Origin of the sequence: Croceibacterium sp. TMG7-5b_MA50 (assembly GCF_039830145.1) — a bacterium.
Lineage (GTDB): Bacteria > Pseudomonadota > Alphaproteobacteria > Sphingomonadales > Sphingomonadaceae > Croceibacterium.
Map to the genome: position 1 here is coordinate 756,764 of NZ_CP156082.1, position 113,410 is coordinate 870,173.

Genomic DNA, 113,410 nt, shown 5'->3' on the forward strand with positions numbered 1-113,410 from the left:
CGACCCGGTCGGAAAGCGCGCCGACAAGCGGCGTGACGATAACCACGACCAGCGCAGCCGCCGTCGACAGCCACAGCGCATCGGCTTCACCGGTGCCGCCCACTGTGGCCAGGAACGCCGGCACGTACGAGATGCCGACATAATAGGTGATGGAACCCAGCGCCGAGATCGCGAAACCCCGAAGGATGCCGCGGCGGTGATGGGCAAGGGTGTGGCGCAGCGGACTGGCCGGGACGGTTCCCTGCAGTTCCTGCTGCACGAAATCCGGTGATTCCGCCATTGTGGATCGGGCGATCCAGACGAAAGCCGCCAACGCCGCGCCGAACAGGAACGGGATCCGCCAACCCCAAGTGTCGAGCGCTGGGCCGGCGAGGAGTGCTACCACGAGCGCAGACACACCGGCCGCAAGCAGGCCGCCGACCTCGCTGGCGGCGGCGGCGAGGGAGGTTAGCAAACCGCGCCGTTCCGCACGTGCCCCCTCGAGAAGATAGGCGACCACGCCGGTATATTCACCGCCGACGGAGAAGGCCATAATGCAGCGGAGCAGCAGCAGCAACCAGCCCGCGGTGGGGCCAGCTTGCGCATGGGTCGGCAGCATCGCGGTGGCGAGCATCGCGGCGGTCATCAGCGCCATGGACAACAGCATCATGCGCCGACGCCCGAACCGATCCCCGATATGACCGAACACCACCGCGCCAAGCGGGCGCATCAGGTAGGCAAGGGCGAACCCGCCAAGCGTCATGGCAAGCGATGCTGTTCCACCGCCGAAGAACACGCGCGACAGCACCGTCGCCAGATAAAGGTACAGCGTGAAGTCGTACCATTCCACGACGGTCGAGAAGGCGGCTATGGCGATCGACCGGCGCGGTACGCGCGCCCCGCTCGACAACACCTGATGAGCCGCAATCATCGCCATGGGGCCAACGAATCACTCAGTCAGCCGCTCCGTCGCCTGAGCCAGCGCTACATACAACCGTCCCATGTCGCTGGAGAGCAGCGCCACGGCGAGCGCATTGCCCGCGCGGGTAGCCAGTACCTCCCGCAGCAATACCTCGAAATCATGGCAGTAATTGTCGGCGGATTCGCTGAATGCGGCATCGCTGTCGTGCAGGCTCGCCACGCGATTGGCTGCGGCATCGTCGAGCAGGCGGACAGCGCGGCGGGTGAAGCGGCTGCTGTCGCCCGAAAGATAGGCGTTCCAATCGGCATCCTCGATCTCGCCGGCGAAGGCGCGTGTGAGGTCGATCGATTCGCTCTGCAGCCGATTCACAATGTCGGTCATGGTTGCCGCGAGATGGCCATCCATGCGGGCAAGCGCCTGTTCGCGCGCGGTGGCGATGCGGTGTTCCAGCGCCTGCGCCAAAGTCTCGACTTCCGCCATGGTGGCGGCGAGTTGGGTGCTGACGGCGCCGGCGCCGGCTTCCGCATGGGCGGGCAGGGCGGAGAGGCGCTGTTCGAGCAGGTCGATCTGTTCCAGGGTGGCGGACCCTTCGCCGCGCGCACTGGCGAGGCGGGCAACGACTGCCTCCCCGCGTTCGACCAGCCGTTCGACCTGCGCCACATGCTCCTGCTGGCGGCGGGCGATCTCGGCATCGAGCATCTCGAACTGCTCGCGTAGCATGATGGTGGCGCCGGTCTGCCGTTCGGCCGCCTCGGCGTCGCGCGCCTGTCGTTCGGCATCGAACGATGCATGACGCTCCGCCGCCTCCGTATCGCGCTGGTGCGCTTCCTCGTGCAATGCAGCCAGTCGCTCGCGCCCCGCTTCCGCGAGTTGCTGGTCGAGCCGACCGACACGGCTCAAAGTATCGCCCATGCGCTCCTCAAATTCGGCAAGTGCCCGGTTCCAGGCCTCGCCCGCCTCGCTTTCGCTGGCGCGGAGGCCGGCGGTGAAGCCGCGGGAGCGATCCTCCAGGCTCGCCATGCGATCCTCGGCAATGCCGGCAAGCTGGTCGGTCTGGCGAGTGAGTTCGGCGATGGTGCCGTCCAGTGCAGCGCGCAGGCTGGCGATCTCCGCCTCGCTTTCCTCTCCGCTCGCGCCTAGCCGCTCAATTGCGTGGGTCAACGTGTCGACCTGCTCGCCCGCCGCCTGCCCGGCCAAGCCGATGCGATTGGTGAGGTCGCGCATCGCTGCGGCGAGCACCGGCAGGTCGTTGCGGACCTTCTCCATGTTCGCGGCCGCGCTGCTGCTGATCCGGCCGATCGTCTGCAGTTCGGCGGCGTTGTGGCCGATCAGCGTCTGCAACTGTTCGGCGCTGCCTGACAGCCTCTCCACCGCGACGCGGCCCAGGCTCTCAAGGTCGCGGGATTGCCCCGCCACGAAATCTCGGGCGAGGCTGAGTTCACGGTTCACGGTGGCGAGGCGCTGTTCCAACGCCGCCGCCTCGGCATGCAGGCTCTGCGCCGCATGGCCGAAGCGGCGCGCTTCCCGTCGGCTGCCATGCATGGCGATCAGCCAAAGGGCGGCGATCAGCACCAGCGGGATCGACCATTCGGCGATCATTCCGGCCCAGGTCGCACGCGGTGCGGCAGGCGACAGGTGTGGTACGTTCGCCCAGACGAAGAAGCCCGTCCATGCCGCCGCGGCAAGCAGCGCCAGCATCAGCGGCCAGGTAGAGCCCGAGCCGGCATCGGCTTCGACCCCGTCATCCTGTTCCCAGACAGGTGCGTAGCCAGGCTCGATCATGTTGGGCGTCGGCTCCGGCGCCTGCGCGTCGTTCAATCTGCTGGCCATGCTGTGTCCGCTTTCCATCGCGGGTATGTAGCACAGGACGACGTGGGACGGCACCCGCCTTGGCCCGAAATGCCGGGGATAGTCGCCGCAAGCATTGCCCCTGCCGGCGCGGATTGGCAGGGATCGGTGCATGATTGTCCAATCTCTGAGACCCTGCTGACCTGATGCGCACCGCGATCCTGACCGTCTTGTCCCCGCCGGATCACGGACCGGCCGGCCGCCAAGTGCGGCCGCTCGCCTTGCAGCAACTCGCCTTTGCTGCCGCGGTCGGCTGCGGGCAGGTGATCGTGCTGTCGGAGCGCGAGGGGGCGGAGACGCAGATCCTGACCGAGCGGGCGCGCACTCTGGGCCTCGTGCTGCGGTTCGTCAGGGACGCCCACGGCCTGCTCGGCGCCGTCAGCGCAAGCGAAGAGGTGCTGGTGGTCGCGGCCGAGCTGCTGCCGGAGGCGCCGGAGATCGCCCCGCTGCTGCAACGGGCGCCTGCGATCTTGACCCTGCCGGCCGGTGGTACGGTGGAGCGGGGGTTTGAGCGGATCGATGGCGATCACGCCTGGGCCGGCGTGGCGCTGCTGCCGGGCAGTCTCGTGGAGCGGCTGGCAGATCTGCCGCCTGATTGCGATGCCGCCGCCGCGCTGCTGCGCATTGCGCTGCAGGCAGGTGCGCGGCAGCAGGCGCTGGAACCACGGCTGGTGCTGGACGGAACCTGGTCGCTTCTGCCCGGCGGACGCGCGCGTCGCCTTTCGGGGGAGGCGTGGCTCCGGCGGCAGCTACATTGGCGTGGGCGGCAGGATGTGACCGGCCGCGCTGCCAGCGCCATCATCGGCCGCTGGCTTGATCCGCTGCTCTATCGCGGTGCGGAGGCAAGCGGCGCGCGTGCACTGGCGATTGTCCTCCTAGGGGCGGCGCTGCTGCTGCCATTGGCGGGAGCGCCGGCCTGGGGTCTTGCCGCGCTGGTACCGGCCGTGTTGCTGAGCGATATCGGCGATCGGCTGCGACGCATGGCTGCGGGCCCATTCGCGCCGACGATGCCGACAACACGGCTGGCGCCGCTGCAGGAAGTTGCGGTGGATCTGGCCCTGTTGGGGGGTGTCGCCAGTGCCATTCCCGGCGGGTGGATGGACCGGCTGTTCCCGCCTCTGGTCCTGCTGGCCGCGTTGCATCTGCCGGGTGCGATGGCGCGGCCCTGGCAGATTGGCTGGCTTGGAGACAGGTTGGCGCTGGCCGCCATACTGGCCCTTGGCACGGCGCTGTCCCTGACGCAGCCGCTGACCATGGTTCTGGCGTTGGCACTGCTGGTGGGCGACCGCGCGGTGGCGATGCGCGGATCAGCAGAATAGCAGAACGGCCCGGGCTGCGAAGCCCGAGCCGTCTGGTCGGTCAGCGCTGGCCGACCGGTACGTAATCGCGCTGCGTCGGCCCGGTGTAGAGCTGGCGCGGACGGCCGATGACCTGTGCGGGATCGCTGATCATCTCGTTCCACTGCGCCACCCAGCCGACGGTGCGGGCGAGGGCGAACAGCACGGTGAACATGGTCGTCGGGAAGCCGATCGCCGACAGGATCACGCCCGAATAGAAGTCAACGTTGGGGAACAACTTCTTTTCGATGAAATAATCATCGTTCAGCGCCATCTCCTCCAGCCGCAGCGCGGTCTCGAATACCGGATCGGTGACGTTCAGCGCCTCGAACACCTCGCGTACGGTCTTCTGCATCACGGTCGCGCGCGGATCGTAGTTCTTGTACACGCGGTGCCCGAAACCCATCAGGCGGAACGGGTCGTTCTTGTCCTTCGCCCGCTCGATGTAGTGCGGGATCTTGTCAGGCGTGCCGATCTCCCGCAGCATTTCCAGCGCCGCCTCGTTCGCGCCGCCATGCGCCGGGCCCCATAGGCAAGCGATGCCCGCCGCCATGCAGGCGAACGGATTGGCGCCGGAGGAACCCGCCAGCCGCACAGTGGAGGTGGACGCGTTCTGCTCGTGATCAGCGTGCAGGATGAAGATGCGATCCATCGCCTTCTCCACCGCCGGGATCACTTCGTATTCCTCGGCCGGTACGCCGAAGGTCATCTGCAGGAAGTTCGCCGTGTAGCTGAGCGAGTTCTTCGGCTGCATGAAGGGCTGACCAATGGAATACTTGTACGCCATTGCCGCAATAGTCGGCATCTTCGCGATCAGCCGGTGGCTGCTGATCCGGCGGTGTTCCGGGTCGGCGATATCGGTGCTGTCATGATAGAACGCCGACAGTGCACCAACGACACCGCACATGATCGCCATCGGGTGCGCGTCCCGGCGGAAGCCCTGGTAGAAGCGCGACAGCTGCTCATGCAGCATGGTGTGACGGCTGATCGTGTAGGTGAAGCTGTCCAGCTCTTGCTGGCTCGGCAGCTCGCCATTCAGCAGCAGGTACGACACTTCCATGAAGCTGGACTGTTCCGCCAGCTGCCCGATGGGATAGCCGCGGTGCAGCAGGATGCCCTCGTCACCGTCGATGTAGGTCAGCGCGCTCTCGCACGAAGCCGTGGACTTGTAGCCCGGATCGAAGGTGAACATGCCCGTCTGGCCGTACATCTTGCGGATGTCGACCACGTCCGGGCCGGTGGTGCCGTGCATGATGGGAAGGTCAAAATCGGACCCGCCGATTGTGAGCTTTGCCTGCTTGTCCGCCAAAGCGCGTCTCCTTGCGTCGTAGGTGTATTCGTTCAAACCATCCGTGCCGCCTGCGCGTCGATCCGGGCGAGGCTTTCGTCCCGTCCAAGCAGCGCCAGCACATCGAAAATCCCCGGGGAGGTGGTCTGCCCGGTCAGCGCCGCGCGGAGCGGTTGCGCCAGCTTGCCGAGGCCGATTGCTTTCCCTTCCGCCAGACTCTTGAGGTCCGTTTCGAGCGCTTCCGTAGTCCAGTCCGGCAGCGCGCGCAAACGATCCGCGATTTCAGCAAGCAGGTCGCGCGCGGTATCGTCCAGCAGCGCCTCGGCCTTCTCCGTCAGGGTGAGGGGATGGGTCGCGAACAGGAAAGCGGCGCCCGCTGCCAGCTCATCCAGATCCTTTGCCCTCGGCGTCAGCACCGGCATGGCTCTCGCCAGCAGCGATGCGCCACTCTCCGTCATCGCATCACCGCCCAGGCGCGGTGCGACCAGATCCGTCAGCCGGTTATCGTCGGCCTGCCGGATGTAATGAGCATTCATGCTTTGCAGCTTTTTAAGGTCAAAGCGGCTCGGGCTGCGACCCACATGGGCGAGATCGAACAGGGCGATCGCCTCCTCTTGCGTGAATTCCTCCTTGTCACCATGGCCCCAGCCGAGCCGCAGCAGATAGTTGAAGAGCGCTTCGGGCAGAATGCCAAGCTCGTCTCGATAGGCGTCGACACCGGTGGCGCCATGCCGCTTGGACATCTTCGCCCCGTCGCTGCCATGGATCAGCGGAATGTGCGCATAGACCGGATCGGGCCAGCCACCCTCGATCTGATCCATCGCACGCATGATCGGTAGCTGCCGGAATGCATTGTTGAGATGGTCGTCGCCGCGAATGACATGGGTGACGCCCATGTCATGGTCGTCCACCACCACCGCCAGCATGTAGGTCGGCGTACCGTCCGTGCGCAGCAACACGAAATCGTCAAGTTCCGCGTTCCGGACAGTCACGCGACCCTGCACGGCATCGTCGATCACCGTCTCGCCATCTCGCGGAGCCTTCAGGCGGACCACGAAGGGCGCACCAGCGGGAGCGTCCGCAGGGTCCCGGTCGCGCCAGCGGCCATCATAGCGTAGCGGTTGCTTTGCGGCGCGCTGCGCCGCCCGCATCTGTTCCAGCTCCTCCGCCGTGGCATAGCACCGATAGGCATGTCCGGCGGCGAGCAATTGCTGCGCAACCTCCGCATGGCGCGCCACGCGAGCGGACTGGTATACTGGTTCATTGTCGAAGGTGAGGCCAAGCCAATCAAGGCCATCCAGAATGGCCTCGATCGCCTCGGGCGTGGAGCGTTTGAGATCGGTATCCTCAATTCGCAGCAGCACGCGGCCGCCATGGTGGCGCGCGAACAGCCAGTTAAACAGCGCGGTACGCGCGCCGCCAATATGCAGGAAACCGGTGGGCGATGGTGCAAAGCGCGTTACCACCAACCCGGCGGCTTCACTGCCTGTCACACTCCCGCTTGCCATTGACGCTTCTGTCCTTTTCAACCCGTTGTCATGGCACCTTTGCACCTTCCTGCGATTCCGATCGGCGAGGACGAGGGCATTGCTGCGTTGCAGCAGCCGCATTGGCGAAAGCGGCTGCGCTTGTCCAGCATGGCCGAGAACAGCGCAGATGCTACCGAGCGATTCCTGACACAGGCGGGCTTCGACCGCGCCCCGTGGCTGGCCATAGCGATAATCACAGGCATTGCATGCTGGTTCGCCGCTGATGGGCCCGGTTGGTGGGTGGCGGCGATCGCCGGCGGATTGCTGCTCGGCTCTGGCGCGATCGCGATGTGGCGTGGCGAGAGCGGCCGTTACCACCTGATGTCCGCCTGCATGGCGCTCGGGCTGGTGTTTGCCGTTGGTGTCGCATTAGCCTGGTTGCGGTCGGAGGCGGTCGGCACGCCGGCACTGGAGCGACGGGTCGCCGGTACTCTGACCGGGCGCGTGCTCGATCGGATCGAGCAACCGGCGGAAGGGCGCGTACGACTGGTTCTGGCGACGCGAGAAGCGGATACTGGCCGCGCCGTGAAGGTACGGGTCAACCTGCCGCTGGCGGACGACAGCCCCGCCCTTGCAGAAGGCGCGCTGATCCGGTTGTCGGCACGGCTTATGCCGCCGGCATCACCGATGGTTCCGGGCGGCTATGACTTCGCGCGCACGGCGTGGTTCGAAGGGTTGGCTGCGACCGGAGGCGCCAGCGGCCCGGTCGAGGTGCTGGAACGAGCGGGCGAGGGCGGCGTGCTGGCGAAGGCGCAACGCGGCTTGGCGGATCACATCCGTGCACGGCTGGACGGGTCAGCCGGCACGATCGCCGCGGCGCTGGCCAGCGGCGATCGCGGGGCCATCGCTGCGGTTGACGAGGAGGCGATGCGCGATGCCGGCCTCACTCACCTGCTATCGATCAGCGGGCTGCATGTGAGTGCGCTGATGGCGGCGGCCTGGTTCGTAGCGGTGAAGCTGCTTGCGCTGTGGCCCTGGCTGGCGTTGCGGGTCCGTCTGCCGCTGGTAGCGGCGGCATGCGCAGCGCTCGCCGGGATCAGTTACACCATGCTGACCGGGGCGGAGGTCCCGACCGTGCGAAGTTGCCTGGGGGCGCTGCTGGTGCTGGTGGCGCTGGCGCTGGGGAGAGAGCCGCTGAGCCTGCGCATGGTGGCGGTCGTCGCCATGCTGGTCCTGCTCGTCTGGCCCGAGGCGCTGATCGGGCCAAGTTTCCAGCTCAGCTTCGCTGCGGTAATCGCCATTGTCGCCCTGCATGACAGTGCGCCGGTACGTGCTTTCCTGGCACCGCGGGAAGAGGCGGAATGGCGGCGGCCGGCAAAGCGCCTTGTCATGCTGCTGGTCAGCGGGCTGGTGATCGAATGGGCGCTGATGCCCATCGTGCTGTTCCACTTCCATCGCGCGGGAATTTACGGTGCGCTGGCAAATACCATCGCTATTCCACTGACAACGTTCATCTCCATGCCGCTGATCGCGTTGGCCTTGCTGTTCGACATGGTGGGGCTGGGTGCACCGGCGTGGTGGTTGGCGGGCCGCTCCCTCGACCTGCTGTTATGGCTGGCGCACTTCACCGCCGGTCAACCGGGGGCCGTGCATTTGCTGCCGCAGATGAGCACCGGCAACTTCACGTTGTTTGTTGTTGGTGGGCTGTGGCTGGCGCTGTGGCATGGCCGCGTGCGGCTGTTGGGCTTTGTGCCGGTCGCCGCCGGGACTGCCCTATTGCTGCTGACCCCTGTGCCGGACCTGCTGATCACGGCCGACGGCCGGCATGTGGCGATCAGCGGCGAGGGCGACCGGCTGCTGGTCCTGCGCCCCATGCGGGAAGGCTTTGCGCGAGAGGTGCTGGGCGAACTGGCAGCTTTCAGCGGAGAGCCGGTGCCATTGACCGAATGGAAAGGCGCACGCTGCAGCCGGGATTTCTGCACGACGGAGCTGCTGCGCGGTGGCCGCCGCTGGCACCTGCTGCTGGCGCGCAGCAATCGGCAGGTCGCTTGGGAGCCGCTGACAGCGGCTTGTACCGCCGCAGACATCGTGGTCGCAGATCGCCGCCTGCCGCGCGCGTGCGTGCCGCGGGTGCTCAAGGCCGATCGCTCATCGCTCGGGCGTACGGGTGGACTGGCGATCACGCTTGGGACCACAGCCAGGATCACCACCGTTGCCGACAGCCAAGGCCAGCACGGCTGGTGGCGGGGCTGGACCGACTAGCGCAAGCGTTCAAGCACCCCTTGTGCGAAGCTGGTCAGGGTGTCGTCCCGCGCGCCCATCACTACGATCCGATCGCCTGGCTGTGCCAATGCGACGATCCGATTGCCGCATGCCTCCCGCGCAGGGACATGTTCCGCCTGCCCGCCAAGCGCGTTGATCCGCGCCACCACCGCCTCGGTCCCTACGCTGCGATCGACGGTACCGCCGAAATAGACCGGATCGCACATAATGGTGAGATCGCCCGGCGCCAGTTCATCGGCGAACGTCGCGGCCAGTTCCTGCCCCATCTGCCGCAGGGGCCCGTAGCCGTGCGGCTGGAAGAAGGCGATCACTCGGCCGGGATGGGCGCGCAGCGTGCGGAGCGTTGCCGCACACTTCTCCGGATTGTGGCCGAAATCGTCGATCACGGTGATGCCGGTGAGCGTGATACCCAATACGTCGAACCTGCGTGCCAAGCCAGCGAAGCTGTCCAGCGCCAAGGCGGCCTCATGCACCGGCACCCCCGCGGCGGCCGTCGCGGCGATGGCGGCGAGCGCGTTGGCCAGGTTGTGACGTCCAGGTACCTTAAGCCGAAGGGTATGCGCCACATCCTCCCGCCGGTCGACCACCAGTGCAGCGATGCCGTTCGCACTCTCTTCGATTGTGCCGGGTTCGATGCCGATCTTCGCGGCGGGGTGATTGATGGCGAAGGTCATCGATGGTCGAGCCTTGGGCAGCAGCCAGGCCGCCTCCTCGTCATCCAGGTTCAGCACCGCCGTACCGGCACGGCCGACGAAATCGCCAAATAGGACACGCAGTTCCTCGATACTTTTATGATCGAGGCTGACGTTCAGCAGCACCGCGACAGCGGGGTTGTAGAGCGAGATGGAGCCGTCACTCTCGTCGACTTCGGCCACGAACGGCTCGCCCCTGCCAGCGATCGCGCTGGCGAAAGGAACACCGGGCGCAGCGAAGTTCTTCATCACCGCACCATTGACGATCGTCGGATCGCGCTCGGCAGCATGCAGGATCCAGCCGATCATGCCTGTGACGGTGCTCTTGCCGCTGGTTCCACCGACAGCGATGCCGCAAGACGCGGCGTTGAAGAGCTTGGACAGCAGGTCCGCCCGGCTCATCCGACGGCAGCCAAGGGCGGCGGCACGGGCCACTTCTGGCACGCTGTCTTCGATTGCGGCGCTGGCGACCAAGATCTGCCGTGCGCTGGTGATGCCCGATCCGTCCTGCGGGTACAGGTCGAAGCCGAGGGCAGCCAGCCAGTCGCGCTTCAGGTCGGCCCGGCCTTGATCGAAGCTACGGTCTGAGCCGCCCACGATGGCGCCGTGCTGCCGCAGTATCAGAGCTAGCGGCAACATGCCCGATCCGCCGATCCCGCAGAAGAACCAGGGCTGCGCGGTTAGGTCATTGGGCATGTCGATCATGCGGCAGGGCTATGCACTCGAGATGGACTTTGCAACCGCGCCAGTTAGGCAAGGGGCATGACCCGTATCGCGATCTGCGCGCCCGCCCGGCCGATCACGCGCGACCTCGCCGACGCAGTAAGTGCGCTGGTTGCAAGGGAGATGGCTGACGTCACCCTCAACTTCCATGCGCAATGCTTTGTTGAGGACGGACATTTCGCCGGGAATGATGCGGCCCGCCTTGCGGCGCTGCTGGATTGCGCCAATGATCCGGGTACTGACGCGGTATGGATCGCGCGGGGGGGATATGGTTCCAACCGGATCGCGGCAGAGGCCGTTACCCGGCTGAACGCGGCTGCGAGCAGCAAGACATTCTTGGGCTATTCTGACGGAGGCTACCTGCTGGCGGCGCTGTACCGGGCGGGGATCGGGCGGCCGGTGCATGGCCCGATTGTCGTCGACATGGTTCGTGATGGTGGCGAAGCGGCAATACTTCGATCCGTGCGCTTCATGGCGGGTATGGACGGGGCTGATCTGTGCGAGCCGTCGCTAGACAGCTGCCCGCGGGTCGCTTTCAATCTCACGACGCTGGCGATCCTCGCGGGGACGTCGTTGATGCCGGATCTTGCCGGTCATGTCGTGATGGTGGAGGAGGTGGCGGAGCACCTGTATGCTATTGACCGGTTGTTCTTCACCCTGATGCCGCATCTGTCGGGCATAGCGGGCCTGCGGCTGGGCCGCATAAGCTGTGTGCCGGAGAATGACCGGCCGTTCGGGCATAATGCGGAGCAGATCGCGCGGGACTGGTGCGCGCGCGCCGGAGTGCCGTTCCTGGGCTTCGCTGACATTGGGCACGATGCGGACAACAAGGTGGTGCCGTTCGGCCTTGCATCCCCCGCCTCGGCACCATAACGGCGCCCGCCACACAGAAGGAGAGGCAGATGGCCCAAGCATTCCTGTTCCCCGGCCAGGGAAGCCAGAAGGTCGGCATGGGCCGCGACCTGGCGGAAGCGAGCACCGCCGCACGCGCCGTGTTCCAGGAGGTTGACGACGCGCTGGGCCAGCACCTGTTTCGCCTGATGGTTGAAGGGCCGGAAGACCAACTGACGCTTACCGAGAATGCGCAGCCCGCGATCATGGCCAATGCCATCGCAGTTTTGCGCGTGCTGGAGGCGGAAGGCGGTTTCAGCCTGCAGGCGCATGGCGAATGCGTCGCCGGCCATTCGCTGGGTGAATACACCGCGCTGTGCGCCGCGGGCGCTTTCACGCTGGCCGATACCGCTCGTTTGCTGAAGCTGCGTGGACAGGCGATGCAGGCGGCCGTGCCGGTTGGGGTAGGCGCGATGTGTGCGCTGCTCGGTGCCGACCTCGCCAAAGCCACCGCGTTGGCTGAAGCGGCGAGCGCCCAGCTGTTGAGCGATGGCAGGCCTGCCCTGTGTCAGGTCGCCAACGACAACGATCCAGGACAGGTCGTGTTGTCAGGTCACCGAGAAGCGATCGAGAGAGCTGTCGCCATGGTGAAGGAACATGGGATCAAGCGCGGCGTCCTGTTGCCCGTATCGGCCCCGTTCCACTGTGATCTGATGGCGCCGGCAGCCGATGCCATGGCTGAGGCGCTGGAGCGCACGTCGCCCGCACCCATGCTGCTGCCGGTGTATGCCAATGTCACTGCCGCACTGGTCAGCGACCCCGCAGTGGAGCGGGACCTGCTGGTGCGCCAGGTTACCGGTCGCGTCCGCTGGCGCGAAAGCATCCTGGCCATGGGCGAGGGCGGAATTGAACGTTTCGTCGAATTCGGCGGCAAGGTGGTCGGGCCGATGGTCGGTCGCACGCTGCCCGATGCCGCAGTCACCAGCGTGGTGACGATGGCGGACATCGAGGCTTTCGCAAAGACACTCTGAGGAGCACGACACCATGTTCGACCTTACCGGAATGACCGCCCTCGTCACCGGAGCAAGCGGCGGGATCGGTTCGTCCGTTGCCCGAGCCCTGGCTTCGCAGGGTGCACGGCTGGCGCTCAGCGGCTCCAACCCTGCCAAGCTGCGTGCCTTCCGCGAGGAGCTGAACGCCAGCCACCCTCCGCGCGAAGCCGATGGTCATGTGGAGATCACCTGCAACCTGTCCGACACCACTCAGGTGGAGGAACTGGTGCCCGCCGCGCTCGACACGTTCGGCAAACTCGACATTCTGGTCAACAATGCCGGCATCACGCGCGACAACCTGGCGCTGCGGATGAAGGATGCCGAATGGGACGAGGTGATCCGCATCAACCTGGAGGCCGCGTTCCGCCTGATGCGTGCGGCGGCGAAGCCGATGATGAAGGCGCGCTTCGGCCGGATTGTTTCGGTGACCTCCATTGTCGGCACGACGGGCAATCCCGGTCAGATGAACTACGCCGCCGCCAAGGCCGGGCTGACCGGCATGAGCAAGAGCCTTGCAGCCGAGCTGGCGCAGCGCGGTGTGACGGTGAACTGCGTGGCACCCGGCTTCATTCGCACGGCGATGACCGATGCGCTGGCCGACGCGCAGAAGGAGGCGCTGTCCGGCCGTATTCCGATGGGCCGCATGGGCGAGGGGGAGGAGATCGGCGCCGCCGTCGCTTACCTCGCGAGCCGGGAAGCCGGCTACGTCACTGGGCAGACGCTGCACGTGAACGGCGGCATGGCGATGATCTGACGCCTGCATGGCGGCGCGTTATCCCCAACCTTGGCGGTGCATGCGCCATTCCGGCTTGCCGCCAAGGTCCCCTGCGCTAAGGATGGGACACGTCTGTTGTGGGCGCCGGCAACGCTCTGGCCGGGCCCGAGAGGGGTTGAAGTGACGCCATGAAGGCCAGAATCGAACGCGCCAAGCTGCTGCGCTGCTTGTCCCACGTCCAGTCGGTGGTGGAACGTCGCAACACTATCCCGATCTTGTCCAACGTCCTGATCGAGGCGGCGGGCGATGGCACCGTGAAGATCATGGCCACCGACCTTGACCTGCAGGTGGTGGAAAGTGTGCAGGCCAACGCGGTGGAAGGTGCAGGCGCGATCACCGTGTCCGCTCACCTGCTGTTCGACATCGCCCGCAAGCTGCCTGACGGGGCAGAGGTAAGCCTGGAGGCGGCCGATAACCGCATGACGGTGAAGGCCGGGCGCAGCCGGTTCCAGCTGCCGACGCTGCCGCGCGACGATTTCCCGGTGATCGTGGAAGGCGACCTGCCGACAAGTTTTGAATTGCCGGCCAAGCAGCTGGCCGAACTGATCGACCGGACCCGCTTTGCGATCTCCACGGAAGAGACGCGTTACTACCTCAACGGCATCTTCCTGCATGTCAGCGAGGATGGCGGCGACGGGCCGCTGCTGCGTGCCGCGGCGACGGATGGCCACCGGCTAGCCCGCTTCACCCTGCCGCGGCCGGACGGAGCCGATGGCATGCCCGACGTGATCGTGCCGCGCAAATGCGTGGCCGAGTTGCGCAAGCTGCTGGAAGAGGCGCTGGAGCACAATGTCGAGATCGACCTGTCCGCCAGCAAGATCCGCTTCACCCTGGGCGGGGAGGGCGGGGTGGTGCTGACCAGCAAGCTGATCGACGGCACATTCCCGGATTACAGCCGCGTCATCCCGACTGCCAATGACAAGCTGCTGAAGCTGGACCCGCGCTCCTTCTACGAAGGGGTTGATCGCGTCGCTACCATCGCCACGGAGAAGACCCGCGCGGTCAAGATGGGGCTTGATACCGATCGCGTGACCCTGTCTGTCACCAGTCCAGACAATGGCACCGCGGCGGAAGAAGTGCCAGCCAGCTACACCGCCCAAGGGCTCGAGATTGGGTTCAACGCCAATTACCTGAAGGACATCCTTGGGCAGATCGACGGCGACACGGTGGAGATGCACCTGGCCGACCCGAACGCTCCGACTCTGATCCGCCAGGATGAAAAGGCTGCCGCCCTCTACGTACTGATGCCCATGCGAGTCTGACCCGGCCGCTATTCTCCTGACTGCCCCTTCATGACGCCCGTCGCATTCTGTGCGGCGGGCGTTTTGCCATGTGTTCTGCGGAGGGCTTAACCTCGGGTGCGGGGGTGTGGTAAGCTTCGCTGCACAAACGATAAAGGAGAGCAGGCATGGGCAGCAAGTTCGACCAGCGTGACGTGCATCATGAGCTGGTGAATGTGGGCCTCCGGGCGCAGGCAACCGCAGCCGGCTTCGTCGAGTTGTGCAAGGAGCTGAAGGCGACGGGCGCACTGGACGACAACGCGATGAGCCGCATCAAAGATGCCATTGCGGACGAAGTGGCGCTGACCTGTCCACGCTCAATTCCACGTACCGAGTTCCGCCGCGACATTTGCCGCCGGCTGGACGCGCTGTTCACCGGGCGGGAAAAGATCGGTGACGCCGATGCGCTGGATTTCGCTTCCGCTCGCAACGACTAGGAGCGTTGCACCAAAAGGGCGAGGGTGGCCCCGGCTGGTGCCGCCGGAAGGATGTTGGCTCCCCGAGTAGGATTCGAACCTACGGCCATTCGATTAACAGTCGAATGCTCTACCGCTGAGCTATCGGGGAGCAGCCCGTCGCCGGGCAGGGGTGCGCCTATATGAAGGCCTGAACCCTTTGGCAAGGGCCACTTTCGCTATGAGGGCTTAATGCGCGAATTGTTCGGCGACGATCCGCTCGTCCAGCGCATGATGCGGGTCGAACAGCAACGTCATTTCTTGCTCGCGGGCAATGGCGAGGCGAACCTCGGCGATGTTTCGCACCTCTCGTTGATCCGCCACGGCGGAGACGGGGCGCTTGTCGGGTTCCAGCACGCGGAACGTCACCCGGCTGCGATCAGGCAGGATTGCGCCTTTCCACCTTCGTGGACGGAACGGGCTGATCGGAGTGAGCGCCAGCATCTGCGAATCAAGCGGCAGGATCGGGCCGCTGGCGGAGTAGTTGTAGGCCGTGGAGCCGACAGGCGTCGCCAGCAATACGCCATCGCCCGCCAGTTCGGGCAGGCGCACCCGATCATTGACGCTGATCTCGATCTTGGCCGTCTGCCGCGTCTCGCGCAGCAGAGAGAGTTCGTTGATGGCGAACATCCGGTGCGTCCTGCCGGAGCGCGTGACAGCTTCGACGGCGAGCGGCGACACCGCGATGGGTCGGGCATGCGCTAGGCGATCGATGATGTTCATCGCCCGATGGTAGCGATTCATTAGGAAGCCTACCGTTCCGGCGTTTACCCCATATACCGGGCGTACGCGGCCGGTGTCGATCATGTGGTGCAGGGCATCCAGCATGGTGCCGTCGCCACCGATCACGACCACTATGTCGGCCTCTTCCAGGGTCGCCCACTCGACTGTTCCTCGGAGCACCGCGGCCACCTCTTGCGCACGCGGAGCCGTAGATACGAACAGTGCCAGGCGCCGGTCGGGCGTCGCCTCAACTGGCGGATTGTCTCCCATGGGCACAACCCTACCGGCGCGGTGTCGTTTTGCAACGCACCACGCTATGTCCCCTCGTGCGCCGGCTTGCGGTAGCGTGGCGAAACGATCGGCAGGGTGGCTATTCGCGTGGATACGGACAGTCTTACCGGCCTGGCCGGTCTGGATGCCGCGCGCAGGCGACTGGCCGCGTGGCAGAACGCGGCCGCAATGCGCGAGGGCGCACCGCCGATCCACGCCATGCTGCTGCGGTTTCGCAGCTTTTCGTCCATCAATCTTGCTTACGGCCTGGCTGCCGGCGACCGCACCCTGACGACCATAGCCGATCGCCTCAGGGCCTTCTGCGAGCAGTGCTCCCCGGGAGAACACGTGCTGGCGCGCGTCGGCGGTGGCAGCTTCCTGGTGGCGACACAGCGCCCGCTGTCGCGCGAACAATGGCAGGGCCTGGCGGAGGAAGCGGCACTCACTGTTGCCGAGCCAATCATGGATGCGGGTGGCGGGACGGTGCGGCTGTGGCCCCGTATCGCCCTGCTCCGAAGTCTGCCGGATGCCTCGCCCGACATGATCCTGGGCCAGCTCGCAAACACCTTGGACCGCGCGCCGGAGCAGCCCGCGCGTCGGTTATTGTGGGCGGACGGAGTGACCGCTTTGGCCGAGCCGTTGGCCCGCCAGCTGGAAGCCGACCTGCTGCATGCGCTGGACCGCGACGAGATCGAGGTTCTGTTTCAGCCTCAATACGCCTCGGTCACGGGGCGATTAGTCGGGGCCGAGGCGCTGGCCCGCTGGCGCCATCCGGAGCTTGGGCGTCTGAGTGCGACCGACCTTTTCGCCATTGCGGAACGGGCCGACCATATCGCGCCGCTGTCGCGCCATCTGGCGGCAATGGCGCTACGCAGCGCCGCATCCTGGCCGCAGGATCTGCGACTGTCGCTCAACGTCACAGCGGATGAGCTGTCGGCGTCGGATTTCGCTGCGAGCCTTGCCGAAACGGTACAGCTCAGCGGCTTCTCGCAGGATCGTATGACGGTTGAAATCACCGAACAGTCGCTGGTTGCCGATCTCGACTGGTCGGCAACGCAACTGGCTACGCTGGCAGCGGCCGGTGCATGCATCGCTCTTGACGATTTCGGCGCGGGTTTCTGCAATTTCCGTTATCTCAAGCTCTTGCCGGTTCATTACCTCAAGCTCGATCGAAGCATGGTGGATGGCATTCTCGACGATCCACGCGACCTGGCCGTGCTGCGTGGCATCACCGCCATGGCGCGGGCACTGGACCTGACTGTGGTGGCGGAAGGGATTGAGACGGAGGCGCAACGCGCGGCTATAACGGCAGAAGGCTGCGCGATCTGGCAAGGTTTCCTGGGTGCCCGCCCTTTGACTGATGTCGAGTTCACGGCCCTGTTGGAGCCGTAGCTCCGGTCTAATCCTCGGTACCGTGCCCCAGCGCCATGTAGCTGTCGCTCTGCATCTCTTCCAACCGGCTGACCGTGCGTTCAAATTCGAAGCTGCCGCCGTCCTGCGTGGCGGGCTGACAGTACAACTCGGCTGGTGGCACGGCGGCCGCGGCGAACAGCTTCACCTTGTGTTCGTACAAGGCGTCGATCAGCGTGACGAAGCGGGCTGCCTCATTGCGCGTCTCCGGTCCCAGTTGCGGGATGCCAGCGATGAACACGGTGTGGAACTCGCGCGCTATGGCGAGGTAATCGGCCGCGCCACGCGGCTCCACACACAAGCGCTTGAAGGAGAACACGCCCACCCCCTTCAAGGTTTTGGGGACGTGCAGCTTCCGGCCGCCGCCGACGTCAAGCTCGCATGATGGCACATGCGCGGCATCCTCCGGCGGGTAGTCGGTCAGCCGGAAGAATGCCTCTCGCAGGCGGGCCGTGGTCTCGTCTCCCAATGGCCAGAGCCAACGGTCGAGATCACCGACGCGGTCCAGCCGGTAATCGGTTGGCCCGTTCAATCCCAGCACATCCAGTTCCTGCTCGATCAAAGCAATAAAGGGCAGGAAATGCTCTCGGTTCAGCCCATCCTTGTAGAGAGCGGCAGGCACGCGGTTGCTGGTTGTGACAATTGTCACGCCTTCGTCCACGATCAGAGCGCGGAACAGCCGGCTCATGATCATTGCATCGGCCGAGTTGTTGACCACCATCTCGTCGAAGGCGAGCACGCGGATACCATTGGCGATAGCGGCAGCGACAGGCGGGATTGGGTCGCCACTTTCGCTGCGGCGCGCATCGCGCAGGCGGCCATGAACCTCCTGCATGAAGGCGTGGAAATGGACCCGGCGCTTTTCTGAGATGGGCAGGGTATTGTGGAACAGGTCCATCAGCATGGACTTGCCGCGGCCAACACCGCCCCACATGTACACGCCCCGCGGACGCTGTCGGCGTCCGCCTAGCAGACGGCGTAACCAGCCCCCTTCGCTGTCGTCGTCGCGCAACTCCCGCTGTAACAGGTCGAGACGCTCTGCCGCGGCGGCCTGTTCCGCGTCCGCGCGCAACTCGCCACGAAGGACGAGCGCGCGATACTCCTCAATCATACTGGACAAGGGTATGCGCGCAGCCTCAGGCCGCGCGTTCCACCAGCATCTTCTTGGTCTCGGCAATCGCCTTGGCCGGGTTCAATCCCTTCGGGCAGACATTCGCGCAGTTCATGATGGTGTGGCAGCGGTACAGCCGGAACGGATCCTCCAGCTGATCCAAGCGCTCCCCGGCCATCTCATCACGGCTGTCGGCAAGCCAGCGATAGGCCTGCAGCAGGATCGCCGGGCCCAGGAACTTGTCGCTGTTCCACCAGTAACTGGGACATGCAGTGGAGCAGCAAGCGCACAGGATGCACTCGTAAAGGCCGTCCAGCTTCTCGCGTTGCTCCGGCGTCTGCAGCCGTTCCTTGCCGCTCGGCGTCGTGGTAACGGTCTGCAACCAAGGCCGGATTGAGGCATACTGGGCGTAGAAGTGGCTGAAATCCGGCACCAGATCCTTGATGACACTCATGTGCGGCAGCGGGGTGATGCGGATCTCGCCCTTCAGATCCTCCATGGATGTGGTGCAGGCGAGGCCATTCTTGCCATTCATGTTCATCGAGCATGACCCGCAGATACCCTCGCGGCAGGAGCGACGAAAGGTTAGGGTCGGATCGATCTCGTTCTTGATCTTGATCAGCGCGTCCAACACCATCGGGCCGCACTGGTCGAGATCAATCTCGAAGGTATCATAACGTGGGTTCTGCCCACTGTCGGGATCCCAACGGTAGATGCGGAATTTCTGCACGCGATTGGCGCCTTGGGCGGTGTGCGCCTTCCCCTTCGCGGAGATCTTGCTGTTCTTGGGAAGGGTGAAGGTTGCCATGTGTCTGACGCGTCCCTGATGCCGGATAAGGCTTGATCTCGCAGATGCGGCCTATCTAGTCACTACGGGTTGGAGGGCAAGAAAACTCTGGGTCATTGCGAGTCACTAGCGAAAATTGACGCCCTCGGCGCTTTGTGTGTGGCTGACAATGGTTCCGGTCCGTGTTGCATTCGATTGTGCAGTGCAGCATTGTGTCGGAGTGTCATCCGCCATCGTGCCTCCTGGTAGATTCGCCACCCTTGACGGGATGCGCGGCGTCGCGGCGTTGATCGTTATAGCGTTCCATTATGAAGGCATCTTCCCTGTCGAGGTTGCTGGCGGCTACCTAGCAGTCGACCTGTTCTTCATGCTGAGCGGGTTCGTGCTCGCCGCCGTTTATGTGCCTCGATTTGAACGCGGCATGGGCATGCGCAACTTCATGATCAGCCGCGCGCGGCGGCTTTATCCCTTCTATCTGTTCGGTCTGATGTTGGGTCTCGGCGCGCGTGCGTGGCAAGATCCGGGGAGCGCTTTGCTGGCGCTGCCATTGGGTCTGCTTGGTCTCCCAACACCTGGCGATGGGCCAGAATACCTTTATCACCTGAACTCCGCATATTGGTCGTTGTTCGCCGAATGGGTGATCAACGTTGCCTTCGTGCTCATTCTGTGGCGCTTGCCAGCGATCCTGCTGGCGATTGTCGCGGCGGCTGGCGCGGCCGGGCTGGTGTGGGCATGGCAGGTCACCGGGACGCTGGATGGCGGGGCCCACTGGGCCGATGCATGGATCGGCCTTGCACGGGTTCAATTCGGCTTTGCGATGGGCATGCTGCTCCACCGTGCGTTTGTCCGGTACGATCTTGGCCGCTGGCGCACCCATCCAGGTTGGCTGGGTCTTGCTCTGCCGGTGCTGATGCTGCCCTGCTACTGGGGTCCCGATCTTTTGGTCGTCATGCTGGTCTTCCCCGCACTGGTACTCGTCGGTGCGATGATGGAACCGCGCAAGGCCAATATGTCGCTCTGGCTTGGCGAAATCTCCTATCCACTATATTGCTTGCACGGCCCATTGCAGATCCCGATCCGGGGTATCGCGGTGCGTACGCCGTGGCCCGAGCTTGTCGGTCTGGTCGGTTATGGGGGAACGTTGGTGTTTACCATTGTGCTGATGCAGGTTGCAGCGCGCGCGCTTCGTGGACCTCGCCCGATCCCGGCCACGACCTGAACATGGACCAGATGACCGGCGCCAGCACTGGCGCGTGGAGCCGGCGGGCCGCCCTGATGCAAGGCGGGGCGTATTTGCTGCTTACCGGTTGCGGCGGCGACGGTGGCAACGGTTCTTCGGCGCCACCGGTAGCTGGGCCCGCGCCGGTGCCATCTCCTGTACCGTCGTCAACCTCCGCGCCGCTGCCGGCCCCCCGATACAATTTGGCAATCGCTACTGAGAGCTGGGGCGATGGCGCCTTCAAGATGGAGGGTGGGGCTGCGATAAGCACAAGCGCGGTGCAGGATGTGACCGTGGATGGCAGGACCATTCGGTTGCGGCAGATCACCTTGACCGACGCCCAGTCCATCATCCGGTACGCGCCGCAGCCCTCTCCGTTTATTGCCGGCCGGACGTATTTGATCAGCTTCTACGCCAGGCTCGCCAGCGTGGGAGATACCTTTGTTTGGATGCGTTCGGTCGTGCCGGCCGGGCGTGGGCATGAACCCAAGCTTCTGGGACAAGCGGTCACGCGCATCTGGACGCGGGTGGTGGCGATTGGCCCGACCAGTGTAGCGCCCGTGTCCGAACCGACCATTGGTGCCGGTGCGCAGTCCGGACAGGGCATGCCGATATTGCTATGCCGGGGCGGCGCTGTCAGCGGGCCGGTCACTCTGTTCGCGGGTGGGTTGCAGATCGAGGAAGTGCCGCAAGACCGCGTCGCTATCGCAGTGATGGGTGACTCGACCCAGAACATGGACGGCAACCCGCGTGATGACCAAGCGGCGCAGAGCCCTTCCAGATGGCTGTCCGCAAGTCTGAGGCTGCCGGTCTTCAATCGCGCGATCAGCGGCAACGGCGTCAGCCAAATGGCGGCACGCTGGAATACCGACATGAGCCCGCTGGCGCCGAATGCCGGCTGGGCGATCATCCAGGGCGGCGTCAATGACGTGCATCGCGGCGTGGCGCTGCCGGTGATTCAAGATGCCATAAATCAGATGGCGGGCATGGCGGAGCGGGACGGGATGCGGCCGGTCGTGTGTACCGCCACCCCGACCCACTATGCCGATTCTGCAGAGCGAGTGGTGCGCGATCAGCTGAACGGCTGGATACGGGCCAACTTCGCGCGAGTGATCGACCTCGATGCAGCGCTGCGCGATCCCACCGATCTGCAGCGACTGGCGACTGCGAATACCATCGATGGTACGCACTACACGCAGACGGGCGACAGGCTGGCAGGCCTCCTCATGGCAGGGCAGCCTTTCTGGTCTGCAGCCGCGCCGAACGCTTACGAACCTGTCGCCTAACAATTCTGCGGGGTTTGTTAGCGTCGTTGTGCAGTGCAGCGCAGCGATGTAGTGGCGTTGCGGGATGAACATTCAATCAGGCGGCAGACGGCACGTGATTACGCAATGGCTTCACCAGCTCGGCGATGCGATCGAAGCTGCCCTGCCGACCATCCTGGCCGGCCGCAGCGAGATCGTGGAGAAGCCGGACGGATCGCTGGTGACGGCGGGTGACCTTTATGTCGAGTCCCTGGTGGTTGATGCCATGGCGCGCGACCTGCCGGATGCCGTGCTGTTGTCCGAAGAACGCATTCTTCCTGAACAGCGGCTGGACGATGCCTTCTTCGTGATCGTCGATCCGATCGATGGGACGGAGAACTTCGCTGCGGGCCTGAAGGAGTGGGGCACCGGCGTCAGCGTGTGGGATCGCGGCACGCATCTCGGCTCCATGCTGCTGATGCCCGAATTGCACGAGCGGTTGGTCACGGGCGATAGCATCCCCAAGCTGCAGAGCCGGATCACCGGTCTGTCCTCCACCATCGATGAAACGGTCCGCGCCGCGCTGGAAGGTGGCGGGGAGTATCGGATCATCGGCTGCGCGGTGTACAACCTCTACAATGTGGTGCGCGGCGCTTATACAAGGTTCCTGAACCCGCGTGGCGCCTATGTCTGGGACCTGCTGCCCGGAATCATGCTGGCGGCCGAACACGGCTGCGACATCGAGATCAATGGAGAAGCTTTTGATGGCGGATATCTCGACCCGGCTCGGCGACATCGCGTCGACATACGGCACCGATACGATCTTCATCCTGGGTAAGGGCGCGTCCGCCGACCAGGTCGAACGCGATGTGTTCGATCGCGGCACGGTGATCGCGATCAACGATGCGGAGGCGATCACGCCGGCTGACATCACCGTGTTTCACGCCGACTGGGTGGCGGAGGCGCTGAAGGCTAGCGGCTGGCGTTCGCGCCTCTATGTATCGTCGAGCAATTTGGTTCCGGCGACCGCGCCGCAGGTGCGCGTCCCCTACGTCCCGCAGACGCAGGAGAGCAGCGACCTCATCATGCAGCGCTTCCTGTCGGACGAGCTGGTGGTTGAGGACGTGATGTTCCTCACCGCTCTGAAGCTCGCCAGGCTGATGGCGCGGCAGCGCGGTCGTACTCAGCGGGTCTACATGGTCGGGTTCGATTTTTCGACAGACACCGGCTATTCCAGCGCGATCACCCACGATTTCTCCGACGCGAGCGAGGCGGAGAAGAGCGCCAAGATTTCCATCCAGGAATTCTTCCTGCTGAACGCGCTGTATTTTGCGCGCGGCAGCGAGATCGAGATCGAGCATGTCGGTCACCGTCCGTTCAGCGCCCTGACGCCGCAGCAGCTGAATGAGCGCCTGAGCCGGCGCGTCGCCAAGGCAGAAAGCAGCCGCAAGCGCGAGGGCGCGCATGTGGACATCGTGGCCGAACTCACCACCAACCACTTCGGCGATCGCAGCCGGCTGGAACGGATGGTCCGTTCCGCCAAGGCAGCGGGCGCCGATTACGTGAAGGTGCAAAAGCGCGATGTGGAAAGCTTCTATACCGCAGAACAGCTCGCCAGCCCGTATCGCTCGCCTTTCGGCCCGACTTTCCGAGATTATCGCCACGCGCTGGAACTGACGGTGGATGATTTCGGCTTCTTGGACGATCTGTGCCGGGAGCTTGAGATCGGCTGGTTCGCCTCCGTGCTGGATCAGCCCTCCTTCGAGTTCATGCTGCAGTTCGACCCCGGTATCATCAAGCTGCCGTCGACGATCTCGGAGCACAAGGACTACCTGGAATTCGTCGGCCGCAACTATTCCAAAGGGCTGATCCTCTCCACCGGCATGACGGACGAGCGTTACGAACGCTGGGTGCTGGAAAACTTCGCGGGCATGTCGACTTTCTACCTGCTCCAGTGCAACAGCGCCTATCCGACGCCGCTGCACGATTGCGACGTGGGGGTGGTGCGGCACTATCACGACCTGTCGCTACGCGATCCGCGCATCGTGCCCGGTTATTCGTCGCACGATTTCGGCTGGCTGGCGAGCCAACTGGCAGTGGCGGCGGGCGCGCGTATGATCGAGAAGCACGTGAAGCTCGGCAATACCGAGTGGGCGCATTTCGATGCGGTTGCGGTCGACCTGGAGACAGGCGCCTTCCGCGAGTTCGTCGATCATGTGCGTGAGGCGGAGATGATCGTCGGCACCGACCAGAAGCGGGTCAACGATAGCGAGCATCACAAGTACTTCCGCGCCGACGCGGCCTGACCGGGTACCGGAATGCCGATGCGGGGCTGGTGAGCCCCGCATCGGCCAAGTACTAGATCAGCGTGAAGTCAGGGCGTGGGATACCGTGCGCGTCGATCCATGCCTCTGTCGTGGCCAGATCCTCCATGGAATGCACGTCCAGGCACCCTTCCGTGACGTAAGGTTTGATGCGCTGGCCCATGCATGGCCACGGCGGCTGTCCGTTGGGGTCGCGCGCGGTCGCGGCGCGGATAGCCCAGATCGAATGATCGAAGAAGTACGCGACCGGCAGATCCTGCCGATTGGCGGACACGGTCCCGTCCAGCGGTACGAAGGGGCGCATGATGCCATCCGCATCGACTCCCTTGGCGCGCATCGGGTGATACTCGGACTGTTCGTGGCTGGGCACCACTGCCGTCAGGCTCGGATCCGCGATTAGCATCTCGATGCAATCATCGATGATCTCCTCGCTGATCGTGCCGACATTGGCGTGCTGCACGATCACGATGTCGACCGGCGCCTCCGCCTCCATGAAGTCGAGCGCGTGCAGCACGGCATCCGTACTCTGCGCCGTTGCGGAGGCGAGTTCGGGCGGGCGGCGAATGGGCGTATAGCCGGCTACCGCCGCCGTCTCCAGGATCGCATCGTCATCGCTGCTGGTGTAGAACCGGGTGACATACTTGCTGCGCCGGGCCGCTGCCGCCGTCCATTGCAGCAGTGGTATGCCGTGTACCGGCAAGATGTTCTTATTCTTCAGAGAACTGCCGCCGCGGCCAATGATCAAAGCGGCCACGACGGGCGAAGTGTCGGTCACGAATAAATCCCCTTGCATCAGGCGCCGCCCCGTGCAGCCGACCTTTTCTGGCAGGTGGCGGCACCCTGATCAATGGTGCAGCCCCCCGCTTGCCCCGTAGATGGTTAGCGGGCAGGGCGCCTGCGCGATGAAGCTGACCATCTATGACCTCGACGGCACCTTGCTGCGACGATCCACATACACGCCGTTCCTGCTATTCGCCGCCCGACGCCTGGCACCGTGGCGACTGGTCCTCGCGCCCGTGTGGGTGATGCTGATGGTAGCGCACAAGGCCGGCCTGATTGATCGCACGCGCCTGAAGGCGGCAGGCATGCGCCTGCTCATCGGCTGTCCTCGGCCGAAGCGGCTCGAAAACGTGACTGCCCGGTTCGTCGCCAATCGACTGGGCGACCTGCAGCCCGGCGCACGCGCGGCGCTGGAACGTGATCGGCAGGAGGGGCGGATCGTCGTCATCGCCACGGCCGCCTACGCCTTCTACGCCCGTCATTTCGCCGCCGCATTGCAGGTGCCGCACCTGCTCGGCAGCGACTGGCAGGCGGGCACTCAGGCGTCGCCCAATTGCTACGGTCCGGAAAAGTTGGCGCGTGTGGAGCGCTGGCTGGCGGAGCAGGGCGAGGCGCCCGAGACCATCCGGTTCTACAGCGACAGCTTTGCAGATGCGCCGCTGCTCGACCATGCTGACGAGCCAATCTTCGTGACGCGCAACGCCGGCAAGGCGCGGCGCGCCGTGGCGCGTGGATGGCAGGTGACGGATTTCAGCCGCTGATGCGCGGAGCGGCGGCGCCTAGGATGGTGGCGACATGCCGGTGCCAGCAGAAGGTTGCCCGGGCGTGCGCCTCCGCCGCCTGCCCCATCTTCCGACGATGCAGCGGGTCGGTGACGAGCCGCCGGACAGCCTGGTTCAGGGCATCCTGGTCGCGGCCGCATACCGCCGATCCGGTGACCTCCTCCTCCACCAGTTCAATCGCGCCGCCTTCACGCCCGATCACCACGGCACAGCCTGCCGCCATCGCATCCGCGATCGTGATGCCAAACCCTTCGAAGTCCTTGCCACAATCGGTCATGACCTGTGGGTGGAGGAAGATGTCGGCTTCGGCATAAAGCCGTTGGGTCTCCGCCGTCGGCATGTAGCCCCTGACTTCGACCCGGTCGTCCAGATCTAGCTCCGCCACCAGCGCGCGCACTTCGTCCAATGCAGGCCCACGCCCCCCGATGACGTAGCGGAAGGGCAACCCCTCGTCCCGCATCGTCGCCAATGCGCGTACGCAGGCGGCGATGTTCTTGCGCGGCTCCAGCCGGCAAAGCGAGAAGATCAGCGGCCCGGTATCGCGCCGCGCATCCGCGGGGCGCGGGACATCGGCGCTGAGGCCATTCCACGCCACGGTGATCGGCGGGCAGTGCTCGCCCAGCCTGGCGCGCAGCTTGCCGGCGGAAAAGTGACTGACCGTGCAGATCGCCTCGGCATGGCTGGCGATCCGTTGCATCAGCGCCAGCCGCATGCGTCCGCCATACATGAACTCGCGCCCATGGAAGGTCGTGACGTAGGGCAGGCCCATCAGCATCGGCAGCATGGAGGTTCGCCATGTCGTCCCATGCACCAAATCGGGCACGTTCCCCTGCCGCATTTGGCGCCGCATTGCCTGACGTAGCCGCCATGGCAGCAGCGCGGCGGGCTTTGCCCCCACATCCGCCAGCAACACCGGACCATGCGGGCCATGACGGGGGCCGCACTTAGTCTGCGTGAACACCGTCACCTGGGCCCCGGCTGCGGCATAGGCGTGCGCGACCTCCTCTGCATAGGTCTGCATGCCGCCTTCCTCCGCAGCGTAGCCCTTGGCCATGACCCAGATGCGCCGGCCGGCAAGGTCATGCATCGGAAGTGCTGCCCGCCAGAAAGTCGATGATCGCCTGAGCCGATCGCAGGGCGGAAGAGCGTTGGGTCAGGCTGAACGTGTCTGCCAGCAGCGCCCGCTGTGTGGGCAGATAGTCCATGTGCCGTACCATCGCCTGCTCCGACGCCGTCAGAATGTCGCTGCCGGGCCCGATTACCGGCCCGGCATGCCAATGGGCATAGTCGGGATCATCGCGCCAGGCCACACCATGCGCATCCAGCGCCAGACACGGACGCGGGCGGATCAGGTATTCGTAGATCTGGCTGCTGACGTCCCCGATATATAGGTCGGCTCGGTTGGTGTAGCTCATGTCGCTACTGGCCGGGCTGCCGAGATCGACCATGATGTTTGCCGCGCCGTGGGTGTCAGGCCGATGCATGCGGCGGATGGCCGGCGGGCTTATCGTGACGGTCCAGTTCCGCCGAAAAAGCATGACATGCGGGGCGAATATCAGATTGAACCGGTCGCTTGCGGCAAAGGCATCCAGCACGGATTGTCCCATCCGGTACCAGCTCGACAGCCGGGGCGAGGGGTGCGGAGCATACAGGACCGTTGGCCGCTCCGCATCGGGGAAGAGGAGCCTTATCGGCGATGCATCGGCATAAAGGTCGAACTTGGCATAGCCGACCACCGCAATGCGTGCAGGGTTGACGCCCGCTTCCGCCACAAGCCGCCGAGCGATCTTGGGGCCGGAGACCAGCACCAGGTCGAACAGGGCGCTTTCGCGACCGAACCCGATCGCCCGATCGCCGGCACCATGTCGCGTATGGATGATACGAAGGTTATCCAGCCCGTAACGAGTGCGCAGCAGCAGGCTGGTCTTCTCCGATACGATCAGTGCATCGAAGCCGCGGAAGAAATCGAGATTGTCGCGGTACAGTAGGATTTTGCGCGCCGGCAGCAGGCCATCCAGCGTATGCGCCAGCCTGCGTGTCAGCGGGCCGGCGAGCGATAGTTCCTCCAAATGGCAACGCGCCAGCCGGCCACCTGCCAGCCGCCGCACATGCGCTGCCAGGGCGTCGCTCGCCACCGCCAGCGTCACATCGGCCGCGCCTGTTTCGGCCAGAGCGAGGGCGATCGGCAGGCTGTGCGCCACCTGATGCAGCTGGTCGTGGTTGAACAGGAAGCAGACGCGCGTCATTGGCCGGGGCGCTAGCGCACGAGCATTGCGCTCGCCAACTTGTATCTTGCGGCAAGCTGCGCCAATGGCAGGTGATGCAGACCCCCGCCGCCCCGCCGCAGCGCTCGGGGCTGTCCAACATCCTCGGAAATCTGGGCTGGATCGCGGGCGGCAAAGGCTTCGGCGCGGTGTGCAGTCTCGCCTACCTGGCGGTGCTGTCGCAATCGCTGGGCGTGCGTGGCTTCGGCCACTTCTCGCTGATCTTCGGCACCGGCCAGGCTTTGGTGGCGATCGTGGGCTTCCAGACATGGAAGACGCTGGTCCGCTTCGGGGCGGAGGCGGTGCATCGCGCGGACTGGGCCCGGTTCGGCCGGCTGGTGTGGCTGTGTGGACTGATCGACGCAGTGGGCGTGGCGGTCGGCATCGCGCTGGCAGCGGTCATCTATTACAGCTTTGCCGACGCGCTGGAACTCAACCCCGATTTTGTCGACATGGCGTTCACGTTCAATTGCGTGCTGCTGGTGTCTCGCCTCACTACGGCGACGGGCATCGTGCGCGTGCTCGACCGCTTCGACGTCGCCACTTATGTGGAGGCGCTGAACCCCGTCGGCCGGCTGGTAGCGGCGTTTGTCATCCTTGGTATCGGCGCTAGCGTGGAACGCTTCCTGTTCGCCTGGGCCGCGCTGGAGCTGGCATCCGCGATCGCCTACTGGGCGGCCGCCTGGTACCTCGCGCCACACGCTATCCGGCGCCAGCATTTCGGCAATTTCGGGCAGGTCGTGCGCGATCATCCGGGCGTGCTGAACTTCTTCGGCATGACCTATGCCGGGTCGATGCTGGATGCGTTGTTCCGGCAGGGGCCGCTGCTCGCGGTTGGCCATTTTCTCGGCACCAGTGCGGCCGGCATCTATCGGTTGGCGGACCAGTTGGCGCAGGGCTTCGGCAAGGCATCGCAATTACTTAGCCGCGCGGTCTACCCTGAATTTGCACGCGCCCGCTTTGCCGACGGCATGACCGGGTTCCGGCGGCTGGTGTTGCAGGTGACCGCCATGGCAGCGGGTGCCGGTCTGGTCGTGACCATGCTCGCACTCGCCTTCGGATCGGATCTGCTCGCGTTGCTCGGCGGGGATGATTTCGCCCGGGGCGGCGCGGTGCTGATTCCGCTGGTCGCCGGCGCTGCCTTCGATCTGGCGGGCGCGACCTACGAACCGATCCTCCATTCGTTGGGCCACGCCTTCTACCCGCTGGTCGCGCGCGCGCTGGCGGGTCTGGCGCTCGTGGCGGCGGTGCTGCAGCTCGCCGGGCTTGGTGCGGTGGGCATCGGCTGGGCCGTCGCGATCGGCTTCGCCTGCGCCTACCTGCTCCTCAGCCTGCTGGTCTGGCTGACGCTCCGCCGGGCGAGCGCCACGGCATGAGCGTGACGGCGCTGGTGCTGGCCGGATCGCGCCCCGGCGGCGATCCGTTCGCGGCGGAGCTGGGCGTCACGCACAAGGCGTTGATCCCGGTTGGCGGCACGCCGATGCTGGTGCGGGTGGTCGGCGCGCTGCAGGCCGCCGGGATGGAGCGGATCCTCGTCAGCTGCGACCCCGGTCCCGTGGCCGACATCGCGCGGGAGCTAGGGGCGGAGGTCATCGCCCCGGCCACGGGGCCGAGCGGTAGCGTCCTTGCCGCGCTGGATGCGGTCGGCACTCCCCTGCTCGTCACCACGGCCGATCACGCGCTGCTCCGGCCCGCATGGGTGCGGCAATTGCTGGACGACACCCCTGCGGACGGCGATGTTGCGATCATGCTGGCCGAACGGCGGGCCATCGAACGCGCGCTGCCCGGCAGCCGCCGGACTTATCTGCGCTTTGCTGATGGACACTGGTCCGGCTGCAACCTCTTTCTGCTGCGCGGTTCTGCAGCACGCGCAGCCGTGATGGAATGGACGCGGGTAGAGGCAGATCGCAAGCGCCCGTGGCGGATCGTGGCACGGCTAGGTCCAGGCTTGCTCCTGCGCTACCTGGCGGGGCGCCTGACGCTGGCCGGGGCACTGGATCGTCTCGGGCGGCGGATCGGCTGCCGGGTTGCCCTGGTGCCTGCTACCGACGGCCTCGCCGCAGTGGACGTGGACAAGGCTGCCGATCTTCGGGATGTCGAGCGCCTGCTGGCCGGGCGATGATCGACCTGCCGATCCAGGCTGTCATGCCACAGGTGCTGGCGGCGCTGGCGCAACATCCGGCCGCCGTTTTGATCGCTCCTCCCGGTGCCGGCAAGACGACCGCCGTCGCACCCGCGCTCCTCGATCAGCTATGGTGCGGCGGGCAGGTGATCCTGCTCAGCCCCCGGCGGGTCGCCGCCCGCGCCGCTGCCGAACACATCGCGCAGCAATTGGGGGAGCCGGTCGGCCAGCGGGTCGGCTACCTGACGCGGCTCGACAGCCGCCAATCCGCCGCCACCCGCATCCTGGTCGTGACGGAGGCGATCTTCGTCAATCGCCTGCTTTCCGATCAGGAGCTCGACGGCATCAGCGCGGTCCTGTTCGACGAGGCGCATGAGCGGCATCTCGACAGCGATCTTGGCCTCGCACTCGCGCTGGAAAGTCAGGCCGTGCTGCGCCCCGACCTGCGCCTGCTGGTGATGAGCGCCACCATCGATGGCGCGCGCTTCGCTCGTCTGCTGGGGGACGGCGCCCCCGTGATCGAGAGCGAAGGCCGCGCACATCCCTTGCGGGTCGAGTGGCTGGGCAGCCGTGCCGAGCTGCGGGTCGAGGAGGCGATGACGGGCGCGATCCTTGCCGCGTGGCGTGACGAGGCAGGTGACATTCTCGCTTTCCTGCCCGGCATCGGCGAGATCGAGCGGGTGCGCGAACGGCTGGCGGAGCGGCTGCCTGATACCCCGGTGCTGCCGCTTCACGGCCAACTCGAACCCGCGGCCCAGAATGCCGCATTGCGCCGCGATGCCGATGGTCGCCGCCGGATCGTGCTCGCCACGGCGATCGCGGAAACATCCCTGACGCTGGATGGTGTCAGCGTCGTTGTCGATAGCGGCCTTGCGCGCCGGGCGGAGTTCGACCGGGCCGCCGGTGTGACGCATCTCGTCACCACACGCGCCAGTCAGGCGGCCGCGGCGCAGCGGGCGGGTCGCGCGGCGCGGCAGGGGCCGGGTGTCGCCTATCGCCTTTGGGAACAGGCGGGCCATGCCGGGCGTGCGCCATTTGACCCGCCGGAGATGCTGGTGGCCGATCTTGCGCCGCTTACATTGGCGCTGGCACGATGGGGAACGGGCGATCCCGCCAGCCTGCCGTGGCTGAACCCACCGCCCGCCGCTTCGCTGCAGGCGGCACAGGCGCGGCTGCTGGCCATGGAGGCGCTGGAGCCGGCGGGGCAGCTCACCGCCTTCGGACAGCGGCTGGCTCAATTGCCGATGGCGCCATGGCAGGCGGCGATGCTGCTGCACGGCGCGAAGCATAACCGGGCGGAAGAAGCGGCCCGTCTGGCCCTGCTGTTGCAGGAGCGCGATCTCGGCGGTCGGGGGGAGGATCTGGCGCAGCGCCTGTCCCGCTTCGCTGGAGAGCGTGGGGGCAAGGCGGAGGCGAGCCGCAAGCTGGCGGAACGCTGGGCCGCAATGGCAAGCAAGCTGCAACCTGCGACCGGCAACGGCAGCCCGCCCGCCGGGATCCTGCTGGCGCTCGCGCAACCCGACAATCTCGCCCGCCGCCGTGATCCGTCGGGCGAGCACTGGCTCTCGGGCGGAGGGCGCGGCTATACGCTGGACCCAGCTTCGCCGCTTGCCCGCAGCGAATGGCTGGCGATCGGCGATGCGACCGGCTCCGCCAAGAACGCCCGGATCACGGCCGCCTTGCCGCTGGAGGCCGCTGAGGTGGAACAATGGCTATCCGACCGGATCGATCGTCGTCAGGTGTTGAACTGGACCGGCGCCCGGGTTGAGGCGCGCCTGCAGCGGCGCATCGGGGCGATCACACTGGCCACCGGCCCCGACCCGCAGCCCGATACTGACGCGATCCAGGCATTGCTGCTGGACAAGGCTGTGGATAAGCTTGCGGATATCCTCCCGAAGGGGCTGCTGGCGCGCGCCTTCTATGCCGGCGTCGAGTCGTTGAGGTTGGAGGCCTTGCGCGGATCGGCCTCAATCTGGCTGGCTCCTCTGCTTGCCGGACGTCGCGACCTCGACATCTCGCCCGGCCGGTTGGCAGAGGCGTTGCTCGACAGTCTACCATGGGACGGTCGCCAGCGACTTGATCGTGTGGCTCCTCGCGAGTGGCTCAGCCCAGCCGGAACGCGGCATGCGATCGACTACGGCGGGGACGATGCGCCTTCGGTGGAGGTGCGGGTACAGGCCTGCTTCGGGCTGGACCGACATCCGCTGATCGGCACCGCCCCGTTGCTGCTGAAGCTCACCAGCCCCGCCGGCCGACCTATCCAGGCTACCCGCGACCTGCCCGGCTTCTGGCGCGGCAGCTGGGCCGATGTGGTGCGCGACATGAAAGGCCGCTACCCCCGGCATCGCTGGCCGGCGGAACCTTGGGCCGAAGCACCCAGTTTGAAGACGCGAAACGCATTCGAACGGTCTTGATCCGGATCGTTTTTCAGGGGAAAGGCTGTGGTCATGCAGGCCCGTATCTACAAACGACCCAAGAGCGCGATGCAAAGCGGCAAGGCGCAAACCGATCAATGGGTGTTGGACTTCGTTCCGGCAGAAGCCAAGCGGCCCGATCCGCTGATGGGCTGGGCGGGTAGTGGCGACACGCAGCAGCAGGTAACCTTGCGCTTCGCGTCACAGGAAGATGCGCAAGCCTATGCTGACAAGTACGGCATCGCGGCGATCGTGCACCCGGTCCCCCCCAAGCGGCTGAAGATCCAGGCTTACGCCGACAACTTCCGCTGATCTGCGCCGCGCCTCTATTGCGATGGCTGCGCGTCGCGGCAATCATCGTCGCGGCGTGGTGTTTGGCAAATTCTGCCAGTATCTTGCTGTGGCGCAGCTCGGGCCGTCGATCGGCTTTGACGCGGCTTCGCTCCTTGGCGTTGCGCCGGTCCTGCTTGCCATGCTGGTGCTTAAACAAAGATCGCCACGTGTTTATCGGGGCTGATCTGCCGGCGGCCACATGGGACCGCCGGCATCGTCAAATCAGGCGGTTGCCGCGGCGAAGTGCTCGTTCACCTTGTTCCAGTTCACCACCTGCCACCAGCCTTCCAGGTAGTCCGCCCGGCGGTTCTGGTAGGTGAGGTAATAGGCGTGTTCCCACACGTCATTGCCCAGGATCGGCGTGCCCTTGGTCGCGGCCACGTCCATCAGCGGGTTGTCCTGGTTCGGCGTGGAGGTGATCGCCAGCTTGCCGTCGGCGCCGACAATCAGCCACACCCAGCCCGAACCGAACTGCTTGGTGCCCGCATCCTTGAACTTCGCCTTCATCTCGTCCAGCGAGCCGAAAGCTTCCGTGATCGCAGCCGACAGCTCCGCGCTCGGCTCGCCGCCATCCGGGCCCATGATGTCCCAGAAGAAGCTGTGGTTCCAATGGCCGCCGCCATTGTTGCGCACGACCGGCGCCAGCGTGCCGGCGACTGCGACCAGCTCTTCCAGCGACTTGCCTTGCAAGGCGGAGTCCGCATCGACCGCGCCGTTCAGCGCGGTGACATAGGCCTGGTGGTGCTTATCGTGGTGGAAGGTCATCGTCTCCTTGTCGATGGCCGGCTCCAGCGCGTCATAAGCGTAGGGGAGGGGGGGCAGGGTGAAAGTGCTCATCGGATTGGTCTCCTGCTGGGTGTTCGCAACGGACGGGAAGACAGCCACGGCCACGCCCGCCATCCGGCCAGCACGGTGCGACGTTGAACCTCGATCAAAAGAGTGTCTCCCAAACGATCCCGTCCGCACCGCACTAGTGCGGTTCGTTCAGATAGTGAACGCCGCACGCGCGGCGGGTTTCCATTTGTTTACCTGCCTCCACGCCCAGGCAGAAGTTGCCGCAACGCAACATGCGCCTTTCATGCCGCTGCCTGGTCCGCTACGATAACCCAATGACGCGCCTGTTCCGCCTGCTGTTCTGGGCCGCCACCCTGTTCGCCGTCACCATGGCCCTGTGGCCGCTGGCTACGCCGGTGCCGACGGCTGGTTTAGGTGACAAGTGGCAGCATATGATTGCCTTCTTCACGCTGACCCTGCTGGCCGGTCTCGGCTGGCCAAGCGCGCGTTTGCCGGTGCTGCTGGTGTACATGGTCCTGCTCGGCCTGATAATCGAAGTCGCGCAATGGGCGCTTCCAATGCTCAACCGGCAGGGCAGCTGGCTGGACTGGCTGGCCGATGGCGCAGCTACGCTGGCGGCTTTGCTCATGCTCGCGGCGCTACGGCCCATGCAGCGGCGCATCCTGGCGGAATCACGCCGCTCGTGAACGAAAGCAGAGACCTGGTGGCAGATCCGTTCGACGATGCTCCGGTGGAGCCGGGGGTATGGCGCTTTGCCCGCGCCAGCCGCGTGCGCGTCGTGATCGACGCTGCGGATTATTTTGACCTGATGCAGCGCGCCATGCTCAAGGCACGCCGCCGCGTGCTGCTGATCGGATGGGATTTCGACACCCGCATCCATCTGCTCCGCGGCCGCCGCTGGTATCAGAAGGGGATCAAGCGCCAGTATCCCAGCCGGCTGGGCAGCTTTTTCGTCTGGTTGGTGCGTCACAATCCGAACCTCGAGCTGAAGATCCTCAAATGGGGCTTCGGCATGCTGAAGCTGGGGTTCCGCGGGACCATGCTGTTCGACCTCGCCCGCTGGTTCCCGCACCGGCGGATCGACTTCAAGTTCGACAACGCTCACCCGCTTGGCTGCAGCCATCACCAGAAGATTGTCGTGTTGGACGATACCGTCGCGGTGTGCGGCGGCATCGACATGACCGATCGTCGCTGGGACACCCCCGAACACAAGGAACGGGACAAGCGCCGGCGCCGGCCGTGGGGCGCGTTGCACGGTCCATGGCACGACATCACCATGATCATGGAAGGGCCGATCGCCGGCACCCTGCAGGAGCTTGGCCGTGATCGCTGGCGCCGGGCGGGTGGTGGCGAGCTGGAGCGGGTGGAGGGCAGCACCGGCAGCGCCTGGCCCGATCCGCTGGAGGCGCACTTCACCGATGTGGAGATCGGCATCGCCCGAACCCGCGCCGCTTATGATGGCGACGAGGGCGTTTCCGAGATCGAGGAACTGATACTTCGGCATATCGCGCGGGCCAAGCGCTTCATCTATGCGGAGAACCAGTACTTCGCCAGCCGCCGTATAGCGGAGGCGATCTGCGCACGGGTGGCGGAGCCCGATCCGCCGGAGATCGTGCTGGTCATGCCTGCCACGGCCGATGGCTGGGTGGAGGCGAAGGCAATGGACCCGGCGCGTGACCTGCTGTTCCGTGCGGTCAAGGCGGCCGACCATAAAGACCGCTTCCACCTTTACGTCCCATATGCGGGCGACACGTCGATCTACGTCCACGCCAAGCTGACCATCGTCGATGACGAGATCATCCGTATCGGTTCTGCCAACTGGAACAACCGCTCCATGGGGCTGGACAGCGAATGCGACGTGTTCATCGATTGCGCGCGGCCAGGCAACGGCGATTGCGGCGCCACGATCCGTGACCTGCGGCTGGACCTTCTGGGCGAACATGTGGATCTTTCCCGTGACGAGATCGGTGCTCTGGTGGAACAGCACGGATCCATGTCCGCCGCCATCACCTCACTCGGCGCCGGGCGCACCCATACGCTGCGCCCGTACCAGGTGCAGGAACTGAGCGACCTGGAACTGGAACTGGCGGAACGCCAGATGCTCGACCCGGAGGAGCCGGCCGAGATGTTCGTCCTCACCCCGCGCAGGCGTGGCCTTTTCCGCCGCGGCAGCCTATTGGCCCGCTCCATGAAGCGACTCCGCAAGCGTAACCGCGCATGAGCAGCCTGCTGGGACCGGATGACGAGGCGCCGCAGGGCAAGATCCCGGTGCCCGACGATGTGCAAGATGCGGTGCGCACGCTGATCCGCTGGTCGGGCGACGATCCCGACCGCGAAGGTCTTCTCGATACGCCCAAACGCGTGGCACGCGCGTGGAAGGAATATTGCCAGGGCTATGACGAGGATCCGGCGATCCACCTGTCGCGCGTCTTCCGGGAGGTCGGCGGCTATGACGAGATCGTCCTGCTGAAGGGTATCCCCTTCCAGAGCCATTGCGAACATCACATGGCGCCGATCATCGGCAAGGCGGCGATCGCCTACCTGCCGACGGACAAGGTCGTCGGCATCTCCAAGCTGGCACGCGTGTTGCACGCATATGCCCGTCGCCTGCAGGTGCAGGAACGGCTGACGGCGGAGGTCGCGCAGTGCATCTGGGACCACCTGCAACCACGCGGCGTCGCCGTGGTGATCGAGGCGAGCCATGCCTGCATGACCGCGCGCGGCGTGCGGACACCTGGCGTCGCCATGACCACCAGCCAGGTGATGGGCACCTTCCGCTCCGACTCCAAGAGCCGGCAGGAAGTGCTGCATCTGATGGGCTATTGAGGCCCGCCACCTAGATTGTGAAGGATTGCGAATGACGGCGCTGCTGGTGCGTGGCGGGAAGCCGCTGACGGGGCGGATCGAACCCTCGGCCAACAAGAACGCGGTACTGCCTGTGCTGTGCGCGACATTGCTGACCGATGCGCCGGTGACGCTGCGCAACGTGCCGGAGATCACCGATGTGACCCGGATCGTCGCCTTCTTCGGGGAACTGGGCAGCAAGGTCGCCTGGGACAAGGATGCCAAGGTGCTGGAGATCGACCATTCGGCGATCCCCGCCAATGCCCGCGCCACCCTGCCGCAGGCGATGCGCGCCAGCATCATGATGATCCCCGGCCTGCTGCACCGCCTGGGAGAAGCCCGGCTGGAGCACGAGGTGAAGGGCTGCACGCTTGGCGCGCGCGAGATCGACCCCCATGTCGCCGTGTTCCGCAGCTTCGGCGCCGATGTCAGCCAGACGGGCGGGGAGATCATCTTCCGCGCCACCAGCAACGGCCAACCGGCGCGCATGTGGCTGGAATATGCCAGCGTGACCACGACGGAGAACTTCATCCTCTCCGCGCTGACGGTCAGCGGGTCCAGCCAGATCATCAACGCTGCATGCGAGCCGCACGTGCAGGAGATGTGCACCTTTCTGGAACTGTGCGGCGCGCGTATCACGGGGAAGGGCACCTCCTCCGTCACGGTGGAGCGGATCGGCGACCTGACCGGCGCCGACTACACCTTCACGGAGGATTTCCACGAAGTGGCGACCTTCCTGGCGTTGGCGGCGGTGACGGGCGGCGACATCGCGGTGCGCAATGCCCACCCGGAACACCTCACACTGATCGACCGCACCTTCGCCAAGTTCGGCTGCGAGGTCCGGCATCAGGATGGCTGGTCCCGGTTGGAGGCGCCGGCGCGATTGCGTGTGGAGGAGAACTTCACCAGCCACCTCATCACCAAGGTGGAGGCCGCGCCGTGGCCGTACATTCCGGCCGACCTGCTGCCGATCTTCATCGCACTGGGCGCCCGCGCCGAAGGGCAGATGATGTTCTGGAACAAGGTCTATGAAGGCGGCCTGACCTGGCACACCGAACTCAGCCTGTTCGGCGCGCACACCCTGCTGTGCGACCCGCACCGGCTGATCACTTTCGGCGGCAGCAGGCTGGCGCCCGCCACTGTCACCAGCCCCTACATCATCCGGGTGGCCATCGCCCTGCTGATGGTGGCATCCAGCATTGAAGGGGAAAGCACCATCCTAGATGCTGATCCCATCCGCCGGGCTCATCCGGGTTTCGTCGATAACTTCGTGAACCTCGGGGCCGACGTACAATGGGTAAAGTGAGCAAGACGGGTCGGTTGCCCCCGCTCAATAACTCCAATGCAACTGCGTGCGGATCAGGTCGCCCTCGGCGCGGCCGGTCCGCCGCTCGTCCGCCTCTCGCCGCTTCATGCGCGCATAGGCCAGCGTCAGTTCCAGCGCGTCCATCAGCGGCCATTCGACGCCGATCTCCCACTCGTCCGTCTCCAGCCGCGGCGCGTTGGTGGCCGCCTTCCAGCCGCCCCGGTAATGCTGCCAGCGGCCAAAGGTCAGCAGGCGGCCGCTGCCGATTTCACCCAGGTCATAGGTTAGTTGCAAGTAGCCGCCATTCAGCGGCGCCTCCTTGATCTGCTGCAGGGCGGTGTCAAACTGCGGACCCTGTCCCCATGCCCATTCCGCCTGGACGCCGAAGGGCTGCGGGTAGAGGATCGCGTGGACGCCGATCCTGTCCTCCCGGTAATCCAGCTCGCTGACGCCGCCGGTGCGCACCTCCGGCCGGATGCGGTTCAGCATCGCCGATCCGCCAAGCTCCAGCACCTGCCCGCGGAACATCGGGCCAAGGCCGTCCAGCTCGAAAGGCCAGGTCGCCATCGCCACCGTCATGGCGCTGCCATTGCGCTCCGCCCGGTTGGTGCCGCCGCCGTTGAACAGACCGACACCGAAGGCGCCGTAATTGCCGAACAGCTTTTGGCCGTCATCGTCCAGCCGGTCCCAGATGCGCTGCACATGCGGCGGCGTGTAATAGGCGACGACGCCCAGATCGCGCTCGCCCGGAACAGCGCTGTTGATCGCGTCGGACCGGTCGAGCGGGATGCGATTCGAGGATGATTGCAGGTTTTCCCAGCCGACCGGGACCTTTGACTGCCCGAACCGCAGCCGGAAGCTCTTTTCCCGATCCAGGAACACGTCGACATAGGCGTCGCGCAACTGGCCAAAGCCCTGGCGCGGCTCGGCGCTGGACTGGTTGTTCACGGCGGTGCCGAAATCGTGCTGCAGGTACAGCTCGATATTGTCGGTGACATCGCCCTGCAGGACCAGGCGCACTCGCCGGAGCGAGAAGCCGCCGTCGTCGTTGATCGAGGAATCGTGGACAGAGCGCAGTCGCGACATACCTGCCGGCGCATCCGCATCACCACTGAGAAAGGCGTTGTAGCGCAGCTGCGTGTAGCCGCGAAGCTGCAGCCGATCGTACCACGGCGCTCGTGCGGGCGGCTCCATGCGATCGGCAGTGCCATCGTCGGCAAGCACCGGCGGGGCGGGATCGCTGACCGCGACGGCCGGCGGGGCAACTTGGGGAGTGGCGGGCATCGGCGGGGTGGCTGCCATTGGCGCGGGCTGCACGGCTGACCGCAACTCCCGCTGCAAGGTCTCCACCTGCGCCTTCAGCTCGTCGATTTGACGCTGGAGGTCCGAGACGCTCTGGGCCTGCACCGGCACCGCAACCCAGATCGCGGTTGCCGCGACTGCAAACAGATAGGGACGCCGGCGCGTCATGTCGTGTCCTTCAACCCTGTCAATCGGCCCTGTCGAACGCGCGATTATGACAGATCGGTGACTATGGGAAGGGCGGAACCCGCCGGAAACTTAAGGCATGTAGTCGGCGCTAACAAAAAGGGCGCGGCCACCCTGCGGTGCCGCGCCCTTCCTGATGCATTGGCGATGTAGCGGCGCAATTACTGCGCGGCTTCCTCCGCCTCGTCCTCGTCGCTCGGCAATTCGCCCAGCTCGCGGTTCGGGTCGTAAGCTTCGGTGAAGCCTTCGCTCTCCTCGCGTTCTTCCTCGTACATGCGGGCCATGACGTCCACGCCCTGGCTCTGCAGCTCGGCCTCGTCTTCCGACCGCGCCACGTTGACCTTCACCGTCACGCGCACTTCGGGGTGGAGAGCAATGGTCACGTCGAACAGGCCCAGCGTCTTGATGGGCGCGCCCAGCACGACCTGGCGCTTATCCACGTCGTGACCCTGCTCGGCCAGAGCAGCGGCAACGTCACGGACGTTGACCGAACCGTACAGCTGGCCGGAGTTGGAGGAGGCACGGATCAGCACGATCTCGGCGCCTGCCACCTTCTCGCCAGCCTTCTCGGCCTCGCCACGGCGGGCGGCGTTCTCGGTTTCCAGCCGTTCCCGGTTGGCTTCGAACACCTTCTTGTTGTTGTCGTTGGCGCGCAGCGCCTTCTTCTGCGGCAGCAGGAAGTTGCGGGCGTAGCCGTCCTTGACGGACACGACATCGCCGATGCCGCCCAGCTTCTCGATGCGCTCCAGCAGAATGATATCCATGGGTAAGCGCTCCTTACTTCACGACGTAGGGCAGCAGGCCCAGATGGCGGGCGCGCTTGATCGCCTTGGCCAGCTCGCGCTGCTTCTTGCCGGAAACGGCGGTGATGCGGCTCGGGACGATCTTGCCACGCTCGGACATGAAGCCCTGCAGCAGGCGGGTGTCCTTGTAGTCGATCGCCGGGGCGTCCTTGGCCGAGAACGGGCAGGACTTGCGGCGGCGGAAAAACGGACGGGCCATCAGTTGCTATCCCCACGACGCTTGCGGTCACGTTCCTGCTTGCGCATCTGCGCCGACGGACCTTCCTCGTGTTCCTCGACCGCGATGGTCAGCCAGCGGATCACGTCTTCGTTGATGCGGTTCTGACGCTCAAGCTCGGCCACCATCGCGCCCGGACCTTCCAGGTTCAGGAGCACGAAGTGCGCCTTGCGGTTGCGGTCGATCTTATAGGCGAGGGACTTCAGGCCCCAGCTCTCGGTCTTGGTGACCTTGCCCTCGTTCGCTTCCACGATCTCCGTGATCGAGGCGGCGAGCGCGTCCACCTGAGCCTGGCTCAGATCCTGACGCGCGAGGAACACGTGCTCGTAAAGAGCCATGTGTGCGCTTCCTTTTCACTTCCTGCCGATCGCTGGCTATCTGCCATGCGCATCACGCGCTGGCATCGGCCCCTCCGGCTTTCTGCTGACCCGTGCGGCGCGGATCGCCAGCGCGGGAAGCGGGCGCCTTAGCGGATCGGACGCGAAAGGCAAGGGCGCTGACGTGGATAGCACGCCTCCTGCGATCTGCTACCAAGCCGGGCGAATCTGCAACGGAGAATAGCTGATGCCCGGTGGACTGGTCGCCCTGCTGGACGATGTGGCGGTGATCGCCAAGGTTGCGGCCGCCTCGATCGACGATGTGGGCGCCGCGGCCGCCAAGGCCGGCAGCAAGGCTGCGGGCGTCGTGATCGACGATGCGGCGGTCACCCCGTCCTACGTCACCGGCTTCACGCCCGACCGCGAACTGCCGGTGATCGCGCGCATCGCCAAGGGCAGCCTGATCAACAAGCTGGTGTTCCTGCTGCCCGGCGCCCTGCTGCTGAGCGAGCTGCTGCCGGCTGCGATCACCTGGCTGCTGCTGGCCGGTGGGCTGTTCCTCGCCTACGAAGGCGCGGAAAAGGTGATGGAGAAGCTGGGCGGCGCCAAGCATGGCGAGACGCTGGAGGATCCGATCACCGATCCGGCCGCGTTCGAGAAGGCGCGGGTCAGCGGCGCCGTGCGCACCGACCTGATCCTGTCGGCGGAGATCATGGCGATCGCTTTGGCGGAGGTCGCGGACCAGACGCTGGTGACGCGTGGCGTGACGCTGGCGTTGGTGGGCATCGTCATCACCGTGGTCGTCTATGGCGTGGTCGCGCTGATCGTGAAGATGGACGATGTCGGGCTCAACCTGACCAAGCGGGACAGCGCCGGCGCGCAGAGCCTCGGCCGGGGACTGCTGCTGGCCATGCCGCGCGTGCTGACGCTGCTGTCGATCGTCGGCACGATCGCCATGCTGTGGGTCGGCGGCGGGATCGTGCTGCATTCGGGCGAGGTGCTGGGGGTACCCGGACCGGCGCACCTGGCGCATGATGCGGAACACTGGCTGGCCGCGCATGGCGGCGTGGGGGGCGGTGTTCTGGGCTGGCTCGGCTATGCCGGCATCTCAGCCGTGGTCGGGCTGGTGCTCGGCTCCATTATCGCCTTCGTGCTGCACAAGGTGCTGAAGGTGGGCGCGCACTGAGCGCGCCCGACCCTCAATTATATCGCCGCAGCAGTCCCGCTAGCTTGCCCTGCACCAGCACGTCGCCGGCGGGGTAGAGCTGCGGGTCGTAGGCGCTGTTGGCCGGGTCGAGCCGGACCATTCCGCCCTTCTCGCGCCACAGATATTTGAGCGTCGCCTCCTCGCCCCGGATCAGCGCCACGACGATCTCACCATCGCGAGCGCTGTCGGTGCGCTTCACCAGTGCGTAGTCGCCGTCGAGAATGCCGGCTTCGACCATGGAGTCGCCGGAGACCTCCAGCGCGTAATGCTCACCCGCGCCAAGCAAGGCAGCGGGGACGGGCAGGCTGCGGCTGTCCTCCAGCGCCTCGATCGGCAGGCCGGCTGCGATCCGACCATGCAGCGGCACTTCGATCACATCGTTCGCCGGTTCGGGCGTCGTGCGGGCCGGGCGGGCGGGGGTCACGTCGTTGGCAACTGCCGGCCGCGTCGTGTTCTCAGGCTGACGCAACACCTCCAGCGCACGGGCACGGTTGGGGAGGCGGCGGATGAACTGGCGTTCCTCCAGCGCGGAGATCAGGCGGTGGACACCGGACTTGCTGCGCAGGTCGAGTGCGTCCTTCATCTCCTCGAAAGAGGGGCTGATGCCGGTCGCTTCCAGCCGCTGCTGGATGAACTGAAGCAGTTCGTGCTGCTTGGCGGTGAGCATATGACGCCTATCCCAACAAAGACCGACCGTTTCGGGAACGGATACGGAACAAGTAGGAAACTTCCGAACATACGTCAAGCGAGCAGGTGTATCTCCACCATCTCGCCCGCGGCGGCTGCCATCGCCCGTGCAGGGCGGCGAATCAGCGCGTCGCTCCCGGCAAGGCTCAGCAGGGCGCTCGAATCCTGCTTACCCTGCGGCACCACGCCGTTGGGGGTGAGGCGCCCGCGCAGGAACTCCATCCGGGTGCCCGCCGCCGGCAGTGGCGTAGCGAGGGGCAATCGCAACGTGCGGGGCAGCGGATCGCTCGCCCTGGCCAGCGCACGCAGCAGCGGCAACAGGAACAGCACGGCGGTGACGTAGCTCGACACCGGATTGCCTGGCAGGCCGATGATCCATTGATCGCCGCGCCGCGCCACCAGCAGCGGCTTGCCCGGGCGGATCGCCACCCGCCAGAAGTCGATCGTCGCGCCCCACGCTTCCAGCGCGGGACGGATCAGGTCATGATCGCCGACGGAGGCTCCGCCGCTGGTGACCAGCACGTCCGCGCCTTCGGCCTGCTGCAACGCGTCGGCGAGCGCCTCCAGCGTGTCGGCAACCGGGCCGATGCGGGTGAGGGTCGCGACGTGCGGTCCCGCCATGGCGGCGAGCATGGCGCCATTGCTGGCGGGGATCTGGTGCGGCGCGCAGGTTGCGGGATCGGTGGCCAGCTCGTCTCCGCTGTCGAGCACCGCGAGGCGGGGACGTCGGCCAACGGGCAACGCGGCGTGCCCGGCCGACAGCAGCAGCGCGATCTGGGCCGGGCCGACGGGAGCGCCCGCCGGCAGCAGCGGGTCGCCCGCCGCGAAATCGAAGCCGGCCCGGCGGACATGGCGCGCGCTGGCCTCGCCACCCGGCAGCAGGTTGAGCGTGTCGCCGTCGCGTGCCGCCTCCTCCTGCAGCAGCACGGCTGCGGCATCGGCGGGCATCAGCGCGCCGGTGGCGATGCGCACGCATTGCCCCAGCGCGAGTGTGCCGGTGAACGGTCGGCCGGCGGCGCTGCGGCCGACGACCTGCCACGGCCCCGCCAGATCGTCGCCCAGCATGGCATAGCCGTCCATCGCCGACAGGTCCGCCGCCGGCTGCGTGCGGATGGCGGCAAGCGGCGCCGCCAGGAAGCGGCCTGCGGCCTCGGCCGTGGCGACCTGTTCCGTCCCCAATGGCGCGGCGGCGGCGAGCAGGCGCCGCTGCGCCTCCTCCAGCGGGATGGGCGGGATCATGGCGCGCGCCAGGCGCCGCTCTTGCCGCCGGTCTTCTCGACCAGGCGAACGGTGTCGATCACCATGCCCTTGTCGATCGCCTTGGCCATGTCGTAGATCGTCAGCAATGCGATGGCCGCCGCCGTCATCGCCTCCATCTCGACACCAGTCTTTCCGGTCAGCGCGGCGCGCGCGCTCACCTCCACCGTGCGATCATCGGCAAAGCTGAAATCCACGCTCACGGTGTCGAGCGCCAGCGGATGGCACAGCGGGATCAGCTCGCCCGTCTTCTTGGCCGCCATGATGCCGGCGATACGCGCGGCGGCGAGCACGTCACCCTTCGGCCCGCTGCCATCGCGGATGGCGGCGAGCGCCTCTGCCGACATGGTGATGCGCCCAGCGGCGGTGGCGGAGCGGGCCGTCTGCGGCTTGCCACCGACATCGACCATGCGCGCGGCGCCCGTTTCGTCGAGGTGGGTCAGGGCGGTCATGCAGCAACCCCGTGAAGAGCCAATCCGGCGTAAGTTGACACTAAGTTGACACCTCCGAATGGCCGAACCGACGGAGCTGACCGGCGAGGCGCAAGGTCAGCAAGGCGTGAGGTCGTAGGCGTATGCGCGGCCCGGTGAAGCAGGGGAAAGGTCATCCGTGTGCTCATGGCAGACAGTGGACGAGTAGGACAGAGGCGCAGATCACCTCTTGAAAGCAGAACCGCTCATGATATATCACAGATATGTTCATTAAGGAAACAAGCGACATGCGACCGGATCGAGACTGGCTGGGTCATGAGGCGAGGCACTGGATGAAGCACGCCATGCAGCGTGGCGGCAATTGGCAGGGCTGGGCCCGGCAGGGCGGCGGCGGTGGCGGCAGCGTCTTCGGACCCGACGGGGTGTTCGGTCCGGATGGGCCGTTCGGCCCCGGTGGCCCGTTCGGCCCGTCAGGTCCGTTCGGGCCCGATGGTCCGTTCGGCGGCAAGGGACGCCAGGGGCGCGGCGGTGATGGCGGTGGGCGACGCGGGCGCCGGTTCGACCGGGCGGGGCTGCGGCTGGTGTTGCTGCGGCTGATCGCGGCCGAGCCGCGCCACGGCTATGACCTGATCCGCGCGATCGAGGACTTGTCGGGCGGCCATTATGCCCCGAGCCCCGGCGCGGTCTATCCGACGCTGGCGCTACTGGCGGACGAGGGCTTGATCGCCGAGCAGGCGAGCGAGGATCAGCGCCGCAAGTTCGCCATCACCCCGGCGGGGGAGGTGGTGCTGGCGACCGAGGTGGAGCAGGCGGACGAGGCGATGGCCCGGCTGGAACAGATGGCCCGCCATGCCGAACACGGCCGCGCCCCGGCGGTGGAGCGCGCGACGGCGAACCTGATGATGGCGGTGAAGCACCGGATGCGCGCCGGCGGCGCGGACGCCGCCGAGTTGCCGCACGAGGTGGCCGCTATCCTGGACGAGGCCGCCCGGCAGATCGAGCGGCTGTAGGAGCTAACCTTCCAACAAGGCCCTGGTCGCGGCGGTCACGTCCGGCTGCCGCATCAGGCTCTCACCCACCAGGAAGGTGCGCACGCCGTGTTCCGCCAGCCGCCGGCAGTCGGCATGAGTGGCGATGCCGCTCTCGCCGACCAGCAGCGTGCCTTCGGGCGCGAGCGGGGCGAGTTGTTCCGTCACGGCGAGATCGGTGCGGAAGGTCTTCAGATCGCGATTGTTGACCCCGATGAGGCGCGAGCGGAGGCGAGCGGCCCGCTCCATCTCGGCGGCATCGTGGACCTCCACCAGCACGTCCATGCCGCGTTCCAGCGCAGCAGCCTCCAGTTCGGCCATCTGTCCGTCTTCGAGCGCGGCGACGATCAGCAGGACGGCGTCCGCGCCGATCGCGCGCGCTTCCGCCACCTGCCACGGATCGAGGGTGAAATCCTTGCGCAGCACCGGCAGGTCGCACGCGGCCCGCGCGTCCATCAGGTAATCCTCGTGCCCCTGGAAATAGGGCGCGTCCGTCAGGACCGACAGGCACGCCGCGCCGCCTTGGCTGTAGGCGATGGCATGTTCCGCCGGGCGGAAGTCGGGCCGGATCAGTCCCTTCGAAGGCGAGGCCTTCTTGATCTCCGCGATCAGCGCGAAGCCGTTCGCCGCCTTCGCCTCCAGCGCGGCGCGGAAGCCTCGCGGCGGGGTGGCGGTGGCGGCGATGCGGTCGAGATCGGCGATGGTGCGCAGGCCCTGCCGCTCCGCGATCTCGACCAGCTTGGTGGCGCAGATCTCTGCCAGACGATCCATCAGACGTTAAACTTGAACAGCAGCACGTCGCCGTCCTGCACCAGGTATTCCTTGCCTTCCTGCCGCAGCTTGCCGGCATCGCGAGCGCCAGCTTCGCCGTTCAGGGCGATGTAGTCGTTGAAAGCGATCGTCTCGGCCCGGATGAAGCCGCGTTCGAAGTCGGAGTGGATCTCGCCCGCCGCCTGAGGCGCCTTGGCACCGGCGGGGAAGGTCCAGGCCCGTGCCTCTTTCGGCCCGGCGGTGAAGAAGGTGCGCAGGCCCAGCAATTCGTACCCGGCGCGGATCACGCGGGCGAGGCCGGTTTCTTCCAGCCCCAGTTCCGCCAGGTATTCGTCGCGTTCGGCCGGATCCATGCCCACCAGCTCGGATTCGATGGCGGCGGACACGACCACCGCCTTCGCGCCCTCAGCCTCCGCCTTGGCGAAGACCTTGGCCGAGAATTCGTTGCCTGTGGCGGCGTCACCTTCGGCCACGTTGCAGACATACAGGACCGGCTTGGCGGTGAGCAGCTGCGCCTGCGCGAACAGGCGGGCCTCCTCCTCGTCCTTGGGCTCGGTCAGGCGGGCAGGCTTGCCGTCGCGCAGCAGCTCCAGCGCCTGGCCAAGCACGGAGGCGATGACCTTGCTCTCCTTGTCACCGGCGGCGCCACGCTTGGCAGCGGCGGGGACGCGCTTCTCCAGGCTGTCGAGGTCGGCCAGCATCAGCTCGGTCTCGACCACCTCGGCATCGGCGATGGGATCGACCTTGTTGGCGACGTGCTGGATGTCGTCATCCTCGAAACAGCGAAGGACGTGAACGATCGCGTCCGTCTCGCGGATGTTGCCGAGGAACTGGTTGCCGAGGCCTTCGCCCTGGCTGGCACCCTTAACCAGACCGGCGATATCCACGAAGGCGAGCTGGGTCGGAACGATTTTGGCCGACTTCGCGATGGCGGCGATCTTGTCCAGCCGCGCATCGGGCACGGCGACCTGGCCGACATTGGGCTCGATCGTGCAGAACGGATAATTGGCGGCCTGCGCCGCCTGCGTCTCCGTCAGGGCGTTGAACAGGGTGGACTTGCCGACATTGGGCAGGCCGACGATCCCGCAGCGGAAACCCATCACTTAACTCCGTAGAACTGGAAAGCCGGCCCGATAGGCTGAGCGGCGGGGGATTGCTAGGGCTGCAGCGTCAGCCCCCAGACCTCCACATCCTGCCGCTGCCAGCCGAGATGCTGGTAGAGCGCGGTCGCCGGGTTGCCGTTGCGGACCATCAGCTCGACCTTGGGGCAGCCCTGTTGCTGCAGGAAAGGGCAGGCGGCCTGCACCAGTGCGCGGGCATGGCCCTGCCGCTGGTGAGCGGGATCGACCGCGAGGTAATAGAGCCAGCCCCGATGCCCGTCGTAACCGGCCATCACGGTGCCGATCGGCGCGCCGGCCTGTTCCAGCAGCAGCACGGTGGCGGTGGGGCAGGCGAGGGCGCGGGCGAAATCCGCAGCGGGATCGTTCCACGGGCGGGTGAGCGCGCAGGTGTGCCACAGGGCAGTCGCCGCCGCGGCGTCAGCCGGTGCGGCGTGGCGGATCATTCCTGCAGCCGCAATGCGACATCGTTCATGAAGCGCACGTCATCACCGTCCGCCAGCCACTTCGCCTCCGCCGCGACGGCCGCCAGCATGTCGGTCAACCCGTCGATCTCCGCCTTGGCATAATTGCCCAGCACATGGCCGGTGACGCGATCCTTGTGGCCCGGATGCCCGATGCCGAGGCGCACCCGGCGGAAATCGGCGCCGAGATGCTTGTCGATGGAGCGCAGGCCATTGTGCCCGGCGGTGCCGCCACCCTGCTTCACCTTCACCTTCATGGGGGCAAGGTCCAGCTCGTCATGGAAGACGGCGAGGGCGGCGAGATCCAGCTTGTAGAAGCGCATCGCCTCCGCCACCGATCGCCCGCTTTCGTTCATGAAGGTGCCGGGCTTTAGCAGCAGCACCCGCTCGGTCCCGATGCGTCCTTCCTGCAGCCAGCCTTGGAACTTCTTCTGCACCGGGCCGAAGCCGTGCATGTCGGCAATGACGTCTAGCGCCATGAAGCCGACATTGTGCCGGTGCAGCGCATATTGCGGGCCGGGATTGCCGAGACCTGTCCAGATTTGCATGGGCCGCACATAGCAAAAGGGCCGGCACTGCCAAGCAGCACCGGCCCCGTCATGCTGACGCAATGGCGGGCGATCAGCCCTCCGCCGCGGCCTCGTCCTCCGCCTCGCCTTCCGAGCTCTTCAGCGCGGAGGGAGCGACGATGGTGGCGATGGTGAAATCGCGGTCGGTGATCGCGCTGGTCGCGCCTTCCGGCAGCGTCACGGCGCTGATGTGGATGGAATCACCCACTTCGACGCCGGTGACGTCGATCACGATCTCGCTGGGGATCTTGTCGGCATCGCACACCAGTTCCAGCTCGTGCCGGACGATGTTGAGCACGCCGCCACGCTTCAGACCGGGGCTGGCCTCCTCGTTGGCGAACACCACCGGCACGGCGACCTCAACCGTGGCATCGCGCGCCAGCCGCAGGAAATCGACATGGACCGGACGCCCGGACACAGGGTGCAGCGCCACATCCTTGGGCAGGGTGCGGACCGTGTTGCCACCGACGCCGACCTGGATGATCGAGTTCATGAAGTGGCCGGTCATCAGCTGCTTCATCAGCAGCTTCTCTTCCACATGGATGGTCTGCGGCTGTTCGTTGCCGCCATAGATCACGGCGGGGACCCGGCCATTGCGGCGCAGTTCACGGGAGGCTCCCTTGCCAGCCCGTTCGCGCAGCTCGGCGGGCAGGTTCAGAGCGTCGCTCATAGCACTTGCCTTTCGATTGTACGTTGGTGCTTCCGCCGCCACGCCTCCAGGGATGACCATGACGGGGAAGCCGGCGCCCATAGCAGAGCGGGGCGCGAAGGCAAGCTATTGCACCCGCCTGACCGTGTAGCCTCGCGCGGCGAGCAGCGCGGGCAGCCCCTCCGGCCCCAGCATGTGCGCGGCGCCGACGGCCACGAACGGGCGGGCGCCTTCGTCCAGCAAGGTGGCGATCACCGGCATCCACGCGCGGTTGCGGCCGGTCTGCAGCCGTTCGCGCAGCACCGGGTCGGAAAGGAGCCCGGTAGCCGCATCCCGCTCCAGCGCGGCCATGTCGCCGGCCAGCCAGGCGCGGGTGCGGGCGTCCTCGGCCGCGGGATTGCCGCCAGCCGCCGCGTCGCGCAGCAACGCGGCCTGGGCCACAGGTGGCAGGGTGTCGAACAAGGCGAATTGCTCCGCCACGCTTTCCAGCGCGATCACCCGCGTGCTGCCTGCCACGAGCGCGCGGTCCACCCCGTTGGCGACGTCTCCAGACCGAAGCGCATTGGCCAGTGTCAAGGCGGCGGCCCAGTCCTCCCACCCATCCAGCATGCCGGGCGGAAATTCCGCCCGGTCGAGCGCGGCGTCGAGGGCGGGGCGCTCGGCCGGGGGCAGGCGCTGCGTCACCGGCGGCAGACCGGGCGAGCGGCCCAGCCTGGCGAACAGCGCCTGTGTCTGTGCCGGGTCGGGTGCGCCGATCTCCACCACCAGCGGTCCGGCGGCGGCGATTGCACCGTCCAGCTCCGGCGTGCGCCACTCGGCGCCGTCGGGCAGGGCATGGATCGTGCCGAACAGCCAACCCTGCTGCCCGGCCGGACCGGTCACCTGCCACAACGCCGGCGAAGGCTCCGGCCAGTTATCCGCGCGCCCGCACGCCGCGAGCAGCAGGAGCAGCAATATGGCGGCAACGGCCTTCACTGCCAGATGCGGGTGACCTCGAACCCGCGCGCGCGCAGCTGGTCCTGTACGCTGTCGGCACCCGCCAGATGGCCAGCGCCAACCGCGACGAACACCGTGCCGGGCTGTTGCAGCCGGCCCGAAATCCAATCCGCCCAGTTCGAATTACGCCGGGTCAGCAGGCGTTCGTGCAGCTCCGGATCGATCATTTCCGCGTTGATTAGCGCGGCCAGATCCTCCGCATCGCCGGCCAGCCATTCGCCGACCATGGCGTCCAGTGCCATCGCCCCGCGTCCGGTCTGGGCCACGGCCTGTTCCAGATAGGCAAGCTGAGCGGGCATGGGCATGGTGTCGAACAGCGCGATCTGGTCCTCGATCCGTTCAAGGCCTGAACGGCGCTTGCCCTCCGCCCTGCTGCCCAGCGCGGCCTCCACCCCACTATCCGCCTGGTAGCCAGCGCGCACGACGGGCAGCAGGGTCAGCGACATGGCGGCCAGCCATGGCTCCATCGTGTCGAACGCCTCGACCGGCAGGCCCAGGCCGACCATCGCCGCCTCGAACGCCTCGCGCGCCTCCGGCGTCATCAGCGCGCGCAGGGACTGCCCAGCCGGCAGCATACCCGCGCCTTTCAGCGACAGGCCGGAACTGCCGATGGTCGACAGGTCGACCTCCGTCACCAGCTCGTCCGAACTGGCGAAGGCGCGTTCCACCCGCGGGTCGAACCACTGCGTGCCCTGGGGCAGGGCATGGACAGTGCCGAACAGGTAGATGGTGGTATCCGCATCCGCCACGCGCCACAGCGCCGGCCCCGGCGCGGCGCCCGCCGGCGCGCGTTCCACCACCGGCAGCGGCGCCGGCGATGTGCAGCCCGCCAGCGTCAGCGACACGGCCGCCATGCCGGCGGCCAGACCGCGTCTCAAACCCTGCCAGCCCCACGCCGCGCCAATCATGTCTGCCCCGTTCATCTGTCCAGATGCCTAAGGCCGGAGGTATTAGCGGCACCTGCATCGATATGGTTGCAACACCAATAGGATCGTTGTGGCTTTGCCGCAATGTGGCCTGATTGACGCTGCGTGACCGCTGCGCCATGGCCCGGGCATGAACAGGAACCCGCAAGCCAGCTTTCAGGACATGATCCTGGCGCTGCACGATTACTGGGCGGCGCAGGGCTGCGTCATCCTGCAGCCTTATGACATGCGGATGGGCGCCGGCACGTTCCACACCGCCACCACGCTGCGCGCGCTGGGGCCGGAACCGTGGAACGCGGCCTTCGTGCAGCCGTGCCGTCGGCCGACCGACGGCCGCTATGGCGAGAACCCGAACCGGTTGCAGCATTATTACCAGTACCAGGTGATCCTGAAGCCATCGCCGCCCGACTTGCAGGAGCTTTACCTGCGCTCTCTGGAGGTGATCGGGATCGACCCGCTGAAGCACGATATCCGCTTCGTGGAGGATGACTGGGAAAGCCCCACGCTGGGCGCCTGGGGCCTGGGTTGGGAGGTCTGGTGCGACGGGATGGAGGTGACGCAGTTCACCTACTTCCAGCAAATGGGCGGGTTCGACTGCAAGCCGGTCGCGGGCGAGCTGACCTACGGCCTCGAACGGTTGGCCATGTACATCCAGGGCGTCGACAACGTGTACGATCTCCAGTTCAATGATCGCGGCGTCAGCTATGGCGACGTATTCCTTGAGAACGAGCGCCAGATGTCGAAATGGAACTTCGAGGTGGCTGACACCGCCGCCTTGTTCGACCTGTTCGGCAAGGCGGAGGCGGAGTGTCGGAACGCGCTGGACGCCGGCGTGCCCATCGCCGCCTACGAACAGGCGGTAGAGGCGAGCCACATCTTCAACCTGCTGCAGGCGCGCGGCGTCATCAGCGTGCAGGAACGCGCCAGCTACATGGGCCGGGTACGCGATCTGGCGCGCGGATCGTGCGAGAAGTACGCGGAGGCGATGACCCCGCGCTGGCAGGCCGCCTATCCGGAGTGGTCGCTGTGACGGACTTCCTGCTCGAACTCCGGTGCGAGGAAATCCCCGCCCGCATGCAGGCCGGCGCCCGCGCCGAGCTGGAGAAGCTGTTCGCGGCGCAGATGGGCGCGGCGGGCGTCGCCGTTGGTCAAGTTTCGGTCTGGTCCACTCCCCGCCGCCTGGCCCTGATCGCCCGCGACCTGCCCGAGGCAACGCAGGCGGTGCGGGAAGAGACCAAGGGCCCCCGCGCCTCCGCCCCGCCGCAGGCGCTGGAAGGTTTCCTGCGCAAGACCGGGCTGTCGCGCGAGCAGCTGCAGGACCGCGACGGCGTGCTGTTCGCCGTGGTCGAGAAGCCGGGGCGCGCGATCCGCGATGTGCTGGCCGAGGCCGTGCCCGCCATCATCCGCGCGTTCAGCTGGCCCAAGTCGATGCGCTGGGGCGCCGCCTCGCTCTCCACCGAAAGCCCGCGCTGGGTCCGCCCGCTCTCCGGCATCGTCGCCATCCTGGGGGAGGAGCTGGTCCCGTGCGAGGTCGCCGGCGTGCCGAGCGGCTATGCCACGGTCGGCCACCGCTTCCACCATCCCGGCGCGATCACCATCGGCGGCGCGCATGACTATGCCGAGAAGCTGCGCGCCTGCCATGTCATCGTCGACCATGCGGAGCGCGAGGCGCTGGTCCGCGACGGCGCGACAAAGGCCGCGGCCGATGCCGGGCTGACGCTGGTGGCGGACGAGGGGCTGGTGGTGGAGAATGCCGGCCTGACCGAATGGCCGGTGCCGCTGCTCGGCCGTTTCGACCCCGCCTTCCTGGAGGTGCCGCCAGAGGTCATCCAGCTTACCGCCCGGGTGAACCAGAAGTACTTCGTGTGCCAGGACGCCGCGGGCGCGCTGGCCAACGCCTTCGTCTGCACCGCCAATATCGATGCGAGCGACCACGGTGCCGCGATCGTCGACGGCAACCGCAAGGTGCTGGCCGCGCGGCTGTCGGATGCGCGCTTCTTCTGGGACCAGGACCGCAAGGTGCCGCTGGCCACCCAGGCGGAGAAGCTCGCCCGTATCACCTTCCACGAGAAGCTGGGCACCGTCGCCGGCAAGGTGGAGCGCGTGGCGAAGCTCGCCCGCTGGCTGGCGGAGCAGGGCATGGTGCCCGGCGCCGATCCGGCGCTGGCCGAACAGGCGGCGCGGCTCTGCAAGGCCGACCTCGTGACCGAAATGGTCGGCGAGTTCCCCGAATTGCAGGGCTTGATGGGCGGCTACTATGCCCGCGCCGAGGGGCTGCCCGATGCGGTGGCAGATGCGATCCGCGACCATTACAAGCCAGTGGGGCAGGGCGACGCCGTACCCACCGCCCCGGTGACGGTGGCTGTTGCGTTGGCGGACAAGCTCGACACGCTGCGCAGCTTCTTCGCCATTGACGAGAAGCCGACCGGTTCCAAGGACCCGTTCGCGCTCCGCCGCGCGGCGCTGGGCGTGATCCGCATCGTGCAGGCGAACGGCCTGCGCATGGGTATCGCCGATGGCGACCTCCTCGACTTCTTCGCCGACCGCCTCAAGGTCCAGCAGCGGGACGCCGGCGTTAGGCACGATCTGATCGATGCGGTGTTTGCCCTGGGTGGGGAGGACGATATCGTGCGACTGCTGAACAGAACCGAGGCCTTGCAGGCATTCATCGGCACGGAGGACGGTGCCAACCTCCTCGCCGGGTACAAGCGCGCCGCCAACATCCTGAAGAAGGAGGACTGGCAGGGCCATGAAGGCGAGATTGCCCAGACCGGGGAGGAGGACCCGCTCGCCGTCGTGGACGATCCCGACCTGAAGGCCGTGGTCGATGCCCGTATGGCCGAACGGCACGCGCAGGAATACCAGCGCGAACCGGCTGAGGCAGCGCTGATCGCCGCGCTCGACCAGGCGGAACCGCAGGCGGCCGATGCCGTCGCGCGGGAGGATTTCGGCGCCGCAATGTCCGCGCTCGCCACCCTGCGCGCGCCGATCGACCGCTTCTTCGACGATGTGACCGTGAATGACCCGGATCGGCACAAGCGCGCGGCGCGGCTCGAACTGCTTGCGCGGTTTCGTGCTGCGGTGCACAATGTGGCCGACTTCAGCAAAATAGAAGCATCCTAGGGGACACGGGAAATGGCGAGCGTGGTGGAGGCGGCCGAACGGCTGCAGACGGTCTATACCTTTGGCGGTGACGCCCCGCGTGCTGACGAACGCGCCCGTGACAAGACGGTGACCGGCGGCAAAGGCGCGAACCTGGCCGAGATGGCGGGCATCGGCCTGCCGGTCCCCCCCGGCTTCACCATCACCACCGAGGAATGCGTCAGCTATCTGCGTGGCGGTGCCGAGTTCGGCGCTGCGCTGCGCACCGACGTGGCAGAAGCGCTGCAGCATATCGAACGCGCGGTGGGCAAGAGCTTTGGCGACCCGGCCGATCCGCTGCTGGTCTCGGTCCGCTCGGGCGCGCGCGTCTCCATGCCGGGCATGATGGACACGGTGCTCAATCTCGGGCTGAACGACCAGACCGTGCAGGGCCTCGCCGCCACGTCGGGCGATGAACGGTTCGCCTGGGACTCCTACCGCCGCTTCGTGCAGATGTATGGCGACGTGGTGCTCGGCCTCGATCACGGCCTGTTCGAGGAAGCGCTGGAGATCGCCAAGGAGCAGGCCGGCTACTTCGCCGATACGGAGATGAGCGCGGCCGACTGGCAGGCGCTGGTCGCCGAATACAAGCAGATCGTCGCGCGCGAACTCGGCCGGCCGTTCCCGCAGGACGTGCACGAGCAATTGTGGGGCGCGATCCAGGCGGTGTTCGACAGCTGGGATTCCGACCGCGCCAAGGTCTACCGCCGGCTGAACGACATTCCGGCGGACTGGGGCACGGCCGTCAACGTGCAGGCCATGGTGTTCGGCAATATGGGCGACACCAGCGCCACGGGCGTCGCGTTCACCCGCGATCCGGCCACCGGCGAGCGCGCCTATTACGGCGAGTACCTGGTGAATGCGCAGGGGGAGGACGTCGTCGCCGGCATCCGCACCCCGCAATACCTGACTCGCAGCGCGCGCGAAGCCGCCGGTGCGGAGGCGCCGAGCATGGAGGAGGCGCTGCCCGCCGCCTATGCCGAGCTCGCCGATGTGTTCGCGCTGCTCGAGAAGCATTACCGCGACATGCAGGACATCGAGTTCACCGTACAGCAGGGCAAGCTGTGGATGCTGCAGACCCGTTCGGGCAAGCGCACTGCAAAGGCCGCGCTGAAGATGGCGGTCGACATGGTGGGCGAGGGCCTGATCGATGAGCGGGAGGCGGTGCTGCGGGTCGATCCCATGGCGCTCGACCAGTTGCTGCACCCCACGCTCGACCCCGATGCCCCGCGCGACGTGCTGACCCGCGGCCTGCCCGCCAGCCCTGGCGCCGCCAGTGGCAAGATCGTGCTCGACGCCGACACGGCCGAGGTCTGGGCCGGCCGGGGCGAGAAGGTGATCCTGGTGCGGGTCGAGACCAGCCCGGAGGATATCCACGGCATGCATGCGGCGCAGGGCGTGCTGACCGCGCGCGGCGGCATGACCAGCCACGCGGCGGTGGTCGCGCGCGGCATGGGCCGCCCCTGCGTCTCCGGCGCGAGTGCGGTCTCCATCATGCTGAAGGACCGCAAGCTGAAGATCGGCCACCGCGAGCTGGCGGAAGGCGACACGATCACGCTGGACGGCGCTACGGGCGAGGTGATGGCGGGCGAGGTGCCCACGACCGAGCCTGAACTGGCGGGCGACTTCGGCGTGCTGATGGAATGGGCCGACGCGCATCGCCGCATGAAGGTGCGTACCAATGCCGAAACCCCGCAGGATTGTCGCATGGCGCGCCAGTTCGGCGCGGAAGGCATCGGCCTGTGCCGGACGGAGCACATGTTCTTCGAGGCGAGCCGGATCAGCGCCGTGCGCGAGATGATCCTGGCGGAGGACGAGACCGGCCGCCGCAAGGCGCTGGCCAAGTTGCTGCCCGAACAGCGGGCGGACTTCGTGGCGATCTTCACCACCATGGCGGGCCTGCCGTGCACGATCCGCCTGCTCGATCCGCCGCTGCATGAATTCCTGCCGCATGGCGATGCCGAGTTCGCCGAGCTGGCCGGCGTCACCGGCTACAGCGTGGAGCACCTGAAGCGCCGCGCGGGTGAGCTGCACGAATTCAACCCCATGCTGGGCCATCGCGGCTGTCGCCTGGGGATCACCTTCCCGGAAATCTACGAGATGCAGGCGCGCGCCATCTTCGAGGCGGCGTGCCAGGTCGCGGGTGATACCGGAGAAGCGGTTGTGCCGGAGGTAATGATCCCGCTGGTCGGCACCGCGCGGGAATTGCAGATCCTGAAGAAGCTGGTCGATGATACCGCCGTGGCTGTCTTCGCCGAAAGCGGCCGCACGTTGGACTACCTCGTCGGCACCATGATCGAACTGCCGCGCGCGGCATTGATGGCGGGCGAGATCGCGCAAGAAGCGACCTTCTTCTCCTTCGGCACCAACGACCTGACGCAGACGACGCTCGGCGTGAGCCGCGACGATGCGGCGCGCTTCCTGTCGGTCTATGTCGACAAGGGCATCTATGCCCGCGACCCGTTCGTCAGCCTGGATGTGGAGGGCGTGGGGCAACTGGTGACCCTGGCGGCGGAGCGCGGCCGCGCCACCCGGCCGGAGATCAAGCTGGGCATTTGCGGCGAACATGGCGGCGACCCCGCCTCGATCGCCTTCTGCGAGGCGACCGGACTCGATTACGTCAGCGCGTCACCCTACCGCGTACCCATCGCGCGGCTGGCGGCGGCGCAGGCCTCGCTCAGGGCCTGACGGTCAGGACGGGCGGCGGCCGCTCAGCGTGACGAGTTCGAACCGTTCGACCGTCCGGCCGCCGTCGCCTTGCTCCAGAAAGACGGCGCGGGCTCGCGCCAGCGCCGCCCGGTTGAGGGCTGGTCCCGGATTCGCAAGCACGCTGCCGAGCGCCTGCGCCCGCAGGTCCGTCACCAGCCGGTCGAACGCGCGGTAGCCGACGCTGATGGTGCGGCTGTCGGCGACCGGATCGGCGAACCCAGCCCGTTGCAGCAATTGCGCGCCCGATCGCACGTCCACGCCCGGATGGATGCGCGCCGCGGGCCGGTCGCCGTCCGCCGTCAGCATCGCCGCGCGCAGGACGGGCAGGCTGCCGGCTGCGGCGAAGCTCGCCAGCATCAGCCCGCCCGGCACCAGCGCCCGGCGCATGTGGATCAGCGCGCCCGGCAGGTCGTTCACGGTGTCGAGCGCGGAGAGGCTGGCGATCAGGTCGAAACCGTCGCCGACCAGCGCGGCGGGGAAGGGCGCCTCCTCCGCGAGCGACAGCTCGGACGCGCCCGGCGCCGCATCGGCACGCACCACCTCCGCCCCGCCGGCCTGCAATTCGGCCGCAAGCGCCCCGTTGCGATCGCCGATGACCAGTGCCCGGCGGATCGGATGGCGCAGGAAGCCGATCCGGTCGATCACGTCCTCCACCATGTCGTCCAGCACGAACCGCGCCGCATTGGGCTGGGCCTGCAGGATGGCGGCGCGCGCACGGGCGGCGTGGCGGCGGGCGGGTTCGAAGATGATTGGCGGGGCGCTGCTCATGGCTCTCGTCCCTGCCTGCCGGGAAGCGGGGGCGCAAGGGTGAGGGGGACGCAAGGATGAGGGCGGCACTGGCAAGCGGGCTGGCTCCGCTGGCGGACCTCGTCTTCCCGCCGCGCTGTCCCGCATGCGGGCTGGCGCTGGCGGCGCAGGCCGGCCTGTGCGGTACCTGCTGGCAGGATGTGCAGCGGCCGGAGACCAGCGATGATGGCGTGGTTGCCGCCACGCTCTATGGTCCCATTTCGCGCAAGCTGGTGCTGGCGTTCAAGCACGGCGGCCGGGTCACGCTGGCGCCGCTGCTGGGGCGCATGATCGCTGCGCGGTTGCCGACTCTGGAAGGCGAATGGTTGATCGTGCCGGTGCCGCTGCATCGCCGGCGGCTGTGGCGGCGCGGCTACAACCAATCGGCGTTGCTGGCGCGCGAGGTCGCGCGGATCACCGGGCATGCGCTGGCTGTGGATGCGCTGCTACGCCGCCGCCCCACGCGCAGTCTGGGCGGGCTGGGCCGGGCGGAACGTGCACGGGTCCTCGCCGGCGCGATCGTGTCGCATCCACGCGCCGGTGCGCTGCTGGCGGGGCGGCGGATCATCCTGGTGGATGATGTGCTGACCAGCGGCGCGACGAGCGAAGCGTGCCGCACGGCCTTGCTGCAGGCTGGCGCGCGGGAGGTGCTGGTCGCCTGCTTTGCCCGCGTGATCGACTGACTGGAAAAAGTATAGTTCGCCAAAAGCAAAGCGCCCGGGGCTTTCACCCCGGGCGCCCGCGTGACGAAAACTGCTGGGCCCTCCGGAGGCAACCCCCCGATTACTTCCGGAACCCAAACCCTCATGTACCCGGTCGCTTCTGTAAGCTGGCCGGGCTTCCCCCTAATCCTTGGCGCTATTCGGCGCTGCCGGTCGGATCGGCGACCCGTCACGGCCGCTGCCCGATAGATCACTCAATTTGACCTTCGGGAAAAGCGGACTCTGCTGCTGCGGTAGATTTTGGCAGGGCGCTGTGGTTATCCTGCAACAATTCGATACACACCCCGCTGGATATTCGCGGAACTGAAGGAGAAGGGCGATCGCCGGCCAGCAAGATGATGTTGCACTGCGGGAACATGGCACCGCTTTCCTGCCGCGCTTTGATGCGGCGGGCCTGCTGACGGCGGTGGCGCAGGACGCCGCGACCGGCGCGGTGCTGATGGTGGCGTTCATGGATCGGGAAGCGCTGGAGGCAACGCAGCGCACCGGCATGGCGCACTTCCATTCGCGTAGCCGCCGCCGGTTGTGGATGAAGGGCGAGACCTCGGGCCATGTCTTGCGAGTGCAGGCGATCCTGGTCGATTGCGACCAGGACGCGCTAGTGCTGCGATGCACGCCGGCTGGCCCCGCATGTCACACCGGCGCGCCCACCTGCTTCTACCGCCGGCTGGAGGACGGTGCCCTCCAGCCAGCCTGATCCGTCATTCCGCCGGCAGGAAGTCGGGAACCGACAGGTACCGCTCGCCCGTGTCGTAATTGAAGCCCAGCACGCGGGTGCCCGCCGGCTGGTCAGCCAGCTTCTGCCGGATCGCCGCGAGTGTCGCCCCGCTGGAAATGCCGACCAGCAACCCTTCCTCCGCGGCGCAGCGGCGTGCCATGTCCTTGGCATCGTCGGGATCGACCTGGATCGCCCCGTCGATCGCCTGCATGTGCAGATTGCCCGGCACGAAGCCCGCGCCGATGCCCTGGATGGGGTGCGGCCCGGGCTGCCCGCCGGAGATGACGGGCGACAGGCTCGGCTCCACGGCATAGGCCTTCAGCTCCGGCCATTCACCCTTCAGCACCTCCGCACAGGCGGTCAGGTGCCCGCCGGTGCCGACGCCGGTGATCAGCAGCGCGGGCGGCGCGTCGGCGAAATCGGCCAGGATCTCGCGCGCAGTGGTCCGGGCATGGACGGCGACATTAGCCGGGTTCTCAAACTGCTGTGGCATCCACGCGCCCTCGATGCTCTCGAGCAGCTCCTGCGCCCGCTCCAGCGCACCCTTCATCCCGCGCTCCTTGGGCGTGAGGTCGAAGGTCGCGCCATAGGCCAGCATCAGCCGCCGCCGTTCCAGCGACATCGATTCGGGCATCACCAGCACCAGCCGGTAACCCTTGACCGCGGCCACCATGGCGAGGCCGATGCCGGTATTGCCGCTCGTGGGTTCGATGATCGTCCCGCCCGGCTGCAACGCGCCGCGCGCCTCCGCATCCTCCACCATGGCGAGGGCGATGCGATCCTTGATCGATCCGCCCGGATTGGCCCGCTCACTCTTCACCCAGACCTCGTGGTCGGGGAACAGGCGCGCGAGACGGATATGCGGGGTGTTCCCGATGGTGGCAAGAACGCTGTCGGCCTTCATGGGGCAGGCTCCTCTTTGGATGTCGCAGTGTCGATATAGCGGGTGGAGAACGTGGTGACACGCCGCAGTTCCGGGAAGAGCCAGGCCCACAATCCGGTAACGACGATCGCCCCCACCCCGCCGGCCGCCACTGCCCATACCGCGCCCAGCAGCGCCGCCGCCATGCCCGATTGCAGTTCGCCCAGCTCGTTGGAGGCGGAGACGGCAAGGCCGCTGATCGCCGACACCCGCCCGCGCATCGTGTCGGGCGTCGCCAGCTGCACCAGCGAACTGCGGATGAAGACGGACACCATGTCCGCCGCGCCCAGCACCACCAGGCAGGCGAGCGACAGCCACAGGTTGCGCGACAGGGCGAAGGCGATGGTCGCCAGCCCGAACACCACCACCGCCCACAGCATCCGCGTGCCCACGCGCCGTTCCAGCGGACGGACCGCCAGCAACGCCGCCACCGCCGCGGCGCCCGCGGCGGGTGCGCCGCGCATCAGGCCCAGCCCTTCGGGCCCCACCATCAGGATGTCGCGCGCGAAGACCGGCAGCATGGCGGTCGCGCCGCCCAGCAGCACGGCGAACAGGTCCAGCGTGATGCAGCCCATCAGGAACCGGTTGCCGCGCACGAAGCCGAACCCTTCGGCGACCTGCCGGAAAGGGTGCGCCGGGGGTTTGTCGTGCCGGGCGCGTACCGGCGGCAGGCTGGAGATCAGCAGGCCGGACGTCAGCACCATCCCGGCGGCGAGGAAGAACGGCGCGGACGGGTTCCAGCCGAACAGCAGGCCCCCCGTGGCCGGCCCCACCACCGTGCCGATCTGCCACGCCATGGATGACAGCGCGATGGCACGCGGCAGCAGCACGGGCGGCACGATATTGGGCGCGATCGCTGCCAGCGCGGGGCCGTTGAAGACCCGGGCGGAACCATGGCACGCCGCCAGCGTGAACAGCAGCGGCAGGCTGAGGGCGTCGCGCCAGGTGCAGATCGCCAGCGTCAAGGCGATCACGCTGTCGATCGTGTTGGCGCACAGCACCACCCGTCGCCGGTCGAACCGGTCGGCGGCGACGCCCGCCAGCGGGGTCAGCAGCGCGATCGGCACGAACTGCGCCAGTCCCAGCAGGCCGAGCATGAAGGCAGCGTCGCGCCGATCCATGCCGTAATCGGCCCGCGCCACGTCATAGGTCTGGTACCCGATCAGCACCACGACGCTCAGCGTCGCGAACACTGCGAAGACCCGCGCCAGCAGGAATCGACGATAGGCCGAAATGGCAAGCGGGCTGGCGGGTACGGGCAGGGCGGCACTGTGCTGGATCACACCCCGTGCCATGGCAGCCGCGCCGGCAGGTGCCAAGCAGCGCACAGCTTGCAGGGGTGGAAGCGTGGCTAGCCCGCCAGTGCCTCCGGCTTCATCCTGGCCAGCACCGCGCCAAATTCCTCCGGATGCAGGATGCGTTCGAACTGGCACCCGGCGCGGGTGTCGATCGTCCAGATGCAATAGGCCTCGATCTGGCCCAGCGCAGGCAGGCGCAAAATCAGCCGGTCGCCCCGGACCAGGCCCGGCGATGGCTCGATCAGGACGCCGTTGGCGCTGATATTGCGCAGGTTCAGCACCAGCTCGCAGGCGCGGCCCAGATGCTCGGCAGCGATCGTGCAGGCGACATCGTGACGCCGCGCCATGCGCATGTCGATAACCGAAAGATGGGCGCCGCGCGCGGGCATGGAGCAGGTGATCCCGATTGTCTGGACCCTGCCCATGCCACGCCAGTGTTGTGGAAAACGTTAAGCGCCGCCCCCGCGCAAATCGCCAGCCAAGCCTTACGCGCCGCGCAGGATGCCGTGCTTCTTGCGGCCCAGGCTCAGCTTGCGCTCCTCGCCCGGCGCCAGCACGATCAGCTCCGCCGGGTCGGTGGCGGGCTGGTCGTCCAGCCGCACCGCGCCTTCCGCGATCTTGCGCTTCGCCTCGCCCCCGCTGGCGGCAAAGCCGATGCCGGTGCAGGCCGCGCCCAGCCGGATGCCGTCCGCCGGCACGCTCAACACCGGCAGGTCGCCGCCCAGCGCGCCGCCGGCAAAGGTCTGCGCCGCGGTGTCGGCTGCACCCTGCGCCGCCTCCCGGCCGCGCACCAATGCCGTGACCTCGTTTGCCAGCACGATCTTGGCGTCGTTGATCTCGGAACTCTGCAGCGCCTCCAGCCGGGCGATCTCGTCCAGCGGGAGGTCGGTGAACAGGCGCATGAACTTGCCGACGTCCCGGTCGTCCACATTGCGCCAGTACTGCCAGAAATCATACGCGGGCAGCATGTCGTCGTTCAGCCACACGGCGCCGGCGACGGTCTTGCCCATCTTGCTGCCATCGGCGGTGGTCAGCAACGGGGTGGTCGCGCCGAACACCTCCGTCCCGTCCATCCGGCGGGCGAGCTCGATGCCGTTGACGATGTTGCCCCACTGGTCGCTGCCGCCCATCTGCAACCGGCAGCCATGGCGCTCAGCCAGCTCCCGGAAGTCGTAGGCCTGCAGGATCATGTAGTTGAATTCCAGGAAGCTCAGCGATTGCTCCCGATCCAGCCGCTGCTTGACCGAATCGAAGCTCAGCATCCGGTTCACGCTGAAATGCTGGCCGACCTCCCGCAGGAACGGGATATATTCCAGCCGGTCCAGCCACTCGGCATTGTCCAGCATGATGGCATCGGATGGGCCGTCGCCAAAGGTCAGGAACCGTTCGAACACCCGTTTGATGCTGGCGACGTTCTCCGCGATCGTCTCGGTCGTCAGCAGCTTGCGGGCGTCGTCCTTGAAACTGGGATCGCCGATCTTGCCGGTGCCGCCGCCCATCAGCACGATCGGCTTGTGCCCCGCCTGCTGCAACCGGCGCAGCAGCATGATCTGCACCAGGCCGCCAACATGCAGCGATGGTGCCGTTGGGTCGAAGCCGATATAGCCGGGCACCACCTGCCGCTGCGCCAGGGCATCAAGGCCCGCGGCATCGGTCAGCTGGTGGATGTAGCCGCGCTCGTCGAGCAGGCGGAGGAGATCGGACTGGTACTGGCTCATGGCCGGGCGCCGGTAGCACGCGGGGACGCGAGGGGGGAAGCCCATGCAGACGTGGGAACTGGTGCCGCATCCGGCCATGCCGGCGGCGGGGGTCAGCGGGGTATCGGCCAGTGTGCTGGCGCCGGTGGACCGGTGGCTGCGGCTGCGCTGGCGCGTGGAGGGGGCGGCGGGGCTAGTCGTGCCACCCTTCGCCGGGCAGGTCCGGGCGGACGGATTGTGGCGCACCACATGCTTCGAATTGTTCGTGCAGCCCGCGGGCGGCACCGCATATGCCGAATTCAATTTCAGCCCGTCCGATCAATGGGCCGCCTACGACTTCACCGACCGGCGCACCGGCATGGCGGAGCGGCCGGTGACGCCGCAGCCGGTCTGCACCATGCGGCGGGGCGGCAATCTGGCGATCTTCGACGTGGCGCTGCCACTTGCCACGGTGCCGCTCGGCTCCGTCGGATTGACGGCGGTGATCGAAGAGGCGGGAGGGGTGAAATCCTATTGGGCGCTGGCGCATGGCGGCACGGCGCCGGACTTCCACGACCCGGCTTGCTTCACCGCATCGCTTGCGGCACCCCAAGCCACATGAACTTCGGCATCGACCGCCTGCTGGCGGATCCCGCGCTCCTACAGCAACTGTCCGGCCGGCGCGTGGCGCTGGTCGCGCATCCCGCATCCGTCACCCGCGACCTGACGCATTCGCTGGATGCGCTGATCGCCGCCGGCATCAACGTCACCGCCGCCTTCGGCCCGCAGCATGGCATCAAGGGCGACAAGCAGGACAACATGGTGGAGACGGCGGACGAGGTCGACGCCACCTACGGCATCCCGCTGTTCAGCCTCTATGGGGAGGTGCGCCGCCCCAGTGGCCAGATGATGAGCACGGCGGACGTGTTCCTGTTCGACCTGCAGGACCTTGGCTGCCGCATCTACACCTTCTGCACCACGTTGCTTTATCTGCTGCAGGCGGCGGAAGCTGCGGGCAAGAGCGTCTGGGTGCTCGATCGACCCAATCCGGCCGGCCGCCCGGTCGAAGGCACGCTGCTGCTGGGCGGCCATGAAAGTTTCGTCGGCGCCGGTCCTATGCCGATGCGCCATGGGCTGACCATGGGGGAGATGGGGCACTGGTTCGTTGCCCGGTTCGGGCTGAACGTCGATTACCGGGTCATTGAGATGGAAGGCTGGCAGCCCGATGCCATGCCCGGCTTCGGCTGGCCGGAAGACCGGCTGTGGATCAATCCGAGCCCCAATGCCGCCACGCTCAACATGGCCCGTGCCTATGCCGGTACGGTGATGCTGGAAGGGACCACTCTGTCCGAAGGGCGCGGTACGACCCGCCCGCTGGAGGTGCTGTTCGGCGCCCCCGACATCTCCGCGTCGGACGTGCTGGTGGAGATGCGGCGGCTCGCGCCCGGCTGGCTGACCGGCTGCGGCCTGCGGGAGGCATGGTTCACGCCGACCTTCCACAAGCATGCAGGTGTGTTGTGCAACGCCCTGTTTGTCCACGCGGAAGGCACGTTCTACGACCATGCGGCGTTCCGCCCCTGGCGGTTGCAGGCGCTCGCCTGGAAGGCGATCCGCACGCTGTACCCGGACTATCCGCTGTGGCGCGACTTCCCGTATGAATACGAGTTCGACCGGCTGGCGATCGACGTCATCAATGGTGGCCCCGTCTTGCGCGAATGGGTCGACGACCCGGCGGCCCGGCCTGCCGACCTCGACGCGGTGACCTCGCCTGACGAGGCAGCGTGGCGCGCGGAGATCGCGCCGCTGCTGCTGTACCGCTGATGCGTCGCCGCTCCTTTCTCGCGGGCAGTGCCGCGGGGCTCGCTGCTACGCTGGTGCCGCCGTTCGCCATGGCGCAGGACGGTCTGCCGAAACTCGGCGCCCGGGCGGTTCCGATCACCGTTGGCGAGCGACAGGACCGTGTCGCCCACGCGGCGGAACTGATGCGTTCGCACGATCTCGACGCCGTGCTGGTGGAGGCGGGCACCAGCCTCAGGTACTTCACCGGCGTGCAATGGTGGCGCAGCGAACGTCTGACCGCCGCCATCATCACGCGGGAGGGGGAGATCGCCGTCGTCACCCCGTTCTTCGAAGAACCCAGCGTGCGCGAGACGCTGGCGCTGCCTGCGGAGATCCTGCCATGGGACGAGGATGAGGACCCTACCGCCAAGGTGGCCGACTGGCTGAAAACGCGTGGTTTGGGGCAGGGGCGCATCGGCATCGAGGAAACCGTCCGTTATTTCGCGGTCGATGGCCTCGCCGCGGCGCTGCCGGGTACCACGCTGGTCAGCGCCAATCCCGTGGTCCGTGGCTGCCGCATGGTCAAAAGCGCCGCCGAACTCGCGCTGATGCAGCTCGCCACGGACATCACGATGGCGGCATATCGCCATGCGGCGCCACGGATCGAGCGCGGAATGGGTCCATCCGACATCTCCGCCCTGATCAACGGCGCCACGAAGCAGATGGGCGGCAACCCGGAATTCGCCCTCGTTCTGCTAGGGGAGGCGAGCGCCTATCCCCACGGCAGTGGTCGCCCGCAGCAAGTGCGCGACGGCGAAGTGATCCTGCTCGACAGCGGGTGCAATGTCGAAGGATATCAGTCAGATATCTCGCGCTCCTTCGTCTTCGGCGAACCCACCGCCTTCCAGCGTCAGGTCTGGCAGCAGATGCGTCAGGGTCAGGACGTCGCGATCGCCGCCGCCCGCATCGGTGCCACGGCCGGCAGCATCGACGACGCCGTACGCAGCTTCTACGAAGGATTGGGCTACGGCCCCGGCTACCGCCTGCCCGGCACCTCCCATCGCACGGGCCACGGCATCGGTCTCGACGGGCACGAGCCGGTCCACCTGGTCCGCGGCGAGCAGACGCGCCTGGCGCCCGGCATGTGCTTCAGCAACGAACCGGGCATCTACATTCCCGGCCAGTTCGGCATCCGGCTTGAAGACTGCTTCTGGATGGAGGAGGACGGCCCCCGCTGGTTCAGCACCCCGGCGCCTTCGATCGACGATCCGTTCGGCTGATCAGCGCGCCGGCACCAGCAAGGGGCGGTTCGGGTCAATCTTCGGTACGTGTCTGAGTTCGCCAGTCTGCATCAGCAGGACGGAACAGCCATTCAGGCGATGTTCGACAGCCTTGTAAAGCAGCGGCGTGTCCGCATGAGCGGTGCCATCGCGGCGTCCGGGTACGGTCTCGTCAGCCGCCTGTATCGGCATCACGTTCGCGCAGCGCCGCGCGTTGGGTTCGAGCGGGCCGGTGACCGGTGCGGCAGGAGCAAGGGCAGCGCGATGATGGTGAGGGACTGCATGGCAAATCTCCTTCGCAGCCGAAGGATACGCCATCCGCGCCCGCACACAAGCTCCAGCTAGTCGCGCGGCTCTCGCTCTAGCGCGGACAGGACCCCCCGCATGGTGCGGACCTCCAGGTGATTCCAGGCGGGTTTGGTCAGCATCGTGCGGAGTGTGCGGCGCGTGCTGGCGGCGCGGCTTTCGGGCGCGAAATAGCCGCGCGGTTCCAACAGACGTTCCAAATGGGCGATCATGCCCTCAAGTTCCTCCTGCGGGGCCGGGGGCAGCAGCTCCTCGGTCGTCGGCACCGCCAGATGCTGCGTACGGGACCAGCCATACGCCACCAGGATCACCGCCTGGGCCAGGTTGAGCGAGGCGAACTGGGGATTGATCGGCACCGTCAAGATCGCCCGGGCAAGCGCCACGTCCTCCGTCTCTAGACCCGATCGCTCGGGCCCGAACAGGATGGCGCTGCGGCCCTGTGCCTCAGCGATGGCACGACCGGCCTCCTCCGGACCGACGACAGGCTTTGTGACGCCGCGTTTGCGCACGGTGGTGGCGTAGACATGGGCGCAGTCGGCGACCGCCTCGGCGGTGCTGGCGAACACCTTGGCGCCTTCCAGCACGATGTCGGCACCCGAGGCTGCCGGACCGGCGGATGGGTTGGGCCAACCGTCACGCGGTTCTACCAGCCGCAGCTCGGTTAGGCCGAAATTGAGCATGGCGCGCGCCGCCTTGCCGATATTCTCGCCAAGCTGCGGCCGCACGAGGACGATGATGGGAGGAGCGCCGAGCGCTTCCATGGCCATCAGCGACCGCCCACGTCGCGCACGGTGCTGGCGAAATCCTCGAAATCGCGGGCATCTTCGAAGTCGCGGTAGACGGAGGCGAAGCGGATGCAGGCCACCGCATCGAGTTCACGCAGATTGTCCATCACCAGCTCGCCAATTCGAGCGGAGGGTACCTCCGCCTCACCCGAAATTTCCAGCTGGCGCTGGATGGAGGAGACGAACTGATCGATCCGTTCCTGCGGTACCGGACGCTTGCGGCAGGCGAGGGCGACGGATTGTTCGATCTTGCCGCGGTCGAACGGCTCGCGCCGGCCGCTCGCCTTCACGACCATCACCTCACGCAATTGCACCCGTTCGAACGTGGTGAACCGCGCCCCGCAACCTTCGCACTGCCGCCGTCGCCGGATGGCGGTGCTGTCTTCGGAGGGGCGCGAATCCTTTACCTGGGTGTCGTCATGCGCGCAGAACGGGCATCGCATGGATCAGGGGCGCAGCCGCTTGTAGAGCATGTAGCCGGCGCCCGCGATCAGGCCGATGGGCAGGGTGACGACCGGCAACACTGCGCCGGCGACCGCACCCACGGCTGCGCCGGTCAGCACCGGCTTGGTCGAAGGATGAGCCATCCCGCCCTTGGCCATGCCCTTCAGTTCGGAGGTGGCATCGTCCAGCAGGCTGCCGGGACGCTGCGGATCGTTGTCGTAGGGCATCAATTATCTCCCGGGATAGACAGGAAAGGCCTGGCACAGTTCGCTTGCCTGGCGGCGCACAGCCTCTTCTACCTGCGCGTCGCCCTCCTCACCGTTGCGGGAGAGGCCGGCGACCACGTCGGCGATCATGCGCCCGACCTGCGCGAACTCGGCCGTGCCGAAGCCGCGGGTCGTAGCAGCCGGGGTGCCGAGCCGGATGCCGGAGGTGATGAACGGGGAGCGCGGATCGAACGGGATCGCGTTCTTGTTGCAGGTCAGGAAAGCGCGATCGAGCGCCTTTTCCGCCGCCTTGCCGGTGACATCCGCCTGGGTCAGGTCGACCAGCACCAGGTGGTTGTCCGTCCCGCCGGAGACGCAGGGTACGCCTGCCTGCGCAAGCGAGTCGGCCAGCGCCCTGGCATTGGCGACGATCTGCGCGGCATAGTCACGGAAGGAAGGCCGCAGCGCCTCCCCGAAAGCGACCGCCTTGCCCGCGATGACGTGCATCAGCGGCCCGCCCTGCAGGCCGGGGAAAATGGCGGAGTTGAACTTCTTCGCCAGTGCCTCGTCATCGGTCAGGATCACGCCCGAACGGGGGCCGCGCAGGCTCTTGTGCGTGGTTGTGGTCACGACATGGGCATGAGGGAAGGGGGAGGGATGCACGCCGCCGGCGACCAGGCCGGAGAAGTGCGACATGTCGATCAGCAGGTATGCGCCCACCTCGTCCGCGATGGCTCGGAAGGCGGCGAAGTCCCAGTGGCGCGGATAGGCGGTGCCGCCCGCGATGATGAGCTTCGGCTTGTGCTCCCGCGCAAGGCTGGTCACCTGCTCCATGTCGAGCAGGCTGTCTTCCCGCCGCACGCCGTAAGGCACGGCGTTGAACCACTTGCCGCTCATGTTCACGGGACTGCCATGGGTCAGGTGCCCGCCGCTGGCGAGATCCAGCCCCATGAAGGTGTCACCAGGGTTCAGCAGTGCCAGGAACACGGCCTGGTTCATCTGGCTGCCCGAATTGGGCTGCACATTGGCGAAGTTGCAGCCGAACAGCCGTGTCACCCGCTCGATCGCGAGCCGCTCCACCTCGTCTGCGTATTCGCAGCCGCCGTAATAGCGCTTGCCAGGATAACCCTCGGCATATTTGTTGGTGAAGACCGATCCGGTCGCTTCCAGCACGGCGGGGCTGGCGATGTTCTCGCTGGCGATCAGTTCGATCCGGTCACGCTGGCGCCCGAGTTCCCGGCCGATGATTGCGGCGACATCGGGATCGGCATCTTCCAGCGTGTCGTGCCAGAAGGTCTTGAGCGGAGTGGAGGTGGCCGTTTGATCGCGGTCGAGCGTGGGCGTGGTCATGCCGGTTCCTGATTCAACTGAGGCTGGGAAAGCTTGTCGACGCGGCGCTGGTGCCGGCCGCCTTCGAAGGGGGTGTCGAGAAAGGCCGCAAGGCATGCCCGGGCCATTTCCGGACCGATCAGCCGCGCGCCCATGGCGATGGCGTTCGCATCGTTGTGCGTCCGCGCGAGCCGGGCCGACAAGGGTTCGCTGACCAGCGCGCAGCGCACAGCCGCATGGCGGTTGGCGGCAATCGAGATGCCGATGCCCGACCCGCACAGCGCTACACCGAGCGCCGCCTGATTGTCGCCGATCGCCTGCGCCAGACGGTAGCCATAGTCGGGATAATCGACCGAGCTGGCACTGTCCGGGCCAAGGTCAACAACCTCGTACCCGATGTCGGCAAGCCACTGGGCAAGATCCGCTTTCAGGTCGAAAGCGGCGTGGTCGGACGCGATCGCGATCTTCATGGGCGCGCCCATAGCGCAAGCGGGCATCGCTGGCCACCCGCTCCGACAGCGGCATTATCCTGCCGGCGGACCGGCAAAAACCTGCCGGTAACCGTCCTTGGCAGTGAAGCGGGAAAGGAGAGCCGACTAGACTGCATCCGACGGGAAGCTGCCAGAAAGCTGAGAGATATGAGCCTGATAAATCTTGTCGGTATGGGCCGGGGCCCTGCCAGACCGACTCCGACCCCTACACCGGCCCCTGCCCCGGCGCCGCCGCCTTTGCCATCAGCAGCGCCTGCGACTTCACCGCCGACGACTGCGGAACAGGGCGACGATGCTGCGCGCGATCCGCAGGCAGCCGACAACAGTGCAGGTGCGGGGGAGGACGGAGAGGTCACTTACAACCCGCGACCGGCACCGTCACAATCGCCCGTCCATGTCGCCGAGGCTGCCAGCCCGCCAGCCTCAGCGACGCCGGCGGGCCATCTCGCCGCGGTGAGGGAGATTGGCGTTGCCCAGTTTGACGATGTTCGCCTGCGGATCGCGCCAGTGGAGGTGGCGAGGGCATCTTCGGCTCGTCCGGAGGCAACGCCGGAAGTCGCCGAGCGCGAGTCACTCCCAGCAACGCTGGTGGAGGCGCAGGCGATCTATGCGCATAGCATCCGGGTTCTGCTCGCCGGGCAACCAGCCGGCAGGTCGGCGCGGATCGTCGCCGAGCCTTAGAAAGAGCCGGGCCTAGCCTTCGAACGCGCGGCGAATGGCGGCGAGGTCGTAGGGCTTGCTGATGGTGGGAACGGCGGCGAGATCCTGCGGCCAAGATTGCAAACTGTTGCCGGTGGCGAACACCACCGGCACCTGCGCTGCAAGAAGCGCGCGCGCCAGCGGGAAGCTTTGACGACCGTGCAGATTTACGTCCAGGATTGCCGCATCCCAGGTGCATTCGTCTACGCAGCGCAGCCCTTCGTCCAGCGAACAAGCCAGCCTGGCGCATGCGCCGACACTCTGTAGCATGTCCTCCAGCGCGAAGCCAATGATCGGCTCATCCTCGACCAGCAGAACCCTGCGTCCGGCGAGTTTCACACTCCGGCATCCGCCTGAGTGGCAGGCATGAGGCGTGTCTCGATGGTACAGGCGAGACCTTCCGGCGCATAGGTCAGCTGCACGCGGCCATCGCCGTCAGCGGAAAGGCCGCGCTCGATCAGGCGAGTGCCGAACCCGCGCCGGCTTGGTGGTCGCACAGGCGGTCCGCCGGCCTCCTTCCAATGAAGCCGCAGCGCTGAGCTATCAGTCACTGACCAGGTGATGGCGATCTGTCCTTGCTCGTTGGAAAGAGCACCATATTTTAGCGCGTTAGTGCATAATTCGTGAACGATCATGGCCAGCGAAACCGCAGTTTGCGGTGGCAGCGCCACATCCGGGCCGGCGAGGGTGAAGCGGGCAATTGCATCTCCGGCGGTCGCCTCTGACGCCCGGCGCACGACATCGGCAAGTGGTGCGTCACCCCATTGCGCCTCCGTCAGCAGGGTATGCGCGGCCGCAAGCGCCTTCAGTCGGGCGCTGAAGATCGCCTGCGCCTCTTCCGCCCCAATGACGGCGCGGAAGGACTGACCTGCAAGGCTTTGGACAATGGCGAGCGTGTTCTTCACGCGATGGCTGAGTTCGCCGATCAGCAGCGTCTGGCGCTGTTCGTACTCGACCTCTTCGGTCAGGTCGTAGCCCTGGACGATGATGCCGCCGACGGAGCCATCTGCCGCGAACACGGGCTGGAAGATGAAGTTCAGGAACAGTTCGGCAGTACGGCCCTGCGGCAGACGGCGGAGCAGTACGCGGGTGCGGCGTCCGTAGAAGGGCTGCCTGGTGGCGCGCACCTGATCCAGGATCTCGCCGAAACCCTGCTCCATCACTTCGGGCAGGGCGTCGCTGACCGGTTGGCCGATCAGGTCGTTGCGGCCGACCAGCTCGCAATAGGCTCTGTTGGCCATGGTGAAGCGGTGATCGGGCCCTTCCAGCAGCGCGACGAAACCGGGGGCATGGGCAAAGAAGTCGAGCAGCCGACGGCTTTCTGCGGCAAGATCGGTATTACGCTCCTGCACCGCGCTCGCGCGGCGAAGCAGGTCCGCCTCATCCCGCGCCCGGCGCAGATTGTGTAGTTCGGTGATGTCGACCGTGTGCTGCAGGATGTAGCTGAGTGCGCCAGACTGATCGGGCAGGGGCGTGTGCGTGGCACTCCAGTACCGCACGTCCATTCCTCCGTCGGGTCGAGGAATGTCGTAGCGGATGATGGCAATTTCGTCCGGCTCGCCAGTTCTCAATACGCGTTGGAGCGACTCGTTGAGCAGCTTGTAGCTTTCGGACGCAGGATCAGCCGGAAAGGCCTCCATCAGCCTGCGCCCGAAAATCTCCGTTCCTTGCCGCATGGTGACGGATAGATATGCATCGTTCGCCCACGCGATCACCAGATCGCGGTCCAGCACCATGTACGGGTTGGGCGAGCGTGCGAACAGCGCCGCGAAGTCGAGCGTCACCACGCGGGCGGCGGTCCTATTACAGGCTCACTGGTCCAGGAACGAGCGCATCTTGCGGCTGCGACTCGGGTGCTTCAGCTTGCGCAGCGCCTTTGCCTCGATCTGCCGGATACGTTCGCGGGTCACGCTGAACTGCTGTCCGACCTCCTCAAGCGTGTGATCGGTATTCATGCCGATACCAAAGCGCATGCGCAGAACACGTTCCTCACGCGGGGTGAGAGAGGCGAGGACGCGAGTGACGGTTTCCTTGAGGTTTGCCTGGATCGCCGCATCCACCGGGATGATCGCGTTCTTATCCTCGATGAAGTCGCCCAAGTGGCTGTCTTCCTCGTCGCCGATCGGCGTTTCGAGGGAGATCGGCTCCTTGGCGATCTTCATGACCTTGCGCACCTTTTCAAGTGGCATGGAAAGGCGTTCGGCCATCTCCTCCGGCGTCGGTTCGCGGCCCTGTTCGTGCAGGAACTGGCGGCTAGTCCGCACCAGCTTGTTGATGGTCTCGATCATGTGAACGGGGATGCGGATGGTCCGCGCCTGGTCCGCAATAGAACGGGTGATCGCCTGCCGAATCCACCAGGTGGCGTAGGTGCTGAACTTGTAGCCGCGGCGATACTCGAACTTGTCGACCGCCTTCATCAGGCCGATGTTCCCTTCCTGGATCAGGTCAAGGAATTGCAGGCCGCGATTGGTGTACTTCTTCGCGATGGAGATCACCAGGCGCAGGTTCGCCTCGACCATCTCCTTCTTGGCGATGCGCGCCTCGCGTTCACCCTTCTGCACCATGTTGACGATGCGGCGGAACTCGCCAAGCGACATGCCGGTCTGCGCGGCGATGTCGGCGATTTCCGCGCGGATGCGCTCCACCGGCTCCGCCTCGTTGGTGGCGAAGGCGGTCCACTTCTTGTCCTTCTTCGACACGGAACCGAGCCACGCATCGTCGAGCTCGTTACCCATGTACGAGTTCAGGAAGTCGACGCGCTTGATCTTGTGACGTTCGGCCAGACGCAGCATCTGCCCGCCCAGCGTGGTCAGCCGGCGGTTGAAGGCGTAGAGATTGTCGACGAGGTATTCGATCTTGGTCGCGTGGAATTGGACCGATTCTACCTCTGCCGTCAGCTGATCGCGCAGCTCCTCGTACTGGCGCTCCTTGGCCGGCGCGAAGCTGTTGCCGGCGCCCAGCACGTCCACGCGCTCGGCCTGCAGCGTCTCGAACCGGTTGAACAGGTCGGTGATGCGGGCGAAGCGCTCCAGCGCGTCAGGCTTCAGCGCGGCTTCCATCTGGGCCAGGGAAAGGGTGTTGTCCTCCTCTTCCTCTTCCTCGCGACGGCGACGGCCGGCACCTTCGCCATCCTCATCCTCGTCGGCGGAGGCTTCCTCCTCGGGCTCTTCCTCCTCCTTGTAGGACGGGCCGGCGGTCTCCTCGCTGATCTCGCCGTCGTCGTCCTCGTCGGACTCCATCTTGTCGACCGGCGGCTCCTTGGACAGCATTGCGTCGAGATCGAGGATCTCGCGCAGCTGCATCTCGCCATTGTTCAGCGCTTCGGACCACTGGATGATGGCGTGGAAGGTGATCGGGCTTTCGCACAGGCCCATGATCATCATGTCACGGCCCGCCTCGATGCGCTTGGCGATGGCGATCTCGCCCTCGCGGCTCAGCAGTTCGACGGCGCCCATCTCGCGCAGGTACATGCGCACCGGATCGTCGGTGCGTTCGGTGGTTTCCTTGCGCTTCTTCTCGGGCAGGGTGGCGGCGGCGGCCTCGTCGGGCTCGGCGCTGTCCTCGTCCTCGTCCGCGCTGCCGGATTCCTCGGTCCGGCGCTCGCCGTCCTCGTCCTCTTCGGCGGCGTCCTCGTCATTCTCGACGATGTTGACGCCCATTTCGCTGATCGCGGACATCACGTCCTCGATCTGGTCAGTGGACATCTGGTCTTCGGGCAGCGCCTCGTTCAGCTCGTCCACGGTGATGTAGCCGCGACGCTTCGCCTTCGCGATCAGCTTCTTGATCGACGCTTCGTTGAGGTCGATCAGCGGAGCATCTTCGGCCTGGGTGGTCGTGTCTTCCGACGCCATTGAGTGTTCTAACCTGTTTCCTGTGCGCCGGGCGGCAGCGGGGCCGCGCCGGGTTCACCCTGTTCCCCGACCCCCGCACCGGCGGCCGGTTTTCTTGCCATCTGCCCGAGTCGCTGATCGAATGCCAGCCTTCGTTTATTGGGCGATGGTGCTTCGTGCGAGCACCCGATATGGTACCGGCTCAATGGGGATCAAGCGGTCTATCAGAAGGGACGCCTATGCCGCTTCAAGCTTTCTGACTTGCGTCTGATACCTCTGAGTAAGTTCAAATAGGCGCTGCTTCTCGTGCCATGCCTCATCGGTCATCTCACGTTGGAAGTGCTCCGAAGCATTGAGGTACGCTTTCTTGATATTTGATTGATCGACGTACAGGCTGACCGCATCGACAAGGCACTCGGTTGCTCGGTCATGTTCCGCCTTCCAGACGAACGGAAACCGCAAGTGGTCGTATTCTTCCGGTTCGGGTCGTTTTAACCCAGCCTGCATCAGGGCGTCTTCATACAGCGCGGGGCTCGGTGTGATGCCGTCGAGATGAGCGGTTACCAAAACTCCAATGCGGGCATCCAAGGACTTTGAGTCAGTAGAAAAAATTTTCTGATACAAAATTTCTATGAGGTATGGATAACGTAATAGACCTTCAGTTATCGCTGCTCCAAGCCGCCGATGCAATGCATCGTTGCTAAACAATGTAGCTTTAGAGGATATGCCAACAGTTTGGTCAGCCGCCGATGTAGGTCGACGAAAATCAAATCTTATGACATTGTTGCGTTCCTTTTTATTGTGGCTGCGCTTAAAGCTTTCTCGCCGGGGAAAGGCGAGGGCGGAGAACCGGTCGAGCCAGTCGCGGCGGTACAGCGCGGCGATATCCGGCTGGGCGATCGCCTCCACGTGGGCGAGCAGTCGCGCCTTCAGCCCAGCCTTGTCCTCCGGCCCGGTGAGCGGCTGGACCGCCTGTTCGTGCTGCCAGACGAGGTCGAGCAGGCTGCGTGCCTCCGCCAGCGCCATGTCCATTCCCGCCCGGCCGTCACGCTTTAGCAGGTCATCCGGGTCGAGCCCGGCAGGCAGGATGGCGAATTGCAGCGAGTGACCGGGCCGCAGCATGGGTAGGGCGCGGGTGGCGGCGCGAATGGCGGCGCGCTGCCCGGCGGCGTCCCCGTCGAAGCACAGGACCGGCTTGTCCGCCATGCGCCACAGTAGCTCGATCTGCTGCTCGGTCAGCGCGGTGCCCATCGGCGCCACCGCATCCTCGAACCCCGCGGCCGCCAAAGCGATCACGTCCATGTAGCCTTCGACAACCAGCACCCGGCCGCTCTGCCGGCTGGCGGCGCTGGCGCGATGCAGATTGTAGAGCGTGCGGCCTTTGTCGAACAGCGGGGTATCAGGCGAATTCAGGTATTTGGGAGCATCCTTTTTTTCGTTGTCGAGTATGCGGCCGCCAAACGCGATCACTCGCCCGCGCGCGTCCTGGATCGGCAGCATCAGCCGGCCGCGGAACCGGTCGTAATTCTCGCGCCCTTCGGCCTCGATCCTGAGGCCTGCCTCGACCAACATGGGTTCGCCGAAGCGTTCCAGCGCCGCCTTCAGCGCGTTGCGATTGTCAGGCGCGTAGCCGAAGCCGAACCTTTCGATCGTGTGTGCGTCCAGCCCTCGAACCTTCAGGTAATCGCGCGCTCGCGCGCCGTCTGGTCCGCGCAGATTGGCGACGAACCAGTCCTGCGCCGCCTGCATCGCCTCTGCCAAGCCGTTGCGCTGTTCCGCCGCTTGCGCGGCGCGCGGGTCGGGGCGGGGCACTTCCATGCCCGCCTCCGCCGCCAATTCGCCAACCGCATCGATGAAGCCCAGGCCGCGCTGATCGGTCATCCAGCGGATCGCATCGCCATGCGCGCCGCAGCCGAAGCAATGATAGAACCCCTTCTCGTCATTGACGGTGAATGAGGGGCTCTTCTCATTATGGAACGGGCAGCATGCCTTCCATTCCCGGCCAGCGCGCGTCAGCTTGGTCGTGCGGCCGATCACCTGTGACAGGGTGATCCGCGCGCGCAGTTCGTCCAGCCATTGCGGGGTGAGGGCCATGGGGTGGGATTATGCCTGCATCCGCCCGATCAGGCGAGCGCATCCTTCACCCAGCCACTCGCCCGGCCAAGGTCGAGCACGGTGCCGTGGCGCGCCTTCAGTTCCGCCATTACCTTGCCCATGTCCTTCATGCCCGATGCGCCGAGCTCCGTCTTGATGCCCTCGATCGCGGCGCGGGTTTCCGGCTCGTCCAGCTGGCGGGGCAGGAACTCCTCGATCACAACCAACTCGGCCTGCTCCTGCGCGGCGAGTTCGTCGCGCCCACCTTGCTCGTACATGGTGATCGATTCGCGGCGCTGCTTGGCCATCTTCTGCAGCACGTCGATCACCAGCGTGTCGTCATCCGTCACCGGCTGCGTCGCGGTGCGCTGTTCGATGTCGCGGTCCTTCAGCTTGGCGGCGATCAGCCGCAAAGCGGCAGTCCGCGGTTTGTCGCCCGCCTTCATCGCCGTCACGGTCTCCGCCTTGATCCGGTCCCTGATCATATGTGCCTCTTTCGCAAGGATGTGTGTTGCCGCGCCCCATCCGTCATCGGGCACGATCCGTCAAACTGCGGAGCGCGGCCTTGACGGCGGGGGGTGGCGCGAGTAGCCGCCGCGCCTTAGCAACATCGCTGGCAATTCACCTGAACGGGAGCCCACAATGGCCTTTTCCGCATCCTCTGCCGCGCCTCCCGCAGGCGCAACGGGGGTCCTGGTACTCGCGGACGGCACGGTGGTGTGGGGCAAGGGGTTCGGCCATGTCGGCCACGCAGTGGGCGAAGTGTGCTTCAACACCGCGATGACCGGGTATCAGGAGGTGCTGACCGATCCCTCCTACGCCGCGCAGATCGTCACCTTCACCTTCCCGCATATCGGCAATGTCGGGACGAACGAGGAGGACATCGAGTCCGAGGTCGAGGGCGCAGTCGGCTGCATCGTGCGCGAGGAGGTGACCGCCCATTCCAGCTTCCGCGCCACGCGCGAGTTCGACGAGTGGATGGCCGGCCACTTGAAGATCGGCCTGTCCGGCGTGGACACCCGCGCGCTGACCCGCCGTATCCGCGTGGCCGGCGCGCCAAACGCGGTGATCGCGCATTCACCCAAGAGTGAGTTCGACATCCCGGCGCTGCTTCGCATGGCGCAGGACTGGCCGGGGCTGGAGGGCATGGACCTCGCCAAGACCGTGTCGCGAGAGAAGCACCATGGCTGGGAAGGCGGCCCGTGGGAGTTGGGGAAGGGCTACGGCGCCTCGCCCAAGGCTGGCCCGCATGTCGTGGCGATCGACTATGGCAGCAAGGACAACATCTTCCGCAACCTGGCTCGCGCCGGCGCGCGGGTGACTGTGGTGCCGGCGGAGACCTCCGTCGCGGAGATCATGGCGATGGCGCCCGACGGCGTGTTTCTGTCCAACGGCCCCGGCGATCCGGCGGCAACGGGCAGCTACGCAGTGCCGGTGATCCGCGAATTGCTGGACCGCGACATGCCGATCTTCGGCATCTGCCTCGGGCACCAGTTGCTGGGCCTGGCGGCGGGCGCGCGCACGGTGAAGATGCACCAGGGCCACCGCGGCGCCAACCACCCGGTGAAGCGGCTGGAGGATGGCGTGGTGGAGATCACCAGCATGAACCACGGCTTTGCGGTAGATAATGCTGCATTGCCTGACGGCGTGGAGGAGACGCATGTCTCCCTGTTCGACGGCACGAATTGCGGGATCAGCATTCGCGGCAAGAAGGCGTTCGGGGTGCAGTACCACCCGGAGGCGAGCCCAGGGCCGCAGGACAGTTTTTACCTGTTCGAGCGGTTCGTGGGTATGCTGGGGTGAGGCGACTCCTTGTCTGCACCATGATCTTGCTGGGTGCGTGCAGGGGCAGCGACTATGATGTTGCAGAAGGTCTCACAGACTCTCAGCTTGATGCCATCATCGTGGAATGTGGGCTCACAGCCGACGACTATCTTTCCATCTCAGGGCGGTTAACGATGTCTCGCAACGCAGACTACCAGAAAGCTGCTTGTGCTTTGAACGGCGTCAAAACGATGGGTAAATTCGTCGGCCCTGACGTTCGCAGCAAAATGCACACCAGCCAAGACCGTGCCGCTCATTCAGCACCGGATAGCGAGTAAAAATGCCTAAACGCACTGACATCTCCTCCATCCTCGTCATTGGCGCTGGCCCGATCATCATCGGCCAGGCGTGCGAGTTCGACTATTCGGGCACGCAGGCGATCAAGGCGCTGCGTGAGGAGGGTTATCGCGTCATCCTGGTGAACAGCAATCCAGCGACGATCATGACCGATCCGGACATGGCCGATGCCACCTATGTCGAGCCGATCACACCGGCGATCGTTGCCAAGATCATCGAGAAGGAGCGGCCCGATGCGGTGCTGCCCACGATGGGCGGGCAGACGGCGCTGAACTGCGCGCTGGCGCTGTACGAGGACGGCACGCTGGAGAAGTTTGGCGTGCAGATGATCGGCGCCGATGCCGACGCGATCGACAAGGCGGAGAACCGCCAGCGTTTTCGCGAGGCGATGGACAAGATCGGCCTGGAAAGCGCGCGCAGCGGCACCGCGCATACGTTGGACGAGGCGTTCGCCGTACTGGAACGCACCGGCCTGCCCTCCATCATCCGCCCGTCCTTCACGCTGGGCGGCACCGGCGGCGGCATCGCCTACAACCGCAGCGAGTTCGAGGCGATCGTGCGCAGCGGCCTCGATGCCAGCCCGACGACCGAGGTCCTGATCGAGGAATCGCTGCTCGGCTGGAAGGAATACGAGATGGAAGTCGTGCGCGACCGGCACGACAACTGCATCATCATCTGCTCCATCGAGAATGTCGATCCCATGGGCGTCCACACCGGCGATTCCATCACCGTCGCACCGGCGCTGACGCTGACGGACAAGGAATACCAGATCATGCGCAGCGCCAGCATCGCGGTGCTGCGCGAGATCGGCGTGGAGACGGGCGGCAGCAACGTGCAGTTCGCGGTGAACCCACGTGACGGCCGCCTGATTGTGATCGAGATGAACCCGCGCGTCTCGCGCTCGTCGGCGTTGGCATCGAAGGCCACCGGCTTCCCCATCGCGCGCGTCGCGGCGAAGCTGGCGGTTGGCTACACGCTGGACGAGATCACCAACGAGATCACCGGCGCCACGCCGGCGGCGTTCGAGCCGACGATCGATTACGTCGTCACCAAGATCCCGCGCTTCGCGTTCGAGAAGTTCAAGGGCGCCAAGCCTGACCTCTCCACCGCGATGAAGTCGGTCGGCGAGGTCATGGCGATCGGCCGCAACTTCAAGGAATCGCTGCAGAAGGCGCTGCGTGGCCTTGAAACCGGACTCGATGGCTTCAACCGCGTGCTGGAGCTGGAAGGCGCGGGACGGGATGAGATCGTCGCCGCGCTGAGCCGGGCGACGCCTGACCGGCTGTTGCAGGTGGGGCAGGCCTTCCGCGAGGGCTTCACCGTGGACGAGGTCCACGCGATCACTCATTACGACAAGTGGTTCCTGCGGCACATCTGCGAGATCATCTACGAGGAGCAGATGATCGGCCAGAACGGCCTGCCCAACGACGCGGATGGCTTGCGTCGGCTGAAGGCGATGGGCTTTTCGGACAAGCGGCTGGCCACGCTGGCGGTTCGTTCGATCGGCGTGGCCGGTGGCCTCGCGGAAACGCAGGCGAAGCGCAGCGGGCTGCTGCACGATACGCTGCGCGCCATGGCCGGCGCCACCAGCGAGGATGAGGTCCGTGCCCTCCGACAGAAGCTGGGCGTGCTGCCGGTGTTCAAGCGCATTGACAGCTGCGCCGCCGAATTCGAGGCGGTGACGCCCTATATGTACTCCACCTACGAGGCGCCGACCTTCGGCGAGCCGGAGAACGAGGCCGCGCCGAGCGATCGCAAGAAGATCGTCATTTTGGGCGGCGGGCCGAACCGGATCGGGCAGGGCATCGAGTTCGACTATTGCTGCGTCCACGCTTGCTTCGCGCTGGCGGAGGCGGACTACGAGACGATCATGGTCAACTGCAATCCGGAGACGGTGAGCACCGACTACGACACGTCCGACCGCTTGTATTTCGAGCCACTGACTGCAGAGGACGTGCTGGAGATCCTGCGTGTTGAACTGACCGCCGGCACGCTGGTGGGCGTGATCGTGCAGTTCGGCGGGCAGACACCGCTGAAGCTCGCCGCCGCGCTGGAGAAGGCGGGCATCCCTATCTTGGGCACCAGCCCAGACGCGATCGATCTGGCGGAGGATCGGGAGCGTTTTGCGCTGCTGGTGAACAAGCTGAAGCTGCTGCAACCGGCCAACGGCCTTGCTCGCAGCCGGGACGAGGCGGCGGCCGCCGCGGCGCGCATCGGCTACCCGGTGCTGCTGCGCCCGTCCTACGTCCTGGGTGGCCGCGCGATGGAGATCGTGGATAGCGAGGCGCAGCTGGATGACTACATCGCCACGGCTGTGAACGTGTCCGGCGACAGCCCGGTGCTGGTGGATCAGTATCTGCGCGACGCGATCGAATGCGATGTGGACGTGCTGTGTGATGGCGAGAATGTCGTGATCGCCGGCGTCATGCAGCATATCGAGGAGGCGGGCGTCCATTCGGGCGACAGCGCCTGCACCCTGCCGCCCTACAGCTTGCCGGCCGAGACGGTGGCGGAGATGGAGCGGCAGGCGCGCGAGCTGGCGTTGGCACTTGGCGTCCGTGGGCTGATGAACGTCCAGTTCGCGGTGAAGAACGGCGTCGTCTACCTGATCGAGGTCAATCCACGCGCCAGCCGGACGGTGCCCTTTGTCGCCAAGGCGATCGGCCAGCCGGTGGCGAAGATCGCCGCCCGAGTCATGGCGGGCGAGAAGTTGGTCGACTTCCCCGCAATCCGGCGTGACCTGCCCTACATGGCGGTGAAGGAAGCGGTATTCCCGTTCAGCCGCTTCCCCGGCGCCGATCCGGTGCTCTCGCCCGAGATGAAAAGCACGGGCGAGGTCATGGGGATCGACCGGGATTTCCCCACCGCTTTCCTGAAGAGCCAGCTGGGTGCCGGCAACATGCTCCCGACCAGCGGTCGCCTGTTCGTGTCGGTCAAGGACAGCGACAAGCCGTACATTCTGGAGGCCGTTCGCACGCTGGCTGCCGTGGGCTTCGATGTGGTGGCGACTGGTGGCACGCAGAGCTTCCTGGCCGATAACGGCGTGCCGGTGACGCGCATCAACAAGGTGGCGGAAGGGCGCCGGCACATCGTCGATCGCATCGTGGATGGGGAAATCGACCTGATCTTCAACACCACGGAAGGTTGGCAGAGCCACAAGGACAGCCAGTCCATCCGCGCCAGCGCCATCGACCGGCGAGTGCCGTACTACACCACTGCGGCGGCAAGTGCTGCGGCGGCACGGGCGATTGCTTCTATTCCGGTGGGCTCCGGACCGGCGGCTGCGCTTGAAGTGCGTTCCCTGCAGGACTATTATGGCTGAGCGCGATTTTCCGACAATCCGTTTGCGCTGATCGCCCGTTCACGGCGATGATGGAATGCTGACCTTGGCGGTTGGCCAAGAGATAGAAAGACAGGGACCGTTTATGGAAAGAGTGCCGATGCTGGCAGAGGGCTATGAGAAGCTCACCGCCGATCTGAAGGCTCTCCGGCAGGAACGTCCCCGTATCGTGGACGCGATCGAGGAAGCGCGCGCGCATGGCGATCTGTCGGAGAACGCCGAATACCACGCTGCGAAGGAGCGGCAGGGGCAGGTCGAGGCGCAGATCGCCGAGCTGGAAGACAAGGTAACTCGCGCACAGATCATCGATCCGGCAACCTTGTCGGGCAACCGCATCATCTTCGGCGCGACTGTTACCGTGCTCGACGATGATGAGAAGCCGCAGCGTTACCAGATCGTCGGCCAGACCGAAGCGGACGCCAAGCAGGGTCGGATCTCCTACGATTCTCCGCTTGGCCGTGCACTGATCGGCAAGCAAGTGGGCGAGGAGGTCGAGGTCACCGTACCAAGCGGCGATCGCTTCTACCTGGTCGAGAAGATCGAGTTTATCTGACCGCTTGTAGTAGAAAGAAAAAAGGCGGCGGCTCCGATGGGAGCCGCCGCCTTTTTCTTACGCCTGCTGCTATTGATCACGCACTGGGCAGGTCAGGTTCCAAAAGGCGATGGAGATGGACGACGACATACTTCATCTCCGCATCATCCACGGTGCGCTGAGCCTGTCCCCGCCATGCTTCGACCGCTTCATCATAGCTAGGGTACACGCCGACGACATGCACGGAGTAGGGATCGACGAAATCTACACCCTGCGGGTCTTTGACCCGGCCGCCCATTACCAGATGCAGCAATTGCTTGCTCATGCGTCAGAACCCTTCCGTTATGCCTTGTCTACGCCGGCAAGCCATACGGTGCAGGGCGCAAAGTGCAACCTCGCGCCCCCACCCGCGAACGGAACGGTCAGTGCGTCCGGCTGCTGAGCGCGCGGCCTACCAGACGAAGCGCGTCGCGCTTGAACTCACGGGCATTGGCCCCGGCCTCGTGGGTCAGGTGCCCAGCTTCACGACGAGCCTTGCGGCCGGCGACAGAAAGATCGTCACGAATGTCGGCAAGATGGTCTGTGCCGGCGCGGCGCGCCTCGCCCGCCGCCGACATCGCCTGCGCAAACCAGCTCGCGGCCAGTTGCGATCCGACCGCTGAAAGCGTGGACGTCTTCGCGGCGGCTGCGCGTCCCGCGCGGCGGGTTGGGGAATTGCGGAACAATCCGCTGACCAGCACGCCCAGCGCCAGGCCGCCCGCGACCAGGGCGACCGGGTGATCCTTCGCGAAGCGCTGCAACCCGTCCTTTGCCTCAATCGCACGCTCGCCGGCACGGTCGAGCAGCGTCGCTTCCTCTCGCGCGCGGTGCCGGGCCTCGCCTGCGGCGATCTGGTCCTTCAACTCGTTGCGCTTGACGACGTTCATCTCTCTTGTCCTTTGTTGTTGGCAACTGGCCAGAGAACGGCCTGTGTTGCACCGCTGTTCCTAGCCGAAGGTGTCTTCGGCCTTCTCAGCTAGGAACTCGGCCCCATGCATCAGCGGTTTGCGAGCAAACCAAGCGACCGCCACCGTCGCTACCCCGAGCAGCAGACTTCGATGCTCGTTCCCCCATGCCGTAGCATCGTCGAACGTATCGAGGGCCGCGTCGCCGATACGGCAGGCGATCCGCGCACCGGGTCCGCGTTGCGCCACATCTTCTCGAATATAAGCGATGTCGGCATCAAGCAGCCGTTTGGCGGCATCTCGCAGAGCCAGATCTTCGGCCATCTGTGCGTCGATGGGCTTCATGCCTGATCTCCATCGCTGCCGAATGCCTTGCTGACGGCAGCCCAGCTAGCGGAGGCTCTCCGCGCAAGAATAAAGGCCACGAGCAACAACAGGGCGACTACGACCAGCGTGGCTGCCAGCGGGCCGATCAGCGTGGCAAGGCTCAGGATACTACCTACGGTCAAACCGATGAGAGCGAGCACCACGACAAACAAAGCAGCTGCGCCAAAGACCACGACGGTCTTGAGCTTCGCAGTGGCGAAGCGAGCACGCGTCTTCTGAAAGGCAAGCTCCGCCGCGACGTAGGTCTTGCCGTCAGTCCAGGCAGCCTCGAGATCACTTAGCAATGAGCGATCAGGCTCCTCATGTGCGTCACTACCCAATGGGGCGGCGCCGTTCGGCAGGCTGTCACTGGTGGCAGGCGGTAGATCACCGCCCCGGTCTCCCGGGGCGGCTGCCGCTGGCGTTGATCCCATGTGAGATTACTTGCGCAGGATTCGCGCGACCATGTAGCCGGCAAGGGCCGCAAGGCTGATGGCAGTGGCTGGGCTGGTCCGCACGAAAGCCTTGGCATCTTCGCCCAGTTCGTCCAGCGACTTGCTGTTCAGCTTGGCCGCGGTGTCCTCGATCGAGGTGGCGGCCGTACGGGCGTAATCACCATACTTGACGCCCAGCTTCTCGTCGACAGTACCGGCATTATCGTTGATCAACCGGCTTAGGCTGGTCAGCGCCTCGCTCGCCTTTGCCTTGCCTTCGTAGGCGATGTCAGTCGCCTTGCCGGTGGCATCGCTTTTGTAGGTCTGGCTCTTGGTGGTCGCCTGGCTCTTGTAGGTAGTGGCGCGCTCCTTCGCCTCGGCTCCCAGCGCGGCGGCGCCTGCCTTGGCTTCTTCCAGGGCGGCACTGAAACGGCTCTTCGCCTCCGCAGTGTTGCTCGACCCAATGGCGGGCGTATCCGCCATGGTCGACGCGCCGGTGGAAACCGGGGGAGCAACCGGGGTCACATCGGTGATCGGCTGGATGTCCGGCGTGGTCGTGTTGCCAAAGTTGTCGGCCATGCTTGGTCCCCTTCTTCAATGACCGGCTGCAATGAAGCAGCCATGGTTGCGAAATCGAACGTGCCTTGCACGGCTTAGTTCCGCCGCATAGGAGGCTGGCGAGGGCACAATCGTGCCCGGCCAGCTTTCATCGCCAGCATCGGAGCCGCCATGACCGCGATCATCGACATTCACGCCCGCGAGATCCTCGACAGTCGCGGCAACCCCACCGTCGAAGTCGATGTGCTGCTCGATGACGGCAGCTTCGGCCGGGCCGCGGTACCCTCAGGTGCCAGCACCGGTGCGCATGAGGCGGTGGAACTGCGTGACGGCGACAATGGGCGCTATCTCGGCAAAGGCGTCACCAAGGCAGTGCAGGCTGTAAACGGCGAGATCGCGGAACAGATCGTCGGCCTTGATGCGGAAGACCAGCGCGACATCGATCTCGCCATGCTGGAACTGGACGGCAGTGCGAACAAGGGCCGTATCGGCGCCAACGCGATCCTGGGCACCAGTCTGGCGGTCGCAAAGGCGGCGGCCAATGCCCGTGGTCTGCCGCTCTATTCTTATATCGGCGGCGTGTCGGCCCACGTGCTGCCGGTGCCGATGATGAACATTATCAATGGCGGCGAACATGCCGACAACCCGATCGACTTCCAGGAATTCATGGTCATGCCCGTCGGCGCGCCCAGCCTGGCGGAGGCGGTGCGCTGGGGTGCGGAAATTTTTCACACGCTGAAGAAGGGCCTGCATCAGAAGGGTCTCGCCACCAGCGTGGGGGATGAGGGCGGCTTTGCGCCGAACCTCGCCAGCACGCGCGCGGCACTCGACTTCATCATGGAATCCGTGACCACGGCTGGGTTCACGCCAGGCAAGGACGTGATGCTGGCACTGGATTGCGCCGCCACCGAGTTCTTCCGTGACGGCAAGTACGAGATTTCGGGCGAGGGCCTCTCGCTCTCCCCTGACGAGATGGCCTCTTACCTCGCCGATCTGTGCGCGGCTTACCCGATCAAGTCGGTTGAGGATTGCATGGCGGAGGATGACTTCGCCGGCTGGAAGGCGCTGACCGATCAGATCGGTAACAGCGTGCAGTTGGTTGGCGACGACCTGTTCGTGACCAACCCGGAAAGGCTGCGCATGGGAATCGGGCAGGGCCTTGCCAATTCGCTGCTGGTGAAGGTCAACCAGATCGGCACCCTGACCGAAACGCTGGAGGCGGTCAGCATCGCACAGCGCGCCGGCTACACCGCGGTGATGAGCCACCGGTCAGGCGAGACCGAGGATGCAACCATCGCGGATCTGGCAGTCGCCACCAATTGCGGGCAGATCAAGACGGGCTCGCTCGCCAGGTCGGACCGGTTGGCCAAGTATAATCAGCTCATCCGGATCGAGGAAGAACTGGGTGCCGCGGCAGCCTATGCCGGCACCGGGTGCTTCGGTCGCATCAGCTCCTGATTTCGTGGTGGGCGCCGCCTGGCAGAGACCGGATGGCGCCCATTGTCTTCAGGCGGCTTCCTTGGCGAGTTCCTCGTCGGCCTGCCCGGCGATTTCTTCCATCTTTTCCAGCTTGGCCCGGTTCTTGGGGCTGAGCAGATACTGCCAGACACCCCAGGCATTGATGGCGAGCAGAACGCTGTTCATCGCCGCGATCGGCAGGGCATCGCTGGTCAGGCCCGACACGATCCAGCAGATTGCCACGGCACAGAACAGCACGAAGCCCCAGCCGGTCGCACGCCGGCCAAGGTCCGCGGCGATCAGACCCGCGGCCAGCATGGTGCCGCCAGCGGCGACCCATTCCAGTATCCCATTCATCAGGCTGTTCCTTGGTCAGAGACCGGCCGCGGTAAGGCGGCTGAGCTGGTCGGGCGAGAGCTCCAGGGTCGCCGCCTCGAACTGGATGTCGAGCTGCGCGGGCGTACGCGCACTGGCGATCGGTGCGGCGATACCCGGCTGAGCCGCCAGCCAGGCGAGCGCGATCGAACCAAGCGCGGCGCCCGTCTCGGCCGCGACTGCATCCATGGCGTCGAGCACCGGCCGCCCACGCTCCAGCAGCGGCCCGATGCCGCCGCCACGCGCCTGACCCGCCAGATCGCTCCGCTCACGGTACTTGCCGGTCAGAAATCCGGAGGCAAGGCCATAGAAGGGCAGCATGGCGATGCCATGCGTTAAGCAATAGGCCTGCAGGTCGGCGCCATATTCGTCACGGCTAACCAAATTGTATTCGTTCTGCAGCACCGTGAACCGCCGCGTGCCCGCCCGATGAGCGGCCTCATTGAGTGACGCCAGCCGGGCAAGAGTAAAATTGGAAGCCCCGGTTTCCCGCACCACGCCGCTCTCCACCAAGGCATCGAAGCCGGCGGCTACCTCGTCCTGTGGCGTCGCGGTGTCGTCCCGATGGGCATAATACAAATCGATGTAGTCGGTACCGAGCCGTTCCAGCGATCGGTCTAGCTCGGCCGCGACACGTTCGGGACGCAGATCACCTGTCTCGCCATGCATGCCAGTCTTGGTGCCAATCCGCATCTCTGCACGCACGCCGCTCTTCGCCAACCAGCGGCCGATCATCGTCTCGCTTTCGCCGCCCTGATGCCCCGGTACCCAGTCGGAATAGCCCTGCGCCGTGTCGATCATCCGTCCGCCGCCTTCGTAGAAGCGGTCGAGAACGGCAAAGCTGGCGGCCTCGTCAGCGGTCCAGCCAAATACATTTCCGCCCAGAACCAGCGGGAGCCCGGCAAGGCACGGATGATCGGTCATGCCGCGCACAACGGAGCAGGGCGGCACAAGTGCCCGTCATGCAAACCGATTGCGGATATCCAGCAACGCCATCGCCGCCTCGGCCGCCCCGGCGCCCTTGTTGGCCTGGGCAGGATCTGCGCGCACAATCGCCTGCGTCTCGTTCTCCGTGGTCAGAATACCGTTGCCGATCGGCACACCGTCCAGCGTAAGCGCCATGATCGCACGTGCACTCTCGCCGGCGACGATGTCGAAATGGTAGGTCTCGCCGCGGATGACCACGCCCAGCGCGACAAACCCGTCATATTGGCCGCTCTCGACTGCCGCGGCTATGGCGCCGGGGATCTCCAGTGCGCCAGGCACGGTCAGTACCTCGACGTCATGGCCGGCGGTCTCCAGCGCGGTCCGGGCGCCGGCGATCAGCATGTCGTTCAGGTGCGCGTAGAAGCGCGCTTCGACGATCAGGAAACTGGCCATCAGGCATCGTCCTCAGATTGTTTGATGGGTCGTTCGCCGACGATTGAAAGGCCGTAGCCTTCCAGGCCGACCAGCGAATGGCGGGTGTTGGTGAGCAGGACCATGTCGCTGACACCCAGTTCGGTCAGGATCTGCGCACCCACCCCGTAATCCCGCTGTTCAACCGGGGCGCCATCGACATCGCGGGACGCGCTGCCAAGATTGCGAATTGCTCGGCTGGCGAAATCCTGCCCTGGCCGGCTTATCAGCACGACCACGCCGCTGCCTTCATCCCCGATGGCGCACATGGCCTGGGCCAGCAGGCTGGAACGGGCACCCTCCTGACCGAAGATGTCGTCGAAAACAGACATGGAATGCATGCGTACCAGAGTTGGCTGAGCCGGATCGATGCGCCCCTTCACCAAGGCCAGCGTCTCGCCACACGTGGCCTTGTTCCAGAAGCTGATGGCTCGCCATTCGCCACCCCACCGGCTGGTGAATATCGCTTCGTTCCGCCGCTCCACCAGATGGTCGTGCTTGCGGCGATAGGCGATGAGGTCACGAATGGTGGCGATCTTGAGACCGTGCTTGCGCCCGAAGGCGATAAGATCGTCCAGCCGGGACATGCTGCCGTCCTCGTTCAGGACCTCGCAGATCACGGCGCTGGGATTGAGGCCGGCGAGGCGGGAGATGTCCACCGATGCCTCTGTATGGCCCGCCCGGACCAGAACGCCGCCCTCCCGCGCGATCAAGGGGAAGACGTGACCCGGGCTGACGACATCCTCCGCACCCTTGGTCGCATCGATGGCGACGGCAACCGTGCGCGCACGGTCCGCGGCACTGATGCCGGTGCTGATACCTTCCCGCGCCTCGATACTGGTGGTGAAGGCGGTCTCCATCCGGCTGCGGTTCTTGCGGCTCATGGGTTCCAGCTGCAACTGAGCCACGCGCTGCGGCGAAAGGGCGAGGCACACCAATCCGCGCCCGTGAGTCACCATGAAGTTGATGGCATCCGGCGTAGCCATCTGTGCAGGGACGATGATATCGCCTTCGTTCTCGCGATCCTCGTCATCCACCAGGATGAACATGCGGCCGTTGCGCGCTTCGTCAATGATCTCCTCGATACTTACGAGGACGGCATCATCCGTGTCATTCTCGTCGAGGAACTGCTCGAGCTTGCGCAGTGTCTCCGCCGTGGGATTCCAGGCGGGGTCATTGCAGTCACGCAACGTGTTCGGGTGCAGGCCTGCGGCCCTCGCCAGACCGGCCCGGGTCATTTGCCCACTGGCAACAAGCTGGCGAGTTCGGTTAATGACATTGTCGCTCATTGCGCTGCCTTCTCACATCAGCATGTGATCGTCAAACCTACGATCACATCGAGATCACACAGGTGGGTCTTGCCACCCATGTTCGCAACCGCCATCTAACTGCCTGTGAGCGAGAATCAGCCTGCCATCCGCGAAACCTTCCGCATGGCGATGCGCCACATCGCATCGACGGTTCACGCGATCACTGCACTCCATGCGCACGAGTGCCACGGCATCCTGGCGACGGCGGTGAGTTCGCTCAGCTTTGATCCCCCATCGCTGCTCGTCTGCATCAACCAGGCCGCCTCGCTGCACTCCCCGATCACTCAGGCGGAGCTGTTCGGCGTGAATGTGCTTGGGCTCGACAACCGTGACGTGGCGGAACGCTTCGCCGAAGCACGGGGGGCTGAACGATTTTCTGTCGGGGATTGGTCCATCGATCACGGTGCGCCCGTACTGCTGGGCGCACAGTCGGCGATGCTGTGCCGCCGTGTCGATTGCCATACCTTCGGCACGCACACGATCGTGGTGGGGGAACTGGTCGAGGCCTGGCACCGGCAGAATGGTGCGCCGCTAACCTACTACGATCGCAGCTACATCGACATTTCGGCAGCGCCAGTCAGCACGCTCTAATCATCGGTGATGATCGCCTGGTCCCGGCTGGCCAGTAGGTCCGGCGGGACCGGCAAGCGGCCGGCGGCAAGGGCGGTCGCTTCAACTTGGGTCTGGCGCACTCGTTCGGAAGTCGGCGGGTAAGCGCGGTCACGCAGGAGGCCGCGGTTGACGCGTCGACCGAGTGGACTGCGCCAGAAATCCGGCACCAGGGCCGGATTCAGCCCGCTATTCGCCACGAGATAGGGCGACAGCCGGTCTGCTTCTTCCTCTGCATGTCGGCGGTATTTCTGCGGAGCCTTGTCTCCCCCGTGTGCGGCATGCAGCCGCTCACGATGGCGCAGGATGACATGCCCGAGCTCGTGCGCAAGGATCACGGCCAGGTCGCTGTCGCTTGCGGCCTGTACCAGGCGATGACCTAGCTGGATGATCTGCCCGTCGGTTCGCGCTGCCATGCCGTCGTCAGTCGTGACCTCGACTGTAACATCGCAGCCGGCTACCGGATACAGTCCGGCCTGATGGGCGGTTCCGCTCCGGCTCACCTGCACGCTTAGCGGCGTGCCTGGTTGCCATCGCGCGGCGAGCAGCGCCACACCCGCTTCCCGCAAAGTTCCGCCGTCAGTGACCGGGATCTCACCACCAATGGAGATGATGGTGTCACCGGGTTGCACCCCGGCTTCCGCAGCAGGCGAGCCGGGCAGTACCGTTGCAACCGCCAAAGGACCGGCGACAAACAAACGGTCTGCCCAGTCGCCTTTGTACTGGTCCCGGCTGTGCAGGACCATCCCCGTCAGTGGCGCATGGCTGCGGCATAGCGGACTATTCGCCGAAAGTAGCCGTTCCGCCACCATCCCGGCACGAGCATCCAGGGTAATCAGTTCGTCCAGCCCTTGGGCGTGAGCGGGAAGGCTGACGGCCAAGCTGCCGAAGGCAAGCAGCGCGATCGGAGCCCAGCAGGGCCTTGATCGGATCAGGGCAGGGGGCCGGCTCACACGATTGGCAAGCCGGCCCATCAAGACGTTCAGGCTCCGAAGGTGCGCTGCCACCATCCGCGCCGCGGCGATGCGCCGGCAGTCGCATCGCCAGCGCCCGCCTCGGCAGGCTCCGGCTCGGCTTCAGGTTCAGCGACGGCCGCTTCCACCAGCTCGGCGGGAGCCTCGACCTCGGTCGTCTCCACCTTCTTGCGGCGAGTACGCTTCGGCTTGGCCGGCGCTTCCTCCAGCGGCTCCGGCGCAGGCTCGACCGATGCTTCGGCGGGCTCCTCCACCTTCTTGCGGCGGGTACGCTTCGGCTTGGCCGGCGCTTCCTCCACCGGCTCCGGCGCCGGCTCGGCCGATGCTTCGGCAGGCTCCTCGACCTTCTTGCGGCGAGTGCGCTTGGGCTTCGCCGGAGTAGGCTCTACCTCGTCCTCGATCGCACTAGGATCGACCGCCGGGGCGGCGTCGGCGGCGTCCACCAGCGGAGCCTCTTCCGCAAGCTCGGCTTCGGGCGTCTCATCCGTGTCGCTGGCAGTTTCGACCGACATCTCACCGGCGTCACCCTCGCGCCGCCGGCGGCGACCGCCGCGCCGGCGCCGCTTGCGTGGCGCACCCTCGCCTTCCGCAGCCTCGACGGACGTGTCGCCGCGCGTTTCAGCCTCGTCAGCCTCGTCATCGGCGACGTCGCTGTCATCTTCGGCCCCATCGGTGCTGGCGACATCGCTCTCGCCCTCGTCACCCTGGCGCTTGTTGCGGTTGCGACCGCCCCGACGACGCCGACGACGCTTCTTGCGGCCGTCTCCATCTTCGTCGCTATCGCCCTGCCTTGCAGGGTCAGAGGTCTGCTCCTCGGCTTCGAAGTCCTCTTCTTCCTCGTCCTCGATTTCCTCCGGCTCGTCGTCGAATTCGATCTCGTCGACGATCGGGTCGAAGCGGGGAGGAGCGACAGGGCGTGGGCCGCTGCTGACGGCGCGCATCTTGGCGCCCTCTTCCTCGCCTTCCGGCAGAACTTCTACGCGCACGCCATAACGGCTTTCGATCTCCGCCAGGTCGGCGCGCTTGACGTTGAGCAGGTAGATCGTTGCCTCGGTGGAGGCGAACAGGGAGATCACAGTGCCGCGACCCTTCGCCGCCTCGTCCTCGATCATGCGCAGGGCGGACAGGCCCGCGCTGCTGGCGGTCCGTACCAGGCCCGTACCGTCGCAATGCGGGCAGGAACGCGTCGTCGCTTCCAGCACACCGGTGCGCAGCCGCTGCCGACTCATTTCCATAAGGCCGAAGCCGGAGATGCGGCCCACCTGGATGCGCGCACGGTCGTTCTTCAGCGCATCCTTCATGGCCTTTTCGACCTTCCGGATGTTGCTGGAATATTCCATGTCGATGAAGTCGATCACGACCAGACCGGCCATGTCGCGCAGGCGCAGCTGGCGGGCGATCTCGCGCGCGGCCTCCAAATTGGTGGCGACGGCGGTTTGCTCGATCCCGTGCTCCTTGGTGGAGCGGCCGGAGTTGATGTCGATCGAAACCAGTGCTTCGGTCGGGTTGATGACCAGGTAGCCGCCGCTCTTCAGCTGCACCATCGGATCATACATGGCGGACAGCTGATCTTCAGCACCATAGCGCTGGAACAGCGGCACCGGATCGGAATAGGCCTTCACTCGCTTCACGTGGCTTGGCATCAGCAGCTTCATGAAGGCGCGTGCGGAGCGGAAGCCTTCCTCACCCTCGACCACGACCTCCTCGATCTCACGATTGTAGATGTCGCGGATCGCACGCTTGATAAGGTCGCTGTCCGAATGGATCAGCGCGGGTGCGCTGCTGGCCATCGTCGTTTCGCGGATCTCGTCCCACAAACGGGCGAGGTAATCGAAGTCGCGCTTGATCTCCGTCTTGGTGCGCTGCAGCCCGGCGGTGCGGACAATCAGACCCATGGAGCGAGGCAGGCTGAGTTCGGAAACGATCTGCTTCAGCCGCTTGCGATCGGCACCGCTGCTGATCTTGCGGCTGATTCCGCCGCCATGGCTGGAATTGGGCATCAGCACACAGTAACGGCCGGCCAGCGACAGATACGTGGTGAGCGCGGCACCCTTGTTGCCGCGTTCCTCCTTGACGACCTGCACCAACAGCACCTGGCGCCGCTGAATTACATCCTGGATCTTGTAGCGGCGGCGCAATGCCATCCGCTTTGCCTTCAGCTCGTCTAGCTCCTTGGCGCGCGAGCCGGTGCGGCGGCCTTGTCGGCGGGGGCGGGAAGAGGCCGCGCTATCGGCCTGCTCGCCATCCTCGTCTTCGGCGCTGTCATCGACATGGCCATCCTCGATGGTGGCGACGTCGTCCTTCTCGTCGGTATCAATCTCTTCGACGCCATCCTCGCCGGCGAGGTAATCGTCGTCGCCGTCCTCGTCATCTTCCTCGGCACGCAGGGCGGCTTCCTCGTCAGCCTGCTCCTGCTCGGCCGCGATCAGCGCCTCGCGGTCCTGCTGCGGAATCTGGTAGTAGTCAGGATGAATCTCGCTGAAGGCGAGGAAACCGTGCCGGTTGCCACCGAAATCGACGAACGCTGCCTGCAGCGACGGTTCGACGCGGGTTACCTTGGCGAGATAGATGTTGCCCTTGATCTGCTTGTGTTCGGCAGATTCAAAATCGAATTCTTCAATGCGGTTGCCCTGCAGCACCGCCACCCGCGTTTCTTCCGGGTGGCGCGCATCGATCAGCATGCGTGTTGCCATTATATATTCTCCGGGCGCGCGCGGCTGCCGGTCGGCCATGACAGGCCGGGTGCCGGCGGGCGGGCGCGCGCCAATCTGTGGGGTTGCCGCGATGGCCAGCCGGCAAGGGCGGGCGGGCGGCGGATGTCACTGCCGGCAGGGCAAGGCGCGGGTGTGTCCGCGCAGGGGCCACGACCACGATGCAGCGGCTTGGCTGCAGCGCGTCGGACGGTCCTGTTCTTGTCATTGCGGCATCAACCTGTCGGTAAAGTTCCGGCGGTCGACGATCAGGTGAGCGCTTCCTGCCGGGAGAGGCGCCCGTACCTGCAAGGATCAGACGCCAGTCGTTGCTAGCAGCACCTGCCGCGATGGGCAACCATGTTGCGCAGGGCCCACAGGTTGCTGTTCCGCAAGGCATGCGGGCGGGGTTCCACAGGCGCGCGCTCGCGTGCTAGTGCGCGGGCGATCATGGCTGAAGCTGCACCTCCATCCCGCTATCGCCTGCACCGCGCACAAGGCCTTGTTGAAGGCCTGCGGGATCGCTGGCGAACCCGCCCGCGCCTGCGTCGTATCACTTATGCTGTGGGCATCGTGCTGGCGGTGATCGTCATTGGCTGGCTGCTGGTGCTGCGCAACCTGCCTGACGCGGACCGGCTGCTCACTTACGAACCGCCACTGCCGAGCGTGGTTCGCGGCGTCGACGGCGACATTGTGCATTCCTTCGCTCGTGAACGACGAGTCCAACTGCAGTTCAAGGATTTCCCGACACAGCTGGTCAACGCCTACACCTCTGCCGAGGACAAGACGTTCTGGAGCCATTCGGGAGTCGACATCCCGGGTCTCGCCGGCGCGGTGTTCGACTACGCCAGCAAGATCGGCAGCGGGGAACGGGCGCGTGGCGGTTCCACCATCACCCAGCAGGTCGCCAAGAACATTCTGGTCGGCAACGAGTATTCGATCAGCCGCAAGCTGCGCGAGATGATCCTGGCGGCCCGGATCGAAGGTGTGCTGACCAAGCAGCAGATAATGGAGCTGTACCTCAACGAAATTCCGCTCGGCCGGCGATCGTTCGGCGTCCAGGCGGCATCGCGCGCCTATTTCGATCGCGATGTGGAGGATCTGGAGCTTCATCAGATGGCATTCCTGGCGATCCTGCCCAAGGCGCCGGAAGTGTACGGCCGGTCACGTAACGAAGGCAGCGCGATAGCGCGGCGCAACTGGGTGCTCGACCAGATGGTCGAGAACGGACACGTTTCTGCCGGAGAGGCGAGCGCCGCAAAGGCGCAGCCGCTTGGATTGATTCAGCAACGCCCCGCCGAGCGTTCGGCGGACGCCGGCTACTTCCTAGAGGAGGTGCGACGCCAGCTCATCGAACGTTATGGCGAGCAGGCCGATGATGGACGCAACTCTGTCTATGGTGGCGGCCTGTGGGTGCGAACCTCGCTCGACACCGAGCTGCAGGATGCCGCACGCGACGCGCTGCGTGCCGGTCTGCTGCGTTATGCCGGTGGACGCGGTTGGCATGGGCCGGTGGCGACGATTGACCCCGACAACGGTGACCTGACGCAGCAACTCGCCTCCGCCAATATCGGCATCTCGTATGAGAACTGGCGCATTGGCGTCGTCACTGCACGCAGTGGCCAGAGTGCGACGATCGGCTTTGCCAACGGTGACGAGGCACCGCTTCGCGGTTTGCCCGACGAGATTAAGGTCGGGGATGTCACTGCCGTCTCGCCCGTGGGCGGCGGCGCGTTCCGCGTGCGCACTGTGCCGGAGATCGCCGGGGCCTTCGTGGCGCAGGATCCATCCACGGGGCGTGTGCTGGCGATGCAGGGCGGGTTCGACTTCCGCCTGGGCAGCTTCAACCGCGCGACGCAGGCTCAGCGTCAACCTGGCTCCACGATCAAGCCGTTCGTCTATGCCACCGGACTGGACCAAGGCATGACCCCGGCGACGATGGTGCCCGACACCAGCTACTGCGTGTATCAGGGTGCTGGGCTGGGCGAAAAATGCTTCCGCAATTTCGGCGGCGATGGCGGTGGCACGCATACGATGCGCTGGGGGCTGGAACAGTCGCGCAACTTGATGACAGTCCACATCGCGGCAGATGCCGGAATGCCGAACGTGCTGAAGACCTTCAGTCGCGTGGGCATCGGCAGCTACGAACAGCCTTACCTGTCCTATGCTCTGGGCGCAGGCGACACGACCGTGCTGCGGATGACCAACGCCTATGCTGCGCTGGAGAACCATGGGCTGCAGCACGACGCCAGCCTGATCGACTACGTGCAGGATCGCCGCGGCAAGGTGATCTGGCGCGCCGACCCGCGTGACTGCACCGGTTGCAACATGGCGCGCTGGGATGGCCGCGCGATGCCGCGCTTGGCGCAACGCGGGCGGCAGGTGATGGATGCTCGCACCGCGTTCCAGACGGTGCACATGTTGGAAGGTGTGGTTCAGCGGGGCACGGCCACGACCTTGCGCGATCTTGGCATACCGCTGTTCGGCAAGACCGGCACTACCACCGGTCCGACCGACGTGTGGTTCGTCGGTGGATCGCCGGAGATCGTTGCCGGCATGTATATGGGCTACGACCAGCCGCGCAGCCTCGGCGGCTGGGCGCAGGGCGGACGATTGGCCGCGCCCATGTTCAAGCAGTTCGTTCAGGCCACGCCTGACAAATGGAGCGGCCGGCCGTTCCTGGCACCATCGGGTGTCCGGCTGGTCCGGGTTGACCGGCGCAGCGGGAAACGCGTGTTCGGCAGCTGGCCGAGCGACAGCGACCCCAAGGCGGGCGTGATCTGGGAAGCGTTCAAGCCTGACAGCGAACCTCCGCGTGAACGGCGCGGGGACCGGGTCGCATCCGTGCGTGAGCTGATCCTGGCGCAGCTCCGTCGTGGAGAGCAGGCACGTGCCAGGGCCGATGCTGCCGCTGCCGAGGCGGCGCAGCCGGACTTCGTGGAAGAGCAGGGCGGCCTTTATTGATCGGCGGTGGACTTGCACTGCCGGTCGGCGCATGATTGCGCCATGAAGCGCAAACTCCTGCTCGCGGCCGCGGCCCTGCTGTCAGTCATGGCTGTCCCCGCCGGCGCTGCCTTGCGCACCGGCGCGCAGGTGCCTGCGCTGCGGACGCAGGGTGCGCTGGCCGGCCGGACCTTCACCTTCGACCTGCAGCAGGCTGTGCGGCGCGGGCCGGTCGTGCTGTACTTCTTCCCCAAGGCTTTCACGCAAGGTTGCACTCTGGAAGCGCGTGCTTTCGCCGAGGCGATGCCGGACTTCCGCGCCGCCGGGGCGCAGGTCGTCGGCCTGTCCGCGGATGACTTGCCGACCCTGCAGCGTTTCTCACGGGAGGAGTGTCGCGACGCGTTCCCCGTGGCCACCGCCACGCCTGCAACGATCCGTGCCTTTGACGTGGTTCTGCAACGTGATGGTCAGGCGACAGCCCTGTCCGACCGGACGTCCTATGTCATCGGGCGGAACGGCCGCGTGGTGATGGTGCATTCGGACGGTGACTGGCGCCAGCATGTGCAGCGGACGCTCGCTGCAGTGCGCGCGCTTCATCGCTGACGGCGCTCGACCTTCCCATGCGCAGTCCCATGCGCTAGGCGCCGCCGCCTGACCGATCCCAAGGAGTTACCTGTATCATGCGTGCCGAAGGGCAGGCCCACATCGACCGTATCCAGGGTGCCCTGGCGCTGGTCCGCCGTTCGCTCGACTGGGAGCGTGCGCTGCGTCGACTGGACGAGCTGAACGCCCGTGTCGAAGATCCCGATCTGTGGAACGATCCCAAGCAGGCGGAGGCGGTCATGCGTGAGCGCCGGCAGCTCGACGCGGCGATCAGCACCGTGAAGGAGATCACCGCGGAGATGGCCGACGCGGTGGAGTTCGTCGATTTGGGCGAGGCGGAAGGCGATGAAGAGACGGTGGCCGAAGGTCTGGCCAGCCTCGCCAAGCTGGCCGAGCGCGCCGATGCGGACAAGGTGCAGGCGCTGCTGAAGGGCGAGGCCGACAGCAACGACACCTATCTGGAAATCCATGCTGGCGCTGGCGGCACTGAAAGCCAGGACTGGGCCGAGATGCTGCTGCGCATGTATGCCCGCTGGGCGGAGCGCAAGGGCTACAAGGTCGAAACCGTCGAGTATCAGGCGGGTGAGCAGGCCGGCATCAAGTCCGCGACGCTGCTGCTGAAGGGCGAGAACGCCTACGGCTACGCCAAGACGGAAAGCGGCGTTCACCGGCTGGTGCGGATCAGCCCCTACGACAGTTCAGCCCGGCGCCATACCTCGTTCAGTAGCGTGTGGGTGTATCCCGTGATCGACGATAATATCGAGATTGAGATCAACGACAGCGACCTGAAGATCGACACCTATCGCGCCAGTGGTGCCGGCGGGCAGCACGTTAACACGACCGACTCCGCCGTGCGCATCACTCACATGCCGACCGGCATCGTCGTCGCCAGCCAGAATGACCGCAGCCAGCACAAGAACCGCGCAACCGCGATGAGCATGCTGAAAGCGCGCCTGTTCGAGCGCGAGATGGCCATGCGGGAGGCTGCGGCGAGCGGCGAATATCAGGAGAAGAGCGAGATTGGGTGGGGCCACCAGATCCGTTCCTACGTCCTGCAGCCGTACCAGCTGGTCAAGGACCTGCGCACCGGCACCACCTCCACCGCACCAGGTGACGTGCTCGACGGCGCGCTTGATCCGTTCATCGCCGCGGCACTGGCGCAGCGTGTGACCGGGGAGCGGGTGCAGGTGGAGGATGTGGACTGAGCGGCAGCGGCCCGCGGCTTTGCCATGGGCGCGTGAACTCGCTAAGGGCCCCGGCAGGATGCTGAAAGGGTTTAGCCTGTGTTTGCCGCTCATGCTGGCGGCGTGCAGCCCCGCGGCTGAGCATCAGGAGCGTGCGGCGACGCCGGAGTTCCCGGCGGCGGATCGCCCCGTATCCTCGCTCGGTGCGACGGCCTTCGCCGACGAGGGTCTGCGCGACAGTCGGCAGGAGGCCGCCACCGTGATGCAGCTCGCCGGGGTGCGCCCGGGGATGAGCGTCGCCGATATCGGCGCGGGTGAGGGCTACTACACCGTCCGTCTTGCTGAAAGCGTGGGTGAGGAAGGGCGCGTGCTGGCGCAGGACATCGATCGCGGTGCCTTGCTGCGGCTGGGCGACCGCGTTGAGCGCGAACGGCTGGACAATGTGTCGGTCGTCAACGGCCTGCCGGACGATCCGCGCCTGCCGGAGGGCAGCTTCGACCGCATATTCCTGGTCCATATGTACCATGAGGTAGGCGAGCCCTACGCTTTCCTGTGGCGGCTCCATCCTGCGCTCAGGCCAGGTGGCCAGATCGTGGTGGTGGAGACGGATCGCCTTCCCGATCAGCACGGCATCCCGCCACAGCTGCTATTTTGTGAATTCGGACAGGTCGGTTTCCGGCTGGTCGAATTTGTTCGCCACCCGGCGCTCGCCGGGTATTATGCACAGTTCGAAGTGCTGCCCGCAAGGCCGCAGCCGGACGAGATCAGGCCCTGCACCATGAGTGGGTCCGGCGGCAATGCTACGGCCGCCGGCGACCGCGCGGGGCGGGTGCCGCAATGACACGCGACAAGGACAGGTGATGACGTTCAAGGGTCTCAAGCCCATCAGCTATGGCGGTCGCGAGGTTTGGCCGTTGATCGAGGGCGGGAAGGGCGTATCCGCCAGCAATCACGCCAGTTCGGGCGCGTGGGCGGCGGCAGGCGGCATCGGCACGGTCAGCGCTGTCAATGCCGACAGCTACGACCCGCACGGCAAGATCGTGCCGCAGGTCTACTGGCAGAAGACGCGGCTGGAACGGCACGAGCAGCTCATCCAGTACGCCATCGATGGCGCCGTGGCGCAGGTGCAGCGCGCGCACGAGATCTCCGGTGGGCAGGGCGCGATCAACATCAACGTCTTGTGGGAGATGGGCGGCGCGCAGGCCGTGCTGGAAGGTGTGCTGGAACGTACCCGCGGACTGGTCGCCGGCGTGACCTGCGGCGCGGGCATGCCGTACCGCCTGTCCGAGATCGCCGCCCGCTACAATGTCAGCTACCTGCCGATCATCAGCTCCGCGCGGGCGTTCCGCGCCTTGTGGAAGCGAGCATATCACAAGGTCGGCGAGCTGATGGCCGCAGTGGTGTACGAGGATCCGTGGCTGGCCGGCGGTCACAACGGCCTGTCCAACGCGGAAGACCCGCGCAAGCCAGAGGACCCGTTCCCGCGGGTCAAGGCCGTCCGCGACACGATGCGTGCCGAGGGCATTTCGGACGACGTGCCGATCGTGATGGCGGGCGGCGTATGGTTCCTGCGCGAATGGGACCACTGGATCGACAATCCGGAACTCGGCTCCATCGCCTTTCAATATGGCACCCGGCCGCTGCTTACCCATGAAAGTCCGATCCCGCAGGGTTGGAAGGATGCGCTACGCGATCTGGAGCCTGGCGATGTGCTGCTGCACCGCTTCAGCCCAACCGGGTTCTACAGTTCCGCCGTGCTCAACCCGTTCCTCAAGAACCTCGTTGCGCGCTCCGAACGGCAGATCCCGTGGTCTCGCGTCGCGGCGGGCGATCATACCGTGCAGCTGGACGTGGGCGTGAAGGGCAAGAACTTCTGGGTCACGCCAGGCGATCGTGAACGCGCCAGTCATTGGGTGGCGGCAGGTTACGCGGAAGCGCTGAAGACGCCGGACGACACATTGGTCTTCGTCGATGCGCAAGAACGGGCAATTATTCGCAAGGATCAGGCAGATTGCATGGGTTGCCTGTCGCATTGCGGGTTCTCGTCATGGAAAGATCACGACGATTATACCACCGGACGACTTGCCGACCCGCGCAGCTTCTGTATTCAGAAGACATTGCAAGACATCGCGCATGGTGAGCCTGTGGACGAGAATTTGATGTTTGCTGGTCATGCCGCATACCGTTTCAAGCAGGATCCGTTCTACTCGAACAACTTCACGCCGACCGTGAAACAGCTGGTGGACCGTATACTCACCGGGGATTGATCGTCGCGGGCTTGACCGGGAAGTGGAAGCCGTGAACGCGAATTGTTTGCTACAACACGAATGGGCTCTTTAGCTTCCCTCAGACGGTCAGATGCATTTAGGGTGTTCAGGTGCGTAAATGACGGAAAGGTTTCAATGAACTATTCCGCGCCGATGCCAGTGCCTTACGTCATGGTAAGGGAGCCGGTAGACGATGGATCTACCACCAACATGCTGCTTGGGCAGTTGGGGGCTATGGATCGTGCGGCGTTGTCCCCCCATGGCACCAGGATCAATCTGCATCGTGGACAGCGCCTTGCTGGCCCTGGGGGCGGATCGCCCATGTTCCTGTTTCCGGAAGGCGGCATCGTGGCCACGATGGCGGTCGACGGCGTTCGAACGGAAGTCGGGCTGGTGGGCCGCGAGGGTATGATCGGCTTGAACACGATCCTCGGCGGGTCGGAGATTTTCGAAAGCATCGTTCAGGTGGACAATGCGACCGCCATCGCGATCCCGGCTGAGGTGATGCTTGCTCAGCATGCCCAATCCGCCGCGCTTCGCCAGTTGGTGTCGCATTACCTGCTCTATTCGATGTTGCAGCTGTCGTTCTCGGTCGTGTCCCGATCAAACCAGATGATGGAGGCGCGCCTCGCGCGCTGGCTGTTGATGTGTCACGACCGGATGCCGGGAGACGAAATCCCCGTGACGCACGAGTTTCTGGCCACGATGATCTCGGCGCAGCGGAGCGGCGTCACTGTCACGCTGCACTTGCTGGAAGGCGAAGGACTGATTCGTGCCAATCGCGGGCGGATCACCATTCGTGATCGCGGCGGGCTCGAACTGCTGGCAGGCACCACCTACGGCAAGGCGGAGGCGACGTATTCCGATCTGATCGACTCCTTTGGGAAAGGCCGGCGCTAGGATCGCCGGCTCTAGTCCCAGCCTGCTGTTGCCATCCCGCGGTGCTTGGCCGTAGGCGGTGTCTGTGCGATCGCTCCTCTTCATCCTGGCCGTCCTGCTGCTGCCCGCAACGACAGTTGCTGCACAGGAACGTGACGTACCCTATTGGGCCAGTCTTCGCGCTGACGAGGTTTACATGCGCGTGGGTCCGTCCGTCGATTTCCCGATCGAGTGGATCTACCGTCGCGCAGGATTGCCGGTGAAGGTAATTCGCCTGAACGAAGGGTGGCGCCTCGTCGAAGATGCGGATGGTGCCCGTGGGTGGATTGCTGCCCGCCTGCTGGATCCGGAGCGGGCCGCCCTTGTCACGCAAGGTGACCTCGTCCCGATGCGTGCTGCGGCCGACCAGTCCTCCGCATTGCGCTGGCGGTTGGAAGCGGGTGTGGTCGGGCGGCTTGGGCGCTGCCAGGATGGATGGTGTCAGTTCACGGTGGGCCGGCGCAGCGGGTGGGTTCCGCAGGGCCGCCTTTGGGGCGCGGACGCGCCCTGATGCTAACGGCAGGAACCGCGAGCCTGGCAGGGCGCTGGTAACCACAGCATAGGCGAGGAGGCAGGGCGATGACCGAAGCAGTGTGGGGCGACGCCGCATCACCCGGGATCGACTGGAAGATGAGCGCGGCCTTGCAGAACGTCGTGCGCGGCCAGGAAGAGCTTGCCGAAGTGACCAGCTTGGAAGGCGCGGTTCGGGCCTGGCGGGCGCTGGATCCGGCGCACCGGGACGGCGCGATCCTCACTCCTGAGCGACCACTGATGCTGGACGGTGTATCCACTGCCGAGCTTCATGGCGAACACATCGCCATCCTGGCGGATCGTCTGCCCGGGGCGCAGCAGGACATGCCGGCCACAGCACCTGATACGCCGGCCGCCTGAGCTATGCCGCGTCAGGTAGGATCGGCGATGCTGGCAACCAGGTCCGCCTGCCGGAACGGCTTGACCAGGCGTGGCAGGTCCGGCGCGATCCCGTCTGCTTCGGCATAGCCCGATACGATCAGAACCCGGGTGCCGGGCAGGCGGGCCAGCACTTCGCGCGCCAGATCGGTGCCGGTTTTACCCGGCATCAGGTGATCGGTGACCAGCAGGTCCGGCATCAGGCCGTCTGCGATCAGTTGCAGCGCCTGCTCGGCACTGTCCGCTTCCGTTATGTCGTAGCCGAGATCGGCCAGCATGTCGGCAGTACTGGCGCGCACGACAGCCTCGTCATCCACGACCAGCGCGAGCCCCACCGTGACCGACGCGACGCTCTCCTCGGTATGCTCGGTCGTCTCCGCCGCCGCGTCGGTCACCGGCAACCATAGTTGCACATCGGTGCCCAGTCCCGGGCGGCTGTCGATGGTCAGCGCGCCGCCAAGCTGTGCGGCCAAGCCATGCACCATCGACAGGCCCAGACCGGTCCCCTGGCCGATGCCTTTGGTCGAATAGAACGGCTCCGCCGCCCGCCGCAGCGTTTCAGCGTCCATGCCGATCCCTGTATCGGCGACCGACAGTCGCACATAGCGGCCAGGCGCAAGGCCGGGGGTATTGTCACGGCCAAGCTCCACCTGCCGGGCGGAGATGCTCAGCCGGCCGCCATCGGGCATCGCGTCCCGTGCATTCACACTGAGATTGAGGATCGCCATCTCGAGTTGGTTCGGATCGGCCAGCGCGGCGGGTAGATCGTCCCCCACGTCCAGGATCAACCGGGTCTGCGGGCCGGAGGTACTCGCGACGAGATCCGCCATCCCCGTCACCAGTGCCGCCAAGTCCACCGCGCGCGCCTGCAGGGGCTGCCGCCTGGCGAAAGCCAGCAATCGCTGGACTAGGGTCTTGGCCCGTTCTGCCGAATGCAGCGCGCCGCCGATCAACCGCTGCTCACGCTCGCCGCCCACCCCCTTGCGCTGCAGGAGGTCCAATCCGCCGATGATGGGCGTCAGCAGATTGTTGAAATCATGCGCCACGCCGCCTGTCAGGCTGCCCATCGCCTCCATCTTCTGGCTCTGCCGCAACGCTTCCTGAGCAGCAGCCAGCTCCTTCTCCGCCCGAAGCCGATCGGAGATGTCGTTCGCCAGGTAGAAGGCGCCGACGATTTCGGCGTCCTCGTTCCGCATGGGCGTGAGGCTGATCTCCCAGCACGGTTGAGCCAGTTCCGGGCGACCGAAGGATTCGCGCGCCGTGAACCTCTCCCCGCCAAGGGCGCGTTGCATCAGCGCGCGCAACTTTGTGCCTTGATCGGGAGGGAACAAGTCGGGCAAGATGTCGCCCGGTGCTACGTCGAAGCCGTTCACGCGCCTGAACTCGTCATGATGCGCCTTGTTGAATGCGAGCACGCGAAGGTCACGGTCGAAGGCGCAGATGGGGGAGGTCGTCGCTTCGATGATGTCGCGGCTGAACCGTAGCTCGGCCGTGCGCGCCGCCACCTGCGCCTCTAGATCCTCGTTCAGGTCGCGCAGCAGTTTCTCGGACTGCTTGCGCTCCGTTATGTCGTTGAACAGGATAGCAACCAGCCGATCCTCAGGCGCGCCGATGCGGAATGCCTGAACGTCGAACCAGCGGCCCATCGCCTCCGCCCGGTTTTCGAATTGCGCAGCTTCACCGGTCAGGGCGACTCGCCCATAGATGTCGAACCAGTGCTGCTCCAGCGTGGGTATGGCCTCGCGGACCCAACGGCCGAGCAGATTGTCCATCCCGGTCTGCAGTGCGAAAGCCGGGTTCATCTCCAGCAGGCGGTAGTCGATCGGCCGGTCATCGGCATCGAACTTCACCTCTGCGATCGTGAAGCCGGCATCGACGGCTGCAAACAGCGTGCGGTAACGTTCTTCGCTGTCGCGCAGCCGGGCTTCGGCGCCAATCCGTTGTACATGCGCCCAGCATCGCTCGACCGCGGCCTCGACCAGGCTGATCTCCTCGGCCGTCCAGACCCGTGGCCGGGTCTGGTGAACGGCCATCATGGCCACCAGCCGGCCATCCTTTACCAGCGGACAGCAGATGATCGCATCAATCCCGATGGACTGGAACATTTCCCGCCCGTCATCCACGGCGAGTTCCTGACTGACGTCATGAACTACCAGCGTATGTCCGCCATGCATGTCGGCGACCGCACGTGATCCGAACAGGTCCAGGCTGTAGACCCCGACGGAGCTGGCGACGTCGTCCGCCACCCAGTCTGCGCGGATCACGAACCGGTCGCAATCGGCATCCACATCGGCGTAGGCACAGCGGGAGGCATCCAGGCGCCGCGCCAGCAGTTCCGCCGCGGCCCGCATCGCCTCCGGCGCGTCGGCTGCGCCGCCCAGCGCCTCGTCCATCCCGCGCAGGAACCGCAACCGCCGCTCGCTCTCGCGCACAGCCTGGTTTGCCAGCTTGCGAGCCGTCACATCGATGGCGGTGCCCAGCACGCGCAGGCACCGGCCGTCTTCGGTGAAGATTCCGCGCCCCTTCGCAGCCACCCAGCGGAGCAGCCCGTCTTCCTTCCCGATCGTGCGGTATTCCACATCGTACAACGCCTGCTGAATCGGGTCGCATGCCGCGGCGAAGGCGAGGGTGGTGGCGTCCCGATCGTCCGGGTGCAGCCCGTCATAGAAGTCCTGCATCGAGATCGGCTTGTCGGCGGAGATGCCGAACATGCGCTTGACGATGGGCGGCCAGGCCAAACCGCCGTCCGTCGGCTTGAAATCCCAGAAGCCGACCTCCGCCGCCTCCGTCGCCAGCCGCAAGCGCTCCTCATTCAGGGCGAGGGCGGCGCGGTTCTTCTGGCGTTCGCTGATGTCCAGCATCGCGCCGATCATCCGCGTGGCGCGTCCACCCTCGTCGCGGATGATATGCCCTCGATCCAGTACCTCTGCGTAGGTGCCGTCCGCACGGGCGAAACGATACTCGTCGGACCAGCTGTCGGCGTTTCCGTCGATGGCGGCATGGATGCTGGTGGTCACCCGGGTGCGGTCATCGGGATGGATGCGCCCCAGCCACCACTCGCCGGTCGGCTCTACATCGGCCGGTTGATGGCCATAACTTGCCGAAAGCGCCGCATTCCAAGCTACATGATTGGTGGTGAAATCCCAATCCCAGATGGCATCGTTGGTCGCCAGCGCCGTCAGGCGGTAACGTTCCTCAATCGCCTTCAGGATCACCTGCGACTGCCGGCGTTCCGCCAGCATGGCCGCGAACTCACCTGCCTGCTCGACCTGATTGGCCAACGCCCGCCGCAGTTCCAGCTGGGACATCACCTGCCGGGCCAACACCTCCAGCAGATCACGCTGGTGGGGCGTTATTCCGTCCGGTCGCGGGACGCGATCCAGAACGCAAAGCGTGCCGATCGCCAGGCCTGCCGCATTGCGCAGCATCGCACCGGCGTAGAAGCGCAGGCCGTCGGTCGCGCGGACCAGCGGATTGTCGGCGAAGCGAGGATCGTCTCTCAGGTCTGGCACAACCAGAAGGCTGCACTCGGGATCGTCTAGTGCATGGGCGCAGATCGACATGTCCAGCGGGAACTCGCGCGCGATGGTTCCGACCTCGGCCTTGAACCATTGGCGACCGGACGCGATCAGGTTGATGGCGGCGATGGGGGCCGCGAAGGTTGCGGAAACCAGCCGCACCAGATCGTCGAACTCCGGTTCCGCCGGGGTGTCCAGCACATAGTACCGCGCCAGCGCAGCATCCCGGTCATCGTCGGACCATTTCCGTTTGCCATCAGCCATGCCCGCGGGTGGCGCTTTCTCTGCCGAAGCCATGAATCAGCAATATCAAAGCCACCGTCCGCCGGAAGACCCCAATTGCGCTGACCCTCCTTGTCAGTGCATCTGATCTGCTATGCTGCAGCGCCGCGTGGCGAGGAGGACTGCAATCATGGAGACGATCGGCCGCGACCTGCAGGAGATGCAACGCATCCCCCTGCTGCCAGAACATGTCGCCGCCATCGTGGCGGCCGGTACCCGTCGCCACTATCCCGCGGGGACCATGCTGGTGCGTCCAGGCGATCCCGCCGACTGCTTCACCTATGTGGAAAGCGGCGAGATCGAGGTTGTCGATCCATTCGGAGATGAACGCCTGGTCCCATCCACCATCGGTCCCGGGCAGTACATGGCGGAAATCGCGTTCCTCGACGGCGGCAGCTGGACGCTGCCGATGCGAACGGCGCAAGACACCACCGTGGTCGAGGTGCCGCGTCGCGCCATGCTGGCCTTGATGGCCGCCGTGCCGGAGATGTCGGATATCATCATCACCGTACTCGCCGCACGCCGGCGAAAGCACCTGGAATCGAGCCACGCGACACTGGCGGTCCTGGGGGCCGAGAACGATCCTGCCATCGCGGCCATCGCCGCGTTCGCTGGACGCAACCGCATCCCATGCAGCATGCACGCGCTTGGCAGCGAGGAGGCTGGCGCCATCGCTGCCAGTTGCGCCGTGCCCGATGGCCAGCCCGCCGTGGTGTTCGGCCGCGACAACGCAATCACTGATCCGACCATCGCCAAGGTCGCGCAACTGCTTGGTCTCAGCCGGGACCTGCTGGATGACGAGGCGTTCGACGTGGTGGTGATCGGCGGTGGACCGTCAGGCGTGGCCGCCGGTGTCTATGCCGGCGCGGAAGGATTGTCGGCGCTGGTGGTAGAGGATCTGACGATCGGCGGACAGGCGGGCACGTCCAGCCGGATAGAGAACTACATGGGCTTCCCCACCGGCATATCCGGTGCCGACCTGGTCTGGCGCGGGGAGGTGCAGGCAATGAAGTTCGGTACGCGCTTCGCCCTGCCGCATCGCGTCGCCCAGCTCGATCGGCTGGACGATGGCCAGTTCTGTGCCACCTTCGCCAACGGGCGTCGCGTTCGTGGGCGCGCGGTGATCGTCGCCACCGGCGTGCAATATCGCCGCCTGCCGATCGACCGACTGGAGGAGTTCGAGGGCACGGGCGTCTACTACGCCGCTACCGAGACGGAGGCCCGTCGGGTGGCCGGGCGGGAGGTCGCGGTGATCGGTGGTGGCAACTCCGCCGGCCAGGCTGCCATGTTTCTCAGCCGGACGGCTGCGCATGTTCACCTGCTGGTACGCGGTGCTTCGCTCGCCAATTCCATGTCCCATTACCTGGCCGACCGGCTGGAGCAGGACCCGGCGATCACCATCCACTACCAGACCGCCGTGTGTGCGTTGGCGGGTGACGCGCAGCTGGCGCAGGTGACGATCGCGCAGGGGCAGGACGGCGAGCGGCAGCTTGATGTCTCCGGCCTGTTCGTGATGGTCGGCGCCGCGCCCAATACCGGCTGGCTCGCAGACCTGCTGCAACTGGATGCGGGCGGGTTCGTGCTGACCGGCGATGCGGTAGGCAGCCCGTCACGCTATGGGACGTCGCAGGCCGGCATCTACGCCGTCGGTGATGTGCGCGCCGGATCGGTAAAGCGGGTCGCTTCTGCCGTGGGAGAGGGATCCGTAGTCATCTCCGACGTCTGGCACCACCTGCAAGCCCCGGCGGAACCCCGCCATGCGGGCAGCCTTCCAGCCGGCTAGGTGTCTGCCCCGGAGGCTTTCACCGGGCCGACATCGGATTTCAAGCTGGCGTAAAGAGCCGTCATCGGCTGAATATGTTGGTCGGGGAGAGAGGATTCGAACCTCCGGCCCCTGCCTCCCGAAGACAGTGCTCTACCAGGCTGAGCTACTCCCCGACCGGACCTGAAACACAGCCGTTTGTGCGGCTGCGAGGCAAGGCAGAGGCGGCCCTATAAGCAGGGGTTCGCGGGCTGGCAAGCGGCCATTTGCGGTGATAGCGACATAGGCATGGACACCGCCTCATCGCCCGCCGCGTCGCACTGGGAACAGCAATACCTCGACCTGATGCGCCGTATCTGGACCGAAGGGGACGAACGGCTCGACCGCACGGGTGTGGGCACGCGCGCGATCTTCGGGCCACAATTGCGCTTTGATCTTGCTGACGACCGGGTCCCGCTGCTCACCACCAAGCGGGTCTACTGGAAGGCAGCCTTGCGGGAGATGCTATGGTTCCTGACCGGCGATACCAGCATCCGCCCCTTGCTGCAGCAGGGCGTCACCATCTGGAGCGACTGGCCGCTCGCCCGCTACCGGCGCGAGACCGGACAGGAAATAACGCAGGAGGCGTTCGAGACGCGCATCGTGGACGATGCCGCCTTCGCCGCTCGCTGGGGCGATCTTGGACCGGTATACGGCAGGCAATGGGTGGACTGGCCAACCTTTGAACCGGCAGGCGACGATCTCTATCGCCGTGGTCCTGGCATCAATCAGGTCGCCCAGGTGATCGAAGGTCTGCGCCGCGATCCCGGCGGGCGCAGGCACATCATCGAAGGGTGGAACGTCGCGGAACTGCCGCAGATGGCGCTGCCGCCGTGCCACAAGACCTACCAGTTCCTCGTCGCCGGCAATCGGCTGTCCTGCCACCTCTACCAGCGCAGCTGCGATGTGGCACTGGGCCTGCCGTTCAACCTCGTCGGCGCCGCTGTGCTGACCCGCATGGTGGCGGCTCAGGCAGGATTGGAGCCGGGCGAGCTGATCTGGACCGGCGGTGACACGCACCTCTACCTCAATCACGCGCACTTGGTGGAAGAGCAACTGACGCGGGTTCCATCTGGTGAGCCGCGCCTCCGAATGTTGCGCGTCCCGGAAACAATTTTCCATTATGTGTTTGAAGATTTCGCGGTGGCCGATTACCATCCGCAAGGCGCGATCCGCGCACCCGTCGCTGTCTAGACAGCGGCGCTGACAAGGGCTCCGGCACGAACCGGGCCCGGTCTGGAGAGAGAGCATGACCACCGAGGCAGCGCCACGCGAGGGCGCGAACCGTCCGGCGTTGGCGCTACATGTGCCGGAACCTGCCTTCCGGCCGGGCGACCCGGTCGATTTCGGCCACCTGATTATCCCACCCGCCGGCGCTCAGTCCCGGCCGGAGGAGACCTGCCAAGCGGCGGCGACGCATCCGCTCTGCATCGATCTCGTCCGGGTACTGGGCGACGATGATCGCGCGCATGGCCCGTGGGACCCACGCCTCTCGCCGGATCGGCTGCGCGCGATGCTGCGCACCATGGCGCTGGTGCGGGTGTTCGACGGGCGCATGTATCGCCTGCAACGGCAGGGCAAGACCAGCTTCTACCTGAAATGTACGGGGGAGGAGGCGACCAGCGTCGCCGCCACCATGGCGCTGGATGCGGGCGACATGATCTTCCCGTCCTACCGCCAGCAGGGCTGCCTGATCGCGCGCGGCTACCCCTTGCTGGAGATGGTCAACCAGATCTTCAGCAACCGTGCCGACAAGCTGAAGGGCCGGCAATTGCCGATCCTCTATTCCGCGCGGGAGGTGAACTTCTTTACCATCAGCGGCAACCTGGCGACACAGCTGCCGCAGGCGACCGGCTTTGCCATGGCCAGCGCGATCAAGGGCGACACCCGCATCGCCAGCGCCTGGGTGGGGGAGGGCTCCACGGCGGAGGGCGACTTCCACAACGCGCTCACCTTCGCCGCCGTCTACAACGCGCCCGTCGTGTTCGCCGTGGTGAACAACCAGTGGGCGATCTCCAGCTTCGCGGGCTTCGCCGGGGCGGAGCGGACCAGCTTCGCCGCACGCGCGATCGGCTACGGCATCGCCGGCCTGCGCGTGGATGGCAACGATCCGCTCGCCGTCTACGCCGCGCATGCCTGGGCGGCGGAACGGGCACGGCTGAACGGCGGGCCGACGCTGATCGAATACTTCACCTACCGGGTGGAGGGGCATTCCACCTCCGACGATCCCACCGTCTACCGCGCGAAGGACGAGGGCAGCGGCTGGCCACTGGGCGACCCCATCGCGCGCCTCGCCGCCCACCTGACGGCACTCGGCGAATGGTCGGAGGATCGCCACACGGCCATGCTGGAGGAGCTGGACGCGGAGGTCCGCACCGCGATCCGCACGGCGGAGGCGAACGGCATCCTCGGCCATGGCCTGCACCAGCCCGACACCACCATGTTCGAGGACGTGTACGAGCACATGCCCTGGCATCTCAAGGAACAGATGGCGCAGGCGCTGCACGAACGCGCGGTCAAGTACCCGCCGGCGGACCACGCATGAGCACGCGCGACATGACCATGATCGAGGCGATCAACGACGCGCTCGACATCACCCTGGCGCGCGACCCCGACGTGGTCGTGCTGGGGGAAGACATCGGCTATTTCGGCGGCGTGTTCCGCGCCACCGCCGGACTGCAGGCGAAGCACGGCAAGACCCGCGTGTTCGACACGCCGATCAGCGAATGTGGCATCATCGGCGTGGCCGTCGGCATGGGCGCTTATGGCCTGCGCCCGGTGCCGGAGATCCAGTTCGCGGATTACATCTATCCCGGCCTCGATCAGCTCATCAGCGAGGCCGCGCGCCTGCGTTACCGCTCCGCCGCGGAGTTCATCGCGCCGCTGACGGTGCGCAGCCCGTTCGGCGGCGGCATCTTCGGAGGCCAGACTCACAGCCAGAGCCCGGAGGCGCTGTTCACCCACGTCGCTGGCCTGAAGACAGTGGTGCCCAGCACGCCCTACGATGCGAAGGGCCTGCTGATCGCCGCGATCGAGGACAACGATCCGGTTCTCTTCTTCGAGCCCAAGCGTCTCTACAACGGGCCGTTCGACGGCTATTACGACCGCCCGGCGAAGGGCTGGAAAAACCATCCCGACGCGGCGGTGCCTGACGGGCACTACACCATCCCGCTCGGCAAGGCGCGGATCGTGCGGGAAGGGGAGGGGCTGACCATCCTCGCCTATGGCACGATGGTCCATGTCGCGGCCGGCGTGGTGGAGGCGACGGGCGTTGATGCGGAGATCATCGACCTGCGCACGCTGGTGCCGCTGGATATCGAGGCGATCGAAGCATCCGTGCGCAAGACCGGGCGCTGCCTGATCGTGCACGAGGCGACCCGGACCAGCGGCTTCGGCGCTGAACTGGCGGCACTCGTCACCGAACGCTGCTTCTATCACCTGGAAGCTCCGGTCGAGCGTGTGACCGGGTTCGACACGCCCTATCCGCACAGTCTGGAATGGGCCTATTTTCCCGGTCCCGTCCGGGTCGGCGAGGCGATCGAGCGGCTGCTGGCCGCCGACTGACAAGGGAGGGGCACATGGCCCGTTACAGTTTCAACCTGCCCGATATCGGCGAGGGCATCGCAGAGGCGGAAATCGTGCGCTGGCACGTCGCCGTGGGTGACTGGGTGGCGGAGGACTCGCCCGTCGCCGACCTGATGACCGACAAGGCCACCGTGGAGATGGAGACGCCTGTCGCCGGCCGCGTGCTGGAGATCGCCGGCCAGGAAGGGGATGTGATCGCCATCGGCACCGCGCTGGTGGTGCTGGAGACGGAGAGCGAGCAGGCCGGGCCGGTAGCAGCCCCGACACCAGCCCCTACGCCAGCTCCTGCACCAGCTTCGAAACCGGCCGCTGACCCGGTCGCAGAGCAGCAGCCCACGGCACCGCTGGCATCACCCGCACCTGCACCGGCTCGATCCGATCCGCCAACGGGTACCCGCATCCTCGCCAGCCCCGCCGTGAGGGACCGCGCACGCACGCTCGGCATCGACCTCGCCCAGGTGCGCCCCGCGGCAGGCGACCGCGTGCGCCACGCAGATCTGGACGCCTTCCTGACCTACACGCCCGGTTATAGCGCGCCCGCCGGTGTTCCGGCGGACGAGACCGTGCCCGTCATCGGCCTCCGCCGTCGCATCGCTGAGGCGATGAGCGCGTCCAAGCGACACATCCCTCATTTCACGCTGGTGGACGAGGCGGATGTGACGGCGCTGGAGGAGGCGCGAGCGCAGCTGAATAGTGGGCCGGCGGATCGGCCGCGCCTGACCCTGCTGCCCTTGCTGATCGCTGCCACCTGTCGCGCTCTGGCCGATCATCGCGCACTAAACGCCCATTATGATGACGAGGGCGGCTCCGTCACGCGCCACGGCGCTGTTCACATGGGGGTGGCCACGGCGACGCCGGCCGGGCTGATCGTACCGGTAGTCCGCGACGCGCAGGGACAGACGCTGTGGCAGCTTGCGGGCGAGATCACCCGCCTGTCGGCCGCTGCGCGCGACGGTACTGCGGCGCGTGCCGAACTGTCCGGCTCCACCTTCACCATCAGCTCGCTTGGGCCGCTTGGCGGGATTGCCGCCACGCCGGTCATCAACCGTCCGGAGGTCGCCATCCTGGCGCCCGGCCGTATTGTGGAGCGTCCTGCCTTCGTGGCCGACGGGCTTGGTGGGGAGCGGGTGGCCAAGCGCAAGTTCGTCAGCCTGTCGCTGTCCTGCGACCACCGGGTGGTCGATGGCCAGGATGCGGCATTGTTCCTGCAGGCCCTGCGCGCTTTGCTGGAGACGCCGGCCCGCCTGCTGGCGGGTTGAGCCACGGCAGGAACAAAGGTTTTTTCCACAGGTGTTTTCGGGCGTTGACAGGGGGCGGCACCGCCCGTAGAGGCGCGTCTCCCAAGCGGGCCACGGCCTGTAAGCGGGTGTAGCTCAGTTGGTTAGAGCGCCGGCCTGTCACGCCGGAGGTCGCGGGTTCGAGCCCCGTCACTCGCGCCACTTGGGGCTTTCATAGCTCCGGTGGCGCTCAGCGCGGTTCGGTCATCCCCAGCGGCCGGTTTCCATCCAGATCAGGAAGCGTCGCAAGGGCAGCAGCCAGGCGACTCCCAGGAACAGGTATACCACCGCCTGCAGCCAGACCGGCAGCGTGCCGATCCATGGCGTCAGTTGCACCACCAGCCCGGCATACAGCGCCAGTCCCGCCAGCAGCAGCAGCACGCCCAGCGGAATGCGCAGGGTCGGCCGCTCCCGCATCAGAACGGCCCCAGCAGCCGCGTGGGCGTGACGATCGCGGTTAGAGGCATGTCATGGACGGCGATCGGCAGGCTCGGCACCTCTTGCACGTCCCACGCCATGCCGATGGCGATGACGCCGGGATGTTCCGCCAGGTACCGATCATAATATCCCGCACCCTGTCCCAACCTCTCGCCAGTGGCGGTGAAGCCGACCAGCGGCACGAACAGCACCTCCGGCGTTACGACCGGGGTCGCCGGGTCGGGCTGCAGCAGGCCCATCGGGCCCGGCTGCAGGTCGCTCTCCTCGTATGGATCGGTGTGCAGGTGGAAGGTCATGCCCGCGTCCCGCTTCACGAAGGGGAGGGCGACCGGATGCCCGGCCTCGAAGAAGTGGCGCAGGTATCCGGCCGTGCGCGCCTCGCCGTCCATGGCGCGGTAGAGCCCGATCGTGGCGCCGTCGGGCACCAGATCCGTGACGGCGCGCGGCGGGCGGTTGAACACCAGCGCGCTGACTTCCCGCGGTAGGGTCGCCGCATGCTCGACCCGCGCCTTGCGCAGCCGCTCGCGCAGCAGGCGCTTTTCCTCGATGATCTCGGCCACGGGGCCCCCTTGGCAAGAAGCCCGGGCGCCGGGCGGATGGTGTGGCGGAACCACCATGGGTCGTTTGCCGGGAAATCCTCTGACGCCTCGACGTCAGGTGGGCACCATGTGCACCGACCTCCGGGACGAACCCGCAGGCCGGGCAGGGACAGCACCCAAGGATTGCTTATAGCCTCAGGGATTTTCATGCAGCTCGTGCCGGGCAGTCCCG

The 113,410-nt window shown here is 66.1% G+C and carries 106 protein-coding genes and 3 tRNA genes (1 of these 109 only partly in view); 51 read left to right on the forward strand and 58 right to left on the reverse strand.

What is annotated here, in order from left to right; genetic code table 11:
- A protein-coding gene (locus V5740_RS03770) for an MFS transporter (RefSeq protein WP_347303750.1) crosses the window boundary here: on the reverse strand, positions 1-916 show its 5' portion. 386 nt of this gene lie to the left of the window's left edge; only the first 916 of its 1,302 coding nucleotides appear in the window; the start codon lies at positions 914-916; the stop codon falls past the left edge of the window.
- Positions 917-928: 12 nt separating this feature from the next.
- Positions 929-2,731, reverse strand: coding sequence for a hypothetical protein (locus V5740_RS03775; protein WP_347303751.1), 1,803 nt, complete (start codon positions 2,729-2,731; stop codon positions 929-931).
- A 164-nt stretch (positions 2,732-2,895) separates the two neighbouring features.
- On the opposite strand from V5740_RS03775, the gene V5740_RS03780 reads away from it, so the two are divergent.
- Positions 2,896-4,068: a hypothetical protein gene (locus V5740_RS03780; protein ID WP_347303752.1), complete on the forward strand. Its 1,173-nt coding sequence runs from the start codon at positions 2,896-2,898 to the stop codon at positions 4,066-4,068.
- Positions 4,069-4,108: 40 nt separating this feature from the next.
- Here the strand turns inward: V5740_RS03780 and V5740_RS03785 are convergent, their stop codons facing one another.
- Together V5740_RS03785 and gltX are read right to left on the reverse strand one after the other, a co-directional pair.
- Positions 4,109-5,395 carry a citrate synthase gene (locus V5740_RS03785; RefSeq protein ID WP_347303753.1) on the reverse strand — a complete coding sequence of 429 codons (1,287 nt, stop codon included), beginning with the start codon at positions 5,393-5,395 and terminating at the stop codon, positions 4,109-4,111.
- A 32-nt stretch (positions 5,396-5,427) separates the two neighbouring features.
- On the reverse strand, positions 5,428-6,867 hold the full coding sequence (gene gltX, locus V5740_RS03790; RefSeq protein WP_347303754.1) for a glutamate--tRNA ligase: 1,440 nt from the start codon (positions 6,865-6,867) through the stop codon (positions 5,428-5,430).
- 45 nt (positions 6,868-6,912) lie between these two features.
- Here gltX and V5740_RS03795 point away from each other — a divergent pair, with 45 nt between their 5' ends.
- Positions 6,913-9,105, forward strand: coding sequence for a ComEC/Rec2 family competence protein (locus V5740_RS03795; protein ID WP_347303755.1), 2,193 nt, complete (start codon positions 6,913-6,915; stop codon positions 9,103-9,105).
- Here V5740_RS03795 and V5740_RS03800 read toward each other — a convergent pair.
- Entirely contained in the window at positions 9,102-10,523 is a 1,422-nt protein-coding gene (locus V5740_RS03800; protein ID WP_347303756.1) for a Mur ligase family protein, read from the reverse strand. The two genes, V5740_RS03795 and V5740_RS03800, sit on opposite strands and share 4 nt — an antisense overlap.
- A gap of 57 nt (positions 10,524-10,580) precedes the next feature.
- On the opposite strand from V5740_RS03800, the gene V5740_RS03805 reads away from it, so the two are divergent.
- The 5 genes from V5740_RS03805 (at position 10,581) to V5740_RS03825 (ending at position 14,916) form a co-directional block, all read left to right on the forward strand.
- On the forward strand, positions 10,581-11,414 hold the full coding sequence (locus V5740_RS03805) for an LD-carboxypeptidase (protein WP_347303757.1): 834 nt from the start codon (positions 10,581-10,583) through the stop codon (positions 11,412-11,414).
- 29 nt (positions 11,415-11,443) lie between these two features.
- Complete coding sequence (locus V5740_RS03810; protein ID WP_347303758.1) at positions 11,444-12,403, forward strand: ACP S-malonyltransferase; 960 nt, start codon at positions 11,444-11,446, stop codon at positions 12,401-12,403.
- Between the two features lie 13 nt (positions 12,404-12,416).
- Positions 12,417-13,178 (forward strand): 3-oxoacyl-[acyl-carrier-protein] reductase, encoded by a 762-nt coding sequence (gene fabG / locus V5740_RS03815; RefSeq protein ID WP_347303759.1) that lies wholly within the window; start codon positions 12,417-12,419, stop codon positions 13,176-13,178.
- Between the two features lie 149 nt (positions 13,179-13,327).
- A complete protein-coding gene (gene dnaN / locus V5740_RS03820; RefSeq protein WP_347303760.1) occupies positions 13,328-14,461 on the forward strand; it encodes a DNA polymerase III subunit beta in 1,134 nt (377 codons plus the stop codon).
- A gap of 146 nt (positions 14,462-14,607) precedes the next feature.
- Positions 14,608-14,916 carry a hypothetical protein gene (locus V5740_RS03825; protein WP_347303761.1) on the forward strand — a complete coding sequence of 103 codons (309 nt, stop codon included), beginning with the start codon at positions 14,608-14,610 and terminating at the stop codon, positions 14,914-14,916.
- A gap of 55 nt (positions 14,917-14,971) precedes the next feature.
- Here the strand turns inward: V5740_RS03825 and V5740_RS03830 are convergent.
- Positions 14,972-15,046, reverse strand: a tRNA-Asn gene (locus V5740_RS03830).
- 77 nt (positions 15,047-15,123) lie between these two features.
- Complete coding sequence (locus V5740_RS03835; protein ID WP_347303762.1) at positions 15,124-15,927, reverse strand: NAD kinase; 804 nt, start codon at positions 15,925-15,927, stop codon at positions 15,124-15,126.
- Between the two features lie 108 nt (positions 15,928-16,035).
- On the opposite strand from V5740_RS03835, the gene V5740_RS03840 reads away from it, so the two are divergent.
- The gene (locus V5740_RS03840) at positions 16,036-17,319 is read left to right on the forward strand and encodes a GGDEF domain-containing phosphodiesterase (RefSeq protein ID WP_347304435.1); all 1,284 of its coding nucleotides are present in this window, start codon (positions 16,036-16,038) and stop codon (positions 17,317-17,319) included.
- Between the two features lie 7 nt (positions 17,320-17,326).
- Here V5740_RS03840 and zapE read toward each other — a convergent pair whose 3' ends face one another.
- Positions 17,327-18,457: a cell division protein ZapE gene (zapE, locus tag V5740_RS03845; protein ID WP_347303763.1), complete on the reverse strand. Its 1,131-nt coding sequence runs from the start codon at positions 18,455-18,457 to the stop codon at positions 17,327-17,329.
- A gap of 16 nt (positions 18,458-18,473) precedes the next feature.
- On the reverse strand, positions 18,474-19,256 hold the full coding sequence (locus tag V5740_RS03850; RefSeq protein WP_347303764.1) for a succinate dehydrogenase iron-sulfur subunit: 783 nt from the start codon (positions 19,254-19,256) through the stop codon (positions 18,474-18,476).
- Between the two features lie 199 nt (positions 19,257-19,455).
- Here V5740_RS03850 and V5740_RS03855 point away from each other — a divergent pair, with 199 nt between their 5' ends.
- From V5740_RS03855 to V5740_RS03870, 4 genes are all read left to right on the forward strand, one after another.
- Positions 19,456-20,454, forward strand: a complete 999-nt coding sequence (locus tag V5740_RS03855; RefSeq protein ID WP_347303765.1) for an acyltransferase — start codon at positions 19,456-19,458, stop codon at positions 20,452-20,454.
- 2 nt (positions 20,455-20,456) lie between these two features.
- Entirely contained in the window at positions 20,457-21,740 is a 1,284-nt protein-coding gene (locus V5740_RS03860; protein WP_347303766.1) for a GDSL-type esterase/lipase family protein, read from the forward strand.
- Between the two features lie 94 nt (positions 21,741-21,834).
- Complete coding sequence (locus tag V5740_RS03865; protein ID WP_347303767.1) at positions 21,835-22,536, forward strand: inositol monophosphatase family protein; 702 nt, start codon at positions 21,835-21,837, stop codon at positions 22,534-22,536.
- Positions 22,463-24,004 (forward strand): N-acetylneuraminate synthase family protein, encoded by a 1,542-nt coding sequence (locus V5740_RS03870; RefSeq protein ID WP_347303768.1) that lies wholly within the window; start codon positions 22,463-22,465, stop codon positions 24,002-24,004. Before V5740_RS03865 ends, V5740_RS03870 begins: the two co-directional genes overlap by 74 nt.
- A gap of 52 nt (positions 24,005-24,056) precedes the next feature.
- Here V5740_RS03870 and V5740_RS03875 read toward each other — a convergent pair whose 3' ends face one another.
- Positions 24,057-24,797 carry a hypothetical protein gene (locus V5740_RS03875; RefSeq protein ID WP_347303769.1) on the reverse strand — a complete coding sequence of 247 codons (741 nt, stop codon included), beginning with the start codon at positions 24,795-24,797 and terminating at the stop codon, positions 24,057-24,059.
- 127 nt (positions 24,798-24,924) lie between these two features.
- Between V5740_RS03875 and V5740_RS03880 the strand changes: the two genes are divergently transcribed.
- A complete protein-coding gene (locus V5740_RS03880; RefSeq protein WP_347303770.1) occupies positions 24,925-25,563 on the forward strand; it encodes a haloacid dehalogenase-like hydrolase in 639 nt (212 codons plus the stop codon).
- Here the strand turns inward: V5740_RS03880 and V5740_RS03885 are convergent.
- A complete protein-coding gene (locus V5740_RS03885; protein ID WP_347303771.1) occupies positions 25,553-26,671 on the reverse strand; it encodes a glycosyltransferase family 4 protein in 1,119 nt (372 codons plus the stop codon). The two genes, V5740_RS03880 and V5740_RS03885, sit on opposite strands and share 11 nt — an antisense overlap.
- A complete protein-coding gene (locus tag V5740_RS03890; protein ID WP_347303772.1) occupies positions 26,664-27,830 on the reverse strand; it encodes a hypothetical protein in 1,167 nt (388 codons plus the stop codon). The genes V5740_RS03885 and V5740_RS03890 overlap by 8 nt, the downstream gene beginning before the upstream one ends.
- A gap of 74 nt (positions 27,831-27,904) precedes the next feature.
- Between V5740_RS03890 and V5740_RS03895 the strand changes: the two genes are divergently transcribed.
- The 5 genes from V5740_RS03895 to V5740_RS03915 are packed head-to-tail and all read left to right on the forward strand — an operon-like array spanning position 27,905 to position 32,901.
- A complete protein-coding gene (locus V5740_RS03895; RefSeq protein ID WP_347303773.1) occupies positions 27,905-29,224 on the forward strand; it encodes a lipopolysaccharide biosynthesis protein in 1,320 nt (439 codons plus the stop codon).
- A complete protein-coding gene (locus V5740_RS03900; RefSeq protein WP_347303774.1) occupies positions 29,221-29,970 on the forward strand; it encodes a nucleotidyltransferase family protein in 750 nt (249 codons plus the stop codon). Before V5740_RS03895 ends, V5740_RS03900 begins: the two co-directional genes overlap by 4 nt.
- Positions 29,967-32,384, forward strand: a complete 2,418-nt coding sequence (gene hrpB, locus V5740_RS03905; RefSeq protein ID WP_347303775.1) for an ATP-dependent helicase HrpB — start codon at positions 29,967-29,969, stop codon at positions 32,382-32,384. The genes V5740_RS03900 and hrpB overlap by 4 nt, the downstream gene beginning before the upstream one ends.
- Positions 32,385-32,417: 33 nt before the next feature.
- Positions 32,418-32,696: an ETC complex I subunit gene (locus V5740_RS03910; RefSeq protein ID WP_347303776.1), complete on the forward strand. Its 279-nt coding sequence runs from the start codon at positions 32,418-32,420 to the stop codon at positions 32,694-32,696.
- Positions 32,697-32,718: 22 nt separating this feature from the next.
- Positions 32,719-32,901: a hypothetical protein gene (locus V5740_RS03915; protein ID WP_347303777.1), complete on the forward strand. Its 183-nt coding sequence runs from the start codon at positions 32,719-32,721 to the stop codon at positions 32,899-32,901.
- Positions 32,902-32,939: 38 nt separating this feature from the next.
- Here the strand turns inward: V5740_RS03915 and V5740_RS03920 are convergent, their stop codons facing one another.
- Positions 32,940-33,554, reverse strand: a complete 615-nt coding sequence (locus V5740_RS03920) for a superoxide dismutase (protein WP_347303778.1) — start codon at positions 33,552-33,554, stop codon at positions 32,940-32,942.
- A 272-nt stretch (positions 33,555-33,826) separates the two neighbouring features.
- On the opposite strand from V5740_RS03920, the gene V5740_RS03925 reads away from it, so the two are divergent.
- From V5740_RS03925 to V5740_RS03940, 4 genes are read left to right on the forward strand one after another with little or no spacing between them, the layout of a single operon-like run.
- A complete protein-coding gene (locus V5740_RS03925) occupies positions 33,827-34,198 on the forward strand; it encodes a hypothetical protein (RefSeq protein ID WP_347303779.1) in 372 nt (123 codons plus the stop codon).
- A gap of 17 nt (positions 34,199-34,215) precedes the next feature.
- On the forward strand, positions 34,216-35,733 hold the full coding sequence (locus V5740_RS03930) for a phospholipase D-like domain-containing protein (RefSeq protein ID WP_347303780.1): 1,518 nt from the start codon (positions 34,216-34,218) through the stop codon (positions 35,731-35,733).
- On the forward strand, positions 35,730-36,338 hold the full coding sequence (folE, locus tag V5740_RS03935; protein WP_347303781.1) for a GTP cyclohydrolase I FolE: 609 nt from the start codon (positions 35,730-35,732) through the stop codon (positions 36,336-36,338). The genes V5740_RS03930 and folE overlap by 4 nt, the downstream gene beginning before the upstream one ends.
- 31 nt (positions 36,339-36,369) lie before the next feature.
- Positions 36,370-37,662 carry a UDP-N-acetylglucosamine 1-carboxyvinyltransferase gene (locus V5740_RS03940; RefSeq protein WP_347303782.1) on the forward strand — a complete coding sequence of 431 codons (1,293 nt, stop codon included), beginning with the start codon at positions 36,370-36,372 and terminating at the stop codon, positions 37,660-37,662.
- Positions 37,663-37,686: 24 nt separating this feature from the next.
- On the opposite strand, the gene V5740_RS03945 is transcribed toward V5740_RS03940, so the two are convergent.
- The 4 genes from V5740_RS03945 to rpsF form a co-directional block, all read right to left on the reverse strand.
- Positions 37,687-39,132: a porin gene (locus V5740_RS03945; protein WP_347303783.1), complete on the reverse strand. Its 1,446-nt coding sequence runs from the start codon at positions 39,130-39,132 to the stop codon at positions 37,687-37,689.
- Positions 39,133-39,311: 179 nt separating this feature from the next.
- Entirely contained in the window at positions 39,312-39,914 is a 603-nt protein-coding gene (rplI, locus tag V5740_RS03950) for a 50S ribosomal protein L9 (protein ID WP_347303784.1), read from the reverse strand.
- Positions 39,915-39,927: 13 nt separating this feature from the next.
- On the reverse strand, positions 39,928-40,152 hold the full coding sequence (rpsR, locus tag V5740_RS03955; protein WP_039094270.1) for a 30S ribosomal protein S18: 225 nt from the start codon (positions 40,150-40,152) through the stop codon (positions 39,928-39,930).
- Positions 40,152-40,508 carry a 30S ribosomal protein S6 gene (gene rpsF, locus V5740_RS03960; RefSeq protein WP_347303785.1) on the reverse strand — a complete coding sequence of 119 codons (357 nt, stop codon included), beginning with the start codon at positions 40,506-40,508 and terminating at the stop codon, positions 40,152-40,154. Before rpsF ends, rpsR begins: the two co-directional genes overlap by 1 nt.
- Before the next feature lie 226 nt (positions 40,509-40,734).
- Between rpsF and V5740_RS03965 the strand changes: the two genes are divergently transcribed.
- Positions 40,735-41,673, forward strand: coding sequence for a DUF808 family protein (locus V5740_RS03965; protein WP_347303786.1), 939 nt, complete (start codon positions 40,735-40,737; stop codon positions 41,671-41,673).
- A 13-nt stretch (positions 41,674-41,686) separates the two neighbouring features.
- Here the strand turns inward: V5740_RS03965 and lexA are convergent, their stop codons facing one another.
- The 3 genes from lexA to moaC all read right to left on the reverse strand — a co-directional run bounded on the left by lexA (position 41,687) and on the right by moaC (position 44,090).
- Positions 41,687-42,361 carry a transcriptional repressor LexA gene (lexA, locus tag V5740_RS03970; RefSeq protein ID WP_347303787.1) on the reverse strand — a complete coding sequence of 225 codons (675 nt, stop codon included), beginning with the start codon at positions 42,359-42,361 and terminating at the stop codon, positions 41,687-41,689.
- 74 nt (positions 42,362-42,435) lie between these two features.
- Positions 42,436-43,620, reverse strand: a complete 1,185-nt coding sequence (locus V5740_RS03975; protein WP_347303788.1) for a molybdopterin molybdotransferase MoeA — start codon at positions 43,618-43,620, stop codon at positions 42,436-42,438.
- Entirely contained in the window at positions 43,617-44,090 is a 474-nt protein-coding gene (gene moaC, locus V5740_RS03980) for a cyclic pyranopterin monophosphate synthase MoaC (protein WP_347303789.1), read from the reverse strand. Before moaC ends, V5740_RS03975 begins: the two co-directional genes overlap by 4 nt.
- Positions 44,091-44,356: 266 nt before the next feature.
- Here moaC and V5740_RS03985 point away from each other — a divergent pair, with 266 nt between their 5' ends.
- Positions 44,357-45,079 (forward strand): PadR family transcriptional regulator, encoded by a 723-nt coding sequence (locus V5740_RS03985; protein WP_347303790.1) that lies wholly within the window; start codon positions 44,357-44,359, stop codon positions 45,077-45,079.
- Positions 45,080-45,082: 3 nt separating this feature from the next.
- Here V5740_RS03985 and trpC read toward each other — a convergent pair whose 3' ends face one another.
- The 7 genes from trpC to V5740_RS04020 form a co-directional block, all read right to left on the reverse strand.
- A complete protein-coding gene (gene trpC, locus V5740_RS03990; protein WP_347304436.1) occupies positions 45,083-45,871 on the reverse strand; it encodes an indole-3-glycerol phosphate synthase TrpC in 789 nt (262 codons plus the stop codon).
- Complete coding sequence (ychF, locus tag V5740_RS03995) at positions 45,868-46,968, reverse strand: redox-regulated ATPase YchF (protein ID WP_347303791.1); 1,101 nt, start codon at positions 46,966-46,968, stop codon at positions 45,868-45,870. The genes trpC and ychF overlap by 4 nt, the downstream gene beginning before the upstream one ends.
- Before the next feature lie 56 nt (positions 46,969-47,024).
- On the reverse strand, positions 47,025-47,432 hold the full coding sequence (locus V5740_RS04000; protein WP_347303792.1) for a GNAT family acetyltransferase: 408 nt from the start codon (positions 47,430-47,432) through the stop codon (positions 47,025-47,027).
- Positions 47,429-47,998: an aminoacyl-tRNA hydrolase gene (gene pth / locus V5740_RS04005; protein WP_347303793.1), complete on the reverse strand. Its 570-nt coding sequence runs from the start codon at positions 47,996-47,998 to the stop codon at positions 47,429-47,431. The genes V5740_RS04000 and pth overlap by 4 nt, the downstream gene beginning before the upstream one ends.
- A 73-nt stretch (positions 47,999-48,071) precedes the next feature.
- Positions 48,072-48,689 carry a 50S ribosomal protein L25/general stress protein Ctc gene (locus tag V5740_RS04010; protein ID WP_347303794.1) on the reverse strand — a complete coding sequence of 206 codons (618 nt, stop codon included), beginning with the start codon at positions 48,687-48,689 and terminating at the stop codon, positions 48,072-48,074.
- A 105-nt stretch (positions 48,690-48,794) separates the two neighbouring features.
- Positions 48,795-49,643 carry a TraB/GumN family protein gene (locus V5740_RS04015; protein WP_347303795.1) on the reverse strand — a complete coding sequence of 283 codons (849 nt, stop codon included), beginning with the start codon at positions 49,641-49,643 and terminating at the stop codon, positions 48,795-48,797.
- Positions 49,640-50,587: a TraB/GumN family protein gene (locus V5740_RS04020; protein ID WP_347303796.1), complete on the reverse strand. Its 948-nt coding sequence runs from the start codon at positions 50,585-50,587 to the stop codon at positions 49,640-49,642. Before V5740_RS04020 ends, V5740_RS04015 begins: the two co-directional genes overlap by 4 nt.
- A gap of 133 nt (positions 50,588-50,720) precedes the next feature.
- Here V5740_RS04020 and V5740_RS04025 point away from each other — a divergent pair, with 133 nt between their 5' ends.
- The 3 genes from V5740_RS04025 to ppdK are packed head-to-tail and all read left to right on the forward strand — an operon-like array spanning position 50,721 to position 56,419.
- Positions 50,721-51,620 carry a glycine--tRNA ligase subunit alpha gene (locus V5740_RS04025; RefSeq protein ID WP_347303797.1) on the forward strand — a complete coding sequence of 300 codons (900 nt, stop codon included), beginning with the start codon at positions 50,721-50,723 and terminating at the stop codon, positions 51,618-51,620.
- Positions 51,617-53,713 carry a glycine--tRNA ligase subunit beta gene (gene glyS / locus V5740_RS04030; RefSeq protein WP_347303798.1) on the forward strand — a complete coding sequence of 699 codons (2,097 nt, stop codon included), beginning with the start codon at positions 51,617-51,619 and terminating at the stop codon, positions 53,711-53,713. The genes V5740_RS04025 and glyS overlap by 4 nt, the downstream gene beginning before the upstream one ends.
- A 12-nt stretch (positions 53,714-53,725) precedes the next feature.
- Positions 53,726-56,419, forward strand: coding sequence for a pyruvate, phosphate dikinase (ppdK, locus tag V5740_RS04035; RefSeq protein WP_347303799.1), 2,694 nt, complete (start codon positions 53,726-53,728; stop codon positions 56,417-56,419).
- 3 nt (positions 56,420-56,422) lie between these two features.
- Here the strand turns inward: ppdK and V5740_RS04040 are convergent, their stop codons facing one another.
- Positions 56,423-57,208, reverse strand: a complete 786-nt coding sequence (locus V5740_RS04040) for a methyltransferase domain-containing protein (RefSeq protein WP_347303800.1) — start codon at positions 57,206-57,208, stop codon at positions 56,423-56,425.
- Between the two features lie 56 nt (positions 57,209-57,264).
- Here V5740_RS04040 and V5740_RS04045 point away from each other — a divergent pair, with 56 nt between their 5' ends.
- Both V5740_RS04045 and hisI read left to right on the forward strand, forming a co-directional pair.
- The gene (locus V5740_RS04045; RefSeq protein WP_347303801.1) at positions 57,265-57,909 is read left to right on the forward strand and encodes a ComF family protein; all 645 of its coding nucleotides are present in this window, start codon (positions 57,265-57,267) and stop codon (positions 57,907-57,909) included.
- 358 nt (positions 57,910-58,267) lie between these two features.
- A complete protein-coding gene (hisI, locus tag V5740_RS04050) occupies positions 58,268-58,645 on the forward strand; it encodes a phosphoribosyl-AMP cyclohydrolase (RefSeq protein WP_347304437.1) in 378 nt (125 codons plus the stop codon).
- 4 nt (positions 58,646-58,649) lie between these two features.
- On the opposite strand, the gene cysK is transcribed toward hisI, so the two are convergent.
- From cysK to tyrS, 4 genes are read right to left on the reverse strand one after another with little or no spacing between them, the layout of a single operon-like run.
- Positions 58,650-59,570, reverse strand: a complete 921-nt coding sequence (gene cysK / locus V5740_RS04055) for a cysteine synthase A (protein WP_347303802.1) — start codon at positions 59,568-59,570, stop codon at positions 58,650-58,652.
- Positions 59,567-60,883 carry an MFS transporter gene (locus tag V5740_RS04060; protein ID WP_347303803.1) on the reverse strand — a complete coding sequence of 439 codons (1,317 nt, stop codon included), beginning with the start codon at positions 60,881-60,883 and terminating at the stop codon, positions 59,567-59,569. Before V5740_RS04060 ends, cysK begins: the two co-directional genes overlap by 4 nt.
- Positions 60,884-60,939: 56 nt before the next feature.
- Complete coding sequence (locus V5740_RS04065; RefSeq protein ID WP_347303804.1) at positions 60,940-61,311, reverse strand: PilZ domain-containing protein; 372 nt, start codon at positions 61,309-61,311, stop codon at positions 60,940-60,942.
- Positions 61,312-61,371: 60 nt separating this feature from the next.
- Positions 61,372-62,604 (reverse strand): tyrosine--tRNA ligase, encoded by a 1,233-nt coding sequence (tyrS, locus tag V5740_RS04070; RefSeq protein WP_347303805.1) that lies wholly within the window; start codon positions 62,602-62,604, stop codon positions 61,372-61,374.
- Positions 62,605-62,647: 43 nt separating this feature from the next.
- Here tyrS and V5740_RS04075 point away from each other — a divergent pair, with 43 nt between their 5' ends.
- Genes V5740_RS04075 through V5740_RS04085 form a run of 3 tightly spaced genes read left to right on the forward strand, consistent with a single transcriptional unit; the run spans position 62,648 to position 65,621 of the window.
- Positions 62,648-63,184: a DOMON-like domain-containing protein gene (locus tag V5740_RS04075; RefSeq protein ID WP_347303806.1), complete on the forward strand. Its 537-nt coding sequence runs from the start codon at positions 62,648-62,650 to the stop codon at positions 63,182-63,184.
- The gene (locus V5740_RS04080; protein WP_347303807.1) at positions 63,181-64,383 is read left to right on the forward strand and encodes a DUF1343 domain-containing protein; all 1,203 of its coding nucleotides are present in this window, start codon (positions 63,181-63,183) and stop codon (positions 64,381-64,383) included. The genes V5740_RS04075 and V5740_RS04080 overlap by 4 nt, the downstream gene beginning before the upstream one ends.
- Entirely contained in the window at positions 64,383-65,621 is a 1,239-nt protein-coding gene (locus V5740_RS04085; protein ID WP_347303808.1) for a Xaa-Pro peptidase family protein, read from the forward strand. The genes V5740_RS04080 and V5740_RS04085 overlap by 1 nt, the downstream gene beginning before the upstream one ends.
- Here V5740_RS04085 and V5740_RS04090 read toward each other — a convergent pair whose 3' ends face one another.
- The 11 genes from V5740_RS04090 to V5740_RS04140 all read right to left on the reverse strand — a co-directional run bounded on the left by V5740_RS04090 (position 65,622) and on the right by V5740_RS04140 (position 76,290).
- A complete protein-coding gene (locus V5740_RS04090; protein ID WP_347303809.1) occupies positions 65,622-65,939 on the reverse strand; it encodes a hypothetical protein in 318 nt (105 codons plus the stop codon). It lies immediately after the preceding gene.
- Between the two features lie 23 nt (positions 65,940-65,962).
- Positions 65,963-66,694, reverse strand: a complete 732-nt coding sequence (locus V5740_RS04095) for an RNA methyltransferase (RefSeq protein WP_347303810.1) — start codon at positions 66,692-66,694, stop codon at positions 65,963-65,965.
- Positions 66,694-67,155 (reverse strand): transcriptional regulator NrdR, encoded by a 462-nt coding sequence (gene nrdR, locus V5740_RS04100; RefSeq protein WP_347303811.1) that lies wholly within the window; start codon positions 67,153-67,155, stop codon positions 66,694-66,696. The genes V5740_RS04095 and nrdR overlap by 1 nt, the downstream gene beginning before the upstream one ends.
- 3 nt (positions 67,156-67,158) lie before the next feature.
- Complete coding sequence (locus V5740_RS04105; RefSeq protein WP_347303812.1) at positions 67,159-67,383, reverse strand: hypothetical protein; 225 nt, start codon at positions 67,381-67,383, stop codon at positions 67,159-67,161.
- A 3-nt stretch (positions 67,384-67,386) separates the two neighbouring features.
- Positions 67,387-68,712 carry a serine hydroxymethyltransferase gene (gene glyA / locus V5740_RS04110; RefSeq protein ID WP_347303813.1) on the reverse strand — a complete coding sequence of 442 codons (1,326 nt, stop codon included), beginning with the start codon at positions 68,710-68,712 and terminating at the stop codon, positions 67,387-67,389.
- Entirely contained in the window at positions 68,709-69,161 is a 453-nt protein-coding gene (rpiB, locus tag V5740_RS04115) for a ribose 5-phosphate isomerase B (RefSeq protein WP_347303814.1), read from the reverse strand. The genes glyA and rpiB overlap by 4 nt, the downstream gene beginning before the upstream one ends.
- A gap of 714 nt (positions 69,162-69,875) precedes the next feature.
- The gene (locus V5740_RS04120; RefSeq protein WP_347303815.1) at positions 69,876-70,220 is read right to left on the reverse strand and encodes a response regulator; all 345 of its coding nucleotides are present in this window, start codon (positions 70,218-70,220) and stop codon (positions 69,876-69,878) included.
- Positions 70,217-71,668, reverse strand: coding sequence for a PAS domain-containing protein (locus tag V5740_RS04125; protein WP_347303816.1), 1,452 nt, complete (start codon positions 71,666-71,668; stop codon positions 70,217-70,219). The genes V5740_RS04120 and V5740_RS04125 overlap by 4 nt, the downstream gene beginning before the upstream one ends.
- 24 nt (positions 71,669-71,692) lie before the next feature.
- On the reverse strand, positions 71,693-73,732 hold the full coding sequence (gene rpoD, locus V5740_RS04130) for an RNA polymerase sigma factor RpoD (protein ID WP_347303817.1): 2,040 nt from the start codon (positions 73,730-73,732) through the stop codon (positions 71,693-71,695).
- Positions 73,733-73,948: 216 nt separating this feature from the next.
- Positions 73,949-75,805, reverse strand: a complete 1,857-nt coding sequence (gene dnaG / locus V5740_RS04135) for a DNA primase (protein ID WP_347303818.1) — start codon at positions 75,803-75,805, stop codon at positions 73,949-73,951.
- 29 nt (positions 75,806-75,834) lie between these two features.
- Complete coding sequence (locus V5740_RS04140; RefSeq protein ID WP_347303819.1) at positions 75,835-76,290, reverse strand: GatB/YqeY domain-containing protein; 456 nt, start codon at positions 76,288-76,290, stop codon at positions 75,835-75,837.
- A gap of 157 nt (positions 76,291-76,447) precedes the next feature.
- Here V5740_RS04140 and carA point away from each other — a divergent pair, with 157 nt between their 5' ends.
- The 3 genes from carA (at position 76,448) to greA (ending at position 81,819) form a co-directional block, all read left to right on the forward strand.
- Positions 76,448-77,608: a glutamine-hydrolyzing carbamoyl-phosphate synthase small subunit gene (carA, locus tag V5740_RS04145; RefSeq protein ID WP_347303820.1), complete on the forward strand. Its 1,161-nt coding sequence runs from the start codon at positions 76,448-76,450 to the stop codon at positions 77,606-77,608.
- A gap of 301 nt (positions 77,609-77,909) precedes the next feature.
- Positions 77,910-81,248: a carbamoyl-phosphate synthase large subunit gene (gene carB / locus V5740_RS04150; RefSeq protein ID WP_347303821.1), complete on the forward strand. Its 3,339-nt coding sequence runs from the start codon at positions 77,910-77,912 to the stop codon at positions 81,246-81,248.
- A 103-nt stretch (positions 81,249-81,351) separates the two neighbouring features.
- Positions 81,352-81,819: a transcription elongation factor GreA gene (greA, locus tag V5740_RS04155; protein ID WP_347304438.1), complete on the forward strand. Its 468-nt coding sequence runs from the start codon at positions 81,352-81,354 to the stop codon at positions 81,817-81,819.
- A 76-nt stretch (positions 81,820-81,895) separates the two neighbouring features.
- On the opposite strand, the gene V5740_RS04160 is transcribed toward greA, so the two are convergent.
- The 5 genes from V5740_RS04160 to V5740_RS04180 form a co-directional block, all read right to left on the reverse strand.
- Positions 81,896-82,123: a DUF4170 domain-containing protein gene (locus tag V5740_RS04160; RefSeq protein WP_347303822.1), complete on the reverse strand. Its 228-nt coding sequence runs from the start codon at positions 82,121-82,123 to the stop codon at positions 81,896-81,898.
- Between the two features lie 97 nt (positions 82,124-82,220).
- A complete protein-coding gene (locus tag V5740_RS04165; RefSeq protein ID WP_347303823.1) occupies positions 82,221-82,724 on the reverse strand; it encodes a hypothetical protein in 504 nt (167 codons plus the stop codon).
- 60 nt (positions 82,725-82,784) lie between these two features.
- On the reverse strand, positions 82,785-83,087 hold the full coding sequence (locus V5740_RS04170) for a hypothetical protein (protein ID WP_347303824.1): 303 nt from the start codon (positions 83,085-83,087) through the stop codon (positions 82,785-82,787).
- Positions 83,084-83,413: a phage holin family protein gene (locus V5740_RS04175; RefSeq protein ID WP_347303825.1), complete on the reverse strand. Its 330-nt coding sequence runs from the start codon at positions 83,411-83,413 to the stop codon at positions 83,084-83,086. The genes V5740_RS04170 and V5740_RS04175 overlap by 4 nt, the downstream gene beginning before the upstream one ends.
- A 135-nt stretch (positions 83,414-83,548) precedes the next feature.
- The gene (locus V5740_RS04180) at positions 83,549-84,121 is read right to left on the reverse strand and encodes a hypothetical protein (protein ID WP_347303826.1); all 573 of its coding nucleotides are present in this window, start codon (positions 84,119-84,121) and stop codon (positions 83,549-83,551) included.
- Between the two features lie 150 nt (positions 84,122-84,271).
- Between V5740_RS04180 and eno the strand changes: the two genes are divergently transcribed.
- Positions 84,272-85,558 (forward strand): phosphopyruvate hydratase, encoded by a 1,287-nt coding sequence (gene eno, locus V5740_RS04185; protein WP_347303827.1) that lies wholly within the window; start codon positions 84,272-84,274, stop codon positions 85,556-85,558.
- A 48-nt stretch (positions 85,559-85,606) separates the two neighbouring features.
- Here the strand turns inward: eno and V5740_RS04190 are convergent, their stop codons facing one another.
- From V5740_RS04190 to ribB, 4 genes are read right to left on the reverse strand one after another with little or no spacing between them, the layout of a single operon-like run.
- Positions 85,607-85,915 carry a hypothetical protein gene (locus tag V5740_RS04190; RefSeq protein ID WP_347303828.1) on the reverse strand — a complete coding sequence of 103 codons (309 nt, stop codon included), beginning with the start codon at positions 85,913-85,915 and terminating at the stop codon, positions 85,607-85,609.
- Positions 85,916-85,930: 15 nt separating this feature from the next.
- Positions 85,931-86,857 (reverse strand): aldo/keto reductase, encoded by a 927-nt coding sequence (locus V5740_RS04195; RefSeq protein ID WP_347303829.1) that lies wholly within the window; start codon positions 86,855-86,857, stop codon positions 85,931-85,933.
- A gap of 36 nt (positions 86,858-86,893) precedes the next feature.
- Positions 86,894-87,313 (reverse strand): 6,7-dimethyl-8-ribityllumazine synthase, encoded by a 420-nt coding sequence (gene ribH, locus V5740_RS04200; RefSeq protein WP_347303830.1) that lies wholly within the window; start codon positions 87,311-87,313, stop codon positions 86,894-86,896.
- A complete protein-coding gene (ribB, locus tag V5740_RS04205; RefSeq protein WP_347303831.1) occupies positions 87,313-88,620 on the reverse strand; it encodes a 3,4-dihydroxy-2-butanone-4-phosphate synthase in 1,308 nt (435 codons plus the stop codon). Before ribB ends, ribH begins: the two co-directional genes overlap by 1 nt.
- Before the next feature lie 105 nt (positions 88,621-88,725).
- Between ribB and V5740_RS04210 the strand changes: the two genes are divergently transcribed.
- On the forward strand, positions 88,726-89,232 hold the full coding sequence (locus V5740_RS04210) for a flavin reductase family protein (RefSeq protein WP_347303832.1): 507 nt from the start codon (positions 88,726-88,728) through the stop codon (positions 89,230-89,232).
- On the opposite strand, the gene V5740_RS04215 is transcribed toward V5740_RS04210, so the two are convergent.
- Both V5740_RS04215 and V5740_RS04220 read right to left on the reverse strand, forming a co-directional pair.
- The gene (locus tag V5740_RS04215) at positions 89,229-90,131 is read right to left on the reverse strand and encodes a M48 family metallopeptidase (protein WP_347303833.1); all 903 of its coding nucleotides are present in this window, start codon (positions 90,129-90,131) and stop codon (positions 89,229-89,231) included. The two genes, V5740_RS04210 and V5740_RS04215, sit on opposite strands and share 4 nt — an antisense overlap.
- Positions 90,132-90,232: 101 nt before the next feature.
- Positions 90,233-92,917, reverse strand: a complete 2,685-nt coding sequence (locus tag V5740_RS04220) for an Rne/Rng family ribonuclease (protein ID WP_347303834.1) — start codon at positions 92,915-92,917, stop codon at positions 90,233-90,235.
- Positions 92,918-93,364: 447 nt separating this feature from the next.
- On the opposite strand from V5740_RS04220, the gene V5740_RS04225 reads away from it, so the two are divergent.
- The 8 genes from V5740_RS04225 to V5740_RS04260 all read left to right on the forward strand — a co-directional run bounded on the left by V5740_RS04225 (position 93,365) and on the right by V5740_RS04260 (position 101,720).
- Positions 93,365-95,878: a transglycosylase domain-containing protein gene (locus tag V5740_RS04225; protein ID WP_347303835.1), complete on the forward strand. Its 2,514-nt coding sequence runs from the start codon at positions 93,365-93,367 to the stop codon at positions 95,876-95,878.
- Positions 95,879-95,920: 42 nt separating this feature from the next.
- Complete coding sequence (locus V5740_RS04230) at positions 95,921-96,460, forward strand: redoxin domain-containing protein (protein WP_347303836.1); 540 nt, start codon at positions 95,921-95,923, stop codon at positions 96,458-96,460.
- Between the two features lie 77 nt (positions 96,461-96,537).
- Positions 96,538-97,665, forward strand: coding sequence for a peptide chain release factor 2 (gene prfB, locus V5740_RS04235; RefSeq protein ID WP_347303837.1), 1,128 nt, complete (start codon positions 96,538-96,540; stop codon positions 97,663-97,665).
- Positions 97,666-97,723: 58 nt separating this feature from the next.
- Complete coding sequence (locus tag V5740_RS04240; protein WP_347303838.1) at positions 97,724-98,485, forward strand: methyltransferase domain-containing protein; 762 nt, start codon at positions 97,724-97,726, stop codon at positions 98,483-98,485.
- Positions 98,486-98,504: 19 nt separating this feature from the next.
- A complete protein-coding gene (locus V5740_RS04245) occupies positions 98,505-99,911 on the forward strand; it encodes a nitronate monooxygenase (protein WP_347303839.1) in 1,407 nt (468 codons plus the stop codon).
- A 321-nt stretch (positions 99,912-100,232) separates the two neighbouring features.
- Entirely contained in the window at positions 100,233-100,811 is a 579-nt protein-coding gene (locus tag V5740_RS04250; protein ID WP_347303840.1) for a Crp/Fnr family transcriptional regulator, read from the forward strand.
- 64 nt (positions 100,812-100,875) lie between these two features.
- A complete protein-coding gene (locus tag V5740_RS04255; RefSeq protein WP_347303841.1) occupies positions 100,876-101,340 on the forward strand; it encodes an SH3 domain-containing protein in 465 nt (154 codons plus the stop codon).
- 68 nt (positions 101,341-101,408) lie between these two features.
- Entirely contained in the window at positions 101,409-101,720 is a 312-nt protein-coding gene (locus V5740_RS04260) for a hypothetical protein (protein ID WP_347303842.1), read from the forward strand.
- 11 nt (positions 101,721-101,731) lie between these two features.
- Here V5740_RS04260 and V5740_RS04265 read toward each other — a convergent pair whose 3' ends face one another.
- Complete coding sequence (locus tag V5740_RS04265; protein ID WP_347303843.1) at positions 101,732-105,520, reverse strand: PAS domain-containing protein; 3,789 nt, start codon at positions 105,518-105,520, stop codon at positions 101,732-101,734.
- A 148-nt stretch (positions 105,521-105,668) separates the two neighbouring features.
- Here V5740_RS04265 and V5740_RS04270 point away from each other — a divergent pair, with 148 nt between their 5' ends.
- Entirely contained in the window at positions 105,669-107,321 is a 1,653-nt protein-coding gene (locus V5740_RS04270; RefSeq protein ID WP_347303844.1) for an FAD-dependent oxidoreductase, read from the forward strand.
- Between the two features lie 78 nt (positions 107,322-107,399).
- Here the strand turns inward: V5740_RS04270 and V5740_RS04275 are convergent.
- Positions 107,400-107,476 (reverse strand) — tRNA-Pro (locus V5740_RS04275).
- A gap of 112 nt (positions 107,477-107,588) precedes the next feature.
- Here V5740_RS04275 and thyA point away from each other — a divergent pair.
- The 5 genes from thyA (at position 107,589) to V5740_RS04300 (ending at position 112,363) form a co-directional block, all read left to right on the forward strand.
- Complete coding sequence (gene thyA / locus V5740_RS04280; protein WP_347303845.1) at positions 107,589-108,533, forward strand: thymidylate synthase; 945 nt, start codon at positions 107,589-107,591, stop codon at positions 108,531-108,533.
- Positions 108,534-108,588: 55 nt separating this feature from the next.
- Positions 108,589-109,884, forward strand: coding sequence for a thiamine pyrophosphate-dependent enzyme (locus V5740_RS04285; protein ID WP_347303846.1), 1,296 nt, complete (start codon positions 108,589-108,591; stop codon positions 109,882-109,884).
- Positions 109,881-110,903: an alpha-ketoacid dehydrogenase subunit beta gene (locus V5740_RS04290; RefSeq protein WP_347303847.1), complete on the forward strand. Its 1,023-nt coding sequence runs from the start codon at positions 109,881-109,883 to the stop codon at positions 110,901-110,903. The genes V5740_RS04285 and V5740_RS04290 overlap by 4 nt, the downstream gene beginning before the upstream one ends.
- A gap of 14 nt (positions 110,904-110,917) precedes the next feature.
- A complete protein-coding gene (locus V5740_RS04295; RefSeq protein WP_347303848.1) occupies positions 110,918-112,183 on the forward strand; it encodes a dihydrolipoamide acetyltransferase family protein in 1,266 nt (421 codons plus the stop codon).
- A gap of 103 nt (positions 112,184-112,286) precedes the next feature.
- Positions 112,287-112,363: transfer RNA gene (locus V5740_RS04300), tRNA-Asp, on the forward strand.
- A 42-nt stretch (positions 112,364-112,405) separates the two neighbouring features.
- Here the strand turns inward: V5740_RS04300 and V5740_RS04305 are convergent.
- Positions 112,406-112,618, reverse strand: a complete 213-nt coding sequence (locus V5740_RS04305) for a DUF2842 domain-containing protein (RefSeq protein ID WP_347303849.1) — start codon at positions 112,616-112,618, stop codon at positions 112,406-112,408.
- Positions 112,618-113,199: a 5-formyltetrahydrofolate cyclo-ligase gene (locus tag V5740_RS04310; RefSeq protein WP_347303850.1), complete on the reverse strand. Its 582-nt coding sequence runs from the start codon at positions 113,197-113,199 to the stop codon at positions 112,618-112,620. Before V5740_RS04310 ends, V5740_RS04305 begins: the two co-directional genes overlap by 1 nt.
- Between the last annotated feature and the right edge of the window lie 211 nt (positions 113,200-113,410).

Excerpts from the sequence above, each read along its gene's own strand:
- V5740_RS03920 (WP_347303778.1), bottom strand. The coding sequence starts at position 33,554 with ATGAGCACTTTCACCCTGCCCCCCCTCCCCTACGCTTATGACGCGCTG.
- eno (WP_347303827.1), top strand. The coding sequence starts at position 84,272 with ATGACCGCGATCATCGACATTCACGCCCGCGAGATCCTCGACAGTCGC.
- V5740_RS03860 (WP_347303766.1), top strand. The coding sequence starts at position 20,457 with ATGGACCAGATGACCGGCGCCAGCACTGGCGCGTGGAGCCGGCGGGCC.
- V5740_RS04095 (WP_347303810.1), bottom strand. The coding sequence starts at position 66,694 with ATGGCCATGGAAGCGCTCGGCGCTCCTCCCATCATCGTCCTCGTGCGG.
- V5740_RS04080 (WP_347303807.1), top strand. The coding sequence starts at position 63,181 with ATGAACTTCGGCATCGACCGCCTGCTGGCGGATCCCGCGCTCCTACAG.
- folE (WP_347303781.1), top strand. The coding sequence starts at position 35,730 with ATGAGCAGCCTGCTGGGACCGGATGACGAGGCGCCGCAGGGCAAGATC.
- V5740_RS03850 (WP_347303764.1), bottom strand. The coding sequence starts at position 19,256 with ATGGCAACCTTCACCCTTCCCAAGAACAGCAAGATCTCCGCGAAGGGG.
- V5740_RS03810 (WP_347303758.1), top strand. The coding sequence starts at position 11,444 with ATGGCCCAAGCATTCCTGTTCCCCGGCCAGGGAAGCCAGAAGGTCGGC.
- V5740_RS03925 (WP_347303779.1), top strand. The coding sequence starts at position 33,827 with ATGACGCGCCTGTTCCGCCTGCTGTTCTGGGCCGCCACCCTGTTCGCC.
- V5740_RS04075 (WP_347303806.1), top strand. The coding sequence starts at position 62,648 with ATGCAGACGTGGGAACTGGTGCCGCATCCGGCCATGCCGGCGGCGGGG.
- V5740_RS04000 (WP_347303792.1), bottom strand. The coding sequence starts at position 47,432 with ATGATCCGCCACGCCGCACCGGCTGACGCCGCGGCGGCGACTGCCCTG.
- V5740_RS04105 (WP_347303812.1), bottom strand. The coding sequence starts at position 67,383 with ATGCCCTACGACAACGATCCGCAGCGTCCCGGCAGCCTGCTGGACGAT.
- V5740_RS04140 (WP_347303819.1), bottom strand. The coding sequence starts at position 76,290 with ATGATCAGGGACCGGATCAAGGCGGAGACCGTGACGGCGATGAAGGCG.
- V5740_RS04065 (WP_347303804.1), bottom strand. The coding sequence starts at position 61,311 with ATGGGCAGGGTCCAGACAATCGGGATCACCTGCTCCATGCCCGCGCGC.
- tyrS (WP_347303805.1), bottom strand. The coding sequence starts at position 62,604 with ATGAGCCAGTACCAGTCCGATCTCCTCCGCCTGCTCGACGAGCGCGGC.
- glyA (WP_347303813.1), bottom strand. The coding sequence starts at position 68,712 with ATGACCACGCCCACGCTCGACCGCGATCAAACGGCCACCTCCACTCCG.
- V5740_RS03910 (WP_347303776.1), top strand. The coding sequence starts at position 32,418 with ATGCAGGCCCGTATCTACAAACGACCCAAGAGCGCGATGCAAAGCGGC.
- dnaN (WP_347303760.1), top strand. The coding sequence starts at position 13,328 with ATGAAGGCCAGAATCGAACGCGCCAAGCTGCTGCGCTGCTTGTCCCAC.
- carB (WP_347303821.1), top strand. The coding sequence starts at position 77,910 with ATGCCTAAACGCACTGACATCTCCTCCATCCTCGTCATTGGCGCTGGC.
- V5740_RS04020 (WP_347303796.1), bottom strand. The coding sequence starts at position 50,587 with ATGAACGGGGCAGACATGATTGGCGCGGCGTGGGGCTGGCAGGGTTTG.
- V5740_RS04240 (WP_347303838.1), top strand. The coding sequence starts at position 97,724 with ATGCTGAAAGGGTTTAGCCTGTGTTTGCCGCTCATGCTGGCGGCGTGC.
- V5740_RS03800 (WP_347303756.1), bottom strand. The coding sequence starts at position 10,523 with ATGATCGACATGCCCAATGACCTAACCGCGCAGCCCTGGTTCTTCTGC.
- V5740_RS03900 (WP_347303774.1), top strand. The coding sequence starts at position 29,221 with ATGAGCGTGACGGCGCTGGTGCTGGCCGGATCGCGCCCCGGCGGCGAT.
- V5740_RS04190 (WP_347303828.1), bottom strand. The coding sequence starts at position 85,915 with ATGAATGGGATACTGGAATGGGTCGCCGCTGGCGGCACCATGCTGGCC.
- V5740_RS03775 (WP_347303751.1), bottom strand. The coding sequence starts at position 2,731 with ATGGCCAGCAGATTGAACGACGCGCAGGCGCCGGAGCCGACGCCCAAC.
- V5740_RS04260 (WP_347303842.1), top strand. The coding sequence starts at position 101,409 with ATGACCGAAGCAGTGTGGGGCGACGCCGCATCACCCGGGATCGACTGG.
- V5740_RS03885 (WP_347303771.1), bottom strand. The coding sequence starts at position 26,671 with ATGCATGACCTTGCCGGCCGGCGCATCTGGGTCATGGCCAAGGGCTAC.
- ribB (WP_347303831.1), bottom strand. The coding sequence starts at position 88,620 with ATGAGCGACAATGTCATTAACCGAACTCGCCAGCTTGTTGCCAGTGGG.
- V5740_RS04010 (WP_347303794.1), bottom strand. The coding sequence starts at position 48,689 with ATGAGCGACGCTCTGAACCTGCCCGCCGAGCTGCGCGAACGGGCTGGC.
- V5740_RS03975 (WP_347303788.1), bottom strand. The coding sequence starts at position 43,620 with ATGATCCCGCCCATCCCGCTGGAGGAGGCGCAGCGGCGCCTGCTCGCC.
- cysK (WP_347303802.1), bottom strand. The coding sequence starts at position 59,570 with ATGAAGGCCGACAGCGTTCTTGCCACCATCGGGAACACCCCGCATATC.
- pth (WP_347303793.1), bottom strand. The coding sequence starts at position 47,998 with ATGCAAATCTGGACAGGTCTCGGCAATCCCGGCCCGCAATATGCGCTG.
- V5740_RS04225 (WP_347303835.1), top strand. The coding sequence starts at position 93,365 with ATGGCTGAAGCTGCACCTCCATCCCGCTATCGCCTGCACCGCGCACAA.
- rpsF (WP_347303785.1), bottom strand. The coding sequence starts at position 40,508 with ATGGCTCTTTACGAGCACGTGTTCCTCGCGCGTCAGGATCTGAGCCAG.
- V5740_RS04160 (WP_347303822.1), bottom strand. The coding sequence starts at position 82,123 with ATGAGCAAGCAATTGCTGCATCTGGTAATGGGCGGCCGGGTCAAAGAC.
- V5740_RS04270 (WP_347303844.1), top strand. The coding sequence starts at position 105,669 with ATGGAGACGATCGGCCGCGACCTGCAGGAGATGCAACGCATCCCCCTG.
- dnaG (WP_347303818.1), bottom strand. The coding sequence starts at position 75,805 with ATGGCCCTCACCCCGCAATGGCTGGACGAACTGCGCGCGCGGATCACC.
- ychF (WP_347303791.1), bottom strand. The coding sequence starts at position 46,968 with ATGGGTTTCCGCTGCGGGATCGTCGGCCTGCCCAATGTCGGCAAGTCC.
- V5740_RS04060 (WP_347303803.1), bottom strand. The coding sequence starts at position 60,883 with ATGGCACGGGGTGTGATCCAGCACAGTGCCGCCCTGCCCGTACCCGCC.
- rpiB (WP_347303814.1), bottom strand. The coding sequence starts at position 69,161 with ATGAAGATCGCGATCGCGTCCGACCACGCCGCTTTCGACCTGAAAGCG.
- V5740_RS04305 (WP_347303849.1), bottom strand. The coding sequence starts at position 112,618 with ATGCGGGAGCGGCCGACCCTGCGCATTCCGCTGGGCGTGCTGCTGCTG.
- V5740_RS03795 (WP_347303755.1), top strand. The coding sequence starts at position 6,913 with ATGGCACCTTTGCACCTTCCTGCGATTCCGATCGGCGAGGACGAGGGC.
- lexA (WP_347303787.1), bottom strand. The coding sequence starts at position 42,361 with ATGCTCACCGCCAAGCAGCACGAACTGCTTCAGTTCATCCAGCAGCGG.
- V5740_RS03870 (WP_347303768.1), top strand. The coding sequence starts at position 22,463 with ATGGCGGATATCTCGACCCGGCTCGGCGACATCGCGTCGACATACGGC.
- V5740_RS03965 (WP_347303786.1), top strand. The coding sequence starts at position 40,735 with ATGCCCGGTGGACTGGTCGCCCTGCTGGACGATGTGGCGGTGATCGCC.
- nrdR (WP_347303811.1), bottom strand. The coding sequence starts at position 67,155 with ATGCGATGCCCGTTCTGCGCGCATGACGACACCCAGGTAAAGGATTCG.
- fabG (WP_347303759.1), top strand. The coding sequence starts at position 12,417 with ATGTTCGACCTTACCGGAATGACCGCCCTCGTCACCGGAGCAAGCGGC.
- ppdK (WP_347303799.1), top strand. The coding sequence starts at position 53,726 with ATGGCGAGCGTGGTGGAGGCGGCCGAACGGCTGCAGACGGTCTATACC.
- V5740_RS03985 (WP_347303790.1), top strand. The coding sequence starts at position 44,357 with ATGCGACCGGATCGAGACTGGCTGGGTCATGAGGCGAGGCACTGGATG.
- greA (WP_347304438.1), top strand. The coding sequence starts at position 81,352 with ATGGAAAGAGTGCCGATGCTGGCAGAGGGCTATGAGAAGCTCACCGCC.
- V5740_RS03805 (WP_347303757.1), top strand. The coding sequence starts at position 10,581 with ATGACCCGTATCGCGATCTGCGCGCCCGCCCGGCCGATCACGCGCGAC.
- V5740_RS03895 (WP_347303773.1), top strand. The coding sequence starts at position 27,905 with ATGCAGACCCCCGCCGCCCCGCCGCAGCGCTCGGGGCTGTCCAACATC.
- V5740_RS03780 (WP_347303752.1), top strand. The coding sequence starts at position 2,896 with ATGCGCACCGCGATCCTGACCGTCTTGTCCCCGCCGGATCACGGACCG.
- V5740_RS04285 (WP_347303846.1), top strand. The coding sequence starts at position 108,589 with ATGACCACCGAGGCAGCGCCACGCGAGGGCGCGAACCGTCCGGCGTTG.
- V5740_RS03940 (WP_347303782.1), top strand. The coding sequence starts at position 36,370 with ATGACGGCGCTGCTGGTGCGTGGCGGGAAGCCGCTGACGGGGCGGATC.
- ribH (WP_347303830.1), bottom strand. The coding sequence starts at position 87,313 with ATGGCCAGTTTCCTGATCGTCGAAGCGCGCTTCTACGCGCACCTGAAC.
- V5740_RS04040 (WP_347303800.1), bottom strand. The coding sequence starts at position 57,208 with ATGAGCAGCGCCCCGCCAATCATCTTCGAACCCGCCCGCCGCCACGCC.
- V5740_RS04090 (WP_347303809.1), bottom strand. The coding sequence starts at position 65,939 with ATGGCGTATCCTTCGGCTGCGAAGGAGATTTGCCATGCAGTCCCTCAC.
- V5740_RS04220 (WP_347303834.1), bottom strand. The coding sequence starts at position 92,917 with ATGGCAACACGCATGCTGATCGATGCGCGCCACCCGGAAGAAACGCGG.
- V5740_RS04245 (WP_347303839.1), top strand. The coding sequence starts at position 98,505 with ATGACGTTCAAGGGTCTCAAGCCCATCAGCTATGGCGGTCGCGAGGTT.
- carA (WP_347303820.1), top strand. The coding sequence starts at position 76,448 with ATGGCCTTTTCCGCATCCTCTGCCGCGCCTCCCGCAGGCGCAACGGGG.
- V5740_RS04045 (WP_347303801.1), top strand. The coding sequence starts at position 57,265 with ATGAGGGCGGCACTGGCAAGCGGGCTGGCTCCGCTGGCGGACCTCGTC.
- thyA (WP_347303845.1), top strand. The coding sequence starts at position 107,589 with ATGGACACCGCCTCATCGCCCGCCGCGTCGCACTGGGAACAGCAATAC.
- V5740_RS04180 (WP_347303826.1), bottom strand. The coding sequence starts at position 84,121 with ATGGCCGACAACTTTGGCAACACGACCACGCCGGACATCCAGCCGATC.
- V5740_RS03825 (WP_347303761.1), top strand. The coding sequence starts at position 14,608 with ATGGGCAGCAAGTTCGACCAGCGTGACGTGCATCATGAGCTGGTGAAT.
- rpoD (WP_347303817.1), bottom strand. The coding sequence starts at position 73,732 with ATGGCGTCGGAAGACACGACCACCCAGGCCGAAGATGCTCCGCTGATC.
- V5740_RS04295 (WP_347303848.1), top strand. The coding sequence starts at position 110,918 with ATGGCCCGTTACAGTTTCAACCTGCCCGATATCGGCGAGGGCATCGCA.
- V5740_RS04230 (WP_347303836.1), top strand. The coding sequence starts at position 95,921 with ATGAAGCGCAAACTCCTGCTCGCGGCCGCGGCCCTGCTGTCAGTCATG.
- V5740_RS04025 (WP_347303797.1), top strand. The coding sequence starts at position 50,721 with ATGAACAGGAACCCGCAAGCCAGCTTTCAGGACATGATCCTGGCGCTG.
- V5740_RS03890 (WP_347303772.1), bottom strand. The coding sequence starts at position 27,830 with ATGACGCGCGTCTGCTTCCTGTTCAACCACGACCAGCTGCATCAGGTG.
- V5740_RS04170 (WP_347303824.1), bottom strand. The coding sequence starts at position 83,087 with ATGAAGCCCATCGACGCACAGATGGCCGAAGATCTGGCTCTGCGAGAT.
- V5740_RS03915 (WP_347303777.1), top strand. The coding sequence starts at position 32,719 with ATGGCTGCGCGTCGCGGCAATCATCGTCGCGGCGTGGTGTTTGGCAAA.
- V5740_RS04250 (WP_347303840.1), top strand. The coding sequence starts at position 100,233 with ATGTTCCTGTTTCCGGAAGGCGGCATCGTGGCCACGATGGCGGTCGAC.
- V5740_RS04085 (WP_347303808.1), top strand. The coding sequence starts at position 64,383 with ATGCGTCGCCGCTCCTTTCTCGCGGGCAGTGCCGCGGGGCTCGCTGCT.
- prfB (WP_347303837.1), top strand. The coding sequence starts at position 96,538 with ATGCGTGCCGAAGGGCAGGCCCACATCGACCGTATCCAGGGTGCCCTG.
- V5740_RS04195 (WP_347303829.1), bottom strand. The coding sequence starts at position 86,857 with ATGACCGATCATCCGTGCCTTGCCGGGCTCCCGCTGGTTCTGGGCGGA.
- moaC (WP_347303789.1), bottom strand. The coding sequence starts at position 44,090 with ATGACCGCCCTGACCCACCTCGACGAAACGGGCGCCGCGCGCATGGTC.
- rplI (WP_347303784.1), bottom strand. The coding sequence starts at position 39,914 with ATGGATATCATTCTGCTGGAGCGCATCGAGAAGCTGGGCGGCATCGGC.
- V5740_RS03880 (WP_347303770.1), top strand. The coding sequence starts at position 24,925 with ATGAAGCTGACCATCTATGACCTCGACGGCACCTTGCTGCGACGATCC.
- V5740_RS04265 (WP_347303843.1), bottom strand. The coding sequence starts at position 105,520 with ATGGCTGATGGCAAACGGAAATGGTCCGACGATGACCGGGATGCTGCG.
- rpsR (WP_039094270.1), bottom strand. The coding sequence starts at position 40,152 with ATGGCCCGTCCGTTTTTCCGCCGCCGCAAGTCCTGCCCGTTCTCGGCC.
- hrpB (WP_347303775.1), top strand. The coding sequence starts at position 29,967 with ATGATCGACCTGCCGATCCAGGCTGTCATGCCACAGGTGCTGGCGGCG.
- V5740_RS04290 (WP_347303847.1), top strand. The coding sequence starts at position 109,881 with ATGAGCACGCGCGACATGACCATGATCGAGGCGATCAACGACGCGCTC.
- V5740_RS03945 (WP_347303783.1), bottom strand. The coding sequence starts at position 39,132 with ATGACGCGCCGGCGTCCCTATCTGTTTGCAGTCGCGGCAACCGCGATC.
- V5740_RS03835 (WP_347303762.1), bottom strand. The coding sequence starts at position 15,927 with ATGGGAGACAATCCGCCAGTTGAGGCGACGCCCGACCGGCGCCTGGCA.
- V5740_RS04165 (WP_347303823.1), bottom strand. The coding sequence starts at position 82,724 with ATGAACGTCGTCAAGCGCAACGAGTTGAAGGACCAGATCGCCGCAGGC.